Below are 86,872 nucleotides of genomic sequence, written 5' to 3' on the forward strand. Positions count from 1 at the left end.
GCCCCCTTTGAGCATTTGCACAGAGATCACTTTTTGTGGGTATTTGTAGCCTTCTGCCAATAAAAGAGTGCGAACTTCTTCGGGCAAAAGCCAGGGTGATTTAATTTTTTTCTGCAGATGTTTTTCGGCCTTCAGTTTGACTGCCGACGGAGCGATATCCATAAAAGAGGCCAAATCACTCAACGAGATGCAAAACTCCTGTTGCGCCAATGCTGACATCAGAAACCTCCTGGTGAATCAAGCCTACCCAGAGGCCTCGCCCAGCGCAAGGGCGGCGCACAGAGTTATTCGGTTAGATTTCCGGTGGGACGAAGTCTTCTAGATGCTGGGATTCCGTCTTCAGCAAAGAGCGCATCTCTTCGACATCGAAATTATAGGACCAAAGAAGCTGTTCCCGCATTTTTCGCAGCTGCCAGATTTGTTCAGGGGTCAAGGGATGAAGACCTTCAATCATGCGGCGAAGATGCAGATCGACCTCACGCTTAAAATCCCCATAATCAAGGTCATCATCGTGATAGGTGTCCAAAAAATGCAGGAACTCCTGAACCGCAGGACTCATAAATCACCCCCTGCCGCCCATTGTTGCATTCTCTTGCCACTCCCTCCTGGGTATATGTCCCCTGATGCCAAAAATCAGGCCTGACCCTGGCTGAAAGGATGTCTATGGCCCCAAGTTGGCTTGCCGCTTATGTCATTGGTTGGCTTCAGGCGAACCTTCAAAAGGTCGGCCTTTTATGGCGTGAGTCGAACTCGGATCTGGAGGGTTTTCAGGAGGGAAAAGAAGCGCAAGCCCTGAGGGGCTACGAAAAGAATCTTTTGCTAATGGGTAGTTTTTTCCTATTTTTGAGCTGGCTGGGGTTCTTCTTCAACCTTCTCGTCTTAATTTCCGTGCATTCTTGGGCGGTCTCTCGTAAAGAAAGGTTTCTATTTTCCAGTGCTTTGACCGAACAGGATCTTCTTGTCGAGCAAGTGCAAGAGATTCTGAAGGAGTTCCCAACATGAAGCCCGTTAATAAACTTCCCGTGGTTGAAAAATCCAAACATTGGCTGATTATCAACAAACCCACTGGCATTTCCGTGCACAACGAAGCGGGTGACGTTCGCAGTATTTTAAAAAAGCAACTTCACCCCGGAACTTTCCATGACATCTACCCGGTGCACCGCCTGGATAAAGAAACCAGTGGTCTTCTGGTCGTTGCCACCGAACAAGAAACCGCCGCCGCTTTGGCCGAACAGTTTCAAACTCACAAAGCCGAAAAAATGTACTACGCCGTCTTGCGTGGCGCGATGGATGTTTCCGACAAATGGCAAGAGTGGACCACGCCGATCTCTGATAAGTCAGAAGGTCGCAAAAACCCCCAAGGTCTTTTGAAAGACCGCCTGGAAGCCAAAACCCTTTACAAAGTGATCAAATCGAACCAGTACTTCTCGCTGGTCGAGGTGCGCCTGTTAACCGGCCGCCAACATCAAATTCGTAAGCACGCGGCCTTGGCTAAACATGCCATTGTCGGCGACACTCGTTACGGCGATCCTACCTACAACGACAAAATGGCCGAGATCTACAAAACAGATCGCATGTTCTTGCATGCGTTCCAACTGACCCTACCCATTGGCGGACGCGTTCAGACTTTTGAAACGCCCCTGCCTCCTGATTTTCAGAAAATGTTCTAAGATTATTTTTTCGGCGGTGGCGTCAGCTTGCTATCAAGCTTCGCCAAAAAGCTGGAAACCAGGTCTTCGCGCTCTTGTCCCGATACAGGGCGCGCGCCCAAAGGGAACTCAGTATAAAGCTCTTTCGGGATCTCTAAAAGAAATCTGGAGGGAGCTGAGGGACGAACCACGCCATTCTTCTTGCGTTGCTGACAGCGCGACATAACCAGACGTCTTTTTGCGCGGGTCACGCCGACGTAGAATAAACGGCGCTCTTCGTCGATATCAGACCCCAGGTTTTTATGAGGCAAGAGATCCTCTTCGATCCCCGCCAGAATCACGATCGGGAACTCCAACCCTTTCGAGGCATGCAAGGTCATCAATTGAACCTTGTTAGGTTCTTCTTCTTCCCCGGACATATCATCCCGGAGCAACATCGCATCCACGAAAGATTTGATATTTTCCACGTCATAAGACCGACGTCCTAGATACGCATCCAAAATACGGCCCAGGATTTCGACGACCATCCACTTTTTCTCGGCACTGGTCGGGTCCGCAGCCGTGCCGTACACGTATTCGCGATAACCGATATCGGCAAAAATCTGCACCATCTTCGCGCCTGGCGACGAACCGACATTGTAATCCAAAATGTTTTTGGGCAGATCTTCGATGAACTTCATTAATTCGTCGATCGCAAGGCCGGCTTTTTCCTGCACTTCAGCCTCCCGCCAAAAACGACAGGCATCGACAAAGTTAATACGCTTTTTCAAGGCAAACTCGCTCAGTTTTTCAATGGTCGTATCACCGATCCCGCGCGAAGGCACATTGATGATCCGGCGCAAGGAAACCTCGTTAGGTGCCAAGGCCTGCTTCAAATAAGCCATCAGATCTTTGATTTCGCGGCGATCGAAAATCGAGGTGCCTCCAGAGATATGATAAGGAATGTTAGCCCGTCGCAAAGAGGATTCGATCAAACCACCCTGGGTGTTAGAACGATATAAAACGGCAAAGTCCTTATACGAATGGCCTTGGCGCAGGAAGTGCTGTACTTCACTGACCACAAATTCACATTCATCTTCTTCGCGCTCCAGCAGGAACATTTCAGGCAGAACCCCGGTGCTTTGCGCGATTTCCGCCCGCAAGACTTTTCCGTGGCGGTTTTTATTTTTGGAGATAGCGGCATTGGCCACAGCCAGAATTTCCGCCGAAGAGCGATAGTTTCGCTCAAGCTTAATCACTTCACAGTTTTTAAACTCTTGGGGAAAATTCAGAATGTTTTTTACTTCAGCGCCCCGCCAACCATAAATGGATTGATCGTCATCGCCGACCACCGTCAGATTATTGTGGGACTTTACGATCTGATGAATCAGATCCATTTGCAGGCGATTGGTGTCTTGAAACTCATCGACCATCACCTGACTGAACATGGATTGAACCTTTTCCAGAATATCTGGATGCTCTCGGAAAAGCTGCAAGGGCTTGATCAGAAGACCTTCAAAGTCCACGACCCCCAGATGCTCAAGGCGCTTGGCAAATTTCGGAGTCAGGACTTCGACCATCTCGTGGTATTCGTCAAAAGCCTCGGTCTGCGGCGCCAAGCCGGTGCGCTTGTCATTGATCATGGTAAGAATTTTATCGACGTCAAATTTGTCTTTGCCCGAATTCTTAATATCCTTCATCAGGTCTTTAAGAATGGCGTTGCAGTCCGTCTGATCGACGATGCCAAAATAGGGTGAAAGAGCGGCGTGTTTATGGAAGCGCCGAAGAATTTGCAATCCGAATGAGTGAAAAGTCCCTGCCCAAAGATCTTTCCCGGTATTGCCTAACTTCGCCGCCACCCGATGCTTAAGTTCACGCGCGGCCTTGTTTGTGAACGTGAGAACGCAGATTTCCTGAGCCTGCGCCACCCGTTCCGAAATCAGTCGCCCCGTTCTTGAAACAAGAACTGTCGTTTTTCCTGAACCCGCTCCTGCCAAAATAAGCAAAGGGCCGTAATTGTGCTTTACGGCCTTTTGCTGCTCGGGGTTCAGCCCCTTAAGCCATTCCATAATACTCACTACTCGAAGGCCGAAGAACTTCGGCCTTCCTGATACAGATTAAACTCGATTGTGGATCAATGTACGAACTTCATCTTCAAAGACGACTTCGATTTTATCAGACATCGCGTCTTTGACGAAACCCATGCCAAATTTGGGATGCTGAAGTTTCGTGTTCTTTTCAAACTTGCCCTTCATATTGTATGCAGCCGTCGGTGCATTTTCATTCGCCATCAGCATTTCGTATTCATTGCGGTGGCTGGAGCGACGGGAGTTCATTGTCTGTTCACGCTTCTTGGCTGCCGCCCCAGTCAAAGGCTTGCCCGTTTTTGTTTGCGCTTTAGGAAGAGAGTATGTTTTCTGAGACCCGCAAATCTCACATTTGATTTTCGCGGAAGTCGCCGATGTGTGGGCTAGGACCACATGGTATCTATCAGCATCACATTTTTTGCAAAACGCAAAAAAAGATTTCGCGACGGGGGGCAGTGTATTCATCGTCATTTTTCTTCCTATCTAGTATTGTTGTTTCAAACTATAAATCATTAATTTTTCATCAAGCTTCTTCTGCGCGATTTCACTCGCACTCAAGAAGTAAGGACCTTTGTTGCCCTCGATACGCTGTTGGAACTCCAGCATGCTCTGCTCGCTTTTCGGATCAATCATCGCACCGGTCGGGCCATAGTTTTCCAAAAACGCATAGTCTTCGCCTTTGTTGAAAAACTTTTCCCAGTTATTGGTATTTACTTTCACTCGGTATGTGATCGTTTTGGCGTGAGAATGCACTGGCGCATACGCTCCAATCACTTCCAGGTGACCATAATGCGAGTGCAGCTTTAAAGCCGGGCTTCCCCATTGGGTCATTCCCGAACACTGATCGACGTTGGCATACCACAGACCGAAGGCTTTGGATAAGAATCCCAAACCGTAAAGCCCTTCTCCTTGCGGCAATAACGAGTTGATCGAGCACAGGTTGTGGGCGACCCACTCTCCACGATGCATCGTCGGAATGATGATGAACAAAGATAAAGGAATCCAATCCATCTCATCCAGTGACGTGACTTCTTTCAGCACGCCAGATGTTTTGATCGGAGAATTTGTCGCTGGATACTTTTGAGGATCCAAGGCTTCACGCATGCTTTTCGTCAACGCGGATGGTTTGCAGGCAAAACCCGCCACAAACCCCGGCATCACGGCACAATCATAAAACACCCAACGAGGCATGGCCATGTTGGAAGGACCGAAGGCTCTTTCTTCGATAGAGTAAATACGATCCGCGAAAGCCAATTCGCCGATATCCAAAGGATCTTTGAAAATAGGTTGTTTAGGAAACCAGTCCAAACGATGAAGGGAACCAGGTTGGGCAATTTGGTTTTCTGGACGAACAAACACATAAGGGCGAATATCTTCGCGCTCCATCCAGTCCGCTTTTGCCAATAGTGAATTCATCGAATGCTACTCCAGTTCCGGCCAGGCGGCTACCGCCCTACCATATCCTTAGGTTGTACTATCTTATCAAATTCTTCGCCAGAAAGGAGTCCAAGATTGATGGCTTCGTCGCGCAGTGTAGTGCCGTTTTTATGGGCAGTTTTCGCAATTTTAGCTGCATTATCATAGCCAATGTGAGGATTCAGAGCAGTTACCAGCATTAATGACTGCTCGAGATGCTTCTGAATCTGTTTGGCATTGGCTTCGATCCCGACAACACAGTGATCGGTGAAGGATTCACAGGCGTCGGCCAGCAAACGAATCGAGTTTAAAACATTAAAAACGATCAGGGGCTTAAAGACGTTCAGTTCAAAGTGCCCCGTCGCACCGCCAATGGACACCGCCACGTGATTCCCCATGACTTGCGCACAGACCATGGTCATGGCTTCACTCTGAGTTGGGTTCACTTTTCCGGGCATAATAGAGCTGCCAGGCTCGTTTTCCGGAAGATGCAGCTCGCCAATTCCACACCGAGGCCCCGATCCCAAAAGACGAATGTCATTGGCAATCTTCATCAAAGACACGGCCACGGAATTGAGGGCCCCACTGACTTCAACCAACGCATCATGCGCGGCCAAAGCTTCAAATTTATTTTCGGCTGAAACAAACGGAATCTGGGTTTCTGCGGCAATAGCCTGGGCCGCTTGTTCCGCGAATTGCGGATGCGTGTTTAAACCGGTGCCGACCGCCGTCCCGCCTAAGGCCAGCTCATGCAAATGAGGCAATGTGTTTTTGACTCTCTGAAGGGAGTGCTTCATCTGCGTGGAATATCCCGAAAACTCTTGCCCCAGAGTCAACGGTGTCGCATCCATCAAATGGGTGCGCCCGATTTTGACAATGTCTTTAAATTCATTTTGTTTTTGTTCTAAGGCTTTGTGCAGCTTTGCCATCATCGGCAACAAACGATGATGAATCTGCTCGGCCACCGCGATGTGCATGGCCGTGGGAAAAGTGTCGTTGGACGACTGCCCTTTATTCACGTCATCATTTGGGTGAATCTCTTTGCTGGGCAACTGAATTCCCAGCATATCCATGGCCCGGTTGGCAATAACCTCATTGGCATTCATATTTGTCTGAGTGCCCGACCCGGTTTGCCACACGACCAGAGGAAAGTGAGCATCCAGTTTGCCTGCGATCACTTCATCGGCAGCTCTAACAATGACGTCCTTCTTTTTTGCCTCCAACAAGCCCAACTTGTGATTTGTTTGTGCGGCACATTTTTTTAAAATTCCTAAAGCGCGGATCATTTCGCGAGGAAAACGATCGCCGCCAATGCGAAAATTCTGCGTCGACCGTTGCGTCTGAGCTCCCCAGAATTTGTCAGCGGGAACTTGGACTTCGCCCATGGTGTCTTTTTCAATGCGCATATCTGCCATTTGCACACTCCTTCAGGATTTACTTTAGTTCTTTCTTGCCACTTGGCCTACGTGAGCCTGATCCGTTGGATAAATAACAAGTTCCTGGATATTCACGTGCGCCGGGCGCGCCACGCACCACGCGATGGTTTCGGCAATATCCTGCGCGGAAAGAGGCGTCATGCCTTCGTAAACCTTATCCGCCTTGGTTTGATCTTCAAATCGAACGAAAGAAAATTCAGTGTGGACCATGCCCGGCTCAATATTTGTCACCCGCACCTTACTTCCCAAAAGATCCATGCGCAGACCTTCACTGAGGGCACGCACAGCAAACTTCGTAGCGCAGTAAACACCGCCGCCCGGATAAGTCCAGCGCCCCGCAACCGACCCCAGATTCACAATATGACCGGCATTTCTTCGCACCATGTACTCCACGATGCCACGAGTGACGTACAAAAGCCCCTTGATGTTGGTATCGATCATCGTGTCCCAATCTTGAAGCTTTCCATCTTGCATTTTATCAACGCCTTTAGCCAGTCCGGCATTGTTCACAAGGACGTCGATAGAGGCCATCTCTGCCGCGTGCGCGTTCATAAACTGTGTCACTTCATCACGGTCACTAATATCAAAGTGAGCGGTTTTAACCTGAACGTTCGGATGTGCCGCCTTTAAGGCCGCCTCAAGTTCCGTCAGTCTTTCCTGTCGGCGCCCGGTCGCAAAAATGCTATACCCCTGCCCCGCCAACGCCAACGCTGTCGCCCAGCCAATCCCCGATGTCGCCCCAGTAATAAATACCCATTTTTTTTCCATCCCTTAAAGGTACCTGCTTCCCTTTGTTGAGAAAAGGAAGCAGGTACCTTTTTGCGCGACGCGATGCGAATGAAACTCTAGGTGGCAAAGGGGGCCTTGTGTTAGTTTCGCGGACTATGAAATGTCCTTGTGGTTCTGAAAAAAATTATAGTGAATGTTGTGGTCCTTATCATTCTGGCAAAGCCTTGGCGCCGACGGCAGAGGCTTTGATGCGGTCCCGTTATTCCGCCTTTGCAAAAAATCAAATGGATTACTTGCGAGACACGACCGATCCACAAACTTTAGACAGCATCGATGAGGACGCCAACCGCGAATGGGCCGAGCGCGCGCAGTTCCAAAAGCTGGAAATCATCAAGTCCGAAGAAAAAGGCACCAAGGGCACGGTTGAATTTAAAGCCTTTTACACGGTGGATGACGAAGACTATGTTCATCACGAAGTCAGCACCTTCCGCAAACAAGCGGGAGAATGGTTTTTTAAATCCGGCAAAATCAAAGCGGAGAAAACAAAATGAAATACTGGTTGATGAAATCAGAACCGGACGTCTACTCCATCGACACTCTTCAAAAAGATAAAACGACCTGGTGGGAAGGCGTGCGCAACTATCAAGCCCGCAATTTCATGTCCAAAGAGATGTCTGTCGGAGATCTGGTTTTGTTCTATCATTCGAATGCCGAGCCCTCGGGCGTGGCAGGCATTGCTAAGGTTTCTAAAGCGGCGGCGGCGGATAAAACTCAATTCGACAAAAAATCAGATTACTTCGATGCAAAGGCCACCAAAGAAAAGCCAATCTGGTTCTGCGTGGAAGTGGAGTTCGTGGCCAAACTGAAAAACTTCATCAGCCTGACGGACCTGCGCGAAAATGAGAAACTGGCGGAGATGGTTGTCTTGCAGAAAGGTTCACGTCTGTCCGTGCAACCTGTCGACAAAAAACATTTCGAGATCGTTAAAAAAATGGGCGGCCTGTAGAAGATGAAGCTGTTTTTGGCTCCGATGGAAGGTGTCGTTGACTGGGTGATGCGCGACACTTTAACGCAAATTGGTGGTGTGGATCAGTGTGTGACCGAGTTTCTGCGGGTCACCGATCGCCTGCACCCCGAGAGCGTCTTTTACAAAAACTGTCCCGAGCTAAAAACCAATTCCCGCACCCGCTGGGGCACACCTGTTTTCGTGCAACTTCTTGGCGGCCATGCCGAACCTTTAGCCCTCAATGCGCAAAGAGCCGTCAAGCTGGGGGCCTTAGGAATTGATTTGAATTTTGGTTGTCCCGCAAAAACAGTGAATCGCCACGACGGCGGCGCCAGCTTGTTGAAGTCCTGCGACCGTGTGCACACCATCGTCGACACCGTTCGCAAAGCCGTCCCAGAACATATTCCCGTCACCGCGAAAATTCGCCTGGGTTTTGATGATCCGGCAAAATGTCTTGAGATCGCCCAAGCCGTCGAGGCGGCCAACGCCACCTGGCTGACCGTGCACTGCCGAACCAAGACGGATGGTTACAAGCCGCCGGCCTACTGGGAGTGGATTCCTAAAATCAAAGAAGCGACCAAACTTAAAATCATCGCTAACGGTGAAATCTGGAACGTCTCGGACTTCCACCGCTGTGTTGAAGTCACACAGTGTGAAGACTACATGATTGGTCGCGGAGTGATGAGCAACCCGTTCATCTTCCAGCAGATCAAACAAAGTCTGTCTAAAGAACCCGTCGAGGAAATGACCTGGCAACGGGCTAAACCCTTACTGCCACAGTTCTTCGCGGCCAGCACACTTTTTATCAACGACTATTTTGCGGTGTCGCGCACGAAACAGTGGCTTAAAGCTTTATCTTTAAAAAATGCCGAGGCCAAACAGGTCTTTGATGAAATAAAAATTCTTAAGAAGCCCAGTGAATTTCTCAGTCATCTTGAGCGCATCTGTTCTGCGCCCTAATGAACCGGCGAGTAGCTGGCATTTGTTCTTTGCGAACGCAATTCGGTATTTAAGGACTCTACAGCTTCTTTGAAAGCCTTTTGAATTTGCGCCCGTTCATTCGCAGAAAGTCGCACCGAGGAAGCCTCGCCGATAAGAAGTTTCACCGCGCCCGTGTTGATATCCGTGGTTTGCATATCCACGCCAAAGGTTAAACCTTTAAGTTTTATGGGCTCCATCGAAGAGCTTAATGATTTGCGCAGAGTTTTTTCCACGGACTCACCATGTGTCGCCAACATATTGCGCGCCGAAGCGTCTTTGACACCGTCAGAGACAAAAGAAAGACGGAAAGCTCCGGAATATTTTGTTTCCGCTAAGTTTCTCAAGACGGTTTCTTTATCCTTCGCCGACAAGGGTTTCGTCGCGATGGCCACACAATCATCACCGGAACAGACCGTTTGCAGTTTACCCGGATCAACGGAGCGCTGAATAACATCCTGAAAGGCCTTCTTTTGCTCAACGAAGTGCTGCGTGACGGATTTTTCGGCCAGACGCGTGCTTTCTAAAACTTTGTCCAGATCGCTCGCTCCCGCCAACGCTTCCGCCGTTCCCTTTAAATTCGCGCCCCCCATGCCGATCATGTCAGCAGAAAGACCGCCCATCACAGCGTCATTGAAGTGCGGCGTTTCCCGACGAGCAATATACAGTCCCGGAGAGAATTCATCCGCAGCCTTTACATAACGCTGCAAAACCTTCACCTGCACTTCATCAAAGGTAGCGGCCCCGAAACGGATAGACAGATCTTTGGAAATTTTGGCGGTATCACCGTTGCCTTTTCTGACAATGTCATACACGTCGGTGTCAAAAGTTTGTCCCGAAACCAACTTCGTATTGCCAAAGTACTGGCGCAGATTTTGGCGATCCGCTTCGATATCAGACAACTTTTTCGCCATCGCTTTTTGGAGGTCTGGTTTGGCATAGGACTGCAAATCGTTGACATCCAATTGTCGCGAATAGCGGGCGGCGATATTGGATTGATCGGCGGTCTGCCCCAGGCCCGCCCTAAACCATTTGTCAGAATCTGCTCCGGCACGCACGATTCCGTTTTCTTTTAACTGCAGATCGAATTCGGCGTTGGTCTCTTTAAATATTTTCGCCAGTTTGGCTTCCAGATCTTTCGGGACATTGCCGCTGAAGGCAAAACGCATCGACTTAAAGTCCGAATAAGGATCAATCACTAAGCCCGGATATTCTTTTTCCAAGGCTTTGACTTTGCCGATTAAGAGATCCTTATGATAGTTCGTCAAACTGGTCACTAGATTCTTATCTTTGAGGGTGTCGTTCAGAACTTTCATTTGCGAGTTTTCAACATCCAGGAAAACAGCTTTGCTTTTGCTACCGGAATTCGCCATGGCGATCCACTTCTCGTTCTGGGCGACCGTCGTTGGCGAGTATTCAAGATACTTTTTGATCAAACTTCCACGATCATGGAATCCGGCAGAAGCCTTTGCCGAACTGGTTGTCGTTGGCACCTCTCGGTCTGACTTTCTTCGCCGAGCGCCAATGTCGGCATTGTCGGCATCCTTCTGAGTCTGAGAAACCGCACCGCTTGACGAGGTTTTCGCCGAGGTGACTTCTGAAGTTTTCGCCGCCTCAGCCACTTTCACCGCTTCAGCAGTTTCCACCGCCACCTTTTCAGCCCGAAGACCTTTGCCAGCGGCCAGAGCCGCCCGGCCCCCTTTGATAAAATAGCCGCCAACTAAAATGGACGGGTCGATCACGTTGCCGATGGCGTAACACGCCAGCTCTTCCTGCGCCAAGGGGTTGTAACAAGAGTAGCGTTGGTATTGCTGACGAAGACTTTCCATCACCATGTTTTTCAGCGAATTGAGCTTATTCTGCTGTTCTACTGAAATTTCGACATCGTCCGTCTTCATGCGCTCGGAAAGGGGCACGTAGGGCTTCGGGCGCACCCGATCCATCGAAGCCTTATAGGCTTTCATATCTTGCGCCTGCACATACAAAAATGCAGCGGTGTATTTATCTAAATCGGCGTCGCTGAGGTTGTTGTAACGATGGTCATCTTTAACAAGATCTTTCTTGCAGGCCAGACTCTTGTTGCACTCGCGGATAAACTCATTGCGTTTTTTATTATTGGCTTTGAAGCTTTCCCAGGAGTCTTCGATGAAGCCGCCTAGCGAAACCGCCATATCCTTCAAAGATATGCCCAGATCGACCATCGCGTTTTTATATCCGCGCAGGCACGCGATCCCCTGCTCGCGCAGATATTCATCGTTCTGTTTGCACAAGCTGTCCAAATCACAACGACGCATCAACGGCGCCCAGTCCGCATGCTCTTTTGCCAGTTCATCGCACTTCAAAGACTGCACTTGCATTTCACAAGACAGTTTTATTTTTTCAATTTGTTCTTTGTAGGTCGTTGCACATTCAGGTCTTTTTTTGCACGCAACCGAAAGGATAATGCTTTCACTGCTTGAAACAGCAAAAGAACTCAACGAAACTAGCAGAACAGTAAAAAAGCTGACAAATCCCAGAAAAACTCCCACTAACTCTTCGGCGCTTTCTGGGATTCAATCAAGATTCGTTCAAGAGATTCTCATTCTGAGATCAATGCCATCCTATACATTTGTTTGATTTAAAACATCTTCTGAAAAATGAAATAAGGACTCTTCATCTTCACGGTGTGTAAGCGGAATCGTTCCGTCAGCCAATGCATGCTTCGTTCTGAGAAAAAACCGACATGGGTGAGATCGCGACGATAATGCCAATCATGAAAAGCGGCTTCACCTTTGTGAGCGGAAGTCATGACCGCCAAAATCCCACCCGGTTTGAGAAGCGTCAACATACGCTCGATGTCTTCTTTGGGATTATGAAGATGCTCCCACACTTCCGTGCTGGTGATTAGGTGATAAGTACGTTTAAAAACCTCTGTCTCTGGATAATAAAAAGAATCGTAATTGGCAGTTTCAAAACCCTCTGCTTGCAACAACCCACTTAACATCGCGGTCGGTCCACACCCGTAGTCAAGACTGGACAACTGAGTGCTCTCCACGCCAGCCGCGCGGAAGTGATCGACAACGGCTTTAATGAGGGGCGCGAAGAAAGCCAGGTACCCCGCACTTTCCTGATTCTGATGCAGATCGTATCTTTGTTTCTCTTCTACCGCGCTCAGACGCTCTGCGGGATTCATGAAGATAAAATCACAATCCTCACAGTGAAAATAACTGCGTTCGGGCTTCTTGACCACTTTAAAAGAGTTTGAGTTTGGAGACTGACAAAGTAAGCACTGCATGACAGGAAGAATCCTTGTCTCCCCGACAGGCCTATGTCAAAAAGAATCATGGCTAAAGTGCTTATTTATAAAAAAGATCCCTGTCCTTATTGCGACCGCGCCATTAATTTTTTAAATGGCAAAGGTATTGATTACGAACTTGTGGACCTGACCGGCAAGCAAGAAGAAATTGATCGTATCAAAAATGAAACAGGCTGGAGAACAGTCCCGATTATTCTTATCAAGGGCCAATTGGTGGGTGGATACACCGATCTTAAAGCCTTGGATGAAGAGGGCAAACTCGAGCCCCTGCTGGAAGGAAAATAAAATGAAAACTTTTTTACTCGTACTCGCAGTCGTTTTCTCGGTCTCCGCACAGGCTCAGGAAGTCGGTGCCAATCAAACCGAAGTGATTTACATGGGCTTAGGCTCAGCTCCCTACAACGGAGTCGCCCGTGGAAGTCTGCAGCTGAAGAACACCGGTGAGCAAGACCTTACGAAGATCGTCTGGGACATTCAGGGCATGGGCTTTTCCGCCAAAGACAACTGCCCGACCTCTTTGAAACCGGGAAAATCTTGTCAGATTTTTGTGACTTACTGGAATACTTTTCCAGGCCATGCCAGTGGAACATTGTTGGTATGGACTTCAGACAAGAATTATAAAGTGAATCTTTCAGCTTATGGTCAGCAGGAGATTCGTCCGCCGAATCCGCCTGTTCCGCCACGCTATCCTTAGTTATTGGCGCAATTCAGTTCGGGGGCTCATTTCAACCGGGCCCTCGAAAAACTTCCGCACGCCCTCAAACATTTCATCAACGGTGCGGGCCTTTGCACAGACGCCAACAAGGGCATTACCAAAAAGCAACCACACGCTGGTTGTTCTGACATAGAAGCGAACTTTGCGCATCGCTAAATCATCGCCAAAGTACTGCCGACTTAATTGAATTAATTTTAAAAGACATTTTCCATATTCAGCCCCCTCTTCTTCCGAAGTTCGAGGCGCCGTCAGTCCTTCTTTTCCCGGGGGCGTGGCAAAACCCAGGTCTTCTCCAAGTTGCCACATCATCCAAGGACGTGCGGCTAAAGCGCGTCCTGCCATCGCCATATCGCAACCGGTTTCCTGTAACATTGCCACCGCGTCCTCGGCTGTTTGAATATCACCGTTGCCAATGACAGGAAAATCGACCGCTTTATGAAGTTGTTTGATTTGCTCCCAATCCGCAGAACCACGACGTTTTTGCTCCGCTGTTCGGGGATGGAGACACACCCAAGCCGCTCCTGAATCACGCAGGCCTGTGACGAACTTTAAAAGATCATCAAACTCTTTCGTACTGCCCACGGCACGCAACTTCACACTGACGGGAACCGTCGCGTTTTTGACGGTCATGCGCACGACTTCCGCCGCATAGGACGGATCGCCCATCAAAGCCACGCCGTAATTGTGCTTCAAGGCCTTCTGCACCGGGCAGCCCATATTGATGTCGATGGCTTCCGCTCCCCACTCAATCAAACGTTTGACACTTTCCATGATGGGAACTTCTTCGTTGCCTAAAATTTGAGGAACCAGTCCGGTTTCGTGGGCCGCGCGCATGGTCTCGGGAGTCGTCGCCAGATTCTCGTTGGGAATGCGACGAGAGTTCAACATTTCTGTAGGCCAGATTGTATAAGCATCTGCAGGCATATAATCACGAATCACTTCCCGCAACGCCACGTGAGTCAAGCCTACCATCGGTGCCAGACAAAGCGGAAAGTTCACCTTCCCCTGCAAGATGGGGCGATGCAAACCTAATTGTTTTTGCGAGAATCCAGGGGTGTCCAATGCCATAGGGACTTTTACCCGGAAATGCCGTCGCCAGGCAATGGCAGATTGATTCTACCTGGCAAAACGAGGCAAAAAACGTAAATATTTTTCGGGAAGAACATCGATTTCCATACGAGAAAAATTGACATCCAGAACTTCCGGCATCGCCAAAATTTTTCCCTTCATGAAGTGATCCCCCTTACGAAACAGAATAGAGGCTTCCTCATCTGTTACTGGAGAATGATAGGGAACGTAAAAGGACTCGATGACGGAGTTTTCAGGAATGAAGCCGACAACGTTATTCAACTGATCAATAAAAACTTTGGGGCAATGACGAAAGAAGAACAAACGAAACTTCATCCCCGAAAGCCACTCTATCCAAAGTCGAATGCCCATGGAGTTAATACTCTGAAAACCCTGAAGATCGAAAAGCACATCCCGATTTTCCGCCACTGTGACAACAGGAAGCTCGGCGTACTCATCCAGGACCCCTTGGACCCGAAGCTGCAGATAAGAAGGCAGATCTTCAATTTCTATGTGAGTTTTACTCTTCATTCAGCCACCACGATGGCCTTGTCGGAGAGTCTAAAAGAATATTGAGCTGATTGAGGAAGATTGTGCTCTAACGGAGAAGATTCTGTTGCGACACACCCAACAAGCTCACTTGCAGGGTGTTCCCATAGATTAGAGATTAGGCTTGAGTTTGCACCGCAAAATCAGGCGCAAACTTTTTCACAGCTTCGTAGCCACCAAAAAGAACTGCTGAGAAGAAGAGGTCTCCCAAGATCTGGTTGTCCAGGAAAGGAATTGCGGCTACGTAACAAGACACCAAACCGGTCAGGTTCTTGGCGTAAAGACCTTCCATCATCCAAACGCCAAAATTAGAAATCAGGAAGAAAACCGCGCTTGTCACCAAAGACATCGTTCCCACGCGAACGACAGACTTTTGTTCTCGGAGATTCCAGCCTAAAACCACTGCCACTAAAAAGCCGACATAGACGTAAAGCATGGTCGTGTGGAAACCCAACACCAAGTCGCTGATAAAAAGTGCCGCCAAGGGAATTACCATCGACAGTTTTTTAGAAGGGAAATAAGTTCCGCCAAAAAGAGCCATCGCACCGATCGCCGTAAAATTCCACGGGTGAGGAATCAGGCGGCTGAATGCAGCAACAAGAACCATCAAAACCAAAGTCATCCATTGTGTCGTTTTCATAGAACATCCTCATTTATGCAGAGCGCAAAACTATCACCGATTCAGCCTGTTGTCCACCAGTTCTTGGACGACACTAGGGTCCGAAAGCGTCGAGATATCGCCCAATTGATCTGGGTGATTTTCCGCGATTTTCCGTAGAATCCGACGCATGATTTTCCCTGAACGAGTCTTTGGCAAACGAAATGCCCACTGAATCAGATCTGGGGTGGCGATCGGACCGATTTCTTTTCTGACTGTCTGGATAAGTTCTTTGCGGATTTCCTCGCTGGGCTGCTCCCCTGTTTTCAAGGTGACAAAGGCATAAATGCCCTGCCCTTTGATATCATGCGGATAACCGACGACAGCGGCCTCCGCCACACGAGGATTCGCAACAAGAGCCGATTCAATTTCCGCAGTTCCGATACGATGCCCTGAAACATTGATCACATCATCGACCCGACCGGTAATCCAATAGTAACCGTCTTTGTCGCGTCGACATCCATCTCCTGAAAAGTAATAACCGGGATAAGTCGAAAAATATGTTTCTTCGAAGCGGTCATGATTGCGATACACCGTGCGCATCTGACCCGGCCAAGAGTCAGCAATCACCAATACACCTTCGCCTTCAACTTCTTTGATCTCTTTCCCCTCGACGGTCAGCAACTTCGGCTGCACACCAAAAAATGGCAGAGTCGCAGAACCTGGCTTCGTCGCGATGGCTCCCGGCAATGGCGTGATCATGTGCCCCCCGGTTTCTGTCTGCCACCAAGTATCCACAATCGGGCAACGGCCTTCGCCGACAACTTCGTGATACCAGGCCCACGCTTCCGGGTTGATCGGCTCGCCGACAGTTCCCAAAATTCTTAACGTTTTACGCGAAGCACTTTTGACATAAGCATCCCCTTCCCGCATCAGGGATCTTAGAGCCGTGGGAGACGTATAAAAAATCGAGACTTGATGTTTATCAACCACGTCCCAGAAACGCGAGGGTGTGGGATAATTCGGGACACCTTCGAAGATCAGCGAAGTCGCCGCATTGGCTAAAGGCCCATACACCATGTAGCTATGGCCCGTGACCCAACCAATGTCCGCCGAACACCAGTAAATATCATTATCGTGGTAATCGAAAACATACTCGTGAGTGATGCTGGCCCAAAGCAGATATCCGCCCGTGGTATGCAGCACACCTTTAGGTTTGCCTGTGGAACCCGAAGTATAAAGAATAAACAAAGGATCTTCCGCGTCCATGTGTTCGGGTTCACACTGATCGCTCACCGTCTTAACTTCGTCATGCAACCACAGATCTCGGCCGGGCTGCATCTGAATGTCAGTCTGCGCATATTTCACAACCAGCACTTTTTCGACCGGCGCGCGCAACAGGGCTTTATCGATGTTTTCTTTCAAGGCAATTGTTTTACCACCACGAAATCCCGCATCCGCTGTAACGATGTATTTCGATTCACCATCTAAAAGACGGTCCGCAATAGAGTCCGATGCGAAGCCACCGAAAATCACCGAGTGCACAGCTCCCAGACGAGTGCAGGCCAACATGGCATAGGCGGCTTCGGGAATCATCGGAAGATAGATCGTGACCACGTCGCCTTTTTTGACGCCCATCCTCTTTAGGATGTTCGCAAAACGACAAACTTCCTGATGCAATTCTTTATAAGTGATTTTTTTGGAGGGAGTTTGCGGGTTGTCGCCTTCCCAGATCAAAGCGACTTTGTCGCCATTCTTTTTCAGGTGCCTATCAATACAGTTATAAGAGACATTGAGCTTTCCGCCTTGAAACCATTTGATACTGACAGGTTTCTTGAAGCTGGTTTCTTTAACCTTGTCCCACTTTTTAAACCAGTCTAAACGCTCGGCGGCTTCCGCCCAAAATCCTTCAGGGTCTTTAATGGATTTTTCGTACATCTCTTTGTACTTGGCTTCATTGATCCAGGCGTGTTTCGCGACGTCTGCGGGAATGGGATAAAGTTCTTTATGCATACTCACCTCACCTTTCATCGTAAACCTTCAAATAGTGAGGTCAAATTTATAATTACAGAAAGTTGCTGCGCAAAATTTCTTGGCCCCAGGGGCTTGAACTTTGACTCAAAACTTTACACGTCGGCAATGTTACTTGGATTCATATTTAAAAAAGCGCTGAGCACTCATCCCCACCAACATGGCAGCTACAAAGACAAGAGCCTGCATCGATCCCGCACCCACAGAGGTGATCACTGGACCGGGACAGTACCCCGCTAAGCCCCAACCCAAACCAAACAAAAGACTGCCCAAAACAAGAGCGCGATTGATCTGCTTTGACTGCGGCACATGCCATCGTGAATCCAGCAAAGGAGACGTTCTTTTTCGCGCGAGATAATAAATAAAAGCATGAACGGGAATCGCCCCCATCATCACAAAAAGCAGCGTCGGGTCCCAATTCTTATCCCACGTCAAAAAGCCCAGAACCTTCGCAGGATCAGTCATTCCCGCGACTGCCAGTCCGAAGGAAAAAAGAAAACCAACCAACAGAGCAACGAGCCCTTGCAGCGCCATGGTACTTTTCATTTTATCCCCACACATATCTTAGAAGGGTTGCTATCGCGATCCCGGAAAACATAAATAACATCGTCGCAACCAGCGAGCGTGGCGAAAGACGCGAAAGACCACAGATACCGTGTCCACTCGTGCAACCGCCGCCCATCACGGTGCCAAGACCGACAAGAAATCCCGCGACTAAAATTACCAACCATGATTTTTCTGAAGTTGCAAAGAATGAGGGCTGAAGATGCCCCATCACGAAGCCCCCCAACAATAAACCGAGCAAAAAAGCCCCCCGCCAAAATCTTCCATCGGAGACCGTCAAAAAACTGTGCGTGATACCGCTAATTCCCGCCACGCGTCCATTGCAAATCAACAGCAGCGATACTGAAAGACCAATCAAAGCTCCACCACCAAGAGCGTAGGCAATACCTTCCGTCATTTTTCGAATCCTTTACTAAATCCTTCACTATAAGATCATCCTCGGGATATTCTTGGCAAAGACTACTTTTTGATTGGTAAGGATGTATGGATTTACAAATAAAACATTTTTTTGATCCTGGGACCTTTACATTGACCTATGTCGCCTATGATTCCCAATCAAAGGATGCTGTTGTCGTCGATCCGGTTTGGGACTTCGACCAGGCGACAGGCAAACTGTCTACAAAGGCCATGGAGCCCGTCGTGGAGTTTTTGCAAGCACAACGTCTTCAGCCTTACTTCGTTTTGGAAACTCATGCGCATGCCGACCATCTTTCTAGTTCACAACTTTTTAAAAATGTTTTCCCGTCTGTTAAGGTCGCCATCTGCGAACGTATTACCGAAGTACAAAAAACATTTAAAGCCTTTTTCAACCTTTCCGATCTTGATGCCACGGGGAAAGATTTTGATGTTCTTTTAAAAGACGGACAAATCCTGGAAGCTGGTTCCTTGAAAATCAAAGTTCTTGCGACACCCGGACACACCCCGGCTTGCGTTTCGTATCTGATAGGCGACGCTCTGTTTTCTGGGGACGCGATTTTTATGCCTGACTCTGGAACAGGTCGTTGTGACTTCCCGCATGGCAGTGCTGAACTGCTTTACAAATCCATCACTGAAAGAATCTATACCCTCCCCGACGCCACTCGTATTTTCGTCGGTCACGACTATCAGCCGCAAGGGCGAGAACTGCGCTATCAGACTTCGGTGGCGGAACAAAAGGAAAAGAATATTCAGTTGGCAGGACACGTCAGCGAAAAAGACTTCGTTCAATTTCGCAAACAACGGGATAGCACGTTGGCTGCGCCCAAACTTTTAATTCCCAGTCTGCAAGTGAATATTCGTGCGGGACACTTGCCGCCAGCAGAATCGAACGGTGTCAGCTATATCAAAACACCTCTTAAACCTCAGTAGTTGAACTTAAAAAGTGTAAATAAAAAAGGCCTGTTCTTTCGAACAGGCCTTTTAAGTTTTATGTTAGAAACCCCTAGGATTAGTTGACGTCTTTATAGTCAGCGTCGATCACATCGTCGCCGCTTTTTTCTTCCGCTTTGGCTTCGCCGCCAGCTTCAGAAGATCCGTCAGCGCCAGGTTGGCCTCCTTGCTTTTTGTAAAGCTCAGAAGTCATTTTGTGAGTCACGCCTTGAAGTTTTTCGAATTGCGCTTTCAGCTCACTGACCTCAGCATCTTTGTTCTCAAGCACCTTCTTCGCTTCCGCGATTGCATCGTTAGCTGCTTTCACTTCGGCTTCAGGCAATTGAGAACCGGAATCCTTGATCAACTTCTCGGTTTGATAAACCAGGTTGTCCAAGTTGTTTCTTTGCGTCGCCGCTTCGGCCTTACGTTTATCTTCTTCCGCATGGCCTTCAGCATCGTTCACCGCGCGCTTGATCTCTTCTTCAGAAAGACCTGATTGCGCTGTGATCTTGATCTGTTGAGTCTTGCCTGAAGACATGTCTTTCGCACTGACATGCAAGATACCGTTGGCGTCGATATCAAAAGTCACTTCAACTTGAGGAACACCGCGTGGAGCTGGTGGGATACCCACAAGTTCAAAGCGTCCTAGTGTTTTGTTATCAGAAGCCATCTTGCGCTCACCTTGAAGAACGTGGATGTCTACGGCTGGCTGATTATCAGCGGCAGTAGAGAACACCTGAGATTTCTTCGTAGGAATCGCCGAGTTTCTTTCGATCAAAGTCGTCATCACGCCGCCCAAAGTCTCGATACCAAGGCTTAGTGGAGTGACGTCAAGAAGAAGAACGTCTTTAACATCACCGGTAAGAACGCCACCTTGAACAGCCGCACCTACAGCGACCACTTCGTCCGGGTTCACCGTACGGTTTGGTTCTTTGCCGAAGAATTCTTTCACAGCTTTTTGGATAGAAGGGATACGCGTCGATCCACCCACCAAAACCACTTCGTCGATCTCGGAAGCTTTCATGCCCGCATCCGCCAAAGCTTTACGGCAAGGCTCCATCGAGCGCTTCACTAGATCTTCGGTCATCTGATCGAATTTTGCGCGAGTTAAACGAGTTTGCAAATGCTTAGGACCTGATTGGTCTGCCGTGATGAACGGAAGATTGATTTCAGTTTCCTGAGCGGAAGAAAGTTCGATTTTCGCTTTCTCTGCCGCTTCTTTCAGACGTTGCAAAGCCATTTTGTCGTTTTTAAGATCGATGGCCTGATCTTTTTTAAATTCTGAGATCAACCATTCTAAAATTACGGTGTCAAAGTTATCGCCACCCAAATGAGTGTCCCCATTAGTAGCGCGAACTTCCACAACTCCATCACCGACCTCCAAGATAGAAATATCGAATGTACCACCACCGAAGTCGTAGATAGCGATTTTTTCGTCTTTCTTTCTTTCCATGCCGTAAGCCAAGGCTGCGGCCGTGGGTTCGTTGATGATACGTTTGATTTCAAGACCCGCGATGCGACCGGCGTCTTTTGTCGCCTGTCTTTGCGCATCGTTGAAGTAAGCTGGAACTGTCACAACAGCTTCAGTGACCGGCTCACCGAGATAGTCCTCTGCGACCTTTTTTAGTTTCGCAAGAACGGCAGCACCGATTTCCTCGGGAGAAACCTGTTTGCCTTGAACTTTGAAAGCACAGTCATTGCCTTTACCAACAACAGTGTAAGGAACAAGTTTGATTTCCTCTTGAACTTCTTCAAATCTGCGACCGATGAAACGTTTCGCAGAATAAATCGTGTTTTCAGGATTTGTTACGGCCTGACGCTTAGCGATTTGACCGACCAAACGATCGCCATCCTTCGTGTAAGCGACCACTGAAGGAGTAGTACGAGCGCCCTCTTCATTCACAAGCACTTTGGGCTCGCCGCCTTCCATGATCGCGACGCATGAGTTCGTCGTTCCTAAGTCGATACCTATTATTTTACCCATACTAATTCTCCTTAAAAATTAACTGCTTATAGCAATTTAAATGTGGGTCGGACTTCGCATTCGTCAAGCTGGCCCTTGTAAATTTTTATGACAAATTTTTAACGAATAATTTCAATATCTTACGGATATTTAACTCGTGTTATGGAGCAGCGGCGGGCATGATGGGCTCTTCGCTCCTCTCTTAAAAAAACAGGAAACGAAGCCCCTCAGGCCTCGGCGCAAACCCTTCAACGCCGGGGCCTCAATTTCTGCCTTATTTTGCAGCACCGGTATTAAAGAATTTAAATGCCATATTCATAAGATTTTTACTTCTTTCGGTTACCCTACTTCAGCGATTCAAGCAAACTGTTCTGGAGGAACTCAAGCTTATGACACACTTCAGTTTTAAGATGGCAGCAGCCCTTGTATCTTCACTTCTTGTGATCGGCCTGGCCCAAGCCGAACTTCGCGCAGAAAAACAAGAATCTGAACAAGAAGAAGTTCAAGACGAAAAAGAAAGTGCGGTGAGTACTTCGGAAATACCGAATGAAAATATCCTTTCGGCCGCGCCCAAAGCGGATTCCCAATAAAAATCAGGATTACCGAGTCCACCACGTAAATTTCCAACGCGCAATCAGTGGTAAAACACATAGAGGCTCTCATTGTAGCGCTAAGGCCTTTCGTCTAAGCATAGTCCATGGACATTTCTCAGGTCGAATCGGACATTCACACTTTGATCTCGCAAAAGAACTACCCCTGCATCGCTGCAGTTCAGGCTCTGTTCAAAAAAGAGCTGATCTGTGACATCTATACAGAGTTCGGCAGCGGCCTCAGCGCGCGATCTTTAGCGAAGAATCTGATCGAATTTAAAGAGCGACAACGATCACAGAAGATTCAAAACCTCACCTATTTCGCTGCTTTTCCCGAAGACATCGTTACCAACGAAGAGGACTTCGAAGACAAGCTATGGCGAGAACTTTCCGCCATGTGGGACCACAGTGACATTGTCGGCGGCTGGGACCCCGCCTTCAGCGACGATCCCGCCGACAAGAACTTTTGCTTTAGCTTAGACGGCAGTGCCTATTTTGTCGTGGGTTTGCATTCCCAAAGCAGTCGCCTGTCCCGACGTCTGCCCTATCCGGCGTTGGTATTCAATCTTTACAGTCAGTTTCATGAGCTTCAAGAGCAAGGACTTTATCAATCTATGATTCAAATCAATCGCCAACGCGACGAACGCTTTCAGGGGTCGGTCAATCCGATGGCAGCGCAACACAACGACGTCTGGGAAGCGATTCAGTTTTCGGGACGAAACAACCCGTCTGATTGGCAGTGTCCTTTCACCAAAGGCCTTCTCGGACTTGCGAAAAAGGCGTGGTTCCGTGCCTGAAGCCTTAGAAAAAACCTATTGCATTCTTCCCGCGCAAACCGGTGCGGCTTTTCTTTTACGGCAAGGTGAACTTTTGCGGGTGACGACGCCGGAAGATCATCAAGTCGCCGATCTTTTTTGTTTCAATGCGCGGGATTTGTGGGAAAGCCTTTCCGCGGGCCGCTCAATAGATTGGGCAGAGACCATATACCTAACTGAAGGCCATCATCTTTACTCCAATCGCAGCAATCCGATGCTGACCATTTTGGGAGACAGTTGCGGCCGCCATGATTTTTTAATGACCCCGTGCAGTCTGCGCATGTTTCAAATCGTGGCGGGCAACAACGACTATCACCCTAGCTGCCATGAAAACCTGGCGAAAAATCTGGCTGAGTTCGGCATACATGAAGATCAGATTTCCACGACGTTCAATATTTTTATGAACGTCACTGTGGACGGAACAGGTGGGGTCACGATTGAGTGCCCCAAAGCCAAAGCCGGGGACTCCATTTTGTTTCTGGCGGAAATGGATTTAGTCGTGGGCCTGACGGCTTGCTCGCATGAGGGAACCAATCATGGGACGTGCAAGCCGATCTGGTATCGGAAAGAGTCTTTCTGACGTTTATTTTTTTCTTCCAAAAAGACCACCACTTTCCGGGGATACTTTCAACCCGCGGGCCTTGGCGATTTCACGCAGAAGTTTTTCTTCGTCTTTGTTAATCTTGTCAGGCAACTGCACATTGATGTGGAAGTAAATGTCACCGCGACGATTGCCACGCAATGATGGCAGACCTTCTCCGGGAACTTTCACTGTGTCGCCGGGATGAGAACCTTTAGGAACTTCGACGGTGGTTTTTCCCGTAACCGTCGGAACATCAATTTCAGCACCCAAAAGCATTTGCACATAAGGCACAGAAAGCTCTGCCACCAAATCATCCCCGCGTCGTTCGAAATGATTGTGGGGCTTCACTCGGATTTCAACGTAAAGATCCCCGGCAGGGCCACCCATGTAGCCGCCCTCGCCTTCCGTCGCCACACGCAGTCTTGTGCCCGTGTCGACACCGGCCGGAATATTTAAGCGGATTTTGCGATGTTCAGCGACGCGACCTTTTCCTTTGCAGGACTTACAAGGATTTTTGATTGTTGTTCCTTGTCCCTGACATTGCGGACAGGTAGATGCCATTGCAAAGAAACCTTGAGAGCGAACGACTTGGCCCGAACCTCCGCACATAGTACAGGTCGTGACCTGTGAACCTTTTTCTGCGCCCGTGCCTTTGCAGTCATCACAGTTTTTGTCCGTGTCGAACTCGATTTCTTTTTCTAATCCGGTGATGACATCTTTCAAAGTCACTTCCGTCACGTATCTTAAGTCGGCCCCCCGGCGGGGCGCATTTTTGTCGCGGCGTTGGCGCTGCTGACCGCCCATACCGCCACCAAAGAAGTCGCCAAAGATATCACCGAAATGCGAAAAGATGTCTTCGACGTCAGTGAATCCTGCACCGCCACCACCACCACCACGGCCGGTGAAAGCATCGTGACCAAAACGATCGTACTTGGCGCGCTTATCTGGATCACTCAGAACTTCGTAAGCTCCTGCGGCCTCTTTAAATTTGTCTTCGGCTTCTTTGTTGCCTGGATTTTTATCAGGATGTAACTGCATCGCCAATTTACGATAAGCTTTTTTTATCGTGTCTTGGTCTGCTTCGCGGGCAACGCCTAAAATTTCGTAGTAGTCTCTTTGAGCCATTTTCGTTTTTCGTGTCCTAAATTATTGAATGTGCAGTGCAAATCAAAATATGGTGCCGAATGAGTATCCGTCAAGCTTAGGCCCTAAAAGGCCATTGGACGCAATGCTTCTTACTTGGCAGAGGCTTTGATCGAGAGGATTTTGTCTTCCAGACGTTTAATCAGCGCTGGATCTTGCTGCGTGTCCTTCATTTCCTGAAGAAGAGCTTCGGCCAGCTCCGTATTTCCCGCATCCGAGTACAGCCTTCCCGCAAGAGTGAAAACCCAAGGTGGCGCGCCGTTTTTTCCGGCCTGAATAAGAAGCTCAGCGGCTCGTTGCGGATTCTTCACTTCGTAAAGATAGTGATAAGCGGCCCGGTAGGAAATTTTCCAGTCATGGGGAAATTCTTTAACACCTTTTTCAAAAATCTTCGTCGCCCCGTCAACGTCCGTGATAATGACCGTCAACGCTAATGCTCCTGCTGCGTAGGGAGTCCGAAACTTCGGCGCGAGATTTGTGATCGTATCGAGCATCTTAAAAAGCCATGAGTTATTGCGACACACATTTTCTGCAATTTTTTGATCACAATAATCAAAATCCTGCACGGCCCGAATCCAAAAAAGATCCGCCATGGATTCGCTATAACCAAAGGTAAAATGCTGAAGCTGGGGTGGCGGCGCAATCAAAGCCCGCTCGTTTTTAAGGGAGCTGGTCGCAAACAATTGCGATAAGATGAGGACCGTAAAAGCAAAAATCCCCAGTAGAATACTGGGGATTTTTCTGATGTTGAAGTTGTAAGAACTTTCAACTGAGGTCTTCATTAACTATTGAATACCGATCTGTGTATTGCGGATAACTTTAGAGCTGTCGATAGCCCAACGGTCATCAGTCGCACTAGTTTGAATAACGGCAGCTGCGCCAGCTTGAAAGCTGTCAACTCGCGTAACGCAGTTCGCAGCTACACCACTGGAGCTTAATGAACAAATACTGTCCGTGATCGCCGGTGGCTGAGCACCAGTCGCACCATTTAACATCGTACAGCCACGAGCAAACACACCGTTAGCGCCGCAGTAAGCAGTTCCCGGCCCACCCGCAGAATAGTAATCATTCGCCGGAGTTCCAGAGTAACCATTAGCTACACCCGCAATCTGCCCTGCTGCAGAGAATCCAATATTATAACGAAGCGAACCTTCCGGAGTGTATCCGATAGCAGCGAAACGGCTGTCATAAGTGTTATATTCTGCATAGAAAGCTTTTTCCGCAGTATACAATGAAGACAAGTTTGTCTTAGCTTCAGATTGGCGTGCTTTTGCCATGTATTTATTTACAGATGGGACTGCGATTGCAGCCAGGATACCGATGATTGCCACCACAACCATCAACTCAACGAGCGAGAAACCGCGTTGAGAATTTTTAGAAGAGAACAACATTAAGACCTCCATGGTTCTTTAATTCTGCTTACCCACATAAGTGTGTCAAAATTAAATGCTGAATGCAAGCCAGTGTCTCGAATCCGACCCGACAATTTTGCAACTGTGCTTCGCTCATTTTTCAGAGGCAAATCTCGACTAACAACCAGCTTTCTTTAGACCCCCGACTTGCCAAGTCTTAAAGAGTGCTCAAATTGAGTCGAGAGGTAGTAGACTCATGAGTATGGGAAACAACGACAACAATAACGGCAGTAAGTATCCATTCTCGAATACAGAGGGAGAAGCGGGCGTCCAGCTCGTCCCAAAACTAGACACTCCGAAGATGTATAAAGTGATTCTTCTTAATGATGATTACACACCGATGGACTTTGTGGTTCTTGTATTGCGTCGTTTTTTTGCAAAAACAGAAGAGCAAGCGACGCAAATCATGTTAGATGTACATAAGAAGGGTGCAGGTGTCGCCGGGGTCTACTCGCTGGAGATTGCCGAAATGAAAGTGATGCAAGTCAATCAATTCGCGCAACTGAATCAGTATCCCCTAAAAAGCACACTGGAGGAGGAAGCATGATGAGCCGCGAACTTGAGCGGAAGCTCGCCGAAGCCACAGAACTCGCCAAACGCCACCATCACGAATTTGTGACCTTAGAGCATATTCTTTTAGTGCTCACTGAATCTCCTTTAATGGTGGAAATCCTCGAGGCTTGCGCGGTCAACGTGCAAAAACTTCGTCAGGATCTGCGCGATCATTTAAAGGCTGGAATTCCTCAAATCACTGACGACCAGTTATCGTCTTATGGAGGCTTTGACTCCTGGACTCCCGAATTCACGTTGGCCTGTCATCGCTTGATCCAGCGCGCTGCCATTCAAATGAAAAGCGCTGGCCGCAATCAGATCAGCGAAGGCAGCTTGTTAGTGTCTTTATTCTATGAGCAGGACTCGCACGCGACCTTTGCACTGGCCCGACAAGGCCTTACTCAGTTTGATATCATCAATTACATTTCCCATGGGATCACAAAAGATGGGAAGGATCACGACATCCCCCCTTCAGCAGCTCCCCGTGCCGGTGAATATCAGGGAGAATCTTATGAGGAGGGTCGCAACTCGCCTCTTGAAAGTTTCTGCGTGAACCTCAATGACAAAGCCAAACTGGGTAAGCTCGACCCGCTGATCGGTCGCGAGGACGTCATCGAAAGAACGATCCAAGTTCTGTGCCGACGCACGAAAAACAATCCTCTTTTGATCGGCGAACCCGGCGTGGGTAAAACCGCAATTGCCGAAGGACTTGCACAAAAAATCGTCCAAGGAAATGTTCCCGAGAAACTTAAAAATGCCGTGATCTATTCTTTAGATCTGGGTGGTTTATTGGCAGGAACCAAATTCCGAGGAGACTTCGAAGGTCGCTTGAAAGCGGTTGTTAAAGACATCGGAAAACGTCCCGGCGCTATTCTTTTCATCGATGAAATTCACACGATCGTGGGCGCGGGTGCGACCAGCGGCGGTTCGATGGATGCCTCAAATTTATTGAAACCTGCTTTGGCAAGCGGTGACATCAGTTGCATCGGTTCCACCACGCATGTGGAATACCGACAGTATTTTGAAAAAGATCGTGCTTTGAACAGACGCTTTCAAAAAATCGATATCGCCGAACCTTCGAATGAAGACACCATCAAGATTCTTCGCGGGCTTCGCAAATCCTATGAAGAGTTTCATGCAGTTCAATACACGGAAGAAGCTTTGCGTGCCGCCGTGGAGCTGTCGCAAAAACACATTCATGGAAAACTTTTGCCCGACAAGGCCATCGACGTCTTAGACGAGGCTGGTGCGCACTTCCGTTTGAAGTTTGAACATGCCGAAGAAGTGAAGATCGATGCCCCGCAAATCGAAGAAGTGATCGCAAAGATGACGGGGCTGCCGATTGCCAGCATCTCTTCAAGCGAAAAAACTCAGCTTCGTGATCTGGATAAAAAACTGAAAGCTCTTATTTTTGGTCAAGACGAAGCGATCGATCGTCTGGTCGCGAGTATCAAGTTCTCGCGCAGCGGGTTGGGTCGTCCCAACAAACCGATTGGCAGCTTTCTTTTCACCGGCCCTACGGGTGTCGGTAAAACCGAAGTGTGTCGTCAGCTGGCGCAGATTTTAGGTGTTCACTTTGAACGCTTCGATATGTCCGAGTACATGGAAAAACATGCCGTGGCCCGTTTGGTCGGTGCACCTCCGGGATACGTGGGCTACGAGGAAGGCGGTCTTTTGACCGAATCCGTGACGAAGAATCCTTACGGTGTTTTTTTGCTGGACGAAATTGAAAAAGCGCATCCCGATGTCACCAACATCCTTCTGCAAGTCATGGATGCGGGCCGCCTGACTGACAGCAACGGCCGCGTGGCTGACTTTAAAAACGTCATCCTGGTGATGACTTCCAATGCGGGAGCTTTGGAAACTTCTCGGGGCACGATCGGCATGGTCGAAGACAGTCGCAGCTCTTTGTCGATGGATGCGATCAAAAAAGCGTTTTCGCCGGAATTCATCAATCGTCTGGACGCGGTTGTGTCCTTCCGCGATCTCAGCGAGGACATGATTACGAAGATCACCCAGAAATTTGTCGATGAATTGAAAATGGCTCTTCTTGAGAAAAAAGTAGAACTGAATGTTTCTCAAGAAGTAATTAAGTGGCTAATGAAAAAAGGCTACGACAAAGTTTATGGTGCCCGTCCTTTAGCGCGTGCGGTAGACGAGCATCTGAAAAAAGCCTTGGTCGACGAACTACTTTTTGGACGCCTGGTCGATGGCGGACGAGTGAATGTGGAGCTGGAAAAAGATATTTTGAAGTTCCATTTTAGCACCACCCCTAACGGCACTGGTCAAAAGAATCAAAAACAACCCGTCACGACGTGATGTGATGGCATTGACATTCCTTTTAGAGTTATCATTATTAATGGTGACTCTAGAAGGAGTGTACTTAAATGGCATTTTTAAAACGTATCGGTTTATTCGTTCTTACAAACGTCCTTGTCATGGTGACGATCGGAATCGTTTGGTCTCTTGTGAGCCGATTCCTTGGTCTTGCAGGTCTTAACTCTTACATCCCATTCTTGATGGCCTTCTGCTTGGTCTGGGGTATGGGCGGCGCCTTCATCTCTTTGCTGATGTCAAAGTGGATGGCGAAGATGTTCCATGGTGTGAAAATCATCGAGCCTAACAACCAAAATCCAGAACTTCGTGCTTTAGTTAATAAAGTGCACGACTTTGCTCGTCGTGCTCAACTTCCAAAAATGCCTGAAGTCGGCATCTATGAATCTGTCGACATCAACGCGTTTGCGACAGGACCCTCCAAATCCAATTCTTTGGTGGCGGTTTCCACGGGTCTTTTGCAACGTATGAATGAAAAAGAGATCGACGGCGTGCTTGCGCACGAAGTGGCCCACATTGCCAACGGAGACATGGTCACAATGACTTTGATCCAAGGTATCGTGAACGCCTTTGCGATGTTCTTCTCTCGTATTTTGGCGAACCTGGTCGCTTCCAATGTCGAAGAACGCTATCGCGAGATCGTTCGCTTTGCGGTGACAATCCTAGGCGACATCGCGTTCACATTGTTGGGCTCAATCGTCGTGAATTACTTCTCTCGCCGTCGTGAGTTCCGTGCCGATGCTGGCGGTGCAAAGTACTCATCTCGCGAAAACATGATTGCGGCCTTACAAAAGTTGCGTTCTGTTTATGACCTTCCCATCCCTCCCGAAGAAGGTCAGACCGCGACTTTGATGATTTCAAACCGCGACAAAGGTGGACTTGCTAAATTGTTCATGACGCATCCTCCTCTTGAAGTTCGTATTCAAGCTCTTCAATCCGGCCGCATCTAAGGCTCTCTCGACCCGACGGCATCTTGTCAAATGACCGGATGTCCTCGTCAGGGTTGTTAAATTCCACAATTCGGCATAACCTAAACGGGTTATGCCGAAAATAATTCTCGCCTTCTCATTCTTTTCCGTCATCCTAGGTTGCGCTACAACTTCACGTTTGGACACGCGTATTGATAAACGCCTCACGCCACCGATTCCTAACTTCATCAGCAAATGGAAAAAAGCTTCTGTTTCTGATTTGGAAAAACTGGAAGTCGGCGCCAAGGAAGATAATATCCGTTGGTGGAAAACCTATACTTTGGCGATGGCGAAGAAGACAGCGGCACCTCAAGAAGCTTGCGAAGGCTTCAAGGCCCTTTCTATTGAACAAGACTTCCCTTTGCACGATCTGGCACTTCTGCGCGCTTACGAAGTTTGCGTTAAGGACACAGCGCTGGCGACACTGCCTAACAGCATCGTTCCGTGGTATCGGGACCTCTTTGTCGATATCAAGTTGAAAGAAGCTCTGGAAACTTCGGATCTTCGCGACGATATGTCGGCCTATGTTGAAAAGGCCCGACTGGACAGCAATAAAAAGAACAAAGAGGACTATTACCTCAAAGCGCTTTTGGCCGCGCAAAAATCCGATGCCAAACAAGACATCGAACAAATTCAGGCGGCGCTCTACAAAAATTCTCCCCGTCTGAATCCCCTGCCTGCAGAAAAAGATCTGAGCAATGTGGCTTCTGACTATCGTTTTCACCGCGATTTCGATCAGGCTTTGAAAACTTACAAGAAAATTCTGTCTTCAGAACAAACCGGTCCCGACGAATACTTCCAAACTTTAAAAAACATCCGTCAGACCTACAAAGTCGCGCAACGGCGCACAGACTACATCAATGCCACGGCAGATTTAGTTAATTGGGCCAAGAAGCAGTTTCAAAAAAACAAGAAAGACCGTCGCGCCATCGCCCGCTATCACGATGCCCAGGTGCTTTTCGCAAAAACTCTTTGGACCGAGGATCAGACATCCCAAGCGGTGAAGGTGTTGAACGAAACCCATCGCTTGCTTCGCGGTATCTATCCCATGGATGAGGTTTACTTTATCCAAGGTCGCATCGATGAGGAAAAAGGCAACTTCGTCAAAGCGCTCGAGTACTTCGAAGCCAGCTATCAACAACCCGTCAGCCTTCCCGGCTTGCGTGATAAAATCGCGTGGTTAAAATCCTGGAACTACTACAAGCTGGAAAAATGGACTGAGGCTAAAAACAGTTTTGAACAAATGCGTGACCTGGTTAAAGATCCCGCCGACAAGTCCCGGGCCCGCTTCTGGTTGGCGCGCTCTTTGGAAAAAATCGGTCAGAACTCTGATGCCGAAAAAGAACTGCAAGGCCTGATCAAAGACGATCCTTTGGGTTATTACGGTGTTCTGGCCGTGCGTGAATTAAAACAAAATTTTGCGCCGTTAAAAGTGGACAACAAGGAACTTGAAGGCCTGAGCCTTCTAGGGGTTTCAGAACTTGATCCGCAAATGCGCCTGACGACTGAGTGGCTTATTTCTGTGGGTGAAAAACCTTTCGCCGAAAAAGTCTTAAACATCGCCGTTGAGGATTTGAAAAAGAAAAAGGTCAGTGCGGAAGAAACCTGGTTGGCTATTTCTTCCGGTTATGCGCGAACGGGCCTGTATTTACCGCTGTTTTCAGCGATTGGAGCGTTGGATCCGGCCGTGAAGGATCGTCTTCTTAACGACCATCCGGACCTGTTGTTCCCCCAACCGTTTGCAGAAATCATTGCGCAGGCGGCGAATAAAAGTGGCACTCCACAAGAATTTATCTATGCCATTATCCGCCAAGAATCTGCTTTCAATCCGGAGGCCCGCAGTTCCGTGGATGCCTTTGGTTTGATGCAGCTTTTACCCAGCGTCGCCAAACAATTGGCGAAAAGAAATTCACTGGAATATGCAGAGGCGAACGACTTGTTTAAACCGGAAATCAACATTCCGCTAGGCGCTTTTGAGTTGCAGTCACTGATGAAAAAATATGATGACCAATTTATTCTGGCCGTATCAGGCTACAACGCCAATGACAGTGCCATTCGGGGTTGGCTGAAAACGCGTTTCCGCGAGGACTCGGTCGAATTTATCGAAGAGGTTCCTTACGAAGAAACCCGCGCTTACATCAAGTTGGTGATGAGGAATTACATCTTCTATCAAAGACTTCTGAATACGACTTCAGGCACTCCCTTCCCCGAGGCTCTTCTTTCTTTAAAGACCAATAAAAAGAAAGACATTGTAAAAGAAGAAAGCATCAGTCAGCAGCTTTAACAATAAAAAATCCCGAGTGTTAAACTCGGGACAGCCCGGCGGTGGCTGAGACAGGAGGCCGTGCTGAACGGAGCACCGATAAAGTATTTCCTCCGCACTAAATCCCCCGCGCTACAACCAGACTCCTGGATCAGTTTCTATTTTTATTTGATCTAAAACTAACGATTGCAAAAGGAATCATCGACAAAACTTGTCGGCGTTGTGGCTTCATACTCTGGATAAGTGACGTCATTCACATTGGTCATATCCACCTCGTCAGAGTCCGCCGTATAAACGACTTTCAAAGTATCCGACGTCAACTCTTTCAACTCATAACGTTTCTCTAGCGGTGTCCCTAAAGCTCCGCCGTTGACATGGGTTACAGTCAGAACAAGTTCATTGCCAACCTCACTTGTCGGCGCGGTCACCGGCACCGTCCAAGACCCCGTCAACAGGCACTTCTTGCCACTGCTCGGTGCGGACCACTCGGCTTCAGATTGCGTGAAAGTCCCGTCGGCCTTTAGCTCCATCTGAACATAGTTGAAGTGGCCTGCCGATTCGCTACTTTCCGTCTGCAAATGATAAGTGCTGTCTTCACTGAGACTGCCCAAATCCAATTCACCCGAGCCCACTTTTTGACTGCACCCTGCGAAAACCAACAAAGAAATGAGAATAGACTTTTTCATATTCACCTCTTCGGCATCACGCTTTCTGTCTTTAATCTGAGAGGACTTCTCAGCAACTCGGGTCACTCTTGCCGCTAAGTCCTTGTCGTCACTTCATTATCGGCATTCCCGTCTTAAATTGATACAGGACCAAGGTTCCCTTATGCCCCGCTAGGAAAACTCCGATAAGTTTTAGTCTAGAAAGGGGAACATTCATGTTTTCTCGCAAAGTGTGGATTGCAGCATGTTGTGTCGGTTTATTGTTCTTTGGTGGATTGGGTTTCTACCTTTATTCACTTGAAGAAAACGCCCCTTCCCGCACCCAAAGTTCCAGCAAAAAAGACGGCGATCGTCTTTTCGAAAACTCATTCATTACATCCAAAACGGACAAGGTCGAAGACGAGCCCAGCGCCCTCTTCAATGATCCCGCGATCAGCCAAGCCTGGGGTTTGAAAAAATCCGATGCCGCCCGCGCCTGGTCTGTGACCAAAGGCAGTCGTGATATTGTCGTCGCCGTGATTGATACGGGCATTGATGTGAAGCATGAAGATCTGAAGGGCAATCTTTGGAAGAATCCGGGTGAAACTGGCGTGGATTCCAAAGGCCGCGACAAAGCCACCAATGGCATCGATGACGACGGCAACGGCTTCGTTGATGACGTTTACGGATGGAATTTCGTCTCTAACAATAACAAGCTTGATGACAATCACGGTCACGGTACGCACATCGCAGGTATCATCGGGGCCGAAGCTGGAAATAATAAAGGCATCACCGGGATCTCCCCGGAAGTCAGTTTGATGATTCTGAAGTATTACGATCCGAAAGTCCCAGGCACAGACAACTTAAAAAACACAGTGGCTTCTATTCGCTATGCCGTCAAAATGGGCGCCCATATCATCAACTATTCAGGTGGGGGCACCGAGTTTTCTCAAGAGGAATACGATGCCGTTGCTGAAGCGGAAAAAAAGGGAATTCTTTTTGTCGCGGCGGCGGGGAATGAACGCTCCAACTCAGACCAGTTTCACTACTACCCCGCGGACTACAAATTGAAAAACATTATTTCCGTCACCGCGATTGACCCATCAACCCAGGTCTTGGCGTCTTCAAACTATGGTGTTGAAACTGTCGATATCGCAGCTCCAGGACAGAACATTCTTTCTTGTCTTCCCGGAAACGCTTACGGCTATATGACGGGAACTTCCCAGGCCACCGCCTTTGTCACGGGAGCTGCTGCTTTGACCATGGCCCACAAACAATCTTTCAAAGCGGAAGATGTGAAAAAGTATATTCTGGCCACGGGCGATGCCCAATCACAACTGGCTTCAAAAACCAGAACATCCCGTCAGTTGAATTTATATAAAGCACTGACGATCTTAGATCAGGGAGTTTCGGCCACGGGCGTTGTCGCAGTGAACACACAAAACATGAAGCTTTTCACAGCCGACCCGAATGAAAAAAGAAACCGCGATATTGAAGAAGGCATTGATCCCACAGCGAAAGAGATGAGCCAGTTCGGCAGATCTCTGATCGATGCCATCGGCCCGAAAGCCCGTCCATCAAAACTGGGTACCAAACAAGGGACGGAAGGGTTTTAACCCTTCCCGACTCGATATCAATCAACGAAATCGGAAAGAGAGATCTTTCCACGAATCATGATCATCAATCCCGCCGACATAAAAGCCAAGGCTACGCCGACACCGATAAGATTGCGATGGCCAAGATTGATCATTCCCAACAAAATCAAAAAGGCACTCAGACCGAAAGGCCCCCAGTACATGTACTTTTGCCATTTCGGACGCGCTGGGTTCTGAGCTTTTGCCGAAGAGACCGGCTTTTGCGCAAGACCAACCATCATCAAACTGTTGATTCGCGCAATCATCGCATCACATTGGGGATCCCCGCCCTGAGCCGCCTTCAGCTCTTCATACTTCAACGTAGCAAAGCGAAGCGCATCCAGCTCATGACAGGCGCGAATAAATTCATCATGCAATTCGGCGTTTTCAAAATTTTCAACCAGGTTCTTCCACTTGCGCACCAAGCTGGGCTGAGCTTTCAGACTTGGGTCTTTAGGCAGGCCCTCTAAGCGTTCAAAAAGAACATGACATGAATAACACTCTTTTGCGCGACGCCCGTTTAAGGCCCCGCACTTCGGGCAGGACTTCATTTCCTGCGAGCCGGGCTCGACAGAAAAAGACTCCTGATGCTGAGCGGCACTAGCGGCCACTCTTTCCTCTGCCAGCGATGCCTCGGGAGCCGACGTCGTCACTGCAAAACACAGGACATTGTTAACGTCCGATGGCGGATATTCGAAACTGAATCGCGTCTCGCAAGAAATGCACTGAAAAAGTGGCGTTTCCGAATGAATATCGTCACTCGAAACTTCGTAAAGTTTCGCGCAAGAGGGACATCGGATTTTCAATTTCGTTGATAAATTCACAGTGGACTCACTCACTCTTTGTGTTACTAATACCATGATGAAGAGAACGATTCAATTTTTCAAGCAGAAAGCCTATGAATTTCGTTGGGCGATTCTGTCGGGCATTCTTGTCGGCACAAGCTACATTCCCTTTCCCCCGTGGGCTTTGATCTTTTGTTACACTCCGCTTTGGCTTTATGCGACCGAAGATAGCAAGTCGGTGAAGAACTCCTTCTGGGCAGCGTGGGTGACTCAATTCCTATTGAGCCTCATCGGGTTTCACTGGATCGCCTACACCGCCCATGAATTCGGGCAAATTCCTTGGTCACTTTCTGTCGTGGCCCTGCTACTTTTTTGTGCGTTCATGCATCTCTACATTCCAGTCGCGGTTGCCGCAGGGACTTGGCTTCGCCTGAAGTTCAAACTGAACGCCGGTCCCAGCCTTTTTATCATCGCTATTTTGCAGTCCTTGCTAGAGCGAGTCTGGCCGGTCATTTTTGACTGGAATCTGGGTTATACGTTTTTCTGGGCGAAAATTCCCACTTATCAACTGGCTGACATCGTGGGTTTTTTGGGACTTTCCTCGATCGTTCTGCTTTTCAATGCCTGGGTGGGATACATCTGGCTTAAGCAGAATTTTGTCAAAAAGGCGCTGACCCAATTAAGTTTTCTTACTTTATCCTTTGCGGCATTGGTAGGTATCGGTCACTTCCATGGAAAAGAATGGAATCGCTTTGACCGAGAAATCAAAGCCACCATCGTGCAGGCCAACATCGGCAATCTGGAAAAAGTCTATGCCGAGCAAGGCAAGGGCTATCAGGAAGCCATCACGAATAAGTTTGTCAGTCTGACAGCGGAAGCTCATCAACGCTTTCCCGGCACCGACATCTTTGTTTGGCCCGAGACGGCATTCCCTGACTACCTGGATCAACATCTTCTGGGACGAAAGCACACGGAAATTCTGAAACAAGGCCTTATGCAGTTCGGAAAACCCCTGATCACAGGGGCCTACTCCAAAGACGAAAAAACCGACGAGAAAGTAGATACGTCCACTTTCAACGGTCTTTTTATTGTCGATGCCCAAACCAATAATTTGGATAAACCCTATCGCAAAACAGAGCTGCTGGCCTTTGGCGAGTACCTTCCGTTCAGCGAGCGCTTCCCGTTTCTATTAAAACTTTTACCTTTCGTTTCCAACTTCGGCCGCGGGAACGGCCCGGAAATCATGACTTGGAACTATCGCCACGAGGCCATTCGCTGGGGAGGTCAAATTTGTTATGAAGGACTTTACCCCGAATTTTCCCGCGGTCTTGCCAAAAAAGGCGCTGACATTCTGGTGAATGTCACGAATGACTCTTGGTTCGGCGATCACGCTGAACCTTATCAACATCTTTACATGACCCTGGCGCGGGGAATTGAAGTCAGACGTCCTTTGGTGCGTTCGACCAATACGGGAATCAGCACGGCGGTTCTTGCCAATGGTGATGTTCTACAAAAATCGCCTCTTCATCAAGAATGGAGTGGGCAGTTCGTGATAAAGTATTTACATAATTCGCCGCTGACTTTCTACACACAATGGGGCCACTGGGACTGGGTTCTTTTACTGCTTGTTCTGGTGACGCTGATTACTCAAGGAGCTCTTCATGCAAGATCTCGTCGTTCTTGATTGGATTGAAATTTTAGAAAAAATTCGCTCGCATGCCACAAGCGAAGCGGGCCGCGAAGCCGTCATGGAAACCAAACCTTTGACGTCTAAAGAACAGGCCTATGCAAGTTTTCAGGAAATTGCTGATGCCACAGAAGTCTTAAATCAAGGCGTGCGCCCTTTTATGCAAAGCCTGGATCTGTATTCGACGTGGATCACCCGCCTGAAAAAACAAGCCGTCTTAAAAACACTTGAGATCAAAGACGTGCGCAGTTTTTGTTTGGAAGCTTTAGCGCTCAAAGAAGCTCTGTCCCCGATTGAAAATGCCTGGGCACGAAAACTGGCGCAAAGCTTGATGAAAGCCGACGAGCCCCTTTCTGCCATCGATCAGATTCTAACCCCGGGCGGGGAAATTCGTGCCGACGCCAGCGAAACTCTTTATCGCCTTTACAAAGAAAAAGAACGCCTGGCTCGCGAAGTCCAAACGACGCTAGATCGCTTGGTCAAAGCTCATCAGATGGAAAACGTTCTGCAGGACAAATACGTGACCACTCGTGACGGCCGCTGGGTGCTGCCGGTTCGCAGTGGTATGCAACATCATCTGCCGGGAGTGATCCATGGTTCTTCTCAGACGAAACAAACCGTCTTTATGGAACCTGAAAGTGTTATCCCGACCAACAATCGGCTGCGTCAGATCGAAGTGGAAATTGAAGATGAAATCGAAAGACTTCTTACCGAGCTGTCCAGATATCTTTCCGCAAAGGCCGGCGAGATTGAAGTGACGCGCGAATTGCTGGAAGAAGCTGACGTGCGTTTTTCGCAGGCGCAGTTTTCGACACTGATCGAAGCGCACCCGATTGAGTTTTCGATCGACTCTCTGGAACTGATCGAAGCACGCCATCCGCTTTTGCAACTGTCCGGCAAAAAAGTGATTTCAAACTCGGTTCTTTTAGAGGGTAAAAAAGGCATCTTGCTGCTATCGGGCCCCAATGCCGGTGGTAAGACGGTTTTGTTGAAATCAATTGGCCTAGCGGCGCAAATGGCTCGCTGTGGTTTGCCTATTTGTGCCAGTGAAACTTCAAAACTTCCGTTCTTCAAAGATATTCTGATTGGCATCGGTGACGCGCAAAGCGTGGATGAAGAACTCAGCACGTTTGCGGCTCACTTAAAAATTCTGAGCAAAGCGGCCGCAATGAAGGGCCGTGAAAATTTAATTCTGATTGACGAAATCTGCGGTTCAACAGATCCCGAGGAAGGCAGCGCCCTGGCCCGAAGCTTTATCGAAAGTTTTTCAACCAATGACGTTTTTGCCGTAATCACCTCTCACTTAGGTCCTTTGAAATCCGGATGGGATGAAGAAAGTCGCGTGCTTAACGGCAGTCTGGAATATGATCCCAAAACGGGTCGCCCGACTTATCAGTTTATCGCGGGCATTCCCGGTGACTCTTTGGCAATCCAAACCGCAAAACGCGTTGGCGTCTCGCAAGCGATTGTCCAGCGAGCCTTGGATGTTCTGGCCCCGGCAACGCGCGCGCGCCTTGAAGGTTTAGAACAGATTGAACAACTTAAATCGGACATCGGCCTTCTTCAGGATCATCTAAAAAAAGAAACCAACAAAGCGCTGGAAATGAAGCGCAAATATGAAGGTTTGTTAGAGCAGTTCAATAAAGACAAGGAAGAGTGGCTGCAAAGAACTTTGAAAAAAGCCGAACGCAAGGTGGAAGAGGCCATTGCCCAAGCCAAGGTCACAGAAACCTTCAAACGCCACACCGCTTTGCAGGAAATTAAATATAAACTTCCGGAAATTGTGAAAGCCAAACCTGTGACCCAGCCTGGAGCACCGGAAAATGCGGAAGAGTTCGCAAAAAAATTCCCCCCAGGTTCTAAAGTCTATGTGCCGACGTTAAGCTCTGATGGTTTAGTGCAAAGTACGCCTAATAACAAGGGTGAAGTTTTAATTCTTTCGGGTTCTGTTCGTTTGCAAATTCACTGGCAGGATTTAAAACCTCCGGGCAAGCCGCAAAATCCGACGTCGCAGTTGGTCCGCCAAAGTTCTTCTTTCACCGTGGCTTTAGCCGATGAAGATCGCACTTTGGATCTGCGCGGAAAAACCGTTGAAGATGCGTTGTCCGAACTGGAAGTGGCTTTGGACAAAGCGGCGACATCGCGCGAAGACCGCCTGAAAGTCATCCATGGACATGGCACGGAAGCTTTGAAAAAAGCCGTACGCACCTATTTGTCACGATCCATTTATGTGAAGAAATGGAAAGCGGGCTCACCGGAAAGCGGCGGCGACGGAATTACCTGGGTTGAAATCGGCGAGGCGTAATCAAAAAAATCTATGCTATTAACAGACTACAACATCTCAAGCTGGATATTTTCTAAGACGTTGAGTCTTTGTTATTTCATAGCCTTTTTATCTTTGCTGCCACAGCTTTTAGGCTTGTACGGACGCCAGGGAATTTTGTCGATCGATCACCTTTTAAATCTTTTGGACAAAGAAATGCGAGCGGAGCGTTTTTATCACGTTCCTTCCGTGTTTTGGTTTTTCTCGTCCGACCTGGCTTTAAAAGCCGTGTGTTTTATAGGAATGACGGCCGCGTCTTTGGCCTTTTTGGGATTCAGTCAAAGCTTTATGCTCTTACTCTGCTTTGTCTGCTATCTTTCCTTCGTCAGTGCAGGCCAATTGTTTTTAAGTTATCAGTGGGACAGCCTGCTTCTTGAATTTGGTTTCCTGGGTTTGTTCTTTGCGCCTTTCACCTGGGAATGGATCCCTTTAGGCACTCATGTTTTACATCCCCTTGTGTATTTCCTGGTTCTTTTCTTGTTATTCAAATTGATGTTCTTGTCAGGCGTCGTGAAGCTCGCCAACAAAGATCCTTACTGGAAAGACCTAACGGCGCTCACCTATCATTTTTGGACGCAACCCCTGCCCACCCCGCTGGCGTACTTCGCTCACAAACTGCCGGTTGGCGTTCAACGTTTTAGCACACTGACAATGTTCTTTATCGAACTCGTCACGCCTTTTTTTATTTTCTATCCAGGCCCCTTGCAAACAGCGGCCGTGATACTTTTGGTGCTTTTGCAGGTGCTGATTCTTTTAACGGGCAACTACGGCTTCTTTAACATCCTGACCATCGGCTTGTGTCTGGGAGTTCTGCCTGACTCCACTTGGGGTTTTAAAATTAATTGGGTTGAAAACACCGCGATATCAACGCCCATAGCTTTGGTGCCTCTGCTGCTGGTAGTCCCTTCGTCTCTTTTTTGGATTGGGAAAAGTTTGGCGGAAAAATCCAAAGCCTGGGACTTCATGCTTCCCTACATGCGTTTCCTTTATCCCTTCCGCATTTCCAATCCGTACGGATTGTTTGCTGTGATGACCCGCGTGCGCCCCGAAATTGTTTTAGAGGGCAGCAATGATGGCGTCCACTGGGAAGCTTATGAGTTCAAACACAAGCCCACCTCATTAAAACGCATGCCGACAGTGGTTGCTCCTCACCAACCGCGGTTGGATTGGCAAATGTGGTTTGCCGCTCTTGAATCCTTCAATGAAAATCTGTGGCTGCAAAATCTTTTGACTCGGATTTTTGAAGGTTCACCCGATGTTCTGATGCTTTTTGCGAAAGATCCTTTCAAAGGCCAACCGCCAAAAGCTCTGCGCTTTCTTCGTTACGAGTATAAGTTTTCAAGCTTCTCTGAACTTCGCAAAGAAGGCGTCTGGTGGAAACGCGAATTAGTCGCTCCCTACGGGTCTGTGTTTCAGCGTGAAGAGTTCATGGACGACGAAAAGTGACGCTCTCTGTGCGGCACTCCCCCAGAAGTTTGACGCTTCACTTTGAGATCGTTTCAGTGTGAGAAGAGACCTTCTTATAAGTAACTGAAATCACAAGAAATTCAGCGTTGTTTCAGAGTGAAATATGGCACCACCGTTGCTTTAGTACTATGGCATAGGGGGCTTTATGAAAAATTCAAAACAACTTCTAACCACGATCCTGACACTGACTGCGACCGCACTTTTAACTGCTTGCGGTTCCTCAAACACGGCAGGATCTTCGGATTTTTCAAGCCGCGTCACTGACACTACGACTTCAACTACCAAGTCTGTTGCTTACTGCAATCAACGCTCTGCCAACGACATCACAGCGAAAGTTAAAGCCTACACGGATTCAAGCAACTATGTGCGCATGGACTATGTGTATGCTCGTTTGACTTCTTTGCCTGCCACTTTCAAAAGCGATTCTTCTTACATCTCGATGTGGAAATGGTTGGCAAATTCCAACGGCAACACGCAGTTGGACAATACACCTTTACAATTCATCATCGTTCACCCCACAACAGGTCAAGCTTTGACGGGTTGGATGACAACAATGCGCTGGTCTGATGTTGCCACCGTGGCTTCCGCTTTGGGCGTCACTGATCCGCAAACTTTCTTCAGCGCCGTAAACATCTTGGTGAATCTGAAAGACACTCAAGGCGAATACGACGTTCTTAAAGTCACAAACTACGACTCTAGCTCTAACAAAGCTTTGAATGCTCTGGACCTTCTTCTTCCCGCTTTCTATGCCAATCCCGCAGACTACGCCTACGAGACCAACGGTTCTGCCCGCGCAGGAGTTCTAAAAACCTTGCATCCCTTCGCTAACTACTTGAACCAAGGTTACTCAACATCTCAGTTCGTCTCGATGGCCAACAACTACTGCTTCTAAAAAGAAGAGCTTGCGAAGGTGATCCCCCTCACCCTCAAAAAGCAAAAAAAGCGTACCCCCAAGGTACGCTTTCTTCATTTTGGAATATCAAATTTTTTAAAACCGAACTAGTGAGCAGACTCTTGAGAGACTTCGTCGGCCTGCAGATTCTCTCCCTGCCGATAACGATCCACCAGCGTGCGATCCGTTGTCGGGAAAGAAAATAGCAACGAATGCACGTTTGAATCTTCGTCCTCTTGAGTGACAGCAATATAGGCAAGATCCTTCACATTTTCGTGATCGGGAAATTCCTTGATAAAGCTGACCAGAACATTCCCATCCAAATCATTCTTACGCCAAATTTCATCGGCGCTTTCGATGGTTTCTTCGCGAAGAGCGGCAAATTCCGGGAATTTATCCTGAGGAATGTCTTTTTCCCCGCGCACCTTCAACATGGCCAAATAAAGCCCCATGGCCAACGGATCACCTTCGCCTAAAGCGTCGCCTTCGATGGCGCCTTCAGCAACAGTCTCGAAATTTTTGTCGTAGGCCATTTCGCCGCGTTGATAGTTTTGCCACAAACGGCTGTCTTTTGTCGGGAAATGGATAAATACAAAGGTCGGATATTCGTCTTCAGATGACACATAGGCCACCGCGACATACTTAAAGGCTTCATCGCCTTGATCAATATTCTTGAGAAAGTGATAAACCGGGAACTCTTCAAAAGTTTTATCGTCCATCCAGACTTCATCAGGTTCATCTAAGGTCGCCTCAAGATAATGCTCTAGGGCAATTTGCTCTTCGTCATTATAATCGTCAGGACTTCGTAAAGATTGATACTCTGTCTCGAGTTTATCGATAGCTGACTGGAAATAGCCGTAAAGATCCGTCTCGGAATCAAAAATAAGTCCCGCCGCTTCATCGACGACGATGTACTCTTTTTCAGAGGCACTGGTGGTTTTTTTCTTCGCACGGGATTTAGTTTTCGCCATATTTTTTCGCATCCTTCACACGTTCTATTATCGGAATATTTGCGATCCCCAACAACTTAAAAAAAAGCAGAATCGACAAGGTCCGTCATAGTCTCATTTTTGGTCTTGCAACGGGAAGATTTATTCCTCACCATCGGAGTTAAGACGTCGCAAGGAGGCGCGCTTGGTCAATATAGAAGAGACAAGTTTGGAAAGAATGGAAGCTCTGCTTTCTCATTCAGCCATGGGTGTTCATGTTCTTTTTGACAACAAAGAGATCGCGGAAGTTCTGAAGGAAGTGAAAGACGACAAAGACTTTTACAGCTTTGATAAGATGAAAAAAGTCCAAGACGTCATGACAGAATTGATCGCAAAAAAAACCTATTTCGAAAAGATGGCCTATCTTCAAGCCTTGGACTCTGAATCCTATCAAATGCTTGTCCGAGCTTACTTCCACATCGTAGAAAACACCGTCCGCGCCAACAACGAACACAAACACTGAAAAGGTACCTGCTTCCCTTTGTGCTAAAAAGGAAGCGGGTGTATACCTGCGCCCTTTTTAGCACAAAGGGAAGCAGGTACCTTTAAAACTTCGACAGTTTTTGTTGAAACGGTCTATGTTGGTAAATTCTGTCGAACTCTTAGAGTTCTAAATCGACATTCTTTGGGAAAAATAATGCAAAGCATTGCTGTGATGCTATTCTGAGGACGAGCGAAGGGTTTTTAAGTTTCCCACCGCAAAGCCGATAGGAGGACTTGTGAAATATCGAGTTTTCTTGTCGGCTTTCTTTTTGTTTTTAAGCCCCAGCTTGTCTCAGGCTGAGTACCGCGTATTTCTTTTAAAGATCTCAAAAGTATCCACGGACCCCGCGAAACCCGCGCCCGACTTCCGTCTGGTGGAAAGCACTTTGGATCCCGCGCAGTACCGCTATTATTACCCCGTGGCTCCTGACGAATACGTCACTTACATCGATACCTGGCGCTGCTATGGCCGAACCGGTGACTTTCAACCTTTGTGTCCCAACCCCAAAGGCCAGATTCCCGCGCCTGAAACGCCTGCGCCTTAATGGAATCGTCTTGATTTGATACACTGTGAGCATGTCTTCTATCGACAGTTCACAGCGCAAAGCCCAGCAAGCCGAATTGAATGACCTTCAAGCGGATTACTCACGCAAAAGAAAACAGGTTATCAAAGAGAACGAAGCGCAACTGGCCGACATCAAAGATCACTACTCTGATAAAAAAGATGCTTTAAGCGAGCAGAATGAAGCCGCCATCAACCACATTCGCAATCGGCAAAAAGATATGGCCGAGGAAGCCGCGCAAGAGCGCGAACGTCTGATGGAAAACTACAACTCGCGCACCCAAAATCTACAAAAAAATTACGACGAGAAATTATCCGACACTCGCCAAAAGCGCCAGGCCGCGGTGGCGGAAGCGCAAAATGATGCTCGTCAAAAAGTCAAAGACATCGAAGACACGGCTCAATCCCGTGTCGAGGACATCCGCACACGAAGCGGCGAAGACATCAGTCGCGCCAAGCAAAAATACAATCAGGACATGAAGCAGATCAATGACTTCAGTGAGAAGCGCTTGGAACGCCAGCGCGAACAGAACGATGCTCTTTTGACCGGCGAAGTGGAGCGCGGAAAATATTCACACGAACGAGTGCGCACCCGCAATGAGAAGGAACTCGCGGAGACCCAACAGCGCGGTGATGAAAAAATCTCGTTTGAAAAGCAGCAGCAGGAAAAGAAGCTGACTCGCCTCAACGAGATGTCCGCGAAACGCTACGACCAGCAACAAAAGCATTGGGCTTCGAAAGAAGAACGCGTCAATCAGCAGTATTCCGAACGCATCATGCATAACAAGAAGGCGAATGAAGAAACCCTGAAGACACAAAATGAACGCTTCCAAAGCCTGTACGCAAAAAATGAAGATGCCCAACGTGAAGCCTTGGACATTCAGACCCAACGCTATGTTCGCGAATTAGGTGAAGCCCGCAAGGATTTCACAAAGGCCGCATCTCGCTATGCCGGAAAAGAAAATGATCCGTTTTACAAAGTAGAGGATCGCGGCAGTCAGCTTCAGGAAAACTCTGATTTCTATATTTTAAAAGCTTACGTCCCCGAGCACGAAAAAGACGCTGTTAAAGTCAGTATTCAAAAGGACAAGGCCACGATCACGGGACAACGTTCCTTTAAAGATAAGATCGAAGACGAAGACAGCGGCAAGACTGTGAGCAGCTCCAACTTTCAGACTTTCAGAGAAGAATTTGTCTTTGATCAACCCGTTATCACGGAAGGCATGACTCGCGAACGCAATGGCGATTGGGTTGTGTTTCAGATTCCTAAAGGCAATTTTAATCGGCTCGACCGGAAGGCTTAGGACCGCCACCCACCAACAGTTGTTCTAAGAAAAATGCAGATAACTGATGCCGCCCGTCCACGGAGGCCTTTTTATAGAGACTCAAAGCTTGTTGACGGGTCGTTGTTTCAGACGTTCCCCGTTGTCCCGCGATTTCGCGAAGACTCATCCCGCGCAAAATGAGAAGACCGATCTCGCTTTCGGCCTTTGTGAATCCCCATTTTTCGAAATGACTTTGAATATAAGTTCGGAATTCTCCGAGATCTTTTCCCATAATGGAAATTAGATCTGGTTATTAGAGGTCTGTCATCTAACACAAGTTCGTAGTGCGTATTTTTTCCACCTTTGGTGGATGAAAGTGCTCTTAAACTTTCATCAAGTAGCGCACTTCGCGCATCAAAAAGGACAGACGTGCCTGAAGATCAGCAAGCATCTCGATATTGGCGTGCAACTGATTCAAAGAATCTTGCTCGACAACGGGTGTGTCTGAGAGCTCATGGTAAGACTTGTGAACCACCGGAGAAGCTTCTTCCAGAGAGCCCAAAAAAGAATCCACTGTCGTTTCCACTTTCGCGTTTTTATCAAGTGTGATCACTCTCATCTTGCTCTCCTTCACCCTGCACGAAGCGCAGAACTCAAAGTCTAGTTACCTTTTTTCGAATCCAACAACTTAAATAATCTTACATAAAGTTTTTACAATGCTGAGCGCCTTAATACTCGCACTGAAGGGCCGATTGATCGACGCCCGCCAAAATCACGCGATCATCACCAGCCGCTAAATACGTGGCCATCACGGAGCCTGAACCATCTTTATGCTTAAGACCTAAAACATGCCCCATCTCGTGTAATACAAGGGCCTCGATATTCACCGGCGCAGAGCCTTGGCGATCCGCCTTCGCCGCACGAGTCAGAGTTTGACCATTCCAATAGAAGCCAAAATCAGCCGCATTCAAGCGGATATCCGCTTCTTTAATCAGGTCCCCAATCCAGTAGACGCTCGTGCGCCCCTGCTCTGAAGCGCGATTGTCCTCCCAAGAAGACATCAGATAGATCACGTTGACGCCATCCTTATGCGGATTGATGGGCCCCGTATAACGAGTCGATGTGACGATATTAAAAAGTTTGCGACCCGCCGTCTTTTCCCAAGTGTCGGCAGCACGAACAATTGCTGGAACCATAGAGTCAGGTATTTGCGCGTGGATGTACATGGTCACTGGCACGTCGCTTTTCCAGGAGACCCGTTCGCCATATACGTTTTGCACGAAGCCGCAGTCCTCTTGTGACTTCGGCGCACAGGCTTGAATCGATATAACTGTAATAAGGACCAATGCGGTCCCAAGCCACTTCAGCATGAGAGCGACCTCCACACTGGTTTCTAATACAAGGACGGGACCAAGCCCTCGGCCTCCCCAAACTCACGTATAAGTACCTAAAATGACGAGCCTTTAGTTGCCTCTGCGAACATTTAGGGCAATTTTAGGTGTCGTTTAAATCGCGATGTCTCGTTCAGGGACAGGCGCTAAAAACACACTTAAATATATGAATTTATTAATTTTTACTGGTGTAAACAAAGCTAACACCCCGTCGCCGCAAAGTGTGGTGCAAAACGGCTCCAAACGACTTGGTCCAGGGCTTGCTTTAGTAAAATAGCAAGTCTCAAAATGAGACTCTCGGGCGCTCTCCCAATCGGGAAATCCTGGCCGCCTCATATCTAATCCCACATCCTACCTTCCTGGTAGGGAGCAAAAAACTCCCCCTGCCAGTCTGCGCGCGGATGTGCTAGAACCAGATGCATTAAATAGAAAGGCTTCTGGCAATGACTAAACTCACAGTGATTCCTGGTGATGGTATCGGCCCTGAGATCATGACTCAGGTGATCCGCGTTCTTAAACATGTTCGAGCTCCATTTGAGTATGAAGAGCATCAAGCTGGTGAAGTGGCTTTGCATACGTTGGGTGATCTTCTTCCGCAAACAACGGTGGATTCCATTAATCAAACGAAGCTGGCCATTAAAGGTCCTACGACGACACCGGTTGGTGGTGGTCACAAATCCATCAACGTGACAATGAGACAGAAGTTTGATCTTTACGCCAACGTTCGCCCCGTACGCTCTTTACCGGGCGTCAACTGCGTCTGCAATGACGTTGACTTGACGATCGTGCGCGAAAATACGGAAGACCTTTATGCTGGTATCGAGCGCATGGTGGACGAAAATACCGCTGAGAGCATCAAACGTATTACACGCAAAGGCTCTGAGCGCATTGCCCGCTACGCTTACGACCTGGCTCAACGCACTGGTAAAAACCGAGTCGCCATTGTTCACAAAGCAAATATCATGAAAATGTCAGACGGTCTTTTCCTGAAGGTCGCGCAGGAAGTGGGCTGGCAGTATCCCAACATCACAACAAAAGATGTGATCGTAGACAACGCCTGCATGCAATTGGTTACCAAGCCACAACAGTTCGATGTGATCGTTACCGAAAATCTTTATGGCGACATCCTAAGTGATCTTTGCGCCGGCTTAGTCGGCGGACTTGGGGTCGTGCCGGGCGCCAACATCGGTGAAAAAGCGGCGATCTTTGAAGCCGTTCACGGATCAGCTCCAGATATCGCGGGCCAGAACAAAGCCAATCCGACAGCCTTGTTACAGTCCGCTGTGATGATGCTTCAACACGTCCACGAAAGTGCGAAGGCAGATGCTATTATGAAGGCGCTGATTGCGGCTCTTTCTGACGTGAACGCGCGTACGGGCGACCTGGGTGGTAAAGGCACGACGGTTTCCTTCACTGACGCTATCATTCAAAAATTAGGATAAGACATGAGCAAAACGCTGAAGGTCTGCCCGATTCAAACTGGCATTTTTCATCCTGGTGATGATCTGGTGGAGTTCATTCTTCGTTCTGTCGATCCGTCCCTGTGGCGGGAGAAAACCATACTGGCGATCACGTCAAAGATCGTCAGTATTGCCGAAAATCGTTTTGAATCTTTAGAAAAGATCGACAAAAAATCACTGATCCGGCGCGAAGCCGATCACGATTTAGGTGAAATCGGCCACGGCGTCAGTCTCACCATCAAACATGGCGTGATGTTACCTGCGGCTGGTATTGATGAATCCAACTCTGAAAACGGCGATTACATTCTATATCCGCTCGATCCCTATGCCTCCACCGAAAAACTGCGCACAGCTTTGCGCCAACGTTTAGGCATTCAGGACTTGGGGATTCTTTTGACAGACTCTCGCACCGGTCCTCTGCGCATGGGTGTCACTGGCGTGGCCTTGGCCGTCGCGGGATTTCATCCTTTGCGCAATATGATCGGCCAGGAAGATATTTTTGGCCGACCTCTTAAAATGACTAAGATCAATCTTGCCGATAGCCTTGCGGCTGCGGCAGTGCTGATGATGGGAGAAGCCAACGAGCGCTGTCCTTTGGCGATTCTCACAGAAACGCCCGTCGACTTTACGGATGCTCCACAGATAAAGGAATGGCAGGTCGACATGCAAGACGACATGTATCTTCCTTTATATAAGCATCTGCTGAAATAAGCCTACTGCAATTCTTTTTGAATTAAAAATGTTACGGCCGCAGCCTTTTGCAAAGCCGAGGCGATTTGTTCTTCATTTTGCGCGGACGCGATCTCTTGCGTCGCCGCATTGATTCGCGCCACCAATTCTGTTTTGTCACCCTGACAGACATTAAGTCGCATGACCGTCAGGCCTAAAAGACCTTGAATATCAAGAAGCGACGTTCGTACGCCTTGCGCAAGTTTGGGTTCGTTCGCAAAGGCCGTCACAAAAGAAACGTTTTGATGGATACGCTGAAGATTGTAGGTGATTCTTTTCTGATCCTGCTCACCACAGGTAACGGTGGCGTGAACATTTTGGGCAGCCAAAATAGCCAGTGCGCACACAAGGTATGTAAATGTTGTTTTCATAAAGACTCCTTTTTGGGGTTGGAATCAGTCTTAATCTTCTTTAAGACAGCGACTGACTTTTTATTTTTTTATTCAGCAAACGCTTTGCCAAAAAATCATTTTTCCCTCGAGAGATTTTTCTTTTCGTCGAACATCACTCGACAGCATGTAAGCATCAGGAACATTCTTCAGATTCTGTTTAACACTCACACACTCGCCGAGATGTCTCTGTTAATTTGTTTCGTTAAGAAGATGGTCTTTGTTTTGCTGTGAGTGATTTCGGAACTTTTAACGAAAGGAAAAAATATGAAACACTTCAGACTCTTTTTTATCGCAGCGACATTCTTACTTAGCTTTAATCAATGGGCCTCGGCGGGCACGCGCATCCATTGCGAAGGCGGTGTGAACTTCGGAGATCTTATCTCTGTCGACATTGAATTTAATGACGAAGGCTTTACAAATCTTCGCGCGGCCCAAAGCATACGGCGTTCATCTGAAAAACTCATCGAACCCATCACGTCAATTCGCTATCTCGGTAGCACCGGCGAAGGCGAACCCTTCACACGAGGAGAAAGAGCTGACTCTGTGATGGTGGAATCAGAAAACCTCACCTATATGTTAAACTTAAAACAGGATTCCAAGCGTCAAGGTTCTAAAGTTATTGTCGTTCGTGCGGCGACAGCTGATTTACGCCGGGTCTTAAAAGGCGCCACCAACTTCTATTGCTGGACAGGTCATTCCTCACCTCAAGAAAATGACCCGACTCCCGACGTTATCAATGCCTTGTTCAAGAAGACCTTGGGAATGTGACCGTCACCCCGTCTTTGCGCGCAGCCCCCTTCTTCCCCCAAATAGGGGGGCGGCGCGCGCCCCTTTTCTAATTCCAGCCCAAAAGCCAGCACGCAACATTTGCCTGTCGCCGGGTTTAAACTTAGACTTGTCTACATGAACTCACCTTTGCTGACGCTTTTATGTCTAAGTCTTATTCTTTGTTCCTGCTCGACAAATCAAAAAAACCGCCTGGCAACAACCACTGCGGGCATCGGCGTCGGTGCCATCATCGGCGCGGCCACGGCGCCTAATGATGAAAGACCTGAACTGCATGCTCTTTATTGGGGTGGAATCCTAGGCGTGGTTTCGGCCGTCGCTGCGAATTACTATTTTCACGATGAAAAAGATTTGGAAGTCATGCGCTTGGAAAATGAAAAAATGAGGGCCCAACTGGACTTCTTCCAAAATGGCCCCGCGACGCTTTTGAAGGACACCAAGGGGGCGGCCGACAAAAAATATTTTCGCACGGGCAAAGCCCGCATCATGCTTTACAAAATCGATCAGTGGGTGGATGAAGGCCCGAACAAAAAATACCATCGTGATCGGATGATTGAAATCTTGCCTCTGGAAGAAGCGGAATAATGAAGACAAAGGTTCTTTCTGCATTGCTGCTTTTGACGCTCCTTTGGGGAACGCTTATCACCTATCAGTATTGGCAGCTTAAAAATAATCCGCGGGTGGTCGCCATTGCGCTAGATGCGGGTCGAAACACGATGGGCCAAACCCAAGCCAATGAGCTCGAAAAACTGACCTTTCTGCGCCAATTTCTAGAACGCTATTACAACTATGATTCGAACAACTTCTGGCAATCGCAAACCGCGCTCGCCGCACTGATGACACCTCGCCTGGCCGATGGCCGTGTTCGCGAAGTCAATCGTCTGCGCGACAAAATTCAACAAAAGAACCTTTCCCATTTAAGCCGACTGGTAACCCTGCAAAAAGTTGGCACCGAGAGCTATCAGGCCGTCACCGAACTGCAAATCACCGAAGCCGCCAATAGTAACGAAGAAACAACCCAAAGTCGGCTCTACATATCGACAAACTTAACCATTCAAACGGCCGAAAGAACGTTGGAAAACCCCTGGGGCCTTTTGGTCTCGGACATGAAGATCGAAAACTCTTCCACTCAGGCGAAAGCGTTACCGGCACAAATTCGCATTTCTAAAAATGCGCCCACCGTTCTTTTATTTCCCTGTCCTGTAGAGTCTTTAGAAAACTCTTTTGAAAAAAATCTGAATATTAAAATCACGACTTTGAATGTCAGCGAATTGCAGCTGACACCCCTGGAGGGGGCACCAGAACAAATGACTCTTAGTGCGAGTTGCCGAAATGAAGACTTCAAGCTTGACCTTGCCACAGCAAGCACCACTCAGGATCTTTATGTGGCCATCCCCAAAGAGTTGGGAAATGCTCGCAAGAAAGTCCCGGCGACAAAATCCAGACCGAAAGATGTCTATGATAAAACCATCGAAAGTGTTTTAGGCATCAAGTTGGAAGACTAAGAAATCTGCGACTGAGATTCACTCCGCTTCGGAAATAGCAGGATCACCTGCGTTCCCACGCCAGGACGTGATCGTAACTGCAAATCACCGCCGATTGATGTCAGAGTTTTACGAGCATCAAAAAGACCCAGGCCATGACCATTTTCCTTGCCATAACTAACACCCTCTTGCATCAGGCTGGGAAGAATCTCTTCGGGAATACCCGCCCCGTTGTCCATGATTTGCAACAACCAGTGTTCGTCCCGCTCTAATAAAGTCATATGGATGGCTGCTTCGGACGCCGGCAAGGCTTCTAAAGAATTATTCAAGAGATTGCTCAAAATGCGCTGCACTTTCACGGATTCCAGGCTTATGCCGATTTTGGAACTGCTGACGTGCTTGTGCAGAGTGAACTCAACATCAGGATGGGAAAACCGATATTCCTTTAACAGGGTTTCGGCGATGCGTGACAGGTCCTCGCCTGGAAAACTGTGGGCCGTACCACTTTCCACCGTTTTTCCACGATTCAACAGATCGTCGGCGATACCCCGAATGCGACTGACCGATAGATTTAAAAGTTCTTTCTTTTCCGCACTCATTTCATGGGACAACTGACTGAGGGTTGTTAGGGCCGTTAAAGGACCGCGAATATCGTGAGCGACCTGACGTGAGATCGCGGCAATCTCCTTATTCAGGGACAGCTCTGCTTCCAGCTTTTGTTCATGGATTCGATTGATCAGTTCACGACGAAGGGCAAAGCCTAAGAAAAACAAAACCAAAAGAAGTCCCACTAGGAATACTGGTGAAACCAAACTGCGCTTTGCCAACTCGACAACCTGAAAACAAACTCGGATGGTGCCTGCGGGCAATGAATTATAAGTGATCGGCAGGTCGGAAGACAAAAGACATTTTAAAGTCTCGGGATTCTGCACATCTGTTTCACCGACGGCGGTATGCACTTCTTTAAGCTGTTTAAGAATTTTGTTCTGCAAACTAGAGTCGTCCCGAAAGATCTTCGCGCGGGCGATATCATCTTCCCAAATGCCGACATAACGTTGCACCGAAGACTTCGCTGTAGAGACTTCGTAAGCAAAACTTAACGCCGCGACAGTCAGGCTTATGCCCAGAAAAAGCCAGATCCACAGAAAGGGGCGGCTGACAGTTGTTGAAGAGGTCGTTTTGCTCATACCCGAGATAGAAGCAAATTTAAATCCGGCGTCCTTTCTACGAGAAGCCCTACCGGCCGTCTAAGACTTAGACAGATGCCAAGAACCGACTGACAGCACAAGAAAGCCTCTGTCGCTATTACAGAGACAACCCGATGGCGCGTCGTCTTTTGGGACAGGTGGGACATGACGCCCAAACAGGAATTAAGAGCCTTGCAAACTCTGAAGCAAAGAAAAAGCAGTCAAATTCCCCCCCTTTGTGACCATGCAGGTCGCCCAATGTAAAGTCTGATGTCGAAAGACGGCTCAGATCGTTTTAACGAGGGGCTACGTCGCGGCATACCTGTCGCAAAGCTACTCCGAGTGAAACCAAAACAGAAGGACTCTAGTCATGAAAAAGTTTTCTTTAAAAAATACGCTTTTGTTGCCAGCACTTCTTTTGTCCTCTTTCCCCGCTTTCGCGGCGACAACCATTGAAGGACATATTGGCTATTATGAAAAAGACCGCCTCAAACAGGTCTATGACTCTCGCCTCTCTGTCAGTTTAAGCAACCCCCAAGAGGGCGTTTATCGCAGCGAAAAAAGCGAAAATGACGACCCTCTGTACTTTGCCGTGACCATCGACCTTCAAGGCTTGCCTTCTGATTTCAGCCAATTCAGCTCTCAGGAAGTCGACATTCATCAGGCGCGCTTGTTTTCAACGATAAATAGCCACGCGCAAAATGGTGGAGCGCTTTATTCAGTGATAGAACTTGAAAGCTCTCAAGATGGAATAAACTGCAAATTTACCTTTGGCACTCCATCCAGTATTTCAGCCTTTGTCTTAGCCCCCGATCTGAAAGGATTCGCCTGTTATAAAAAGAACTTTTTCAACGGATACTTCGGTGGGGCCCGTGAGAAATTTCGCGTTGAATTCAGGACACCGTAAACATCCCTAAAACAAAGAATGGAGAAATAAATGAAAAATTTAATCCTGGCCTTTATAGTTCTGTCGTCTTTAAACGCCCGCGCCTTGGAATCAAAAGTGGTGGCTTGCGAGGATTTCGGAGTCGCACTGAACAACGTCCACGACATGAAACGCCTGAATCAGGGAGACATCAAAATTTTTGAAGTCGACATGATAGAACCTGCCGCAGCCCCTGTGGGGGTGGCGATCACGATCTCAAGAGGTGATGAGTTTTCCTCTATGGAAAGCTTCTGCCGCTATGTCCCCGGCCTTGTCGACGTGGATCTGGCCAGTCTTCAAGTTACTCAGGATGAAGAAAATTATTCTCTCGTTCTGAATGTGCGCCAAACAAACGCCAACGACGAAGTTTCCGCCAAAAAGTTGACTTTAGCCGTTAACAAAAAAGCGAACTCGACGGCAGAACTTGTCAAAGCGAATCTGGAGTAATCCTGAAGTTTAAAACAAGCGGGGCCCTTTGGGGTCTCGCTGGCCCTAAAGATCCATCTCCTCCAGAACGTCTTCAAAATCCAGTCCCCATCCCATTTGCAACACTTTTTCTGCCGCCTGTCGCTGTCGACTGTCAACGTCCCACGTCTGCAAAAGAGCACTCTCAAAAGAACTTCGGTAAGGCACGAGGCCCTTTGAAATCTTCGACAACAATAAATAGTCGAGCTTGGCAAGGGCCTGAACAGCTCTGACACTTCGACTGAAAGTGATTCTTTTAAAGACATTCTCTCGGGCGGCCCCAAAGTCTTTCATCTTCAGATGCCAGAAGAACAGAACTCGAAGATTGAATACGTCCAGATCCTTTTCCGATACATATTTCTCTGCCGCCTGGGCCGACCTCAAGTGCTGAAAAGATTCCGTATAATTTTTTTTGAAAAAATAAATCAAAGAAAGCTGAAAATGCGCATTGATCTTACCGCGAAAGTATCCGCATCTTTCCGACAACTTCTGACTGCGCAGGGAATATTTCAATGCAGAGCCATAATCCTTTAAAAGCCTAAAAACTTCGGCGAGATCCTTGTAACGCCGGGCCTGACTGATCCAATCGACAGCCTCTTTACGAAACTCTAACTTCAGAGCTTCTTTTAAAAGTTCTACCGCCTCAGAAAACCGATTCCCTTGTACGAAAAGAAGAGCTCTGTGATGCAGAAGTTCCGGCTTTTTATCCGCCAAATCGAAAACTGAAATCAGATTTTCTGCTTCCACACTTTTCTTCATAGCCTCTTCAAAATGGCCAAGCAGGTTGTCAACCTGGGTCCAGGTATTCAAACAATCCACCTGGCCCGAATAGTTTTTGATCGCGCGGTAGATGGACTGCGCCTCATTCAAAGAAGTTGTGGCTGATCGCGACCGCATAAATCGCAGTGCAACGACGCCTTTTTGTAATAACACATCCGCCCTTTGCTCGGAAGGCAGCATGTTCAACGAGAAGGATCGCAGCAACTTCACATACAAATCCATTTTATCGGCAACACTGAAAACTTGCACACAGCGATCACTCAACAAAATGTCGACGGATTCATTTCGACAGGAAATAGAAATCGGAGGACCTTCCCTTAAGAAGTCTTTCTTTTCCATTTTTAAAATGGCAGCTATCTGGTCGGCGCTTTCAATGCGTATACGCCGAACCCTTCCATTCAGCCAGCGCTGGACAGTTTTGGGAGCCACTGCCAACGCCAAGGCCAATGACTGCGCAGACAGATTTCTGGACTCCATCGCCGTCCTAAACCTATAAGCATCGATGAAAACATATAAAGGAGTCATAAACGAACACCCACGAGCGTCGTTCAAAACGGAGCTTCTAGAAAAGGTCGGCCGTCATTTTCAAAGGAAGAATTTGGATTTATTCCGCAGGAAATTTTCCCGAACTCATTTCTTTTGTCTGTCATGAATCCAGGATTCCAAAAGATATCTGTAATTCAAAGGAAGAACATTAAAAACAGTCCCAATATATGCTCCCACGCCTCGAAGCCGGGAGCATAGGGATGCCCTTTTTCACGGACATTCCGCCTCAATCCATTCAATCAGCCGACTGTCTTGTTCCGCAAAACATCCGCCAGGACTGGTGATTCCAGAATCCAAACAACTAAATCGATCATGAATATACCCCTGGTCCGTCTTGCCTTCCACTGTCGAATCATGTCCCAGTTTCTCATCTGTGAAAACAGCATTTCCATTTGCCAGACTTATCAGAAAACTTACTTCCGTCCGGATACTCCACGCTTCTCTTCCATAACACTCGGTTCCGTCGGCCCGAATGATGTGCATACGCTCGCACCTTTCTGATATTTTCTTTATGTTCGTCGTTGGAATCGCCAAAAGAAGATCCTGCGAAGAAGTCTCGTTGGAATATCCAGGTTTGATCGCAATATCGCCACTGTAGTGATTCTTTCTTCCACCACGTTCATAATAAATATCGATATGTCCATCCAGCCCCGCCGCTACCGCGGTCAGAACCACGGAACCTGACGAAGTTTTACAAATATAGCTGGAACCACCCGCAAAGGATGAAGATGAAACAAACAACGCAAATGCACAGAGCAAATAGCGCTTCATAAAAGCCTCCTTTAGGATGTGGTAGCACACCCTTCTGGAAACATGCAGTTAGGAGTTGGCAATCCATCAGCGGCAGATCGCCGCCAGAATTTATGAAAGACGCACTAATGCATGGACTCTTTGTGCATTCGATTTTTGATGTCTTCGATTTCAGGGACAGAAACTTTGTAAGGCTTGCCGCAGATCTGGCAAGTCACATCCGCCTCTTCATTCTTGTTGATCATATCTTGAAGTTCTTCTTCACCCAAGGTTTCCAAAGCGCGAATCACACGGTCCTTGGTGCAGGGACAGAAGTATTCTAGCGTTTTGTCATGCTCAAGTTCTTCAAAAGGAATTCCGTCCATAAAAGGAGCGACCAATTGTTCTGGCGTCGCGCCTTCCATCAACATTTTTGAAATGTTAGGCTTTTTGTCTTCGTAGTTCTGTTGAATTTTTTCAACGACAGATTCTTCCACACCCGGCATGACTTCAATCAAGACTCCACCGGCCGCCTGCACCTTGCCAAAAGTGTCCAGATAAACACCTAAAGAAACCAAAGAACGGATTTGATGGGATTGATGAAGATAGTGAGCAATGTCTTGGCCGATCTCGCCACTGACAAGTTCGACCGTGCCGTGGAAAGGTTGCTTTTGAAAAGGTTGGTGACGAGCCACGCTTAAAGTCCCATTCCCGATCGCCTCTTTCAGGCTTAAACCCTGCTCATAATTGGGCGGCTGGTATTGAGGGTTCGGCGTGTAACCGCGCACATGCCCGTCGTAAGACGCCTCTGCATAAACGCTTTGCAGAGCTCCATTGCCCCGGAACAACAGTCCCACCATTTGACCGTCTTTCAGTTGCGACGCCATTAAAATCGCGCCCACCATGCTGCGGCCCACCGCTACGGTCGCCAAAGGATAGGTTTGTTGCAGGTCTTGCATGTGCTTTACAACTTCGGTCGCGTTCACTGCGGCAATACGCACAGTCAAATCTTTGGAAACAAAACGATGAACACGCTCTTTACTCATGACAAACTCCCGCACCTTGTGAAAAACTAGTACGCAAAGTAGCAGGGCCCCCCACTAATTTCAAGTACAAGAGAGCGCACCCCGATGAAGATCTACCTCTTTAGACACGCACAAAAAGCCATGGATTTCTCTGGTGATCCTGATTTGACGGCAGAGGGTCATGCCCAGGCGTCAAAACTTCTCGACAAGGTGCTCAAAAAAGAACTGCCTACGCCGACGGAGCTGTGGGTTTCACCTAAAAAGCGCACCCACAGTACGTTCCGCCCCCTGGCACAGCACTTCAATTTACCTTTGCAAAACACGAATGAACTTTTAGAACAGCAGGCTGAAGAAAATCTATCAGAGTTTCGCTCACGCATTGAAAAGCTGTTTGAGCGCGCGGCTGAAAATAAAAAAGCGGTGGTTTTTCTGTGTTCACATTATGACCTTGTCGTCGAAGCTCTGAACGTGGTTCCCAGTGATAAGGATTTTTCGGATTCGGAATATGCACACTGGAGCCCCTGTCAATACGCGGGCTTTGAAGTGCTGAATAACGGCGTTTATGAGTTTATTGAATTTAAGAGGGTGCATTTATGATTCAAAATATTTGGGCTGTGGGTCGCAACTATGCCGAGCATGCAAAAGAATTAGGGAATGCCGTTCCCACCGAACCTCTGGTTTTTCTAAAAGCCGGCAGCTGCGCCACTCTGGCCGCAAAAGAACTGCACTTGCCTTCCTGGAAAAATGAATTGCACTATGAAACGGAATTGGCTTTGCAATTTGACGACAACTTGCAAATTGATGCCGCCTGTATCGCCCTGGATCTGACCGATCGCGAAAAGCAAAATCAGTTAAAAGCGCAAGGACAACCCTGGACGCTGGCAAAAAGTTTCAAAGGGGCGTGCCCGCTTTCCGAGTTTTTTCCCGTTGCCGATCTCGAAGAGCTGAAAAACTTGGATATTATTTTGAAAGTGAATGGCGAACTTCGCCAAAAAGGCAACACCTCGCAAATGATCTTCGGCTTTGGCGAACTCCTGCAGTTTGTGCGCACCCACTTCCCCGTGATGCCCGGGGATTTACTTCTTACAGGGACGCCCCCAGGCGTGGGCGCCTTTAAAAAAGGTGATCTTTTAGAGGCCGAGATCTCTGGCAAGGCCAAACACTCGTGGAAAGTGGTTTAATTCGCTATAAATCCAAGGTGTCTTTCATTCTATGACGCCTTGGTCCAGCCCGTCTAAAACCTCCCGCCTTTGTTCCTGCAAACTACTTGAGTTTTTACTTCCATAGAGAGAATATGCGGCCCTCTCATTGAGGTAAAAATATGAACGACATCCAATCGCAAATCGTCGCCCGTGGCGAAGAGATTATGAAGCGTATGGAAGGCCAATCAAAGGCCTCCATTTTCTCAAAAGATTTCTGGTACGGCTCCATCATGGAATGGAGTATGAAAAATGAAAAATTTAAAACTAACATGTTCCGCTTTGTGGACGTGCTGCCTTCGATCAACTCCGGTGACGAAGTCGCTCGCCATCTGAAAGAATATTTCGCGGAGGACGGCGGAAAACTTCCTCCGGTGTTCAACGTCGGCTTGGGTTTGGGGTCGCTGGCTCCCGGCTTGATGGCTGGAGCGATTAAGAAAAATGTCGTCGGTATGGCGCAAATGTTCATCACGGGTGAAAATCCTGACGAAGCTTTGCCGGTTTTAAAGAAAGCGCGCAAAAACAAAATGACCTTCACCGTGGATATTCTTGGTGAAGCCATTCTTTCGGAAAAAGAAGCACAAGACTACACGAACAAATACGTCGAGTTGGTGAACTGGCTGGCGAAGGACGCCGAAAAGTGGGACGAAGTTCCGCAAATTGATCGCGATCACGAAGGTGCCATGCCGAAAGTGAATGTCTCGGTTAAGATGACGGCACTTTATTCACAGATCAAAGACACAGCTTGGGATGAAACCAAAGCCATCTTGAAAGATCGCATGCGCCCCGTATTCCGCTTGGGAATGCAAAAAGGCGTATTCATCAATCTGGATATGGAACAGTACTCTGTCAAACATTTGACTTTGGAAGTTTTCACCGAGCTGATCAACGAGCCTGAATTCAGAAATTACAAATACTTCGGTATCGTGATTCAAGCTTATCTTCGCGATTCTTTCGAAGACTGCAAAATGTTGACAGACTTCGCGAAAACCCGCGGCACGCCCTTCTGGGTTCGTCTGGTGAAGGGGGCCTACTGGGATTACGAAACGATTGAGGCCGAGCAACGAGGCTGGCCAGTTCCGGTTTATACCAACAAAGCCGAGTCCGATGCGAACTACGAAGTGTGCGCAAAATACTTCCTGGAAAATATCAAATACATCCGCCCGGCTTTTGCGTCTCATAACGTTCGCACTATCGCGGCCTGCATGATTTACGCGGAAAAATTGAACATCCCGAAAGAGGCTTTGGAATTCCAAATGCTTTACGGAATGGCCGAACCGATTAAAAAAACCATCGTAGATATGGGTTATCGCATGCGTGAATACGCGCCCGTCGGCGAATTGATTCCAGGCATGGCTTATCTTGTCCGCCGTTTGCTGGAAAACTCTTCGAATGAGTCCTGGTTGCGTGGAAAATTCGCAGACAACAAAACCACCGCAGAACTTTTAAAAGATCCGGCACAGGGTTTGACGCCGACGTCGCCGATGATCGCGAAGAAGCCCGGCAAGTTCTATAACGAACCCCTTCTGGATTTTGCTGTCAAAGCAGATCGCGAAAAAATGCTAAAAGCTTTAAGCGAGATGAAAGCGTCTTTGCCTGTGACGGTTCCTGTTGTGATCAACAACAAAGAGCTTCGTACAGATAAAAATTTCGATCGCGTAAATCCGTCGGAGTCTTCTCAGATCATCGGTAAGATCAACATGGCTTCCATCGAACATGCAGAACAGGCAATGCAAGCCGCGCAAACAGCTTACAAAACCTGGAAGACTGTTCCTTGCGAACAACGTGCAGCGATGGTGGATAAACTGGCCGACCTCATGGTTCGCGACAAGTTCAAGCTTATTGCGACGCAAGTGATGGAAGTGGGGAAACCTTGGGCCGAAGCTGATGGCGACGTCGCCGAAGCGATCGACTTCTGCCGTTACTATGCCCGTGATATGCGTCACCTGCAAAAGCCCTTGCGCGTAGGCGGTCTGCCTGGAGAGCTTTCTCACTACATCTATAAATCTCGTGGTGTGACTGCGGTTATTGCTCCTTGGAACTTTCCTTTGGCCATTTTGGCCGGCATGGTGACTGCGGCGGCGGTGACTGGAAATACTGTTGTGATGAAACCCGCAGAACAATCTTCAGTCGTTGCTTACGGGTTGATGAAACTTGTGCAAGAAGCCGGCTTCCCGACAGGCGTGATTAACTTCCTTCCTGGTTACGGCGAAGAAGTGGGCGAATACATTGTGAACCACAAATTCACGACAACCATCGCTTTCACCGGTTCAAAAGCCGTGGGTCTACATATCCTTAACAAAGCCTCTTATGTTCAACCGGGTCAAACCCACGTCAAAAGATGCATCATCGAGATGGGCGGTAAAAACGCGGTCATCATCGACAACGATGCCGACTTGGATGAAGCGGTAGACGGCGTCTTGTATTCTGCTTTCGGCTTCAGTGGACAGAAGTGTTCAGCGGCCAGCCGCGTGATCGTGCTTGATGACGTGTACGACCGCTTCACAGATCGCCTGGTCGAAGCGGCAAAATCCATTTCGGTATTGGCTGCGGATAATCCAAAAGCCTACATGGGCCCGGTCGTCGACAAAGAAGCTTATGATCGCATTCTTGGCACAATTGCCGAGAACGAAAAAACTCATAAACTGCTTTTCAAAGGCCAGGCTCCGGCGACAGGATTCTTTGTGCCACCGACAATCTTCGGCGAGGTACCGGGCGATTCGAAGCTGGCTCAGAATGAAATCTTCGGCCCTGTGGTCGCTGTGATTCGTGCGAAAAATCTGGATCAGGCCCTTGAGATTGCGAACAGCACCGAGTACGCACTTACTGGTGGTCTATTCTCAAGAAGTCCCGCGAATATCGCGCGCGTGAAGGAAGAGTTTGAAGTCGGGAACTTGTACATCAACCGGGGCATTACGGGCGCCATGGTCGACCGTCATCCGTTTGGTGGTTTCAAAATGTCTGGCATCGGCTCAAAAACCGGCGGACCTGATTACTTGAAGCAGTATATGGAACCGGCAGCGGTGACAGAAAATACTCTTCGTCGCGGTTTTGCTCCCGCCGAAGACTAGTTTGGCAGAAACTCATCCAAAACCAAAAAGGCTTCGTAGAGATACGAAGCCTTTTTTTATTTAAGACCCTCAGATAGCGACATCGTCCACGCGCCACATTTCGACTTTATTGCGAAGGCGCGCATTGATCGCAGCGATTATTTCCGAGGCTTTTTGTGTCCCTGAATCATAGGTGCTATGCGCATCGGAAACCAAAATGACTTCAAAACCAGCGTCAATCGACTTCTCACAATTGGTGAGTATGCAGTACTCACTTTGCAACCCAGCGATGATAAGCTTTTTGATGCCGATTTGTTTGAGGCGTTTTTCCAGGTCATTTCCGGCGTAAGCACTGCCCTCGGCTTTCTGTAGAACCATGTCTCCCATGACAACTTCCAACTCGGGATGAATCAACCATCCGCGGGTGCGAGGCTCGTCAGATTCACCAACACTGCCATTATTTTGAACAAAGATGACTTGGGTCCCCGAGGCACGCGCCAAAGACAGCAACTTTTTTAAGCGTTCCAGCAGTTCTTCTGCCTGATAAACCGGGTTTGGGGGAGCAAACATGTGCACTTGAGCATCAATAATCATTAAAGCTGTGCCTTCGTTCATAACGACCCCAAAAAGAACAAAACCCACGGTATTTCTACCGTGGGTTATTCATTTAAAAAGAAAAATAGAGGTGAGAACATCATGCTCCCCGAGACCTTCCGTGGTATCACCCCTCCCGTAGAAATGATTGCAACACAACAATATCAGCATTGCAAGAGCCTAATTTCAGTTTTTTTAAGAATTTTATTGGAATCTTCGAACAAGTGAATGCAAAAAACAAAAAGCCTGTCGTCGACAGGCTTTTTTGAATCTTTATTATGTTCAACTTTAGAAGTCTGAGATTTTATCAGCCAGCTCTGCAAAATCGATAAATGGGTTTCTGTTCCCTTGCGCTTTAAAGATCTCGTTGTTTCTTCGGATCTCTTCTTCATCAACAGGATCTTCATTGTGCCATTTACGAAGAATCACTTCTTCACGCTCATCAATAGGAAGATCATAGCGGATCGAGAAATAAAACAATGCGCGGGCCACGTTGCCTTTGTGAGCCGTTGGTGGTTCGAAAACCTCGTCAGATCCTGCCGTGCCCAAGCCATAACGTGAAGCCGGACATTTTAAATCCATCAAGTCCTTAGAAACTTCACCAAAAGGATTGTTACCGCGAATCGAGTTCAACTGTGAATCTGTTGGGAAAAGATGATGTAGATCAGACTTTTGAACTTCATCAGGGAATCTGCGCGTGAAATGACTTTGTGGCCATGTGTGTTCGACATTGATCACACCGTTGTCAGGAATACGACCCGGTGCCGGAGGTGTGCCACGGAAATCGGCGCGTGTTTTTTCTTTGTCACAATAAACGTCACGAACCGCGTAGCCATTGCCATCTTTAACTAAATAGTAGTTTCCAAGAAGGAAAACTCGGGCGGCGCCGTAACCGATCGCGCTGTGAGCATAACACTTGCCTTGCCCCTGACAGCTCTTCACGATGAGGTCCAAGTCACCGGCACGTTGTACGTGGTAGCTTCTTAGAACCGCTTTCAATCTTGTTTGAAGATCTTTGTTGCTGATGCCCGCTTTAAGATCACGGTAAAATTCTTCACCGTAGTACGGGATCACTGTGGTTTGTGCTGCGTTGGCAACACAGACAGATAATAATGTTAGAACAATCACTGACTTAATGAGCTTCAATAGCTTCATTCGGGTCCACCATTTCGTTTGTGGGTGATTTTACAGCCTCTGGGGGCCTAATGTGGCTTAAACGTAATAGAACTGTCAACGGCAATATATAAAATACAATGTCAGGATTACGTCAAGAAAGGTGGTCCCTTTGCGTGTTGATGCTCTTTGGGGCTAAAGGCCCTTGTCATGGATTGCCGAAGGCTTCTTCAGGCGCGACCGGGTTCATCAACAATATAAGGGGCCAGCTTGAGATTTCCAGCGGTAGACGAGCCCCACTAAAACCCCCAACAAACTCCCCCCAAGATGAGCCGCATAGGCAACCCCTCCCCCTAAGCCTTCCGGTGTGGCCCAATAGTTGGCCAGATCTACCACCAGAAAAAGAGGAATGATCAGCAAGGTCGGCAAATAAATCGGCCCATAGTGACCGGGCATTGGCGAGGCGAAGAAAAGGTACCGGATCCGCGTGCGGGTTTCCGCCACACAATAAAAAGCCAGCAAAGCGCTGATCGAGGCACTGGCCCCCACCATGGGCACTGTTCCGTGCGCCTCTGAAAACAAAAAGCCCGCACCGCCGGCGACGCCTCCGACCAGGTAAATAAAAAGAAGGGGTCCGCTGCCCACCAATCCCTCAACCGCAAGACCGATTAAAGCCAGGAAAGCCAAGTTGGAGAGCAAATGAATCCAGTTCGAATGAGAGAACTGATAAGTCACCCAGGACAGCACACCTTTTTCGTAGGAACTTAAGCCGAAGCGAAAGAGCAACTGTTCCTGATACTTTTTCCGGAACTGCTGAATATCCGTGCGCCACTGATTGATTTGCACCTCGTCACCTTTATAGGGCCAGGTTTCCGCGGTCGCCAGATAGCGGGCATCACGAAGGGCATAGGCCCCTAAAATTCCCAATTGTTCGGTATTGTTAGAGGTCACTTCATGCACCCAAGCAGGCTTTTCATAAAGAAGATCTGCGGGTATGGCTTGCAGATATTGATAATAAAGTCGCCCGGTGAGCGTCAGTCCCTCTTTCTGTAAAAGGGGCGCAGAAGAAATGGAATTGGGCGCACCACTGAAGATCAAAAGGAAAATAAAGACATTCAATACCACCAACGTGATCGTCAGGGGGTAGCGCGTGTAACTGCGAAAGTCTTCAGGACAAGGAAGAATCATGGGACCTCGTATCTTTCCTTGAAGCTTTCGATGTAGGAATCCTCCGAGGCACTCGCAGGCACACGCCCCTTCTTTTTCGGATGCGCGTAGGCCATTTCATTCAGTCCCCAGACGGAGCGGACGAAGCGTTTTTCCAGCGCAGACTTTAGCGCGGGAACTTTTTGCAGCTCTTCAATCAATTTAAGACTGGAGGCATAGTCTTGCTCAACGTATTTTTCATCTGACTTAAGCAGTTGAATCACCCAAAGCTTGGGGTCGGCATTTTCCAGCTCTTCTTTTTCCCCGTCTTCAAGCATGTACCGGGCCGTTGCACAGGTCGTTGAACTCGCGTCCTCACAGATCTTATCAAAATACTTTTCCTGATCGGACTCTGGCGCGGTTAAATATTTCGCCAAATACGCCAGATCTTGCGCCCCGACGGGATCATTCCACAAGGAAGCTTCGGCCTCTTTGTTCAGACATTCCGGAGAAATCTCGTTAAGCAGATACAACACCAATGCGGCATCCATACGCGAAGTCGCCGTCAGGTCGGAGGCTTTGATTTCTTTGCAGGAAACATGGCCCGGGTCTTTGCTGGAATACTCGCCCACTTGCAACGAATGATAGGTCTTAAAAAAACCGATCACGACGAAAAGCAGAAGAAAAAGAAAGCTCATACGCATCCACGAGGCGATGAATTTGGATTCCAAAGGATGAGGTCCTTCGTCAGGCACCTCTTTTAGAGTCACCACCATGGTGTCAGAAGCTCTTTCATGAAAAGCCCTGCGCAGAGGATGGCTGACCACTTCCAAAAAGGGAATCGCCAGAACTAGAAAACCCGCGCACCACATAAACGAGCGCATCACACATTGATTGAGCGACAAACGTTTTTGTTTGTGAGGATAAGCGACCACACGCAGTTGCATAAAAAGCTGCCCGGGAGTGGCCTGCCAATAATACAAGAATACGGCTTGCAGAAGACACGTAAAGAAAACAGCGACACCAATAACCAACGCCGCCGAAATCGTGCCCTCTAGCGAAGAGGCATCTAAAAGAAAAAAGGTTTTCGTCTGGCGCACTAGGCCGGCAATAATCAAACTGATCACCGGAGAAAATATCAGAAAGTCCAAAACCAAAGCGACGAAACGATCTGACACCGAAGCAATCGGTGTCACGTTTTTTTCATACGAAGCCGCTGTAGACTGAGGAGCCGATAGATCGCGAAATACCATAAGGATCGTATCGGCTTGGGACAGGAAAGACTAAAGCAATTACTGTGTAAAATTGATGGCAGAAACGCGACCTTGTTCGTCCGTCACGAAGTGCGCGCGTCCCACGATCTCTTTCGTGCCCGAGATCAACGAGTAAACTGGACCTTCTGCTGAGCTCTGCGCCAAGCTCACTTCATCGAAGTGAACACCAAAGGCATCCGCATACTTCGTTAAGAACTCGGCCTTATCCGCGATCGCCATCGGTTGGTCACCGGCTTGGGCATCAATAAACTCAAGGCTTTCGATCCGGCCTTGCGCCAGTTTCATTCCGTAACGACCTTCCAAATATCCAAAGATCAATTCATCACGCAAAGTGGGAGCCACGGCTAAATTTGCCGACAATGCATTTTTGTCAGAGGCGAGTTTTTTAGCCAGGTCTTGTTCCCATTTGACATCTTTTGCCAAAGCCGCAGCTTCGACGCTAGCGACACCGCGGTTGCCGTTGGTAGTTAAAGTTTCTGGTCCTTGGACCAACCACTGGTTTAGGAAAACTGACATGATAAGAACCGAAGCGATGGAAAGAACAAGAACCGCTTTTTGTTCCTGCGCTTTGTCCTGCAATCTTTTTCTTACTGACTGAGCTTTTGGAAATTCAATCACGCTTGCATTCCTCATAAAGTTTCCCCTCGCAAAATGATACTTTTCTTTAGTGCGAGGACTGTGCCGACTATAAGTCTATCTTATTCTCTTTCACTGCAAAAGAGCTGAACATCCGAACAAAAGATGTTTGACGTCTTAAAATGATCATCTCATTTCAAGACAGAAAAATTAAGTCCTCATCCCGCAAAACTGCCTCCAAGGCCAGGAAGAAGGCCATGTCGCCGCGTCAATCCAGCGCACTGCGGACCCACGAGTCTATCCCAGCCTGCATTTCGCGCAGGTTGTAATAGAGAACTTTGTCCAGTTCGACCCCCTGCCCTTCAATACGATACTGGCTGCGGCTCAAGTACAAGGCTTCGGGGATGGATATTTCGACACCAGGCCCCACTTCACTTAAAGGGTACCACACACCGACCAACATCTGACCGCGGCTGGGACTTCCCAATAAAGGGGCTTTTTTAAATTCTTTCAAAGCTTGGGCGACTAATTCCGCAACAGAAGCGGTTTTTCCGTCGACGAGCACCCGAAGATCCCCCTGATAACAACTGTCTTTGTGGAAGGTTTTCAGGATCACTTCCTTGTTGCGATCCAAAACTTCCAGTTGCTTTTCGTCACGCAAATCATCCGGCAGTTCCGCTGTTACATTCTGTGCAAATCGGGGGCGAACTAGACGACCCACCTCTTCGGGCTGACAGATGACAAGCGACAGAAAGCGAAGACCCGCGACAAAATTTCCGCCAGCGTTGCCGCGCAGATCCACCACCAGGCGATTTACGTTTTGCAACTTCTTTTCCAATTCTTTTATCTTGGCATCAGCAAAAAAGTCAGCACGGAATGAGGGAATCTGAATCAAAGCAGATTTGTTTTTGAACTCTTCAAAGCTGACTTCTTCCTTCCGAATGATCGAAGATGCTTTGACCTGAAAAGCGATTTCTTTGTCGGCCCGTTCAATCAGATATGTTCCCGATTCGGTCGCCGCCTCCCAGGGGTTGGGCTGTTCACCGTTGATCGTTTTAATGACATCCCCTTTTTTCAGCCCCGCTAAAGCGCCCGGAGATTTAGGATGAAGTTTGAAAATCACCAGTTCGCTATCGACAAACTCGGATTCAATCCCGGTCTCTAAAGCTTCTCCTCTCCAAATACTCTTCACTTCCGAAGAGTCATAGACCTCGAGATGAGAAACGTTGAGCAAGCCCAACACATTATTGATGTCCTTGATCACAAGCTTTTTGGGCGAATACGGAGTCACCAGACGACTGCGACGATGGCAGATGCGATTCCACTTTTTCACCTGTTCGTCTGCCAAAAATATTTTGGCTGAGACCAAATCACAGACCGCAGGGTAAGGGTTTACAAAACTTTTTTGCAAAGTGAAGTGATAAGCGCCGAAAGCGCAGCCTAATGCGAGAAGAATAGCAAGAAAACGGCTCATTTTCTGAAGTCCCCAAAAAAACAAAGACCGAGTGTAAACACCCGGCCTGTTGTTTTCAATTCAAAAGGGTCTTAAGCAGCCACTTTCTTCTTACGAGCTGCTGAAGGATCAATGTGATATTGTTTAACTTTGCGATACAAAGTCGCACGACCAATGCCTAAAGCCTTAGCAGCTTCAGTCAAATTGCCTTTGTATTGTACAATGGCGTTTTCAATCGCATGAGCCTCAAGCTCTTCCATTTTTTGTACGTTGGATGAAGTTGCTGTCGCCGTTGGGAACTGAATAACGTTACCGCCAGCATCAGAATTAACGGGGCTATTACCCGAAATCAAAGCAGGAACACCTGCTACAAGTTGTTGTCTGAAAAATGCATTATCAAGACCTTCTCTCCACTGTGAAGATGAATAGGCTTGAACTGTCACATCGTGTGTTTCCCAGTACTTCTTTGCGCTCTCGATCGTTTCCTGGTTATCGCTCACCACGATCATTACTGTGCGTGACATTTAAATCCTCCCCTTTTGAAACATTATTCAATGCTAATTGACTCACTTTGTACCTATCGGCGTATCACGCTGAGAATTTAGGGCTAGTTGCGATTTTTTTTTGAGACAGTTTAAAGGGGCTGAAATACTGGACTTTTTAGAGGTCCATTTATTGGGTTGATTTTCCCAAGGACTCCGGAATGGCCTGGAATCGAATATAAATGACCTTTCCCCGGCGCCCTGCCCGGGTCGAGGTCCTGTGGACGCGCAAAGGGGTGCCCACATTACTTTGCAACGGCAGCATCGCACCCTTGGGAAAACACTTTATTCTTCTTTCGATCCTTGCTGTGATTTTAGTATGTCAAAGACAGTGAAGAAGCCCGATTTATTCACCTATCTGAATATCAATCAGTACCTGGAAGACTTTTACAATTACCGAAAGCAGTCCGACCGCTCGTTTTCTTACGGAAGTTGGGCTTTGGAGCTGGGCTTCACGAATCGATCGTTTCTTCGGCAGATCGTGATCGGAAGACGCTCTCTGACCGACAAAACTATTCAAACTCTGTGCGAAAGAATGAACTATTCCGCGCCAGAAAAAGAATATTTTTATCTTTTGGTGCATTATTCAAAAAGCAAATCCGCAGAACAAAGAAACCTTTATGGGCGCAAGCTTTTACAAATTATTAAGTCGGACCATCCCCAAAGAGCGGACGTGCAAAATTATCTGGAGTTTCTTTCCTCCCCGCTTCTTCCACGACTGCAAATCCTTCTGAGCTTTCAGAACATTGATAAATCTTCGGAAACACTGGCCAGGATGCTGGGCACGTCTCTGCATAAAATCGAGTCGGCTCTTCAGTTGCTTCAGAAAATCAATCTGGCAGAAGGTCAGACGTCCACCGAGGGCGTGATGCACTGGAAAAGTTTGCAAAGCTCTTTTAGAGTTCCCGACAAAATAGGCGACGCTATTCTTTTGGATTATCACGAACTAAGTCTCAAGGAGGCGATTCAAGCCAAATCACTTCCACCGGCCCAACGCAGATACAAAAGTCTTTTGGTTCCACTAAGTGCTGACGAGTTCGAGGAGTTCTTGCAAGACCTTCAGGTGTTCATCCAGCAGACCTTAAAAAAATTCGACGTGGATGATCTGCGCTCGCGCCGACTTTACCAAATCAACTTCAATATTCATTCTGTCTCGGAAGAAGGCTGAGTGTGGTCAGATTTCTCGCATAAAAAATGCGCCCATGGTGCAAAAGCGCGAGAGCAAAAATGCACACGCTGGCTGCGGCCCTTCATCTAAATGCGTCCCTTGTAAAATCCCTCAACACTCTATAAACACCAAGAAATGCAAGGCCGTGGTATAGCGCTTGCTCACATTTTCTGCATTAACACTTAAGCCTCCGTTGTCCTGGTGGTCAACGCGCGCTTAACAAGCTTAAAGAGGATTTCATGAAAAAGAATATTTTAGCAACCACGCTGACAACAGCTATTTTAGGACTCTCCCTATCGGCTTCTGCCGGCGTGGGACAAATCGGTTCCGGCGCTATTGAAGTCAAAAGCTGCGCCATTCACTTTTCCAACTATGGCGCGAAGACACCTCCGGCCCCTGTTTTACAAATATTAAGTCAAAAAGGTTATCATCCCGTCGGAGTGGCCAATGAAGGGACCTTGATTCTGAAGGTTCACACTGTGGACGAGATTTTTGCGGGATATAAATACGGCAGCGTCAGTGAAAGATTCTATAAGACTTATGCCAGTGTTCAGGCTTTGGGACTGTTCGGAGAAGAACGATTAGGGGACTTTAAAACCGCCGTACAATACGCTTTGGTCAGACAATCAGACCGCGAGGCGATCGCCGCCAAAGATCTTCCCTATAGCGTCTGCCAAGAGGGCTATAGCTGTCTTAAACCCCAAGCATTGTTAAAAATGCTTCAACAACTGCCCGACTGTAATAACAATGTTTTGATGCCTGTCCCCGCCCAACGCAGTAACAACGCCCACGCAGGTGGGTACGACACGTCCAACCTACCTTGAGTTCTATGCAAAATCGAAAAAAAGGGCCGCTCAAAAAGCGGCCCTTTTTGTTGCCCACCCCACGACGTCCTATTAGTTTATTCTTCAGAAAACAGAAAATAGATAAGAGACAACCAAAAGGTCGCATTGACAGTCGATTGCACGACCCGATACTCCAGATCGGAACGGACCATATCCCTCAGATATTTGTCGCTGGAGAGCATCTGCTCCAGACTTAGGTTTTTTCTTAGTCCGATTTCAACCCGAGATCTGAAACTTTCAATCTTCGTCAGATTTATTCCCGACAGGTAGACGCCGCCGGGATCGACAATATTCAACGCCAATTGCAAAGACGACATCAAGCCCGCACCAACGTATTCGGAATTTCTTCGATACCACTGCCGCAGGTGACTGAATTTAGCCTCATCCAAGGGGGGCTTCCTTCCATAACTCGTAAACAGATCATGGATGACATTCATTAACAAAAATTGTTCAGAATACTGCTTCAGCAAAATCGCTTTGCGCCCATCCTGGCGTAGAAGCTCATACACGCGAAACAAAGTGGTTGGCTTTTGCATTGTTCCGTCCGTCAACGTGTTTACGAATTGCACCATTTCTTTAGGGTCATGCGCGTTTGTCAGCTGATAGCTCTTTAACTCGGTCGCGATTTTCTTTTGCGTCAACAACGGCAACTGATGAAACTCAACGCCCACGAACTCGCGATGATGATCAAGGATCGCAATGTAGTGTTCGACCTGCGAAGCCGGAACATCCGTCCGATGCGCTCGTAACAAAGTGAGATAGTGATTGTATTCGTTGACATCTAGTTGTTTTAAAACCTGGGGTCTTTTCATCAGATAGAGATAATTCAGTGCCTTTTCCCAGGCAGAATAGCTGTGACCAGAAGACGCGTTCGTGTTCGCAAACACAGCTTCGCAACGGACTAATTGCGCTAAAGCGGTGGTCCCCGGTAGCATCAAGGAAAATCCCAATAGAACCGCTATTCCACTTTTCATAACTCACCACCTTCATTCTGAAGAAGTTCAAAGTCTATGCCATAAAAACAAGACGGCAGAATTCAGTTCTATATCAATTATAAATCCACGCGCGCGACAGTGTGGGCGTGATGAATCGTGAATAAAAATGTCCACAGCTTCAAATCGTTTCTGCAATACGGATTGCAAAAATGAATGCTCTTAAAATCTTTATTATGAGTGCATCGCTGCACTCAACGAACACAATTTGCCGAAAATGACAGCCGCTAGACATCACCTATGTCTTCGCTCTATTTTGCCCACACCCCCGAGAAGAAATTGAAACGATTTAAAAACTTGTACGACGTTAAATCAGGTTTTGATTGATTGGCGCAGCTCTTGCTTTTCCTTCAAGTATTGGAGGAATTTATGAAGCACTCGATGCAGAAGACTCTTTGTCTGACCTTAGCTTTGACCTTAACGTGGAACACTTCGATGGCCCACGCTCAATCGACAACGAACCCAAGCCGTGAATCTATGGATCTTCAAACCTCATCCGGGGTGATAGAAGAAACCCTCGAGGTCAGAAAAAAACTTTTGGACGACATTCAAGAGATCAGTCACCTGATCACCGTCAGACAGGCCCAGGACCCACGCTACACTATCAGCCCGGTGGTGCCGTTGTTCGGTTTTTTTCTCACAGGCTTAAGTGCCATGGAATTGACGGACAAGTGGAAGCTCTACCAAGAAACTGCCGAGGGACTGGTCGACCTTCGCGCCAGCAGACAAGCAACACTCAGCCTATTAAGAACAGATAGAAAAATTCTGGCCGAGTACGCGGAAATTCAAAACCTGCTGACTACAAACAATATCACGACAGGACAGATAACGCAGAAAATGGATAGTATTATTCAGCTTCACGAAAAAAATCTGTCTTTACTGAAATCCAGTCCTGTCAGTGACTTCTGGGCCACTTACAGTGAACGCACCAGCAAACTTATCGAACACAATATCGGATACTTAAAGCAAATCCGTCACTCCTTAATGAAAACAAATCTGGATGAAACCGAACTCAAAGCACTTTCACAAAAAGCTGTGGATTTAATGAATGCTCAAAAATTTGTGCGCAAGTCATATAATTTGGACTACTCTGCGGAAGTGTCTTATCTGAAAAGACGCATTCAAGGGGCCAAAGTCGGCAAAGCCAGTATGAAAACCACCGCTATCTGGGTCGGCCTAGGTTTGGCACTGGCAACAGTGACAACGGTTGTGACAGGTAAAAATCTGTTCGGCAAATCAGAGTTTGAAAAAATGACTGACCACGAGCTGGAAACCGCTATTCACGAGAGGACACAGGCCTTTTTACAGATTGAAGAGAAATTGAACGCTTTCTCTATTCAAAAATCTGAGCTTGAAATGACGGAACACTAGAAGTTCCTTTTAAACGCAAAGAGCGAAGCCCCCTTCGCTCTTTACCTCTGCTGCTTCCCAAAAACCGGCTATTTAAAAGTTCCCAGAGAATCCATTTTTTCGAAGGTCGCTTTTATAATGGCTCTGAGCTGATCGCCGTGCAGGCTTCGAATAAGTTCGTAATTCTTGTCCAATCCGTTTTCGTTGATCGTGTTTCTATTTGGCATGAACAGATTGCTGGTAAGGCCTTTATTGAAAGGCACTTGGGCAGTGACACACCCGGAATTAGCGCCGCAAAAAACCATCTCATAACCCAACTGTATGGTCGTATTAAGAACAATATCTCCATTAAGGCGATTGGCAGTGGTGGGCTCCCAATCAGCCTGTATCTTCATGAAAACAACACCGCTCATATCGCCTACTATAGCGGATCGGAACTGGGTGAGATCGGTCATCGCCAGATTTGTGTCCTCGCTTTCGCCGTTATAGGCAATCGCTCGATAGCCCGTTCCAAAAATTTCCTTGGGCATCAAAAGATTCGCGGACTGCATGCCCAGTTTCTCTAAATCCGAGTTGGAATAGATAAAAGATTTAAAACCGCGGGCGCTCAACTCTTCACTGATGGCAACACTGGCCTCTTTAGCAAAGGGACGGATCCAAGATCCAGAACTGTTGTTAAAAATCGAGGTGTAATAAGCTTCTTCATTTTTTTTCAAGGTGTTCGTCGTATCATAGAAGTAGACCACCGGAAGAATCCCGACTTCTTTATTTCCAGAAGGCGGCATTTTGGCGAACTGATTATTAACCGTCATTTTCGCCCGGATTTGGGGTTTGATATCTCCTGCGGCGGCTTTATAGTGCTGCTCTGAAAGTTCATCTGGCAACATCAGCAAGGTCGCACACCCCACCATGGAACCCAAAAACACTATGAGCACACTTCGTGCCGAAGACTTCAGTAATTTCATTTTTCCTCCCGTAATAAGATTTCTGGTAGTCTACAAAGACCAGAAACACCGGGCACCCCATGAACAGGGTATCTAGTCCAGCTATCACGGCAAAAAATAGAATTAACGATGAGAACTCTCTTCAAAGAAATTAAATATCTCGTTTGCGGCGGAAATTTCTTTGCTGATAACACCGACAAAACGTTCGGGCAAAGCCTCAGCAGCGCCAGGAAAGCCGTGCCCACCGCCCCGGATAACCCATTTTTTTAGATCCACACCCGAAGAACAACCAACGGCAATTTCTTTAGATACAGATGTGCGATCCTCGCTGTTTTCGTCCAAAACTCCCTGAGTCGTGAAACGTTGACACTTATTGAAGTTCAACCAAAGGCGAGCTGTTTCATCTGCGGAAATCACTCGGCCTCGATTCTTCCAGCCCAAAGGACCTTTTACGGGGCCGCCATGGAAGGGCATGATAGGATCTTTGTCGCCGAAAATTAAAAAGCCTGACGTGGGGAACGCCGGATGGCACGTCTTCGCAAGATCTTCTCCGAAATTAGAAACCACGGTAGCAAAAGCCTTAAATCGACGAGAGTTCTTTTGTTCACAGGCCAAACGAAGAACAAACTGACCCCCATTGGAAAGCCCCATTAAAAATACAGGAGATGCCGTCGCTCGTAACGACGCGTTTTCCATCAGTATCTGATCCACAAATCCAACATCATCAACTTCCGCATTTATTTCAGGACGTCCGTCGTTCCAATTTTTATCGACACCATCGGGAAGAATCAAAATCATTTTTCGGGCATTGGTTTCTTTTGCAAGCTGCAGACGTTGTTCAAGATTCTTGCCGTTACCGCCTCCCCCGTGAAAGGCCAAAACGATGGGACAAGTTTTGGTTTGCAGACATTCTTGAGGAACGGCCAGCCAATAAGTGCGATTTCGACCTTGATGGGTCAAAGATTTTTTCTGCAAAGTCGCAACCGGCAGAGGCATCGCCGCGTCTGCCGCAGAAGCTCTTTTAGAGGAAGCGGAGGTACAGGAAGAAAGACTCAAAGAATAAACCAGAACGCTGATAAAAAAAATCTTTTGCATAAGACAATTACAGCATGATTTCAAAAGGCGGATCAAAATAAAAAAGCCTCTGGGAGCGCCAGAGGCTTTTTTTCTATCCGCTTTAAAATTTTTAAAGAATTCTACTCTTCAAGCAAACTTCTTAACATCCACGCATTCTTTTCGTGAAGTTGCATGCGTTGTGTGAGGAGGTCTGCACTGACTTCGTCCCCCGCCTTTTCAACCTTTGGAAAAATCGAGCGCGCAGTTTTTACAACGGCTTCCTGGCCTTCAACCAACTGACGAATCATTTCTTTAGCGGAAGGAACTCCTTCAGGCTCTTCGATGCTTGTCAGTTTTGCGAATTCTTTATACGTACCGGGAGCAGGCACACCCAAAGAACGGATTCTTTCCGCGATCAGGTCGACAGCCATCGCCAGCTCTGTGTACTGAGTCTCAAACATTAAGTGCAGGGTCTGAAACATAGGGCCTGTCACATTCCAGTGAAAATTGTGCGTTTTTAAATAAAGCGTGTATGAGTCAGCAAGAAGTCTTGAAAGTCCATCTGCAATTTTGATTCTGTCTGCTTCAGGAATTCCAATATCGATTGCCAGTGCGCCAGATTGTGATTTCTTTTTTGAGGATTTCATAAGAGCTACCTTTCCTTCCTTGAAAGTACCCTCAAACTCTAAACTAAAAATAGATCATCCGAAAGGTTTGTGACGTCTGTGTGCTGTGCGATAAAAGAAAAAAGCCAAGGGTGGATGCCCTTGGCTTTTGATAGTGACAGTCATTTAATTCGAATTAGCGGCGACCGGACTTGATTTTCACTTGCAGTTTAGAAATCAAGTGAACGGCCATTTTTTCTTGAACTTTACACATTTTAAGTTCGTCACGACGATAAGATCTTTGTGACGGAGTCAAAGTGCCCGTTTCAAGTTCCATTTCATAATCTAGTTTGGAAGAACGGATACCTTCCAATTCTTTTGTTTGCTGTTTGAAGAGTTTTGTCACTCCAGACAACGGAGCCACTTCAATCCACTCTTCTTTACCACGATACCAGCTTACCATTCTTAGGAAGCGAGCTTTGTTTTTCGCCAAAGTGAACTTAGGAAAACCTGTATCAGGCAATTCTAAGATATTTTCAATTTCATCGAGGTTTGTGTCGTCTTCTTCGCCTTCCATCAATAAGTTGCCAGCCATTGTAGCTAAAGCAGCTTCTGCCTCAAGATCATCGTCCATGTCTGCTTCGAAAGCAGAGGTCTTTTTCATCTCTTTTTCGTTATCTAGGTCCAAGTCTAAGTCAGAGTCGATTTCTTCCGCTTGCATGTTATTGCCAGGATTGATCAAAGCGAGCCTCCCCAAAATGTACTTCAGTTGTAGTGATTAAAGTGGTGCCAGTTATATCGCACATTTCAAAATGACACAACATGTTAATTGCGTGAAAAAAGGTGAATTTATGGAAGTGGCCCCGCAAAAACCGAGGGCTTTTTCCATTTTCCTATCGATTTTTCATGCCAAAACTTTAGGCATTTGTCATCGAACAGCGCAAGCATCCATCAGCTCGCTTGGGGCCCTGTCGGCCGCCTCGGCGACCGACAGACTTTTGAAAAATTCGCGAAACAAACTTGGGTGAAATCAATCCCAGCGGAGATGCTTCACCGATTCGCCTGAGTCACGCAATTCTCGCAAGGCATCGATGCCGATACTCAAGTGTTTGTCGACAAAATTGGCGGTGACTTTCTTATCACTTTCTTCTGTTTTCACACCATCAGGGATCATCGGATTATCAGAAACCAACAACAAAGCGCCCCGCGGAATTTCATTTACAAAGCCGGTAACGAAGATCGTTGCGGTCTCCATATCCACAGCCATGGCACGCGTTTTTGTAAGATAGTCTTTGAATTGTTCGTCGTGCTCCCACACGCGACGGTTGGTTGTGTAAACCGTTCCCGTCCAATAATCACACTGATGTTTTGCGATCATGGACGACACCGCTTTTTGCAAACGGAATGATGGCAAGGCCGGGATTTCTGCAGGCATATATTCGTTGGAAGTGCCTTCACCACGGATCGCGGCGATAGGAAGAATAAAGTCACCCAATTGATTCTTCTTTTTTAAACCTCCGCATTTTCCCAGGAAAAGAGCGGCTTTGGGATTCACAGCTGTCAAAAGATCCATACACGTCGCAGCAAGGGCACTTCCCATACCGAAGTTCAAGATCGTGATATTTTCTGCTGTTGCCGACTGCATGGGGCGATCCAGGCCCCGCACCGGAACGTCGAAGCGTTCGGCAAACATCTTCACATAATTGCCAAAGTTTGTAAGCAAAATGTACTGACCAAATTCGTTCAAAGGCACGCCCGTGTAGCGAGGCAGCCAGTTATCGACGATTTCTTTTTTTGTTTTCATGCTACTCCTTATATTTTCATTCACATGCTAAATTGGTTAAGGCTATCATGAGTTTTCGCAGAATGAAAGGGGACATAATATGAGTTCTACACAAAATAATATTCTCATGGAGATTGCTCCCCGCTTCGTGTCTGTAGGCGGGCCCACTGTGCATCGCCTGATGCCTTACGCGAAGAAACGCATGATCGGTCCCTTTATCTTTTTTGATTATTTTCCTGCGACGGATTTCGCTGCGGGAGAAGGCATGGAAGTACGACCTCATCCCCACATTGGACTGTCGACGTTGAGTTATCTTTTAGAAGGAAAGGTTCTTCACCACGACAGCTTGGGACACAAACAACTGCTCACTCCCGGAGATGTGAACTGGATGACGGCAGGAAGCGGCATCTCGCATTCAGAACGAGTTCCACCTGAACTTCACGGCAAACCCCACCGACTGCATCTTTTGCAGTTCTGGGTCGCACTCCCCTTAACCCAGGAAGATCGGGCGCCGTCCTTCAAGCATCACGAAGCGGCCAGCATTCCACGTTTGCAGGTGGGGGATGCGGACGTTCGCGTGATTGCCGGTAGCGCCTTGGGAAAAACTTCTCCGGTCGATGTTTACTCGAAACTTTTCTTTCTGGATGTGCAGCTTCGTCAGGGCGGAACTTTCGAATTTGACCCGGAAAACCAAGAACTCGCCTTCTTTGTGATCAAAGGATTGGTGTCTTTGGGAGATAAAGAGATCGGCACAGATGACTTTGTAATTCTGGAACAAGACTCCTCTTTGAAAATCACGGCGGTCCAAGACACGCAGGTTGTTGTCCTGGGTGGCGAGGCCTTTCCAGAGCCACGGCATATTTACTGGAACTATGTTTCTTCAGCGAAGGAAAAAATCGAAAAAGCGAAGCAAGCTTGGCTGGATGGCAGCTTCCCGCAAGTTCCCGGCGAGCCTGACATCATTCCGTTGCCCACACAAAAATAAAAGTCACCGCTTTCTTCATTGAAGTTCTTCGGCGATTCGCGATAAAAATCCTTTATTGCGTCTTGAAGGAGGTCCTGATGAAAATCATGTGGTCCGTCATTTTTCTAATCTTGACGTCACCGGCACTGGCATCCCAGAACGAGTGGCTGATCCAAGTGGCGCCGCAATATCGCAATCTTCTTCCGTCGCTCGCTTACTCACCGATGGGACTCGACGCAGACCTAAGGATTCTGACCACGGGAAAACATTTTGTCTTACGTGGTTCCGATAAAAAGATCGCAATCCTGGCTGCGCAAAACTGGATTCAGAGAATCGAAGAAAATAAGATCTACACTTTAGCGACATTGCCGAACGACCCCGACTTCAAAAAATCCTGGAGCTTGAATAACAACGGCCAAAGAAGTCCCCTGGGAGACATTGGTAAGGCCGGAGCTGACATCCACATACTGCCGGTATGGCAGAAAGGCTTTACTGGAAGCCAAAACATTAAAGTGGCTGTCATAGATTCGGGGGTTGAATACAGCCATTCGGATCTAAAGGAAAATATCTGGGTGAACACCGCCGAGATTCCTAACAATGGCATCGATGACGATCGCAATGGTTTTGTTGATGACTACTACGGCTGGGATTTTGTAGGCAAGGATTCAGACCCCAAAGACGAACTGGGACACGGCACTCACTGCGCAGGGACTATCGGCGCGCGGGGCAACGACGGCCTCGGTATTACCGGAGTGAACTGGCAGGTGGCGATTATGTCTCTACGGGCGTTTGATGAACGCGGTCACGGTGAATTGGCCGATATTGTCGAAGCGTTGGACTATGCCCGCCTTATGGGCGCAAAGATTGTAAACGCCAGTTGGGGCGGCGATCCCTATTCCGAAATTCTTCATGACGCCATTGCTGACCTTGAAAAAAGCGGCGTCCTGTTCGTGGCTGCGGCGGGAAATGACTCTATGGACAATGATCTCACACCCTTTTATCCCGCAAACTATGAACTCGAAAATGTCATCTCTGTTGCGGCGACCGATAATCAGGACCAACTCGCTAACTTTTCTCACTACGGCGCCAAAACAGTTCATATCGCGGCTCCAGGGGTTGGCATCTACAGCACGGTCTTAAACAACCAATACGATGCTTACAGTGGAACTTCCATGGCGGCCCCTCACGTCGCCGGTGTCGCCGCTCTTTTGTGGACAGCCTTTCCCCATGAAAGTTATCGGCAAATAAAAGAACGAATCTTAAAAGGCGCAGATCCCGCTTACAGTTTAAAAAGAAAAATTCAATCCCAAGGGCGAGTGAATGCCTGGAATTCTTTTCGGAATATTCGATCACCCGAAGCCGAGCCGGATCAGACTTTATGGAAAAGTAGAAAAATTCTGGTGCAGAGCTCACATCCCTATTTAAGCGCCGACACCTCTCGGTGGCTGATCACTCAACCTGGCGCCACCCACGTTCGCGTTCATTTTGCCAAGATAGACCTGGAAGAAGGGTTCGACAAAGTTCAGATTCAAAAAGAAGATGGCACATTGGTAGAAGAAATTTCTTTCAACTCGGGCGACTACACCTCTGAATTTGTCCATGGTGACAAGATCCTCATCCAGATGAAGGCCGATCTATCCCTGGAAAAATGGGGCTTTCTGATCGATCGCATCGAGTGGTTGGAAAACACAAAGTGACATTTTTTGAAGCCAACTCACCAATCTTTAGACAGTACAACCCAGTTTAATCGCTTCTGGTGCATTTCATAGCCGCCAAAGCATGGCCTGCTCTTCGCATTTCCGGCAACAGTGAACTGGAGGAAGCATGAATAATAAGTTTTTGTCACAGATACTGGGCAGTGTTTTGGTAATGACTGCGGCACCAGGATTGGCGCAGGCTTTTGATGAACTCAACGACACTCTTTATCTGGAGAACAAACAGGTTATTCATCTTTATGGTGCTTCGGAGCTTTCCGATGGACGTCGCGCCCTGATTTCCGCAGTGGAGCTTCCCGAAGACTCTATTCTTTCTATCGACATCAATACGATCAACTCGGCCCTCAGTGATGCCAAAAATAGTCCCGAACGCATTCGCTTTCCATACATGGCCCCCGGTCAGAGTGAAATCAAAGTCAATCAGGCCGGTTTTGTCTGCGGTGTTAATATCGTCGACGTGATGGATGAAGAAATTCGCTCTGACAGCATTATGGATCGTACGGATCTTTGTCTTTCTCTTTCTGACTTGCGAGTCACGGGTGCTTTAGCCAGCAATGGCGATGATGCTCTTCGCTCTTTCAACGAATTTATGAACGATGGTAATTTAAGCGCGATGAACTCTTTGTCCAAGTACGTCGACCGGTTGCGCACAGAACGCATTGAATACGGTCTAATTGAAAAAGCGGGCGTCAGTCCCATCATCAGTCCCATCAAAGGTTGTGCCGCGGGTTGCCTTCACGCGACCAGCGAATACGGCATGCGCATGCATCCCGTTTTAAAACGCAAACGCTTACATAAAGGTATCGACTTGCGCGCTAAGACAGGAACTTCGGTCGTCAGTGTTTTTGACGGTAAAGTTTTGGCGACACGCACGGAAAGAAACCGTAAAACCAAAAGAATTTCAGGCTATGGTCATTATGTGATCGTGGTGCATCCAGAAAACAAGCTTGAAACCTTGTACGCCCATTTGTCTGAATTCAAAACCAAGACAGGCCAAGCGGTACGTCAGGGCGACTTGATCGCACTTTCTGGCAACACCGGAATTGGCACCGCGCCTCACTTACATTTTGAAACTCACATCCAGGGTAAAAAGGGTTTTGCCCCAGCGAATCCACGCGGTTTCTTAGGGTCTTTGGTGTCGACGTTGGCTTGGCTTGCTAATTTGTTTAAAATCGGCTAACGACTTGTTTTGAGACACAGCGACTCGCTAATTTCGAAAAATACTCATTGATGCGCAAAGAAATGCCGTAATAATAGCGGGGGATTCATGCGCGTCAATCGGAAGCACCTTTTAAATGAATCAGGTCAAAGTCTTGTCCAGGCTCTTGTCGGCGTCGGAATCATCGCACTCATGGCCGCCACTTTCGCTCAGATGTACGTCAGCCAGCAAAAACAATTGCGGTCTCTAGAACAAAAAAGTGAAGCTCTGGATATCAAAGCACAAATCATAACGACCATGCAAAACGCGGATGCCTGCACCTGCCAGCTCAATCCCGACTTGACCACTGATGATGCCAACGACGCCAACTTGAAGTTTGACTCGACGATCGTGGATGGCTCCCAAGAAATAAAAACGAACGTCTTGCGCACCGGATGTATCGCCCAAGCCGCAACGATTGTGACCACCAATCAAACTTTGGGCTCGGGTCTAGAAGTCGAAAGTGTCGCACTAAAGAATTTAAAACCCACCGGAGTTGCCAACGTCTGGACCGGCGAATGGAGTGTGACTTGGAAAGCGAAATCCTTTGCGGCTACTCCGCTAAAAGCCATTAAGGTCGCACAAAAGTTTATCATCGACACAACCAGCCCTGCTTCAACACCCAACAACCGGTTGATAAAAAGCTGCATTGATACCAGTGAACGCATCAAAGTGGCCTCGGGCCAAGGTGCGCTCGGCACAAATCCCTTGGGTGAAATCACCTTGGATCTAGAGGCCCACGGCTTTGATCCCTCAGGCAACGATCCTGATATCCTTGTGTCGCAACGGGATTATAACTATGACGCTGTTGATGGAAACACGATGGACGCCAGCTACTGTGGTTTTACGAAAATATCTAAGTTGAAATTTACCGTGCACTGCTGGGCCTCGACTAACAGTTCTGGGGGCACCGAGCGATCGTCCTTTGATTGGATTGCTCTGCAAAAATAGCGAGCTTAATCGGCTCCTAAAGTGATTTTGACCAAAGCATCTACTTGCTGAACCTGAATGTATTGATCCGCAGTTTGAATAATTCCTTCTTTGGACCACGGACTCATGGTTCTGATGACAGATTCTACTGTGACACCCAAGACGTCGGCGATCTCTTGACGAGTCATCGGAACTTTCAACTTGTAAACACCGTCATTGCCCACTTGATCCATAAAATCCAAAAGTAATTGCGCCACCCGCACAGACAAGTGCGATCGCATCAAAACTTTGTGAGCGTGCATCTGTTGCATTCGGCGTCCCAGTAATTCCTGAACGCGACTGGCAACGGCGGCATTCATCTGCCACGCTGTGGGATAGACGTCTCGTGGTATTTTTAAAAAGCGGGACGGCCCCATTGAAACCACAGAGACAGGATAGATGGGCTTCGGATTACTCATAATCAAAGCACCGACAATGTCCCCCGGCAACACAACCTGCACAATTGAATCATTTCCACCCAAAGACGGACGGCACAGTTTGTAGGCGCCACTAAGAACGATGCCAAAGTAATGCGCCTCTTCTTCAAACTTAAATAGAACATCACGATGCTGACTGAAACACACCCGCCCACCCTCACACAGATAGCGGATCACATTGTCGCCGAAACCTTTAAATTGTTCGAATTGCTTAAGCTCTTCTAAGTGCGCGTCCATATGGGACAACATATAACAAATATGCCATGCTGGGTAGCTGAATTAGAGTGTTCGCTTTTTGAGCCAGCGCCAAAGAGCTTCTTTCATCTTTTGCGGCTCGACGACTCTGTCGTATTCGTCGACAGAGAAATACTTTTTTATGGCCTCATGCGAATCCGAGGAAAATCCGAGCATATGAAAGCTGATGCCTTCAGCGCGAGCTTCCATGACAGACTTCCTAAAGTCACTAACACCGTAAGATCCTTCATAGAAATCAAAATCCGTGGGCTTTAAGTCCGATAGGAAAAGCACCATTTTTTTTCGTGACTTAATTTGTGAAAACACCTGCACGGCATGTCTGACGACGGGCCCTAAACGTGTCGATCCCGAGGGCCTGATATCCTGAAGTTCGACCCTTTGATAATTTTTATCCGCGAAGGAATGAAGCCAATCGAAATGCACTTCATGGCGCGTGTTTGAATAAAAGCTGGCCGCCCCCCACGTCACGGGAAGGTCAGGCAGAAGATTCATAAGAATCTTCAAGCAGGAAACTTCCATGTCGAGGACCCGATGATCACCTATCCAGGAATCCGTGGATAGACTGCGATCCAAAAGAATCAATATCGACCAATCACTGCGAGCCAGTTCTTTATTCTGATAGACTTTGTCCTGCGGCGTCTCGCCGGAAAGGCGCGAAACCTGAAAATCCAGAAGTCTATCAATATCTATGTCATTTCCTTCTAAAACACCGCGCTTCAACAAACGTTGATTCAAATCAATTATGAAGCGATTTTTTAAAACCTGATGAATCTTTTTTTCTTCTTCGTTCAACGGGGGCAAAACTTGGGGACCGTCCTCTTTCACTGGATAGACCCCTTCGAAAAGTTTGACCCAGTTCTTTTTAAAACTTCTGTCGCGATAATTCCATTCAGGATAATGGTAGACCCGCCCTTCTGACGCTGTCTCGGCATTGGAAATATTTTCCAGGGATTCCTGAAGGTCCACTTTAATGAAGGCGCGCGTCGTTTGATCCGAGCGCACTGTTGAGTCCACTCGGAGTTCTCGCAAGGCGTTTTTGTGCTCGTCCAGATCATCACTGGAATCGACTTTTTTTCGACCGCCTTTGAATTGATCCAAAGTGAATACTTTTTCAAAGGCATGCACCAAAGGGTTTTCATCCTGTTCGTTGTTGAACTCGTTAAGCTTTTGCAGTCGACGATTTCTTTTCATCCGAACATTGTCACGGGCTGTAGTTTTTTCCTCCGTGATCACCTGCATTTTCGTATCCGCACCTAAGACACCGGCCTTGATCTCTGTAAAATCACGAGCGCCCCATCCTCCCAAAGCAGATTTGGCAACCTCAGCAGCAAAAAAATCAGGATAGTATTGTTGCGCGCGCTGGTGAAGATTTTCAAATCCAGGATAGCGATCCCCCAAACATGTTAACAGTTCTGCGAGCGAAACATCGCTGCGCAAAGGTGCGGTTAAAAGCAATGTGGAAAAAAGATAGTAGGTTTCACAAGCCGTGGCGCCCTGTTTGGAATAAATTTTTTCGGGAAGATAAAGACGATGCCCATCGAAAAAGGCCGTGTCATCGACCGACACGATTTGAACGGAGGCACCCCAATTGAAGCTCGCCAAAATTTCTAGTTTATATTTGAGTGGCTCCAGAGTCAGGGAAGGCCCCTTCAAAGCTTCCAGCGAGGACTCATACCGTTTAAAGAAAAAACCAAAAAGTCCTTCATCCCATCCCATAATAAACCTAAAAATAGAGAGCCGCAGCTTCGCGTAAGGCTTCGACCGTTTCGGGTTCATCCGTCAGGGCTTGAATAATTCCACAATCCACCGAGGCTCTTTTCGGAGCGCCCTCTTTAATCAGCGCCGCTGCCGCAATAATCAAACGAGTTGAAACCGTTTCCCGTAAATCCAAATGATCCAGATTGCGGATTTTCGCGGAAAAGCGCACGAGCTTTTCGACCATGTCTTTTTCAAGGCCGCTTTCCTTCTGAACAATCGCGATTTCGTCGGCTTCTTCGGGATACAAAAACGACAGCGCCATAAATCTTTGCTTTGTCGAGGGCTTCAGCTCTTTCAAATGACTTTGATAGTGCGGATTGTAGCTGGCCACGACCATAAAGCCTGGACTGGCGCGCAAGGTCTCGCCGGTCTTATCGATAAATAAAGTTCGGCGATGATCAAGAACGGGATGAAGGGCGACAATGATATCTTCCCGTGCCTCTGCCACTTCATCCAAATAGAGAATCGCACCGTCCCGCATGGCTTTAACCAGAGGTCCATCCTGCCACACGGTTTCGCCACCCTTTAAAACAAAACGGCCGACCAAGTCGACCGCAGAAGTTTCCTCATGACAGGCGACCTCAATTAAAGGTCGATCGACTTTGGCAGCCATGTACTGCACGAAGCGGGACTTCCCGCAGCCTGTGGGCCCCTTCAAAAGAAGAGGCCACGAAAGCTTATAAGCTCTTTCGAAAAATTCGATCTCGCGATCCCGAGGATGATAGAAAATGCTATTTTCTTTCAAGCAAAACCTCATCCGAGGGCAGTCCGAATTTTATGAAGTTCCAAATATAAGCAATGATCCCGATTGTGAAAAGTGTTGCCGCCATCACCAAGCCCAAGAAATGAACTTCAACTTCTTTCTGAACCGCCAAGAAGTCCATGCCCATTCTGCGCTCTAAAACAACTTGCGTGACACCGGCAATACCGAAAGCCACCGTCATCGCCGTCATACCGATATTGGAAGTCCAAAACGCAAAGGTGTTCATACCGGTGTCGGAAAGTTTACGTCCCGTCATAATCGGCATAGCATAAGCGATGATCGCCAGAATCAGCATTGCGTAAGCACCCCAAAACGCCATATGGCCGTGCATCGCTGTGACCAAAGTCCCATGCGTGTACATGTTCACTTGCGGAAGCGTATGGGCAAATCCCAGGAAGCCCGCTCCGACAAATGACATCACACCTGTCCCTACGGTCCAAGCCAAGGCCACTCGGTTGGTGTTGTTGCGTCCACCTTTACGAGCCATGACAATCGCGTACATCGCCATTCCCAGAAACGCGACGGGTTCAAGAGCACTGAACAAGCCCCCAATCATCAGCCAGTATTTAGGTGTACCGATGTAGTAATAGTGGTGACCCGTTCCTAAAATTCCCGATAGGAACGTGAAACCCACAATCACATACAACCACTTTTCAATCACTTCGCGGTCCACCCCTGTCAGTTTAATCAACAAGTAGGACATGATCGCACCCATGATGAGTTCCCAAACGCCTTCAACCCAAAGATGCACGACCCACCATCTCCAGTACGAATCTACAGTCTGGCTAATAGTCGGAATCATACCCGGCAAATACAGCAGGGCTGCCATCAAAAGGCCGAAGAAAAGAACCATGGAAGTTGTCGTATATCTTTTGGACTTCCAGATGGTACCGCCAATCAGGAAGATAAAAAGAAGAACGTCGACCACAACCAAATAGTCCAACGGTCTTGGAATTTCTAAAAACTTACGGCCTTCCCACCAATTGAAATGGAAGCCGATAATCGCCGTCACCCCCACAATCACCAAGGCCGCCCACTGCACCACCGCCAGCTTGGGACAGATGATTTCGCGGTCGGTCTCTTCAGGGACAATCCAATACGCGGCGCCCATGAAACCAGCTAACAACCACATCACCAAAAGATTTGTGTGTGTGGCGCGGGCGGCATGAAAGGGAATCCAGTTGTGCAATCCGTCCATCCCCATGTGCGCAAAGCCCATGATGAATCCATAGATAAGTTGCAGACTGAATAAAAGCATGCAGGTCGCGAAGAACAAATATGCAATTTTTTGTGATTTAAACTTCATACACACCTTCTTTATTTCTGACTTGATAAGAACTGCACGACTTCCTCAAGCTGTGCATCTGTAAGGGGAAGGGTTGGCATTGTCGTGTCTGCTTTGACCGCCTTGGGATCTTTAATCCAAGATTTCAACCACGCCGTGTCTTTACGAGTGCCGATGCCATCCAACGCCGGCCCGACATTGCCGCCCGACCCACTTAAAGTGTGGCAAGCCGTACACAATTGCTGAAACACTTCAGGTTTCGGAAGGACATTCGTCGCCAAATGCGCAGGAATGAACTCGGTCTTTTTCGGTGCCAAAGGAGGATCCGCCGGGAACCCATTCAGATCCACTCCACCAGCCCACTTCAAGAAGGCCACTAACGAATCAATTTCTGCGTCAGTGAAATTATATTTTTGCATGCGACGATCGTTGGGATACATCGCCTGCGGGTCCTTCAACATCTGACGAATAAAAACTTCGCCTCTGCGCTGATAAACTTTTGTTAACTCTGGAGCGTAGTAAGCACCTTCTCCGAAGAGAGTGTGACAACCCATGCAGTTGTTATGCTCCCAAAGATCCTTTCCCTGTTTGACAGCTTCAGTGATTTGATCTTCGTTGGTTTGCGCTGGAATACGGTGAAACGTATCGATAGTTAACAGAACAAAGGCCAATGAACAAAGTCCTGTTCCCAATAGGAAGAAGGCTTTTGCACCTGATTTCGTTAACATAGCTTTCCTTTCTTAGTCGGCTTCAATTTAAAATGACTATGGGCCCAACTTGACACCTTCTTAAAAAGGCAGCTATGACTTTCATCATAAAGATTATCAAATCTGATGAGAAGCCCTCATCCAAAAACTGATAAAGACCCTCTTCACAGAAACAACTCACGAACAGCACTCAGCGCAAGAAAACGAAGAAAGGCGCCGAGAGCTGCATCTTTATCTCTCTATTGCCAAAACGAATGAAGACAGATTCCTCGAGTCTTGTCGAAGCCCGAGATTTGGTGTGGAGGAAATACTTTATGGGTCGGAGTTCAGCATCCACCGACGCCTGGATGGCGCGAACCGGGCGACAGCCCGGCGGTGGCTGAGGCAGGAGGCCGTGCTGAACGGAGCACCGATAAAGTATTTCCTCC

The 86,872-nt window shown here is 47.8% G+C and carries 87 protein-coding genes and 1 pseudogene; 40 read left to right on the forward strand and 48 right to left on the reverse strand.

Annotation, left to right across the window (positions count from 1 at the left end; translation table 11 throughout):
• Positions 1 to 219: pseudogene (locus OM95_RS03870) on the reverse strand (ParA family protein); the annotation flags it as partial.
• Between the two features lie 73 nt (positions 220 to 292).
• Complete coding sequence (locus tag OM95_RS03875) at positions 293 to 559, reverse strand: hypothetical protein (RefSeq protein ID WP_041870537.1); 267 nt, start codon at positions 557 to 559, stop codon at positions 293 to 295.
• Between the two features lie 104 nt (positions 560 to 663).
• Between OM95_RS03875 and OM95_RS03880 the strand changes: the two genes are divergently transcribed.
• Together OM95_RS03880 and OM95_RS03885 are read left to right on the forward strand one after the other, a co-directional pair.
• Entirely contained in the window at positions 664 to 1,002 is a 339-nt protein-coding gene (locus OM95_RS03880; protein WP_291515533.1) for a hypothetical protein, read from the forward strand.
• Positions 999 to 1,670 (forward strand): RNA pseudouridine synthase, encoded by a 672-nt coding sequence (locus OM95_RS03885; protein ID WP_291515534.1) that lies wholly within the window; start codon positions 999 to 1,001, stop codon positions 1,668 to 1,670. The genes OM95_RS03880 and OM95_RS03885 overlap by 4 nt, the downstream gene beginning before the upstream one ends.
• A 2-nt stretch (positions 1,671 to 1,672) precedes the next feature.
• Here the strand turns inward: OM95_RS03885 and OM95_RS03890 are convergent, their stop codons facing one another.
• Genes OM95_RS03890 through OM95_RS03910 form a run of 5 tightly spaced genes read right to left on the reverse strand, consistent with a single transcriptional unit; the run spans position 1,673 to position 7,335 of the window.
• Complete coding sequence (locus tag OM95_RS03890; RefSeq protein ID WP_041870540.1) at positions 1,673 to 3,697, reverse strand: UvrD-helicase domain-containing protein; 2,025 nt, start codon at positions 3,695 to 3,697, stop codon at positions 1,673 to 1,675.
• Positions 3,698 to 3,745: 48 nt separating this feature from the next.
• Positions 3,746 to 4,186, reverse strand: coding sequence for a hypothetical protein (locus tag OM95_RS03895; protein ID WP_041870542.1), 441 nt, complete (start codon positions 4,184 to 4,186; stop codon positions 3,746 to 3,748).
• A 12-nt stretch (positions 4,187 to 4,198) separates the two neighbouring features.
• On the reverse strand, positions 4,199 to 5,131 hold the full coding sequence (locus OM95_RS03900; protein ID WP_041870544.1) for a hypothetical protein: 933 nt from the start codon (positions 5,129 to 5,131) through the stop codon (positions 4,199 to 4,201).
• Positions 5,132 to 5,160: 29 nt separating this feature from the next.
• Complete coding sequence (gene fumC, locus OM95_RS03905; RefSeq protein ID WP_291515535.1) at positions 5,161 to 6,546, reverse strand: class II fumarate hydratase; 1,386 nt, start codon at positions 6,544 to 6,546, stop codon at positions 5,161 to 5,163.
• Between the two features lie 24 nt (positions 6,547 to 6,570).
• The gene (locus OM95_RS03910; protein ID WP_041870546.1) at positions 6,571 to 7,335 is read right to left on the reverse strand and encodes an SDR family NAD(P)-dependent oxidoreductase; all 765 of its coding nucleotides are present in this window, start codon (positions 7,333 to 7,335) and stop codon (positions 6,571 to 6,573) included.
• A gap of 98 nt (positions 7,336 to 7,433) precedes the next feature.
• Here OM95_RS03910 and OM95_RS03915 point away from each other — a divergent pair, with 98 nt between their 5' ends.
• Genes OM95_RS03915 through OM95_RS03925 form a run of 3 tightly spaced genes read left to right on the forward strand, consistent with a single transcriptional unit; the run spans position 7,434 to position 9,262 of the window.
• The gene (locus tag OM95_RS03915; RefSeq protein ID WP_291515536.1) at positions 7,434 to 7,847 is read left to right on the forward strand and encodes a YchJ family metal-binding protein; all 414 of its coding nucleotides are present in this window, start codon (positions 7,434 to 7,436) and stop codon (positions 7,845 to 7,847) included.
• The gene (locus OM95_RS03920; protein ID WP_041870550.1) at positions 7,844 to 8,302 is read left to right on the forward strand and encodes an EVE domain-containing protein; all 459 of its coding nucleotides are present in this window, start codon (positions 7,844 to 7,846) and stop codon (positions 8,300 to 8,302) included. Before OM95_RS03915 ends, OM95_RS03920 begins: the two co-directional genes overlap by 4 nt.
• Positions 8,303 to 8,305: 3 nt before the next feature.
• A complete protein-coding gene (locus OM95_RS03925; protein WP_041870552.1) occupies positions 8,306 to 9,262 on the forward strand; it encodes a tRNA-dihydrouridine synthase family protein in 957 nt (318 codons plus the stop codon).
• Here OM95_RS03925 and OM95_RS03930 read toward each other — a convergent pair.
• Both OM95_RS03930 and OM95_RS03935 read right to left on the reverse strand, forming a co-directional pair.
• Complete coding sequence (locus tag OM95_RS03930) at positions 9,259 to 11,808, reverse strand: hypothetical protein (protein ID WP_291515537.1); 2,550 nt, start codon at positions 11,806 to 11,808, stop codon at positions 9,259 to 9,261. The genes OM95_RS03925 and OM95_RS03930 overlap by 4 nt on opposite strands.
• Positions 11,809 to 11,897: 89 nt before the next feature.
• Entirely contained in the window at positions 11,898 to 12,509 is a 612-nt protein-coding gene (locus OM95_RS03935) for a class I SAM-dependent methyltransferase (protein WP_291515538.1), read from the reverse strand.
• A gap of 93 nt (positions 12,510 to 12,602) precedes the next feature.
• On the opposite strand from OM95_RS03935, the gene OM95_RS03940 reads away from it, so the two are divergent.
• Both OM95_RS03940 and OM95_RS03945 read left to right on the forward strand, forming a co-directional pair.
• The gene (locus tag OM95_RS03940; protein WP_041870685.1) at positions 12,603 to 12,860 is read left to right on the forward strand and encodes a glutaredoxin domain-containing protein; all 258 of its coding nucleotides are present in this window, start codon (positions 12,603 to 12,605) and stop codon (positions 12,858 to 12,860) included.
• A 1-nt stretch (position 12,861) separates the two neighbouring features.
• The gene (locus OM95_RS03945; protein ID WP_041870556.1) at positions 12,862 to 13,269 is read left to right on the forward strand and encodes a hypothetical protein; all 408 of its coding nucleotides are present in this window, start codon (positions 12,862 to 12,864) and stop codon (positions 13,267 to 13,269) included.
• On the opposite strand, the gene OM95_RS03950 is transcribed toward OM95_RS03945, so the two are convergent.
• The 6 genes from OM95_RS03950 to OM95_RS03975 form a co-directional block, all read right to left on the reverse strand.
• The gene (locus tag OM95_RS03950; protein ID WP_041870558.1) at positions 13,270 to 14,358 is read right to left on the reverse strand and encodes a tRNA-dihydrouridine synthase family protein; all 1,089 of its coding nucleotides are present in this window, start codon (positions 14,356 to 14,358) and stop codon (positions 13,270 to 13,272) included. It lies immediately after the preceding gene.
• A 48-nt stretch (positions 14,359 to 14,406) separates the two neighbouring features.
• On the reverse strand, positions 14,407 to 14,889 hold the full coding sequence (locus OM95_RS03955; protein ID WP_041870560.1) for a hypothetical protein: 483 nt from the start codon (positions 14,887 to 14,889) through the stop codon (positions 14,407 to 14,409).
• Positions 14,890 to 15,025: 136 nt separating this feature from the next.
• Positions 15,026 to 15,547, reverse strand: a complete 522-nt coding sequence (locus tag OM95_RS03960; protein WP_041870563.1) for a DUF6580 family putative transport protein — start codon at positions 15,545 to 15,547, stop codon at positions 15,026 to 15,028.
• A 33-nt stretch (positions 15,548 to 15,580) separates the two neighbouring features.
• The gene (gene acs / locus OM95_RS03965) at positions 15,581 to 17,518 is read right to left on the reverse strand and encodes an acetate--CoA ligase (protein ID WP_041870687.1); all 1,938 of its coding nucleotides are present in this window, start codon (positions 17,516 to 17,518) and stop codon (positions 15,581 to 15,583) included.
• Between the two features lie 129 nt (positions 17,519 to 17,647).
• Positions 17,648 to 18,082, reverse strand: coding sequence for a YeeE/YedE family protein (locus OM95_RS03970; RefSeq protein WP_041870565.1), 435 nt, complete (start codon positions 18,080 to 18,082; stop codon positions 17,648 to 17,650).
• Position 18,083: 1 nt separating this feature from the next.
• The gene (locus OM95_RS03975; protein WP_041870568.1) at positions 18,084 to 18,497 is read right to left on the reverse strand and encodes a YeeE/YedE family protein; all 414 of its coding nucleotides are present in this window, start codon (positions 18,495 to 18,497) and stop codon (positions 18,084 to 18,086) included.
• Between the two features lie 86 nt (positions 18,498 to 18,583).
• Here OM95_RS03975 and OM95_RS03980 point away from each other — a divergent pair, with 86 nt between their 5' ends.
• Positions 18,584 to 19,447: an MBL fold metallo-hydrolase gene (locus tag OM95_RS03980; protein WP_041870570.1), complete on the forward strand. Its 864-nt coding sequence runs from the start codon at positions 18,584 to 18,586 to the stop codon at positions 19,445 to 19,447.
• A 79-nt stretch (positions 19,448 to 19,526) separates the two neighbouring features.
• Here the strand turns inward: OM95_RS03980 and dnaK are convergent, their stop codons facing one another.
• On the reverse strand, positions 19,527 to 21,434 hold the full coding sequence (gene dnaK, locus OM95_RS03985) for a molecular chaperone DnaK (protein WP_041870572.1): 1,908 nt from the start codon (positions 21,432 to 21,434) through the stop codon (positions 19,527 to 19,529).
• Positions 21,435 to 21,802: 368 nt separating this feature from the next.
• Between dnaK and OM95_RS03990 the strand changes: the two genes are divergently transcribed.
• The 3 genes from OM95_RS03990 (at position 21,803) to OM95_RS04000 (ending at position 23,398) form a co-directional block, all read left to right on the forward strand.
• Positions 21,803 to 22,003: a hypothetical protein gene (locus OM95_RS03990; protein WP_041870574.1), complete on the forward strand. Its 201-nt coding sequence runs from the start codon at positions 21,803 to 21,805 to the stop codon at positions 22,001 to 22,003.
• 107 nt (positions 22,004 to 22,110) lie between these two features.
• Positions 22,111 to 22,800, forward strand: a complete 690-nt coding sequence (gene gntA / locus OM95_RS03995; RefSeq protein WP_291515539.1) for a guanitoxin biosynthesis heme-dependent pre-guanitoxin N-hydroxylase GntA — start codon at positions 22,111 to 22,113, stop codon at positions 22,798 to 22,800.
• On the forward strand, positions 22,793 to 23,398 hold the full coding sequence (locus OM95_RS04000; protein ID WP_291515540.1) for an urea carboxylase-associated family protein: 606 nt from the start codon (positions 22,793 to 22,795) through the stop codon (positions 23,396 to 23,398). The genes gntA and OM95_RS04000 overlap by 8 nt, the downstream gene beginning before the upstream one ends.
• Before the next feature lie 3 nt (positions 23,399 to 23,401).
• On the opposite strand, the gene dnaJ is transcribed toward OM95_RS04000, so the two are convergent.
• The 3 genes from dnaJ to OM95_RS04015 form a co-directional block, all read right to left on the reverse strand.
• The gene (gene dnaJ, locus OM95_RS04005) at positions 23,402 to 24,526 is read right to left on the reverse strand and encodes a molecular chaperone DnaJ (RefSeq protein ID WP_041870576.1); all 1,125 of its coding nucleotides are present in this window, start codon (positions 24,524 to 24,526) and stop codon (positions 23,402 to 23,404) included.
• Between the two features lie 110 nt (positions 24,527 to 24,636).
• Positions 24,637 to 25,326, reverse strand: coding sequence for a tetratricopeptide repeat protein (locus OM95_RS04010; RefSeq protein ID WP_041870578.1), 690 nt, complete (start codon positions 25,324 to 25,326; stop codon positions 24,637 to 24,639).
• A gap of 3 nt (positions 25,327 to 25,329) precedes the next feature.
• The gene (locus OM95_RS04015) at positions 25,330 to 25,935 is read right to left on the reverse strand and encodes a prepilin-type N-terminal cleavage/methylation domain-containing protein (RefSeq protein WP_041870579.1); all 606 of its coding nucleotides are present in this window, start codon (positions 25,933 to 25,935) and stop codon (positions 25,330 to 25,332) included.
• Between the two features lie 223 nt (positions 25,936 to 26,158).
• On the opposite strand from OM95_RS04015, the gene clpS reads away from it, so the two are divergent.
• The 4 genes from clpS (at position 26,159) to OM95_RS04035 (ending at position 32,094) form a co-directional block, all read left to right on the forward strand.
• The gene (gene clpS, locus OM95_RS04020) at positions 26,159 to 26,503 is read left to right on the forward strand and encodes an ATP-dependent Clp protease adapter ClpS (protein WP_363228086.1); all 345 of its coding nucleotides are present in this window, start codon (positions 26,159 to 26,161) and stop codon (positions 26,501 to 26,503) included.
• Positions 26,500 to 28,827, forward strand: coding sequence for an ATP-dependent Clp protease ATP-binding subunit ClpA (gene clpA, locus OM95_RS04025; protein WP_041870584.1), 2,328 nt, complete (start codon positions 26,500 to 26,502; stop codon positions 28,825 to 28,827). The genes clpS and clpA overlap by 4 nt, the downstream gene beginning before the upstream one ends.
• Positions 28,828 to 28,895: 68 nt before the next feature.
• A complete protein-coding gene (gene htpX / locus OM95_RS04030; RefSeq protein WP_041870585.1) occupies positions 28,896 to 29,792 on the forward strand; it encodes a protease HtpX in 897 nt (298 codons plus the stop codon).
• A gap of 91 nt (positions 29,793 to 29,883) precedes the next feature.
• Entirely contained in the window at positions 29,884 to 32,094 is a 2,211-nt protein-coding gene (locus OM95_RS04035; RefSeq protein ID WP_291515541.1) for a tetratricopeptide repeat protein, read from the forward strand.
• Between the two features lie 158 nt (positions 32,095 to 32,252).
• On the opposite strand, the gene OM95_RS04040 is transcribed toward OM95_RS04035, so the two are convergent.
• Positions 32,253 to 32,759, reverse strand: coding sequence for a hypothetical protein (locus OM95_RS04040; RefSeq protein WP_041870695.1), 507 nt, complete (start codon positions 32,757 to 32,759; stop codon positions 32,253 to 32,255).
• Positions 32,760 to 32,953: 194 nt separating this feature from the next.
• Here OM95_RS04040 and OM95_RS04045 point away from each other — a divergent pair, with 194 nt between their 5' ends.
• Positions 32,954 to 34,333: a S8 family peptidase gene (locus tag OM95_RS04045; RefSeq protein WP_041870588.1), complete on the forward strand. Its 1,380-nt coding sequence runs from the start codon at positions 32,954 to 32,956 to the stop codon at positions 34,331 to 34,333.
• Positions 34,334 to 34,350: 17 nt separating this feature from the next.
• Here OM95_RS04045 and OM95_RS04050 read toward each other — a convergent pair whose 3' ends face one another.
• Positions 34,351 to 35,211, reverse strand: coding sequence for a hypothetical protein (locus OM95_RS04050; protein WP_291515542.1), 861 nt, complete (start codon positions 35,209 to 35,211; stop codon positions 34,351 to 34,353).
• Between OM95_RS04050 and lnt the strand changes: the two genes are divergently transcribed.
• The 4 genes from lnt (at position 35,210) to OM95_RS04070 (ending at position 41,505) form a co-directional block, all read left to right on the forward strand.
• Complete coding sequence (lnt, locus tag OM95_RS04055; RefSeq protein ID WP_291515543.1) at positions 35,210 to 36,820, forward strand: apolipoprotein N-acyltransferase; 1,611 nt, start codon at positions 35,210 to 35,212, stop codon at positions 36,818 to 36,820. The genes OM95_RS04050 and lnt overlap by 2 nt on opposite strands.
• Positions 36,798 to 39,128 carry a Smr/MutS family protein gene (locus tag OM95_RS04060; RefSeq protein WP_041870595.1) on the forward strand — a complete coding sequence of 777 codons (2,331 nt, stop codon included), beginning with the start codon at positions 36,798 to 36,800 and terminating at the stop codon, positions 39,126 to 39,128. The genes lnt and OM95_RS04060 overlap by 23 nt, the downstream gene beginning before the upstream one ends.
• 12 nt (positions 39,129 to 39,140) lie before the next feature.
• Complete coding sequence (locus tag OM95_RS04065; protein WP_041870597.1) at positions 39,141 to 40,592, forward strand: lipase maturation factor family protein; 1,452 nt, start codon at positions 39,141 to 39,143, stop codon at positions 40,590 to 40,592.
• 166 nt (positions 40,593 to 40,758) lie between these two features.
• Positions 40,759 to 41,505: a hypothetical protein gene (locus tag OM95_RS04070; RefSeq protein WP_041870599.1), complete on the forward strand. Its 747-nt coding sequence runs from the start codon at positions 40,759 to 40,761 to the stop codon at positions 41,503 to 41,505.
• 107 nt (positions 41,506 to 41,612) lie between these two features.
• Here OM95_RS04070 and OM95_RS04075 read toward each other — a convergent pair whose 3' ends face one another.
• Complete coding sequence (locus tag OM95_RS04075) at positions 41,613 to 42,476, reverse strand: PBECR2 nuclease fold domain-containing protein (RefSeq protein WP_291515544.1); 864 nt, start codon at positions 42,474 to 42,476, stop codon at positions 41,613 to 41,615.
• A gap of 163 nt (positions 42,477 to 42,639) precedes the next feature.
• On the opposite strand from OM95_RS04075, the gene OM95_RS04080 reads away from it, so the two are divergent.
• The 3 genes from OM95_RS04080 to OM95_RS04090 all read left to right on the forward strand — a co-directional run bounded on the left by OM95_RS04080 (position 42,640) and on the right by OM95_RS04090 (position 44,843).
• Positions 42,640 to 42,957 carry a hypothetical protein gene (locus OM95_RS04080; protein ID WP_291515545.1) on the forward strand — a complete coding sequence of 106 codons (318 nt, stop codon included), beginning with the start codon at positions 42,640 to 42,642 and terminating at the stop codon, positions 42,955 to 42,957.
• Positions 42,958 to 43,213: 256 nt separating this feature from the next.
• Entirely contained in the window at positions 43,214 to 43,522 is a 309-nt protein-coding gene (locus OM95_RS04085; RefSeq protein ID WP_291515546.1) for a hypothetical protein, read from the forward strand.
• A gap of 31 nt (positions 43,523 to 43,553) precedes the next feature.
• Positions 43,554 to 44,843, forward strand: a complete 1,290-nt coding sequence (locus OM95_RS04090) for a hypothetical protein (RefSeq protein ID WP_041870603.1) — start codon at positions 43,554 to 43,556, stop codon at positions 44,841 to 44,843.
• Here the strand turns inward: OM95_RS04090 and OM95_RS04095 are convergent.
• From OM95_RS04095 to OM95_RS04105, 3 genes are all read right to left on the reverse strand, one after another.
• The gene (locus tag OM95_RS04095) at positions 44,818 to 45,096 is read right to left on the reverse strand and encodes a helix-turn-helix transcriptional regulator (RefSeq protein ID WP_291515547.1); all 279 of its coding nucleotides are present in this window, start codon (positions 45,094 to 45,096) and stop codon (positions 44,818 to 44,820) included. The genes OM95_RS04090 and OM95_RS04095 overlap by 26 nt on opposite strands.
• A gap of 90 nt (positions 45,097 to 45,186) precedes the next feature.
• A complete protein-coding gene (locus OM95_RS04100) occupies positions 45,187 to 45,423 on the reverse strand; it encodes a hypothetical protein (RefSeq protein ID WP_041870605.1) in 237 nt (78 codons plus the stop codon).
• A 109-nt stretch (positions 45,424 to 45,532) separates the two neighbouring features.
• On the reverse strand, positions 45,533 to 46,174 hold the full coding sequence (locus OM95_RS04105) for a matrixin family metalloprotease (RefSeq protein WP_041870607.1): 642 nt from the start codon (positions 46,172 to 46,174) through the stop codon (positions 45,533 to 45,535).
• 464 nt (positions 46,175 to 46,638) lie between these two features.
• Between OM95_RS04105 and OM95_RS04110 the strand changes: the two genes are divergently transcribed.
• Positions 46,639 to 47,637 carry an isocitrate/isopropylmalate family dehydrogenase gene (locus OM95_RS04110; RefSeq protein ID WP_041870609.1) on the forward strand — a complete coding sequence of 333 codons (999 nt, stop codon included), beginning with the start codon at positions 46,639 to 46,641 and terminating at the stop codon, positions 47,635 to 47,637.
• Between the two features lie 3 nt (positions 47,638 to 47,640).
• Positions 47,641 to 48,366: a coenzyme F420-0:L-glutamate ligase gene (locus tag OM95_RS04115; RefSeq protein ID WP_291515548.1), complete on the forward strand. Its 726-nt coding sequence runs from the start codon at positions 47,641 to 47,643 to the stop codon at positions 48,364 to 48,366.
• Between the two features lie 2 nt (positions 48,367 to 48,368).
• Here the strand turns inward: OM95_RS04115 and OM95_RS04120 are convergent, their stop codons facing one another.
• Positions 48,369 to 48,755 (reverse strand): hypothetical protein, encoded by a 387-nt coding sequence (locus tag OM95_RS04120; protein ID WP_041870612.1) that lies wholly within the window; start codon positions 48,753 to 48,755, stop codon positions 48,369 to 48,371.
• 285 nt (positions 48,756 to 49,040) lie between these two features.
• On the opposite strand from OM95_RS04120, the gene OM95_RS04130 reads away from it, so the two are divergent.
• The 3 genes from OM95_RS04130 to OM95_RS04140 all read left to right on the forward strand — a co-directional run bounded on the left by OM95_RS04130 (position 49,041) and on the right by OM95_RS04140 (position 51,067).
• Positions 49,041 to 49,544 carry a hypothetical protein gene (locus tag OM95_RS04130; RefSeq protein ID WP_291515549.1) on the forward strand — a complete coding sequence of 168 codons (504 nt, stop codon included), beginning with the start codon at positions 49,041 to 49,043 and terminating at the stop codon, positions 49,542 to 49,544.
• Positions 49,545 to 49,679: 135 nt separating this feature from the next.
• Complete coding sequence (locus OM95_RS04135; protein ID WP_041870618.1) at positions 49,680 to 50,147, forward strand: hypothetical protein; 468 nt, start codon at positions 49,680 to 49,682, stop codon at positions 50,145 to 50,147.
• A complete protein-coding gene (locus OM95_RS04140; RefSeq protein WP_041870620.1) occupies positions 50,147 to 51,067 on the forward strand; it encodes a hypothetical protein in 921 nt (306 codons plus the stop codon). Before OM95_RS04135 ends, OM95_RS04140 begins: the two co-directional genes overlap by 1 nt.
• On the opposite strand, the gene OM95_RS04145 is transcribed toward OM95_RS04140, so the two are convergent.
• Entirely contained in the window at positions 51,064 to 52,233 is a 1,170-nt protein-coding gene (locus OM95_RS04145; protein ID WP_041870623.1) for a HAMP domain-containing sensor histidine kinase, read from the reverse strand. The genes OM95_RS04140 and OM95_RS04145 overlap by 4 nt on opposite strands.
• 370 nt (positions 52,234 to 52,603) lie before the next feature.
• On the opposite strand from OM95_RS04145, the gene OM95_RS04150 reads away from it, so the two are divergent.
• Positions 52,604 to 53,140: a hypothetical protein gene (locus tag OM95_RS04150; protein WP_041870624.1), complete on the forward strand. Its 537-nt coding sequence runs from the start codon at positions 52,604 to 52,606 to the stop codon at positions 53,138 to 53,140.
• 30 nt (positions 53,141 to 53,170) lie between these two features.
• Positions 53,171 to 53,605, forward strand: a complete 435-nt coding sequence (locus OM95_RS04155; protein ID WP_041870626.1) for a hypothetical protein — start codon at positions 53,171 to 53,173, stop codon at positions 53,603 to 53,605.
• 45 nt (positions 53,606 to 53,650) lie between these two features.
• Here OM95_RS04155 and OM95_RS04160 read toward each other — a convergent pair whose 3' ends face one another.
• The 3 genes from OM95_RS04160 to OM95_RS04170 all read right to left on the reverse strand — a co-directional run bounded on the left by OM95_RS04160 (position 53,651) and on the right by OM95_RS04170 (position 56,724).
• The gene (locus OM95_RS04160; RefSeq protein WP_291515550.1) at positions 53,651 to 54,928 is read right to left on the reverse strand and encodes a helix-turn-helix transcriptional regulator; all 1,278 of its coding nucleotides are present in this window, start codon (positions 54,926 to 54,928) and stop codon (positions 53,651 to 53,653) included.
• Positions 54,929 to 55,159: 231 nt separating this feature from the next.
• Positions 55,160 to 55,720, reverse strand: a complete 561-nt coding sequence (locus OM95_RS04165; protein WP_041870631.1) for a hypothetical protein — start codon at positions 55,718 to 55,720, stop codon at positions 55,160 to 55,162.
• A 104-nt stretch (positions 55,721 to 55,824) separates the two neighbouring features.
• On the reverse strand, positions 55,825 to 56,724 hold the full coding sequence (locus OM95_RS04170) for an Hsp33 family molecular chaperone HslO (protein WP_041870633.1): 900 nt from the start codon (positions 56,722 to 56,724) through the stop codon (positions 55,825 to 55,827).
• Positions 56,725 to 56,808: 84 nt separating this feature from the next.
• Between OM95_RS04170 and OM95_RS04175 the strand changes: the two genes are divergently transcribed.
• From OM95_RS04175 to pruA, 3 genes are all read left to right on the forward strand, one after another.
• Positions 56,809 to 57,300, forward strand: a complete 492-nt coding sequence (locus tag OM95_RS04175; protein ID WP_041870635.1) for a phosphoglycerate mutase family protein — start codon at positions 56,809 to 56,811, stop codon at positions 57,298 to 57,300.
• Positions 57,297 to 57,884: a fumarylacetoacetate hydrolase family protein gene (locus tag OM95_RS04180; RefSeq protein WP_041870636.1), complete on the forward strand. Its 588-nt coding sequence runs from the start codon at positions 57,297 to 57,299 to the stop codon at positions 57,882 to 57,884. Before OM95_RS04175 ends, OM95_RS04180 begins: the two co-directional genes overlap by 4 nt.
• 140 nt (positions 57,885 to 58,024) lie before the next feature.
• The gene (gene pruA, locus OM95_RS04185) at positions 58,025 to 60,973 is read left to right on the forward strand and encodes an L-glutamate gamma-semialdehyde dehydrogenase (RefSeq protein WP_041870638.1); all 2,949 of its coding nucleotides are present in this window, start codon (positions 58,025 to 58,027) and stop codon (positions 60,971 to 60,973) included.
• Between the two features lie 69 nt (positions 60,974 to 61,042).
• On the opposite strand, the gene OM95_RS04190 is transcribed toward pruA, so the two are convergent.
• The 7 genes from OM95_RS04190 to OM95_RS04220 all read right to left on the reverse strand — a co-directional run bounded on the left by OM95_RS04190 (position 61,043) and on the right by OM95_RS04220 (position 67,632).
• Entirely contained in the window at positions 61,043 to 61,567 is a 525-nt protein-coding gene (locus tag OM95_RS04190; protein WP_041870640.1) for an isochorismatase family protein, read from the reverse strand.
• Positions 61,568 to 61,834: 267 nt separating this feature from the next.
• The gene (locus tag OM95_RS04195; protein ID WP_041870642.1) at positions 61,835 to 62,701 is read right to left on the reverse strand and encodes an endonuclease; all 867 of its coding nucleotides are present in this window, start codon (positions 62,699 to 62,701) and stop codon (positions 61,835 to 61,837) included.
• A 207-nt stretch (positions 62,702 to 62,908) separates the two neighbouring features.
• Positions 62,909 to 63,847, reverse strand: a complete 939-nt coding sequence (locus tag OM95_RS04200) for a rhomboid family intramembrane serine protease (protein WP_041870644.1) — start codon at positions 63,845 to 63,847, stop codon at positions 62,909 to 62,911.
• A complete protein-coding gene (locus OM95_RS04205) occupies positions 63,844 to 65,058 on the reverse strand; it encodes an RDD family protein (RefSeq protein WP_041870646.1) in 1,215 nt (404 codons plus the stop codon). Before OM95_RS04205 ends, OM95_RS04200 begins: the two co-directional genes overlap by 4 nt.
• A 39-nt stretch (positions 65,059 to 65,097) precedes the next feature.
• On the reverse strand, positions 65,098 to 65,712 hold the full coding sequence (locus OM95_RS04210; RefSeq protein ID WP_041870647.1) for a hypothetical protein: 615 nt from the start codon (positions 65,710 to 65,712) through the stop codon (positions 65,098 to 65,100).
• A 211-nt stretch (positions 65,713 to 65,923) separates the two neighbouring features.
• Complete coding sequence (locus OM95_RS04215; RefSeq protein WP_041870648.1) at positions 65,924 to 67,129, reverse strand: S41 family peptidase; 1,206 nt, start codon at positions 67,127 to 67,129, stop codon at positions 65,924 to 65,926.
• A 71-nt stretch (positions 67,130 to 67,200) separates the two neighbouring features.
• Positions 67,201 to 67,632: a helix-turn-helix domain-containing protein gene (locus OM95_RS04220; RefSeq protein WP_041870650.1), complete on the reverse strand. Its 432-nt coding sequence runs from the start codon at positions 67,630 to 67,632 to the stop codon at positions 67,201 to 67,203.
• A gap of 337 nt (positions 67,633 to 67,969) precedes the next feature.
• Between OM95_RS04220 and OM95_RS04225 the strand changes: the two genes are divergently transcribed.
• On the forward strand, positions 67,970 to 68,818 hold the full coding sequence (locus OM95_RS04225; protein WP_291515551.1) for a TIGR02147 family protein: 849 nt from the start codon (positions 67,970 to 67,972) through the stop codon (positions 68,816 to 68,818).
• A gap of 239 nt (positions 68,819 to 69,057) precedes the next feature.
• The gene (locus OM95_RS04230) at positions 69,058 to 69,642 is read left to right on the forward strand and encodes a hypothetical protein (protein WP_041870654.1); all 585 of its coding nucleotides are present in this window, start codon (positions 69,058 to 69,060) and stop codon (positions 69,640 to 69,642) included.
• Between the two features lie 77 nt (positions 69,643 to 69,719).
• On the opposite strand, the gene OM95_RS04235 is transcribed toward OM95_RS04230, so the two are convergent.
• Positions 69,720 to 70,637 (reverse strand): hypothetical protein, encoded by a 918-nt coding sequence (locus OM95_RS04235; RefSeq protein WP_041870656.1) that lies wholly within the window; start codon positions 70,635 to 70,637, stop codon positions 69,720 to 69,722.
• Positions 70,638 to 71,024: 387 nt separating this feature from the next.
• Here OM95_RS04235 and OM95_RS04240 point away from each other — a divergent pair, with 387 nt between their 5' ends.
• A complete protein-coding gene (locus OM95_RS04240; protein WP_041870658.1) occupies positions 71,025 to 72,026 on the forward strand; it encodes a hypothetical protein in 1,002 nt (333 codons plus the stop codon).
• 68 nt (positions 72,027 to 72,094) lie between these two features.
• On the opposite strand, the gene OM95_RS04245 is transcribed toward OM95_RS04240, so the two are convergent.
• The 5 genes from OM95_RS04245 to OM95_RS04265 form a co-directional block, all read right to left on the reverse strand.
• Entirely contained in the window at positions 72,095 to 72,970 is an 876-nt protein-coding gene (locus OM95_RS04245; protein ID WP_041870660.1) for a hypothetical protein, read from the reverse strand.
• Between the two features lie 102 nt (positions 72,971 to 73,072).
• Positions 73,073 to 74,044: a hypothetical protein gene (locus OM95_RS04250; RefSeq protein WP_041870662.1), complete on the reverse strand. Its 972-nt coding sequence runs from the start codon at positions 74,042 to 74,044 to the stop codon at positions 73,073 to 73,075.
• A 101-nt stretch (positions 74,045 to 74,145) separates the two neighbouring features.
• Positions 74,146 to 74,652 (reverse strand): Dps family protein, encoded by a 507-nt coding sequence (locus OM95_RS04255; RefSeq protein WP_041870664.1) that lies wholly within the window; start codon positions 74,650 to 74,652, stop codon positions 74,146 to 74,148.
• 154 nt (positions 74,653 to 74,806) lie between these two features.
• Positions 74,807 to 75,352: a hypothetical protein gene (locus OM95_RS04260; protein ID WP_291515552.1), complete on the reverse strand. Its 546-nt coding sequence runs from the start codon at positions 75,350 to 75,352 to the stop codon at positions 74,807 to 74,809.
• Positions 75,353 to 75,640: 288 nt separating this feature from the next.
• On the reverse strand, positions 75,641 to 76,414 hold the full coding sequence (locus tag OM95_RS04265; RefSeq protein ID WP_041870666.1) for an AMP nucleosidase: 774 nt from the start codon (positions 76,412 to 76,414) through the stop codon (positions 75,641 to 75,643).
• A 79-nt stretch (positions 76,415 to 76,493) separates the two neighbouring features.
• Here OM95_RS04265 and OM95_RS04270 point away from each other — a divergent pair, with 79 nt between their 5' ends.
• The 4 genes from OM95_RS04270 (at position 76,494) to OM95_RS04285 (ending at position 81,221) form a co-directional block, all read left to right on the forward strand.
• The gene (locus OM95_RS04270; RefSeq protein ID WP_291515553.1) at positions 76,494 to 77,378 is read left to right on the forward strand and encodes a pirin family protein; all 885 of its coding nucleotides are present in this window, start codon (positions 76,494 to 76,496) and stop codon (positions 77,376 to 77,378) included.
• Positions 77,379 to 77,455: 77 nt separating this feature from the next.
• Positions 77,456 to 79,054 carry a S8 family serine peptidase gene (locus tag OM95_RS04275; protein WP_291515554.1) on the forward strand — a complete coding sequence of 533 codons (1,599 nt, stop codon included), beginning with the start codon at positions 77,456 to 77,458 and terminating at the stop codon, positions 79,052 to 79,054.
• A 127-nt stretch (positions 79,055 to 79,181) separates the two neighbouring features.
• The gene (locus OM95_RS17080) at positions 79,182 to 80,252 is read left to right on the forward strand and encodes a M23 family metallopeptidase (RefSeq protein WP_291515555.1); all 1,071 of its coding nucleotides are present in this window, start codon (positions 79,182 to 79,184) and stop codon (positions 80,250 to 80,252) included.
• A gap of 87 nt (positions 80,253 to 80,339) precedes the next feature.
• Entirely contained in the window at positions 80,340 to 81,221 is an 882-nt protein-coding gene (locus OM95_RS04285) for a hypothetical protein (RefSeq protein WP_041870668.1), read from the forward strand.
• Between the two features lie 5 nt (positions 81,222 to 81,226).
• Here OM95_RS04285 and OM95_RS04290 read toward each other — a convergent pair whose 3' ends face one another.
• The 5 genes from OM95_RS04290 to OM95_RS04310 are packed head-to-tail and all read right to left on the reverse strand — an operon-like array spanning position 81,227 to position 86,465.
• Positions 81,227 to 81,913: a Crp/Fnr family transcriptional regulator gene (locus tag OM95_RS04290; protein ID WP_041870670.1), complete on the reverse strand. Its 687-nt coding sequence runs from the start codon at positions 81,911 to 81,913 to the stop codon at positions 81,227 to 81,229.
• Between the two features lie 42 nt (positions 81,914 to 81,955).
• Positions 81,956 to 83,647 carry a hypothetical protein gene (locus tag OM95_RS04295; RefSeq protein ID WP_041870672.1) on the reverse strand — a complete coding sequence of 564 codons (1,692 nt, stop codon included), beginning with the start codon at positions 83,645 to 83,647 and terminating at the stop codon, positions 81,956 to 81,958.
• Between the two features lie 7 nt (positions 83,648 to 83,654).
• Positions 83,655 to 84,434, reverse strand: coding sequence for a CbbQ/NirQ/NorQ/GpvN family protein (locus OM95_RS04300; RefSeq protein ID WP_291515556.1), 780 nt, complete (start codon positions 84,432 to 84,434; stop codon positions 83,655 to 83,657).
• On the reverse strand, positions 84,421 to 85,758 hold the full coding sequence (locus OM95_RS04305) for a cbb3-type cytochrome c oxidase subunit I (RefSeq protein WP_041870675.1): 1,338 nt from the start codon (positions 85,756 to 85,758) through the stop codon (positions 84,421 to 84,423). The genes OM95_RS04300 and OM95_RS04305 overlap by 14 nt, the downstream gene beginning before the upstream one ends.
• 11 nt (positions 85,759 to 85,769) lie before the next feature.
• A complete protein-coding gene (locus OM95_RS04310) occupies positions 85,770 to 86,465 on the reverse strand; it encodes a c-type cytochrome (RefSeq protein WP_041870677.1) in 696 nt (231 codons plus the stop codon).
• Between the last annotated feature and the right edge of the window lie 407 nt (positions 86,466 to 86,872).

The sequence above is a fragment of the Bdellovibrio sp. ArHS genome (assembly GCF_000786105.1).
Lineage (GTDB): Bacteria > Bdellovibrionota > Bdellovibrionia > Bdellovibrionales > Bdellovibrionaceae > Bdellovibrio.

Bases quoted from the DNA above. Each gene is read 5' to 3' on its own strand.
- OM95_RS03875 (WP_041870537.1), bottom strand. From the start codon at position 559: ATGAGTCCTGCGGTTCAGGAGTTCCTGCATTTTTTGGACACCTATCAC.
- OM95_RS03880 (WP_291515533.1), top strand. From the start codon at position 664: ATGGCCCCAAGTTGGCTTGCCGCTTATGTCATTGGTTGGCTTCAGGCG.
- OM95_RS03885 (WP_291515534.1), top strand. From the start codon at position 999: ATGAAGCCCGTTAATAAACTTCCCGTGGTTGAAAAATCCAAACATTGG.
- OM95_RS03890 (WP_041870540.1), bottom strand. From the start codon at position 3,697: ATGGAATGGCTTAAGGGGCTGAACCCCGAGCAGCAAAAGGCCGTAAAG.
- OM95_RS03895 (WP_041870542.1), bottom strand. From the start codon at position 4,186: ATGACGATGAATACACTGCCCCCCGTCGCGAAATCTTTTTTTGCGTTT.
- OM95_RS03900 (WP_041870544.1), bottom strand. From the start codon at position 5,131: ATGAATTCACTATTGGCAAAAGCGGACTGGATGGAGCGCGAAGATATT.
- fumC (WP_291515535.1), bottom strand. From the start codon at position 6,546: ATGGCAGATATGCGCATTGAAAAAGACACCATGGGCGAAGTCCAAGTT.
- OM95_RS03910 (WP_041870546.1), bottom strand. From the start codon at position 7,335: ATGGAAAAAAAATGGGTATTTATTACTGGGGCGACATCGGGGATTGGC.
- OM95_RS03920 (WP_041870550.1), top strand. From the start codon at position 7,844: ATGAAATACTGGTTGATGAAATCAGAACCGGACGTCTACTCCATCGAC.
- OM95_RS03925 (WP_041870552.1), top strand. From the start codon at position 8,306: ATGAAGCTGTTTTTGGCTCCGATGGAAGGTGTCGTTGACTGGGTGATG.
- OM95_RS03940 (WP_041870685.1), top strand. From the start codon at position 12,603: ATGGCTAAAGTGCTTATTTATAAAAAAGATCCCTGTCCTTATTGCGAC.
- OM95_RS03945 (WP_041870556.1), top strand. From the start codon at position 12,862: ATGAAAACTTTTTTACTCGTACTCGCAGTCGTTTTCTCGGTCTCCGCA.
- OM95_RS03950 (WP_041870558.1), bottom strand. From the start codon at position 14,358: ATGGCATTGGACACCCCTGGATTCTCGCAAAAACAATTAGGTTTGCAT.
- OM95_RS03955 (WP_041870560.1), bottom strand. From the start codon at position 14,889: ATGAAGAGTAAAACTCACATAGAAATTGAAGATCTGCCTTCTTATCTG.
- OM95_RS03960 (WP_041870563.1), bottom strand. From the start codon at position 15,547: ATGAAAACGACACAATGGATGACTTTGGTTTTGATGGTTCTTGTTGCT.
- acs (WP_041870687.1), bottom strand. From the start codon at position 17,518: ATGCATAAAGAACTTTATCCCATTCCCGCAGACGTCGCGAAACACGCC.
- OM95_RS03970 (WP_041870565.1), bottom strand. From the start codon at position 18,082: ATGAAAAGTACCATGGCGCTGCAAGGGCTCGTTGCTCTGTTGGTTGGT.
- OM95_RS03975 (WP_041870568.1), bottom strand. From the start codon at position 18,497: ATGACGGAAGGTATTGCCTACGCTCTTGGTGGTGGAGCTTTGATTGGT.
- OM95_RS03980 (WP_041870570.1), top strand. From the start codon at position 18,584: ATGGATTTACAAATAAAACATTTTTTTGATCCTGGGACCTTTACATTG.
- dnaK (WP_041870572.1), bottom strand. From the start codon at position 21,434: ATGGGTAAAATAATAGGTATCGACTTAGGAACGACGAACTCATGCGTC.
- OM95_RS03990 (WP_041870574.1), top strand. From the start codon at position 21,803: ATGACACACTTCAGTTTTAAGATGGCAGCAGCCCTTGTATCTTCACTT.
- gntA (WP_291515539.1), top strand. From the start codon at position 22,111: ATGGACATTTCTCAGGTCGAATCGGACATTCACACTTTGATCTCGCAA.
- dnaJ (WP_041870576.1), bottom strand. From the start codon at position 24,526: ATGGCTCAAAGAGACTACTACGAAATTTTAGGCGTTGCCCGCGAAGCA.
- OM95_RS04010 (WP_041870578.1), bottom strand. From the start codon at position 25,326: ATGAAGACCTCAGTTGAAAGTTCTTACAACTTCAACATCAGAAAAATC.
- OM95_RS04015 (WP_041870579.1), bottom strand. From the start codon at position 25,935: ATGTTGTTCTCTTCTAAAAATTCTCAACGCGGTTTCTCGCTCGTTGAG.
- clpS (WP_363228086.1), top strand. From the start codon at position 26,159: ATGGGAAACAACGACAACAATAACGGCAGTAAGTATCCATTCTCGAAT.
- clpA (WP_041870584.1), top strand. From the start codon at position 26,500: ATGATGAGCCGCGAACTTGAGCGGAAGCTCGCCGAAGCCACAGAACTC.
- htpX (WP_041870585.1), top strand. From the start codon at position 28,896: ATGGCATTTTTAAAACGTATCGGTTTATTCGTTCTTACAAACGTCCTT.
- OM95_RS04035 (WP_291515541.1), top strand. From the start codon at position 29,884: ATGCCGAAAATAATTCTCGCCTTCTCATTCTTTTCCGTCATCCTAGGT.
- OM95_RS04040 (WP_041870695.1), bottom strand. From the start codon at position 32,759: ATGAAAAAGTCTATTCTCATTTCTTTGTTGGTTTTCGCAGGGTGCAGT.
- OM95_RS04045 (WP_041870588.1), top strand. From the start codon at position 32,954: ATGTTTTCTCGCAAAGTGTGGATTGCAGCATGTTGTGTCGGTTTATTG.
- lnt (WP_291515543.1), top strand. From the start codon at position 35,210: ATGATGAAGAGAACGATTCAATTTTTCAAGCAGAAAGCCTATGAATTT.
- OM95_RS04050 (WP_291515542.1), bottom strand. From the start codon at position 35,211: ATGGTATTAGTAACACAAAGAGTGAGTGAGTCCACTGTGAATTTATCA.
- OM95_RS04060 (WP_041870595.1), top strand. From the start codon at position 36,798: ATGCAAGATCTCGTCGTTCTTGATTGGATTGAAATTTTAGAAAAAATT.
- OM95_RS04065 (WP_041870597.1), top strand. From the start codon at position 39,141: ATGCTATTAACAGACTACAACATCTCAAGCTGGATATTTTCTAAGACG.
- OM95_RS04070 (WP_041870599.1), top strand. From the start codon at position 40,759: ATGAAAAATTCAAAACAACTTCTAACCACGATCCTGACACTGACTGCG.
- OM95_RS04075 (WP_291515544.1), bottom strand. From the start codon at position 42,476: ATGGCGAAAACTAAATCCCGTGCGAAGAAAAAAACCACCAGTGCCTCT.
- OM95_RS04090 (WP_041870603.1), top strand. From the start codon at position 43,554: ATGTCTTCTATCGACAGTTCACAGCGCAAAGCCCAGCAAGCCGAATTG.
- OM95_RS04095 (WP_291515547.1), bottom strand. From the start codon at position 45,096: ATGGGAAAAGATCTCGGAGAATTCCGAACTTATATTCAAAGTCATTTC.
- OM95_RS04100 (WP_041870605.1), bottom strand. From the start codon at position 45,423: ATGAGAGTGATCACACTTGATAAAAACGCGAAAGTGGAAACGACAGTG.
- OM95_RS04105 (WP_041870607.1), bottom strand. From the start codon at position 46,174: ATGCTGAAGTGGCTTGGGACCGCATTGGTCCTTATTACAGTTATATCG.
- OM95_RS04110 (WP_041870609.1), top strand. From the start codon at position 46,639: ATGACTAAACTCACAGTGATTCCTGGTGATGGTATCGGCCCTGAGATC.
- OM95_RS04115 (WP_291515548.1), top strand. From the start codon at position 47,641: ATGAGCAAAACGCTGAAGGTCTGCCCGATTCAAACTGGCATTTTTCAT.
- OM95_RS04120 (WP_041870612.1), bottom strand. From the start codon at position 48,755: ATGAAAACAACATTTACATACCTTGTGTGCGCACTGGCTATTTTGGCT.
- OM95_RS04130 (WP_291515549.1), top strand. From the start codon at position 49,041: ATGAAACACTTCAGACTCTTTTTTATCGCAGCGACATTCTTACTTAGC.
- OM95_RS04135 (WP_041870618.1), top strand. From the start codon at position 49,680: ATGAACTCACCTTTGCTGACGCTTTTATGTCTAAGTCTTATTCTTTGT.
- OM95_RS04140 (WP_041870620.1), top strand. From the start codon at position 50,147: ATGAAGACAAAGGTTCTTTCTGCATTGCTGCTTTTGACGCTCCTTTGG.
- OM95_RS04145 (WP_041870623.1), bottom strand. From the start codon at position 52,233: ATGAGCAAAACGACCTCTTCAACAACTGTCAGCCGCCCCTTTCTGTGG.
- OM95_RS04150 (WP_041870624.1), top strand. From the start codon at position 52,604: ATGAAAAAGTTTTCTTTAAAAAATACGCTTTTGTTGCCAGCACTTCTT.
- OM95_RS04155 (WP_041870626.1), top strand. From the start codon at position 53,171: ATGAAAAATTTAATCCTGGCCTTTATAGTTCTGTCGTCTTTAAACGCC.
- OM95_RS04160 (WP_291515550.1), bottom strand. From the start codon at position 54,928: ATGACTCCTTTATATGTTTTCATCGATGCTTATAGGTTTAGGACGGCG.
- OM95_RS04165 (WP_041870631.1), bottom strand. From the start codon at position 55,720: ATGAAGCGCTATTTGCTCTGTGCATTTGCGTTGTTTGTTTCATCTTCA.
- OM95_RS04170 (WP_041870633.1), bottom strand. From the start codon at position 56,724: ATGAGTAAAGAGCGTGTTCATCGTTTTGTTTCCAAAGATTTGACTGTG.
- OM95_RS04175 (WP_041870635.1), top strand. From the start codon at position 56,809: ATGAAGATCTACCTCTTTAGACACGCACAAAAAGCCATGGATTTCTCT.
- OM95_RS04180 (WP_041870636.1), top strand. From the start codon at position 57,297: ATGATTCAAAATATTTGGGCTGTGGGTCGCAACTATGCCGAGCATGCA.
- pruA (WP_041870638.1), top strand. From the start codon at position 58,025: ATGAACGACATCCAATCGCAAATCGTCGCCCGTGGCGAAGAGATTATG.
- OM95_RS04190 (WP_041870640.1), bottom strand. From the start codon at position 61,567: ATGAACGAAGGCACAGCTTTAATGATTATTGATGCTCAAGTGCACATG.
- OM95_RS04195 (WP_041870642.1), bottom strand. From the start codon at position 62,701: ATGAAGCTATTGAAGCTCATTAAGTCAGTGATTGTTCTAACATTATTA.
- OM95_RS04200 (WP_041870644.1), bottom strand. From the start codon at position 63,847: ATGATTCTTCCTTGTCCTGAAGACTTTCGCAGTTACACGCGCTACCCC.
- OM95_RS04205 (WP_041870646.1), bottom strand. From the start codon at position 65,058: ATGGTATTTCGCGATCTATCGGCTCCTCAGTCTACAGCGGCTTCGTAT.
- OM95_RS04210 (WP_041870647.1), bottom strand. From the start codon at position 65,712: ATGAGGAATGCAAGCGTGATTGAATTTCCAAAAGCTCAGTCAGTAAGA.
- OM95_RS04215 (WP_041870648.1), bottom strand. From the start codon at position 67,129: ATGAGCCGTTTTCTTGCTATTCTTCTCGCATTAGGCTGCGCTTTCGGC.
- OM95_RS04220 (WP_041870650.1), bottom strand. From the start codon at position 67,632: ATGTCACGCACAGTAATGATCGTGGTGAGCGATAACCAGGAAACGATC.
- OM95_RS04225 (WP_291515551.1), top strand. From the start codon at position 67,970: ATGTCAAAGACAGTGAAGAAGCCCGATTTATTCACCTATCTGAATATC.
- OM95_RS04230 (WP_041870654.1), top strand. From the start codon at position 69,058: ATGAAAAAGAATATTTTAGCAACCACGCTGACAACAGCTATTTTAGGA.
- OM95_RS04235 (WP_041870656.1), bottom strand. From the start codon at position 70,637: ATGAAAAGTGGAATAGCGGTTCTATTGGGATTTTCCTTGATGCTACCG.
- OM95_RS04240 (WP_041870658.1), top strand. From the start codon at position 71,025: ATGAAGCACTCGATGCAGAAGACTCTTTGTCTGACCTTAGCTTTGACC.
- OM95_RS04245 (WP_041870660.1), bottom strand. From the start codon at position 72,970: ATGAAATTACTGAAGTCTTCGGCACGAAGTGTGCTCATAGTGTTTTTG.
- OM95_RS04250 (WP_041870662.1), bottom strand. From the start codon at position 74,044: ATGCAAAAGATTTTTTTTATCAGCGTTCTGGTTTATTCTTTGAGTCTT.
- OM95_RS04255 (WP_041870664.1), bottom strand. From the start codon at position 74,652: ATGAAATCCTCAAAAAAGAAATCACAATCTGGCGCACTGGCAATCGAT.
- OM95_RS04265 (WP_041870666.1), bottom strand. From the start codon at position 76,414: ATGAAAACAAAAAAAGAAATCGTCGATAACTGGCTGCCTCGCTACACG.
- OM95_RS04270 (WP_291515553.1), top strand. From the start codon at position 76,494: ATGAGTTCTACACAAAATAATATTCTCATGGAGATTGCTCCCCGCTTC.
- OM95_RS04275 (WP_291515554.1), top strand. From the start codon at position 77,456: ATGAAAATCATGTGGTCCGTCATTTTTCTAATCTTGACGTCACCGGCA.
- OM95_RS17080 (WP_291515555.1), top strand. From the start codon at position 79,182: ATGAATAATAAGTTTTTGTCACAGATACTGGGCAGTGTTTTGGTAATG.
- OM95_RS04285 (WP_041870668.1), top strand. From the start codon at position 80,340: ATGCGCGTCAATCGGAAGCACCTTTTAAATGAATCAGGTCAAAGTCTT.
- OM95_RS04290 (WP_041870670.1), bottom strand. From the start codon at position 81,913: ATGGACGCGCACTTAGAAGAGCTTAAGCAATTCGAACAATTTAAAGGT.
- OM95_RS04295 (WP_041870672.1), bottom strand. From the start codon at position 83,647: ATGGGATGGGATGAAGGACTTTTTGGTTTTTTCTTTAAACGGTATGAG.
- OM95_RS04305 (WP_041870675.1), bottom strand. From the start codon at position 85,758: ATGAAGTTTAAATCACAAAAAATTGCATATTTGTTCTTCGCGACCTGC.
- OM95_RS04310 (WP_041870677.1), bottom strand. From the start codon at position 86,465: ATGTTAACGAAATCAGGTGCAAAAGCCTTCTTCCTATTGGGAACAGGA.